This is a genomic window from Chitinophaga sp. XS-30, assembly GCF_008086345.1.
Taxonomy (GTDB): Bacteria; Bacteroidota; Bacteroidia; order Chitinophagales; family Chitinophagaceae; genus Chitinophaga.
The window spans coordinates 2249190-2364532 of sequence record NZ_CP043006.1; the positions used below are offsets into that span (position 1 = coordinate 2249190).

The following is a 115343-nucleotide window of genomic DNA, read 5'->3' on the forward strand; positions in this document are numbered from 1 at the left end:
GATCAGCAGGTTGTCTTCCAGCAATTCATCTGCCAGCCGCACCGCCGCATCGAGAAAGCCGCCGCCGTTCTGGCGCAGGTCGATCACGAGATTTTTCATGCCTTGCTTTTGCAGCTTCCGCATGGCTTCCATGAACTCGGTATAGGTCGTGGCGGAGAATTTGCTGATCTTGATATAACCCGTAGCCGGAGCGGTCATATAGCTTGCATCGATACTGTACAGGGGAATGACGCCTCTTTTTATGATCACGTCCAGTTCCTTGTTGCCGCGCAGCATTTTTGTTTTCACGATGGAATTGCGGGGCCCGCGCAGCAATTTGCGGATCTTGTCCGGCGTGATGTTCCTGCCGGCTACCGGTATGCTGTCGTCCACGGCCAGTATCTTGTCGCCGGTCAGTACGCCCGCCGCATCGGAAGGGCCGCCGGAGATCACATTGAGGATATTCACCGTATCGCGGATGATGTTGAATTCCACACCTATCCCTTCAAAATTCCCGTCAAGGTCCTCATTCACTTCCTGCACATTGGCAGGCGGAATGTAAACGGAATGCGGGTCGAGGTGAGATAACAGCCCTTCGATCGCTTCCTCCTGCGCATCGGCAAGGTCCAGCGTATCCACATACTTATATTTCAGCAGGTCCATAACTTCCTGCAACGATCCTCTACGGTTATTGAAAAAGATGGCGGAATCACTGTTGCGCGCAGCCGGCATCTTGTGCCCCAGGTACATGCCCAGCGCAAGTACAAGGGCAAATAGCAAAGGCAAAAACACTTTTAGCTTCCTGTTCTCGGACATATGAATATTTAAAACGTTGACGGGAATACCCCTTTTGCTTAACTTGTGGACAAAAATAGCATATTCGGCAGCAAAACATCTACATCTAATCTTTAATTTCATAAACGATCGGTAATGCCTTCGAAAGTAAAGCTGGTAGCGGATAGTGGGTCTACAAAAACAGAATGGCGCCTGATGAGCGGTAAGGACAGGAGCACGTTCCATTCCCAGGGGATGAGCCCTTATTTCATGGACGGTCTCCAGATTGAGGAGACGGTGCGGACGGAGTTGTTACCGCAAATGGCCGGGGCAGTGCCGGAGGAGGTGTTCTTTTATGGCACCGGCTGCGGCAATGAGCAGAATGTAGCGATGGTAAAAGCCAGTCTGCAGAAAGTATGGCCCGGCGCCGGCATAACGGTGCACCATGACCTGATGGCTGCCGCCAGAGCACTCTGTGGCCGTGAGCCGGGCGTGGCCAGTATCCTCGGCACCGGCTCGAATTCCTGTTACTACGACGGCACCACTATTGTCAAGAATAATCCCGGTCTGGGTTTCATACTCGGGGACGAAGGCAGCGGCGCTTTCCTCGGAAAAAAGATCGTACAATATTATCTTTACCAGACCTTCGACGATGAAATGCGCTTCCGCTTTGAGGAAAAATTCAAGGTGAATAAAGACCAGATATTGGAGAACGTGTACCGCAAACCCTTGCCTAACCGTTACCTGGCCTCTTTTACACCCTTTCTCTCCGAAAACAGGGACCACTACATGATCGAAAACATCCTGGAAGACGGGCTGAACGAGTTTTTCTTTAATCATATTTACAAATACAGCGAAAGCTGGACCGTGCCGCTGCACTTCACCGGAAGCGTAGCCTGGCATTTCCGCGACATCCTCGAAGAGCTGTGCCACCTGTATGAGCTGCAGCTCGGCAACGTGCTTAAAAACCCGATGGATGGGCTGACCGAGTTTCACGAGGAAGAATAAAAAACTTATGACATTCACGAAAGTAACAGAACAAACAAGCGATTACCGCCACCTGGAAACCATGAGTATCCGGGAAGTGCTGACCAATATCAATAAAGAAGACCAGACTGTTCCCCTGGCTGTTGAAAAAGCCATTCCGCAGATCATGAAACTGACTGCCGCTATTACCGACAAAATGCTGGCCGGCGGGCGTCTTTTTTATATGGGCGCCGGAACCAGCGGCCGCCTGGGTATCCTCGATGCATCCGAATGCCCGCCTACGTACGGTGTGCCGCAAGGCCTGGTAGTAGGGCTTATTGCGGGAGGGGATTCTGCCATCCGCAGGGCCGTAGAGAATGCGGAAGATGATATGGAACAGGGCTGGCGTGATCTGCTGCAGTATAATATCAGCGATAAAGACGTTGTGGTGGGCATTGCCGCCAGCGGCACCACGCCATATGTTATCGGCGCCTTGCAGACCTGCCGCAGCCAGGGCATCATCACCGGCAGCATCAGCTGTAACCCCGGATCGCCCGTGTCCGCGTATGCGGATTACCCCGTAGAGGTGGTCGTAGGCCCGGAGTTCGTGACCGGAAGCACCCGCATGAAAAGCGGCACCGCCCAGAAACTGGTATTGAACATGATCTCCACCACTGTGATGATACAACTCGGAAGGGTGGAAGACAATAAAATGGTCAACATGCAGCTCAGTAACGAAAAGCTGGTGGACCGCGGCGTAAAAATGGTCATGGAACAACTGCAGCTGGCAGAGTATGAAGAAGCCAAAACCTTGCTGCTGGAGTTCGGCAGCGTAAAGAGAGCAGTGGAAAGCCGTAAATAAAAATTTATTAAATTGCCATTAACAAGCGTTTGACAGAGCATGCACGACATAGAACCTTTTTACAACTGGCGTCATCTGTACACAGCTGAAGAGGATGAGCTGTCGCCGTTCTATGGCCGTGAATATAGTGAGTTCGAGTTTACCAATACCGTTTACAACTATTATATTCATCCGCAATGGGACGATTTCGGCGCCCCCAACCTCTACATGAAGATCCTGTTTGCGGATTACCAGTTCAACTACGCCATCATCGAAATGATCGGGGAATGGAACGATGCGGTGGAGAACAACATTATGACGCTCAAGCGTGATATTATCGACCTGCTGATCAGCCACGGTATCCGGAAGTTTGTGCTCATTTGCGAAAACGTCCTGAATTTCTATTCCTCGGATGACTGTTATTACGAGGAGTGGTGGGACGATATCCGTGACGAAGGCGGCTGGATCGTGGTCCTGAATATGCCGGTGCAGACCCGGGAAGAATTTGAGCGGGAACGGCTGGATAACTACGCACACCTGCTGGATGAGCCGAAATGGCGGACTTTTTTGCCCCAACACCTGTTCAATCTTGTGGATAACTGGATGATGCGCCGCCTTGAATAGGGCTTTTTCGTGATAAATATCATTTGGGTTTAATTTTTCATGTTTTATATTTGCCCGACATTTCACTTATTTCATCAACACTAAAGGAAGCTTAGAACGTATCTTATGAAATGGTCGCAATTCTTTAATACCTCCATTGGTAGAAAGTTGCTGGTAGGTGCTACCGGTTTTTTCCTGTGCGCGTTCGTGATCGTACACCTGGCCGGGAACATCTCTTTGCTGAAAGACGATGGGGGTGAAGCCTTTAATACCTATGCGGCTTTCATGGGGCACAACGCGCTGATCCAGTTCCTGGCCTGGGGATTGAAGATCATCATCGTCCTGCATGCTGTGATTGCCATTGTGCTTACCGTTCAGAACCGCAAGGCCCGTCCTGTTAAATACGCGGTGAAGCCAGGTAACAAAACCTCCTCCTGGTTCAGCCGTCAAATGGCTATCATGGGCAGTATCCTCTTCATTTTTATTGTCATTCACCTCTCCCAGTTCTGGTGGGCCATGCATTATGGCGATATCAACACGGTCAGCTATGGTGCTGCTGAAGAAGTAGGCGATCTGTATGAAGTGGTGTATTTCGCGTTTGAACAGTTATGGATCGTGGTCCTGTATGTGATAGGGATGATCGCACTGTCTTTCCACCTGATCCATGGTTTCAGAAGCGCCTGCCAGACCTTCGGCCTGAACCATAAAAAGTACAACGGCATGCTCAATTTCGTCGGTGTTTATTTCTTCGGAATACTGATCCCGGCAGGTTTTGCAGTGATCCCCGTTGTTATTTTTCTTAAACAAATCTGATAAAGCAAGGATATTATGTTGAACGCAAAAATTCCTGCCGGACCGCTGGAAACCAAGTGGAGCAAATATAAAAGCACCGTGAAGCTGGTGAATCCCGCCAATAAACGGAAACTGGAAGTGATCGTAATAGGCACCGGTCTCGCCGGCGCTTCCGCCGCTGCTTCCCTCGCTGAACTGGGTTACAAGGTGAAAGCTTTCTGTTTCCAGGATAGTCCCCGCCGCGCGCACAGCATTGCTGCACAGGGCGGGATCAATGCCGCAAAGAATTACCAGAACGACGGGGACTCCGTATTCCGTCTTTTTTATGATACTGTAAAAGGTGGTGACTACCGCGCCCGTGAAGGCAACGTGTACCGCCTTGCCGAAGTGAGCGCATCTATCATCGACCAGTGCGTGGCGCAGGGTGTGCCTTTCGCCCGTGAATATGGGGGATTGCTCAGCAACCGCTCTTTTGGCGGTACGCAGGTACAGCGTACGTTCTATGCCGCCGGGCAGACCGGTCAGCAGTTGTTGCTCGGCGCTTATTCCGCCCTGCAGCGCCAGGTAGCCCTTGGTAACGTGAAAATGTACAACCGCCATGAAATGCTGGACATCGTAATGGTGGACGGCAAAGCCCGCGGCATCATTGCCCGGGACCTGGTGAGCGGCAAGCTGGAAAGACATTTCGGCCACGCCGTGCTCCTGTGCAGCGGCGGTTATGGCAACGTATTCTACCTGTCTACCAACGCCATGGGCTCCAATGTTACCGCCGCCTGGAAAGCGCACAAACGCGGTGCATACTTCGGCAACCCCTGCTTCACGCAGATCCACCCGACCTGCATCCCCGTTTCCGGCGACCATCAGAGCAAACTGACCCTCATGTCAGAATCCCTGCGTAACGACGGGCGCATCTGGGTACCCAAGAAAAAGGACGATAACCGCAAAGCCACCGATATACCCGAAGATGAAAGGGATTATTATCTCGAAAGAAGATATCCCGCCTTCGGTAACCTCGTTCCCCGTGACGTAGCCTCCCGCGCAGCAAAAGAAAGATGCGACGAAGGTTACGGCGTAGGCGCTTCGAAAATGGCCGTGTACCTCGATTTTGCCGAAGCTATCGTACGGTACGGCAAGATCGAGGCCAGCAAAAAAGGCGATGACAACGCCAGCCAGGAAGAGATCATCAAACTGGGTAAAGCGGTAGTGGCCGAGAAATACGGCAACCTCTTCGATATGTACGCCAAGATCACCGGCGAAAATCCATACGAAACCCCGATGCGCATTTATCCCGCGGTGCATTACACCATGGGCGGCCTCTGGGTGGATTACGAACTGATGACCACCGTACCGGGCCTCTACGCCCTCGGTGAAGCCAACTTCTCCGATCACGGCGCTAACCGCCTCGGCGCATCAGCGCTGATGCAGGGACTGGCAGACGGTTATTTCGTGATCCCGTACACCGTTGGTAATTACCTGGCAGACGAGATCCATACCAAACCCCTGCCGCTGGACCATCCCGCTTTCGTGGAAACAGAGAAAGCCGTACAGCAGCAACTGGATACCCTCATGGGCATCCAGGGCCAGCATTCGGTAGACCACTTCCATAAAGCCCTCGGCAAGATCATGTGGGACAAATGCGGTATGGCCAGGAATGAAAAAGGACTGAAAGAAGCGATCGTAGAAATACAGGCATTAAGGGCTGAATTCTGGAAGAACGTACGCATCCCCGGTTCACAGCACGCGTTCAATCCCGAGCTGGAAAAAGCAGGCCGCGTGGCAGACTTCCTTGAACTGGGCGAACTGATGTGCAAAGACGCACTGGAAAGGAACGAATCCTGCGGCGGGCACTTCCGCGAAGAATCGCAGACCGAAGAAGGCGAAGCAAAACGTGATGACGACAATTATGCATACGTAGCCGCATGGGAATACAAAGGCCCGGGCAGCTCCGAACTGCACAAGGAAGCACTGACGTTCGATATCGTTCATCCGACACAGCGCAGCTACAAATAATAAACCAGCTTTCCATTCACGATTAAGATTAATAATTATGAAGCTCACATTAAAAGTCTGGCGCCAGCAGAACACACAGGACAAAGGCCGGTTTGAGACCTACCAGGTTTCAGATGTCTCGAAGGATATGTCCTTCCTGGAAGTGTTCGATGTGCTGAATGAGCGTTTGATCAACGAAGGAAAAGATCCTATCGCATTTGACCACGACTGCCGTGAAGGTATCTGTGGCATGTGCTCCATGTATATCAATGGCCGTGCACACGGCCCCTGGAATGAAACCACTACCTGTCAGCTGCACATGCGGGCGTACAACGACGGCGATACCATTGTGGTAGAGCCCTGGCGCGCGGCAGCTTTCCCGGTCATCAAAGACCTGACGGTGGACCGCACCTCCTTTGACCGCATTATTCAGGCAGGCGGTTACATTTCCGTAAATACCGGTAACGCGGTAGACGCCAATGCCATTCCTATCGACAAGCACGATGCGGATGCAGCATTCGCGGCAGCAGCCTGTATCGGTTGCGGCGCCTGCGTAGCAGCCTGCAAGAACTCTTCCGCCATGCTGTTCACTTCGGCCAAGGTATCCCAGCTGGCACTGTTGCCCCAGGGACATCCCGAGCGCAAGCAAAGAGCAATGGACATGGTTGCGCAAATGGACAAGGAAGGATTCGGTTCCTGCACCAACACCGGCGCCTGCGAAGCAGAATGCCCGAAAGGCATCTCGCTCACCAATATCGCGCGGCTTAACCGCGAGTTCATGGTGGCCGGCCTCACTTCTGAAGCATAACTAATTACTGTACTATAGGCAATGCAAAAGAGGTTGTATCGGGAAAACCGGTACAACCTTTCTTTATTCCGGGCGGTCAGTTCCGGCTGATCAGTTCCAGTTGATCAATTCCTGTGATCAGTTCCAGCCGATCCCAACCGATACACGCCGGGGAACCGCTTTATAATGTTTTGCGCGACCTGCCGCTCATAAAGTCCGCATACTTCCCGTTTTCTTTTTTTTGCTAACTTGTTTGCTTTCCTGCTCATCAAAACGTTTTACACATGTCCAGTAATTCCCGCAGAAAATTCATCAAACAGCTTGGCAGTGCCGCAGCACTCATGGGAGCGGCGCCTTTCAGCGGCCTGGCAGCTGATCCCGCCCGGCAATACCTCATCAAACAGCACAAAGCCATTGCCTCCAATGATAAAATTCGTATTGCCGGTATTGGCATGGGCATCATGGGGTTCGGCGACGTCGACTGCGCCCTGAAAGTGCCGGGCGTAGAACTGGTGGCCGTAGCCGACCTGTATAACGGGCACCTCGAAAAGGCAAAAACCGTGTATGGCAATCACCTCTTTACCACCCGCGATTACCGCGAAATACTGGAGAGAAAGGATATCGATGCCGTGATCATCGCTACGCCGGACCACTGGCACGATACCCAGGCCATCGCCGCGATGGAGAAAGGAAAGCATGTGTACTGCGAGAAACCCATGGTGCAGCAGATCGAAGAAGGGCACCAGGTGATCGCCACACAGCAAAGGACTAAAATGGTGCTGCAGGTAGGCAGCCAGCGCGTCAGCAGCATTGCCCTGGCGGAAGCGCGCAAACGGTATCTCGCAGGGGATATCGGGCAGCTGAACCTGGTGGAAGCGAAAATAGACCGGCACAGCGCCCTCGGCGCCTGGCAATATTCCATTCCCACGGACGCCACCCCGGCAAATATCGATTTTGATACTTTTCTGAAAGACACCCCCAAAGTGCCTTTCGATCCGGTGCGCTTCTTCCGCTGGCGCAACTACCAGGCATACGGTACCGGCGTTCCGGGCGACCTGTTCGTACATCTCATTACGGGCCTGCATTTCATGATCGGCTCCAAAGGCCCCAGCCGCATCTTCTCCTCAGGCAACCTGGTCCAGTGGAAAGACGGTCGGGATGTGCCGGATGTCATGGTCGCCATTTTCGATTACCGGGAAACACCGGAGCATCCCGCTTTCCAGATGACGCTGCGGGTGAATTTCGCGGACGGTGGCGGCGGATCGGAATACACCCGTCTTATCGGTACGGAAGGGGTGCTGGAACTGGGCTGGAACGACTTCCGGATAAAGCAGCATAAACTGCCCGTAGCGCCGGGTTATGGCGGCTGGGACACCTACAACACCTTCACGAAGGAACAGCAGGAAGCTTTCGTTAAACAGTACAATGCGAAATACAGCGCGGCAGACCAGGCCGCCGTTAAAACCGAAGAATCCGCTTTCCGGGCGCCTGCCGGGTATGATGACCGGTACGACCACTTCGTGAATTTCTTCGAGGCCATCCGTTCCGGAAAGCCCGTGGTGGAGGATGCCACCTTCGGCCTCCGCGCCGCAGGCCCCGCACTGGCGGCAAATGAGAGCTATTTCAGGAAAAAAGCGATAGACTGGGATGCGGAAAAGATGCGTATCCTTTAATTCGTTAAATTTAGCTATCCTAATCCTGCTTTATGAAACATATTACCCCTTTTATCATTATCGTGGCCGTAACGGCCTGCAATACAAACGGAAAGAAATTGGAAAAGATAAACGTGGCGCCGCCAACAGTGGAAAAGATCAAAAAGGAAATGACGATCCACGGAGATACCCGGATCGATAATTATTACTGGCTCAACGAAAGGGAAAACCCCAAGGTTATCGCCTATCTCGAAGCGGAAAACAAATACCTGGATACCATGCTTTCGCCCGTAAAGGAATTGCGGGAGCAGCTGTATGAAGAAATGAAAGGCCGCATCAAGGAAAAAGATGAAAGCGTGCCTTATTTTTCCAATGGTTATCTCTATTACACCCGCTACGAAGAAGGAAAAGAATACCCGGTCTATTGCCGGAAAAAAGGCAGCGATTCCTCGCCCGAAGAGATCATCCTGAATGTGAACGACCTGGCCAAAGGCCATGCCTATTTCAGCGCGGTGGGCCTGAACGTGAGCCGGGATAACAAGCTGCTGGCCTATGGCGTGGATACCGTGAGCCGGCGCAAATACACTATTTATATCAAGAACCTGGAAACCGGCGAACTGATGAGCGATGCCATTCCCGAAACCACCGGCGGTTCCACCTGGGCGAATGATAACAAAACGCTGTTCTATACCCGTAAGAACCCCACCACGCTGCGTTCCGAACGCATCGAAAAACATCTGCTCGGAACGGATGCGGCTACGGATAAAACCGTATTCTTCGAAGCAGATGAAACCTACAGCACCTACGTGTACAAAACGAAATCAAAACAATACATCGTGATCGGCAGCGGCAGCACCCTGTCCTCCGAATACCGCATCCTGGATGCAGACCGGCCGGATGGCGCTTTCCGCGTTTTCCATCCCCGGGAGAAAGATATGTTGTACGATATCGATCACCGCGGGGACAAGTTCTTCATCGTTACCAACCAGGACGCGAAGAACTTCCGGCTGATGGAATGCCCGCTGGACAAAACGTCCAAAGACAACTGGAAAGAAGTAGTGCCGCATCGCGCGGATGTGCTGTTGCAAGGCATCGATGTGTTCAACGACTACCTGGTGCTGAGCGAAAGGAAGAACGGGCTGACGCAGATACGGGTGATGAATACCGGTACGCAGCAGGAGCATTACCTGGACTTCGGAGAGCCGGCCTATACCGCCTATTCCTCCGTCAACCCGGAAATGGACGCCAAAGTACTCCGCTACAGCTATACCTCGCTCACCACACCTTTCTCCACGTATGACTATAACATGGAAACAAAGGAGAAGGAACTGAAGAAACAACAGGAGGTGATCGGCGGGTATGATCCGAAGAACTACGTGACGGAAAGGCTTTTTGCGAAGGCGAAGGATGGGGTACAGGTGCCCATATCGCTGGTGTATAAAAAAGGATTTGAAAAGAACGGACAGCAGCCTTTACTGCTGTATGGTTATGGCTCCTATGGCAATTCCATGGATGCTACCTTCAATTCCAACCGTATCAGCCTGCTGGACCGCGGGTTTTGCTATGCCATCGCGCACATCCGCGGAGGGCAGGAGATGGGCCGCCATTGGTATGAGGACGGTAAAATGTTCAAAAAGATCAATACGTTCACGGATTTCATCGACTGTGCCGAATATCTTGTTCAGCAAAAATACACCGGCAGGGAGCATCTCTACGCCATGGGCGGCAGCGCCGGCGGATTGCTCATGGGCGCCATCGTGAACATGCGCCCGGACCTCTGGCATGGGATCGTGGCCGCAGTGCCGTTCGTGGATGTGGTAACCACCATGCTGGATGAAACCATTCCGCTGACCACCGGGGAGTTCGACGAATGGGGAAACCCCAAGAACAAGGATTCCTACGAATACATGAAATCCTATTCACCCTATGATAATGTGGAAAAGAAAGCCTATCCCAATATGCTGATCACCACCGGTCTGCATGACTCGCAGGTGCAGTACTTTGAGCCGGCTAAATGGGTGGCCAAACTCCGGGAGATGAAAACGGACGATAACCTGCTGCTGATGGAAACCAATATGGAAGCAGGCCACGGCGGTGCTTCCGGAAGATTCAGGGCGCTGAAGGACGTGGCGCTGCAGTATGGTTTTCTGCTGTATCTGGAAGGGATTACAAAGTAATTCCTTTCAGCTTTTCACCTTCTTCAGCCGCAGCCCCGCCATCACGAGAAAAAGCCCGAATACGAGCGCGTACACACCCAGCCACCAGGCGATCACCACAACGCCGGTCAGTGGCTGTGCAAACAACAGTATGCCGAAAAGCAGCGAAAATACCCCTGCCAGCACCAGCATCCACTCGTTCTTCAGCTCTTTCCGCAAACGGATCGCCAGTACGATCTCCAGTATCCCCGTGACCACGGACCATAACGCGATCAGCGTCACCAGGAAAACAACCGTAATGCCCGGCATGAACAAGGCCACCAGCCCGGCCGCTATGCCCAGCACCCCCTCCAGCACCAGCACCCACCAATGATTGTCCCTTTTAATGATCCGGAAGCCGTGCACCAGTGAAAACAACCCGTCCACAAAGAGATAAGCCCCCAGGAAAACCACGAGGATGGACAGGGTAATGGCCGGCCAGATGAATGCCACAACGGCAAATATCAACGCCATAACGCCACGGAGGACGAATAACCACCAGAATCTGGCAAGATGTTCGATCATATAATAAGTTTTTTATTTATTTAGATAACAGTACGCTGGCAGGATTGTTCATTAGCCGCGGGAATCGGTGTTCCCGAAACCATTAATATTTTGTAACTTTGCGGCTTCAATTTTAACAGTCTGCGCAATGATCAGTGTAAAAAACGTAACGCTTTCTTTCGGCAAACGGGTGTTGTTCGACGAAGTAAATCTCAACTTTACCAAAGGTAACTGCTATGGCGTGATCGGCGCCAACGGAGCGGGTAAATCCACTTTTCTCAAGATACTGTCCGGCGAAATAGAGCCGAACAAGGGTACCGTGGAGATCACCCCCGGTGAGCGGATGTCCGTACTGAAGCAGAACCACTATGAGTTTGATGAGGTGACTGTATTGAATACTGTGCTCATGGGCAATAAAAAGCTCTGGGAAATAGCGCATGAAAGGGACAGCATCTATGCGAAAGAGGATTTTACCGAAGAAGACGGCATGCGCGCAGGTGAGCTGGAAGCAGAATACGGTGAAATGGGCGGTTATACCGCGGAAAGCGACGCCGGCGTACTGCTGGGCGATCTGGGCGTGAAAGAAGAGCTGCACAGCACATTGATGAAAGACCTCAGCGGGGCGCTCAAGGTACGCGTACTGCTGGCACAGGCATTGTTCGGCAATCCGGACATCCTGCTGCTGGATGAGCCCACCAACCACCTGGATGTGGAAACCATCGGATGGCTGGAAAACTTCCTGGCCGATTATGAGAATATCGTGATCGTGGTGAGCCACGACCGTCACTTCCTCGATGCCGTATGTACCCACGTAGCGGATGTGGACCGGGCCAAGATCAAGATCTTCACCGGTAACTACTCCTTCTGGTATGAATCCAGCCAGTTGATCGCCCGCCAGGTAAACGACAAGAACAAGAAAATGGAGGAGAAGCGTAAAGACCTGATGGACTTCATCGCCCGGTTCAGCGCCAACGCCTCCAAATCCAAACAGGCCACCTCCCGGAAAAAAGCCCTGGAGAAACTGGTGATCGAGGATATCGAGCCCTCCAGCCGCAAATACCCCGGCATCATCTTCAAGCAGCTGCGCGAAGTAGGCAACCAGATACTGAACATTGAGAAACTGGAGAAAAGCGTGGACGGCCGCAAACTGTTCAGCGACGTTACCTTCTCCGTAAATAAAGGCGACAAGATCGCATTCCTCTCCAAAGACCACCTGGCACTGTCTACCTTCTTTGATATCATCAATGGGGATCAGCAGGCGGACAGCGGCAAGCTGGAATGGGGCACCACCGTTACAAAGGCATACCTGCCGGACGACAACGCGGAGTTCTTTACCGGGGATTATAACCTGATGGACTGGCTGCGCCAGTATGTGCCGCCGCATGTGACCGATGTGGATGAGCCTTTCCTCCGCGGTTTCCTCGGCAAAATGCTGTTCAGCGGAGACGAGATCATGAAGAAAACATCCGTGCTCTCCGGCGGTGAAAAAGTGCGCTGCATGGTATCCCGCATGATGCTGCAGGACCCTAACGTGGTGATCCTGGATGAGCCCACCAACCACCTGGACCTGGAATCCATCCAGTCATTCAACGAAAGCATGGTGAACTTCAAAGGTATTGTGCTCTTCACCACGCATGACCATACGTTCATGCAATCCGTAGCCAACCGCGTCATCGAGATCACGCCTTCCGGTATTATCGACCGCCTCACCTCGTTCGACGAATACCTGGCGGATGAACGCGTAAGAACACTGCGCGCCGAAATGTACGGAGAACAGGTGACCGTGTAAAGTATAAAGCAACAAACAGGCATAAAAGAAAAGAGCGGAGAATGACCTCCGCTCTTTTCTTTTATGTGTACTTCTCTGGGTTTTAACTGCTGTTGCCAGCATCTGTTATAGCTCGGTTGTTAACTGTTCAAAGATATTCCTCGATCACCTTCATCTTGGATTTATCCAGCGGTTTGGTGATATACGCCATCAGTTCCGGTGTTTTCTTCACCTTCTCCATGTCCTGGATATTCATGGAGGAGGAGCACATGATGATGGGAACGTCCTGCTGAAGGCGCTGTTTCAGTTCCCGGTACGCCTCTATGAAATCCCAGCCATTCATTCGCTGCATGTTCATATCAAGGATGATCAGACAAGGCAGGTTTTGCGCCGCGAAAGAACCCAGGTTCTCGATCGCTTCTTCAGCGGATAAAAAGGAACTTACCACCACATCCCAGCCCTCCAGCCCGAACATTTTCTTTACAATAAAGTGGAAAATTTCATCGTCATCGATTACATAAACTACTTTATTCGATTTTGTCATGTCTTTAGAATTGTCGAACACATCCATGATTTTAGCTGAAGCAAGGCGGAAGGGTAAAATAAGTTAACTGTTTTTTCGCTGCTTACTATATCACTGACCGGGTTACCTCGTCATTATACCTTTTCTCGAACGCCTGCGCCGAATTATTGGCAAAGAAAAATAAATTTATTTTATTTTTATATATATTTTTTGTTCAATAACCAATCTTTAACAATCTATATTACATATGTTAATGAAAAGCCTGTGAATATAAAAGGGGCGTACCGGATCCCGGAACACCCCTTTTCATGAGCATAATATATCTGTTAATGCGATGTTAGTTGAACAGCCCGCTTTTTTTCAGGTTGACTTTGCCTGAACCGATCTTGAAACCGTCCTGGTAGATCTCCACGGTGTAATCCCCCGGTTTGAAATCGGAGTTTTGTTTCCAGTCCATACTAACGGACTGGTTGGTGCCGGTAGTGTAGGAAACGAGTTTTTTCACCGTGTAGAGTTTTTCCGTGCCGTCATCGAGTGTAAAGCGGCCGCTGCCCAGGGCCTCTACGGCCAGGGGAGAACCATCGGGAGCGGTAATGGCTACGAATATCTCCTTCTCGCCGCTGGTGGCAATGCGGTTGTCCACATCAAAAGAAACCCGCATCATGTCCGCGCGTTTTGCTTTGGAGGTCACTTCTTCCTTGCCGTTGCGGCGCAGATTGATGGGGGAGAGCTTGATATTGGATGCATGCAGTACTGAGCCGAGATCCACCTGTTTGCCCAGGCTGTCTTTTACAGATGCTACGGAATCACGCTCCTTCCGGGCGAAATCGCGCTCACCGGTGATCACCAGTTTTTCTCCTTCAAGGCGCTCGATGGTCTGTACGTACGATTCTGTGCTGGATTTCAGTTGTTCAATGAGCCTGCGCGCTTCTGCAAGCTCGGCGGCAGTCGCATTTTTGTTGCTCAGAATATTGCTGATCCGGCCTTTCATGTCAGCGATCTCCTTGTCTTTACTTTTCACAAGGCTATCCATCCGGCTGTTCTGCGAGATCAGGTTATCGAGGCGGGCACGGGCGGCATCAAAGTCGGATTGAAGTTCGTTGCGGGAGTTGGTCAGCGTGTCCAGCTGATTGTCTTTAATAGCGATCTCTTTACTGGCCTGGCTTTTGTCATAATACATATAACCCCATGTACCCACGAGGGCAGCAATGAGCACACCATAAATGATTGCGTTCTTGTTGTTTTTTGGTTTTTCAGGTCCGGAATTACTGGGTGTGTCAGTATTGAAAGTGTTTTCCGCCATAATGTTGTCGTTTTATTTTAGATAGTTTATATGGGTAAAATTTTCTGAAAAGCAGAAACGTTAAAATTTGCTTAAATTACGCGTTTTAAAACTTTTGGCTGTGCTGAACAACACCTCTCTGGATCAATTACTCCTGTTAGACATAGAAACTACCCCACTTACTGCATCTTTCGATCATCTGCCAGCCGGGTTTCAAGCCCTGTGGCTGGAGAAAAGCACAAAAATTGCGCCAGATTCCGAAGATGAGGAAGGAACCTATTTCGAGAAGGCGGCCTTATATGCGGAATTCGGAAAGGTGGTCTGCATCTCTGTCGGTTTTTTTTATGTGGAAAATGGTCAGTATCAATTACGTATCAAATCTTTTTCCGGTGACGACGAGAAAACGGTGCTCAGCGGCTTCCTGGAGCTCGTGCAAAAATTCTCCATAAAATACCCCCGTTTTCAATTTGCCGGTCATAACATCCGCGAATTTGATATTCCATATCTTTGCCGCCGTGCCCTGATAAACGGCCTGCTTTTACCGCAGCCCATGCATCTGCACCATTTCAAGCCCTGGGAGGCGCCGATCCTGGATACCATGCTGATCTGGCGTTTCGGTGAGTTCCGGAACTACACCTCCCTGAAGCTGCTGGCGGCCGTACTGGGCATTCCCACACCGAAAGACGATATTGACGGGAGCATGGTGGGGAAGGTGTACTGGGAAGAGCGCAACCTGCCAAGGATCGTGGAGTATTGCCAGAAAGATGTACTGACGGTAGGGCAATTGCTGCTCCGGTTCAAAGGGCTTCCCCTGATAGAAAAAGAAGGGGTGCAGATCGTAGCGTGACAGACATAACAAGCAAAAAATGGAATACCAGGATATCATCAAAGATTGGAAACAGCAAAAATTCCGCCCCTTGTACTGGCTGGAAGGAGAAGAGGATTTTTTTATAGACCAGGTGGTGGATTATGCGGAGCATAAGCTGCTCAGTGAAGCGGACAAAGGGTTTAACCTCACCGTATTATACGGGAAGGATACCGATTGGGCCACCGTTGTCAACGCCTGCCGCCGCTATCCCATGTTCGCCGAGCGCCAGGTCGTGATCCTGAAAGAAGCCCAGTCCATGCGGGACCTCCTCAAGCTGGAAGCTTATATCGAGCAGCCCCTGGAATCCACCGTATTCGTTGTGGCGCACAAACAGGGGAAGATCGACGGGCGCAGCAAGATGGCCAAGCTTGTGAAAGACAAAGGCGTTATCCTCTCCACCAAAAAACTGTACGACAACCAGTTGCCTTCCTGGGCCGAAGCCTATGTGAAGAGCCAGGGGCTCGCCATATCGGAAAAGGCCTGCATCCTGCTGGCAGATCACATCGGCAACGATCTTTCCCGTATCGCCAATGAAATAGACAAGCTGCTGGTGAACCTGCCCCAGGGCAAGAAGATCGATGAGAACGATATTGAAAAGTATGTGGGCATCAGCAAGGAGTATAATGTCTTTGAGCTGCAGAATGCGCTGGGGCAACAGGATATGCCAAAGGTCATGCGCATTGTCAGGTATTTTTCCGCCAACCCCAAAGCCGCGCCTATACAGATGGTGATCCCGGCCCTGTACAACTATTTTTCCAAGATCAACCTGCTCTTCGGGGTAAAAGGCGGGGAGAAGGAAATGGCCTCCGCCTTGGGCGTGCATCCCTTTTTCCTGAAAGATTATACCGCCGCCGCCCGCAAATTCGGGCCCGGGGGTACGGAAAGGGCTATTCTTTTGCTGCATCAGTACAATCTGCGAAGCATCGGTATTAATGATAGCGGGAATGAGGACGGGGAACTGATGAAGGAAATGGTATTCAGGATGCTGAGGCCCTGATCCGCTCAGGGAGCGGAGAAATGCCGGGCGCGTTCCACATCGTTTTTCATCTGTAATACCAGCGCGTCAACGGTATCGAATTTTTTATCCGAACGGATATAGTCGAGGAAGGATACACGGATGTCCGCATTATAGATATCCCCGTCAAAATCAAGAATATACACTTCTATCCGCAGTTCAGTACCATTAAAAGTAGGGCGTGTGCCAATGTTGAGCGCGCCCCGGTAACTTTCCCCGCCGGTTGCTACCGTTACCGCATATACGCCTTGTGCCGGTATCAGCTTCCGGGTATCATGCAGCTGTATGTTGGCGGTAGGGAAGCCGAGCTGCCGGCCCATTTTATCCCCATGAATGACCTTGCCCTGAAGAAAGTACGGATAGCCAAGCAGTTCATTGGCCAGCTGGATGGCTCCTTCCTGGAGGCTTTGGCGGATCTTGGTGGAACTCACGGTCAGGTTGTGCACGACCTGCTGCGGGATCTCCAGCAACCGGAAACCGAATTGCTGCTGCTCCGTTTCCAGCAGCTCCAGCCCGCCTTCACGGTTATGCCCGAAGCGGTGATCGTAACCGATAATGATGGTATGCGGCCGGAAGGTGCGGATCAGGAAATCTTCCAGGTAAGCCTGCGCGGAAAGTTCGGAAAAGGCTTTGGTGAACGGAACCACCACCAGGTGATGGATACCGTGTTGCTCCAGCAACTGTATCTTTTCCTCCAGCGTGGTCAGCAGCCGCACTGTACTATCCTTTGGCGCCAGCACTTCCCGCGGATGCGGATCGAATGTGATGATCACCGTTTCTCCGTTACAGGCATCCGCCGCTTCCTGCAATTGCTGCAGGATATACTGGTGACCGCTATGCACCCCGTCGAAAGTGCCGATGGTGACCACGGCATTCCTGAAAGCCGGCAATTGTTGTAAATCCCTGTGAACCTGCATGGTTAGATGATCATATTTTCAAAAACGCCGTGCAAATCTAAATGTTTTGCCCGGATTCCAATACTTTTGCACTTTATTACAACTCATCAAAGGAATATCGTGGACCAAAACCTTTACGCCAAAAGAGGCGTTTCAGCCGGAAAGGAAGATGTGCATAATGCTATCCAGCATATCGATAAAGGATTATTTCCCCGGGCATTCTGCAAGATCATCCCGGATATCCTGGGCGGTGACGCCAGCTGGTGCAATATCATGCATGCAGATGGCGCCGGCACCAAATCCTCCCTGGCCTATGCTTATTGGAAACAGACGGGGGACCTCGGTGTATGGCGCGGTATTGCGCAGGATGCCATCATCATGAATACGGATGACCTGCTGTGCGTGGGGGCTACGGATAATATCCTGCTCTCTTCCACCATCGGCCGGAACAAGAACCTGGTGCCGGGGGAAGTGATCGCGGCTATCATCAACGGCACGGAAGAGATACTGGAAGAGCTGCGCAGCTATGGCATGGGCATCTACTCCACCGGTGGGGAAACCGCGGATGTGGGAGACCTGGTGCGCACCATCATTGTGGATTCCACGGTAACCTGCCGCATGAAACGTGCTGATGTGATCTCTAACGACCGCATTCAGGCGGGCGATGTGGTAGTTGGACTGGCCTCATATGGGCAAGCCACTTACGAGCGGGAGTACAACGGCGGTATGGGCAGCAACGGACTTACGTCCGCCCGTCACGATGTTTTCAACAAAACGGTGGCCGAAAAATTCCCGGAGAGCTACGATCCCGCCATTCCCAAAGAACTGGTGTTCAGCGGAAGCAAAGCGCTTACCGATATGATCGATATCCCCGGCGTGGGGAATATTACGGCCGGCAAGCTGGTGCTGTCGCCCACCCGTACTTACGCTCCGGTTATCCGGCAGATACTGGAGCAGTTCCGCCCGCAGGTGCATGGCATGGTGCATTGCAGCGGCGGGGCGCAGACAAAAGTGCTGCACTTCATTGAAAACCTGCATGTGATCAAGGATAACCTGTTCCCCGTGCCGCCATTGTTCTCGCTCATTCAGCAGCAGTCCGGCACCGCATGGAAGGAAATGTACCAGGTGTTCAACATGGGGCACCGCATGGAACTGTATGTGCCGGAGCAGATAGCGGACGATATCATCCGCATGGCGCAGACCTACAATATCGATGCCCGGGTAGTAGGCAGGGTGACGGACAGTCCCGCTAAAAAAGTAACGGTGAAGAGTGTGAACGGTACGTTTGAATACGCCTGATACGATCTTTAGCATCAGTAACGATATATCATCAAAATAAAAAATAGGCTGCATCGCTTTTGATGCAGCCTATTTTTATTCGGGTCCCTGATGGGGATAATTTTCGTTTACGCGATTCTCGGCGCTTTCACTTTATTATTGGTCATTCCCTCCCCATTTTTGGTAACTGACGATTACTGAAGGTGGAACCTTACCGGCAAAGCAAGGCGGAAGGGAACAGACTTGTCACCATCTACGGCCGGGTGCCATTTGGGCATGCTCTTTACTACCCGGATGGCTTCTTCTTCCAGACCGCCGCCAAGGAGCGGCTTGTTCACTGCTTTGATATCGCTGATGCGGCCCTCGGTATCCAGTACAAAAGAAACGATCACATTACCCTGCAAACCGGCCTTGGCTGCCTTGGCCGGATACCGGATATTGGTGCCCAGGTATTTTGCCAGTCCCGCATCACCACCGGGGAACCTGGGTAAAACGTCCGCATTCGTGTAGATGCCATCCTCACCAACTTTCGGGCCTTTGGTTTCTTCTTTTTTGACTTCAGTCATCGTGAACCGGATCGGCAGGTTGAACTGTACACTCACATAACGGCCGTTTTGTTTGCCGGGATTCCATTTGGGCATGGCTTTTACTACGCGGATGGCTTCCTCTTCCAGTCCATCGCCTTTCTTTGCGCCAATAGTTTTGACATCCGTTACGCTGCCATCTTCTGTTACAATGTAGGATACAAATACGGTGCCCTTCGTTCCCTTTTCTACAGCCTGATGCGGATAACGGATATTCCGGCTCAGGTATATCGCCAGTGCCTTGTCGCCACCGGGGAAGGTAGGCGGTTGCTCTACGAATGTGAACACTTCTTTTTTAGGCGTGGTGTCCCGTGCGGGAGCTGCAGCAGTTTCCGGCGTGGTCACCGGGCGTGGTGGCGGTGAAACCTGCGTATGGGCATTTGTCATCCCGGAGGTATTGTTGTCCGGAACTGGCGCACCGGAATCGTTACTGACAGCAACCGGCGTAGCGGCATTACCGGAACGATCATTGTCAGGCTGCGTTGCGGCATGATGGATCATGGCAATGTTATTGCCAATCTGCTCCATCTTCTCTTCCGTTATCACAAAAGCGAGGGAACAGAATATCAGTGCCGCAATGGGCAGTATCATCAGCCGGCGCAGGTAGCTGAACCTTAGTTTGCGGGATTGTGTAAGCATAAGAATTCTGCGTTTGACGGGATGTTGGGAAAAATTGTTTGTCATACTGAAGGGGTGGGTGGACTGCAGGGCCATCTGCAGGATCGTTTGCGCGTAATCGCTCACATTGCCGTTCACCACCGCTTTTTTATCTGCAATGAACTCGTGTATCAGCGAGAGTTCCCGTTTAATAAGATGAAAGAAAGGATTGATCCAGCAAAGGGCGGTGACGATCTCCAGGAACAGCTTGTCCGTACTGTGTTTTTCCTGTACATGCACCATCTCATGCTGCAGCATTTGCTGTCCTTCCGCTGTGGTGGCATTCATCTGGTTGTTCCAGAAAATGTACCTGAAGAAAGAAAAAGGCGCAGCAATGTGTTCGGATAGCACCAGCCAGTAAGGTTTGATGTATTCGGTGTGGCTCCGGTGCACCAGCCGCAGGATCTTCAGATAGCTGAAAGCCAGGCGCAGCACTCCAAGTACAATAATGCCGCCATAGAGCCAGATAGTCCAGTTCAGCCTTGCAAATGGCCCCGCTTCGGAAGGTGTGAATACCTGTTCCCGGAGAGATACTACCTGTGAGGTATATACGTAGATACCCTGTGTTTCCGCGGGAGTGAAGGAGAGCGGTATGCGGATCAGCGGTACAACCAGGCTGAGCACCGTGCTCAGCAGCAGGTAGTACCGGTTCCACTGGTGGAAGCGGTTGTTGCGCAATGCCAGGTGATAGTATCCGTACAGGATGCCGGAGCAAATGATCACTTTGGCGAGATAGGCGAGTAGCGGCGTCATTTTACCTGGTTTTTGCTGTCCTTGATCTGTTGCAGTAATTGTTCGAGGTCGGCTACGCTCATATCCTTTTCTTTCACGAAGAAGGACACCATATTGCTGAAAGAGCCTTCAAAATAGCCGGAGACCAGGTTTTTTACCGTCTTGTGGCTGTATTCCTCCTTGGAAACCAATGCATGGTACTGGTGGCTTTTGCCGTAGGCCTTGAAGCTTGCAAAACCTTTATCTACCAGTATTTTCACAAGTGTGGACACGGTATTGTAATGCGGTTTCGGTTCCGGCATCTCGTCGATAATATCTTTCACGAAGGAAGGGCCGATCTTCCATAACACCTGCATGATCTGTTCCTCAGCTTTCGTCAGCGTTTTCATGTTTGTCTCGTTTTGTAAATGAAGTTGGATGCATTTCAAATGTAAAACTATTATTTTAGTTTACAAACTATTTTCTTAGTTAATTGATGAATGTCTATCGCTAACAAGTAATTAGTTATTTTTGGGGATCAAAACGGAAATAAATGTTCGATCAACCCATAGTTCAACTGGCGAATGTGAATATCTACCAGGGCAGTTCGCTGATTTTATCTGATGTGAATATTACGGTCAACCGGGGAGAGTTCGTGTACCTGATCGGGAAGACGGGGACGGGTAAATCGAGTTTGCTGAAGACATTGTACGGGGATCTGCAGTTGAGGGAGGGGACCGGTCAGGTGGCGGGATTTGATCTGAAGAAGATGGACTGGAAGAAGGTGCCTTATCTGCGCCGGAATTTGGGTGTGGTGTTCCAGGATTTTCAGTTGCTGACGGACCGGAATGTGCATGACAACCTGAAATTTGCGCTGAAGGCCACCGGCTGGCAGGAGCCGAAGCAGATCGAGGACAAGATCAATGATGTGCTGGAGAAGGTAGGGCTTGGCACGAAGGGTTTCAAAATGCCCTATGAGCTGTCCGGCGGGGAGCAGCAGCGTGTGGATATTGCGCGTGCCCTGCTGAATTCCCCGAAGCTGATCCTGGCGGACGAGCCTACCGGCAATCTGGACCCCGAAACTTCGGATGGCATCATGCAGCTGTTGTTCCGCATTTGCAGGGAAGACGGGGCCGCGCTGATCATGGCAACCCACGACTACATTGTGTTACAGAAGTTTCCATCCCGGGTGTTGCGCACGGAGAACGGCCAGGTGATCGATAATGCTGCAGTAAATTTTGTATAGATAAAAGATTGGTTTTCAGTATAGATAGAGGTAAATATAGAATTTGGAACTTCTTGTTTTACTTCTTACCTTTGCACCGGAAAAATAGCGAGTAAAAATTTTATTATTATCAAAGATGCCTTACTTAACAGTAGAAAAAAAAGCAAATATTTTCAAGGAATTCGGTGGTAGCGAGAAGAATACCGGATCAATTGAAGCACAAATTGCGCTGGTAACAGAGCGAATCAACAGTATTTCCGCTCACTTGAAGCAGAATAAGAAAGATTTCTCCACACACCGTGGTTTGATGAAAATGGTGGGACAAAGGAAGCGTTTGCTGTCTTACCTCTCTAAAACTAACCTCTCCGGCTACCGTGCCCTCATTGAGAAGTTAGGTATCAGAAAGTAATCTGAAACTAGTTATAGCGCTATTCCCAACTTTTTTAGTTGGGAATAGTTTTTTTGTATGTATACCTTATTAATCCTCACTTTTGTATGAATCTGACACCTACTACGGTTAAATTTGATATAGGCGGAGGCCGCGAAGTGACCATTGAAACCGGCAAGATGGCCCGTCAGGCCGATGGTGCGGTAACCGTGCGTCTTGGTAACTGTATCCTCCTGGCTACCGTTGTAGCCGCCCAGAAACCCAAGCCCGGGCAATCTTTCTTCCCCCTCACTGTTGACTACCAGGAGAAATTTGCATCCGCCGGCCGTATTCCCGGCTCCTTTTTCAAGCGGGAAGGCAGGCTGAGCGACTATGAAGTACTGATCTCCCGGCTGGTAGACCGTGCGCTGCGCCCCCTGTTCCCCGATGATTACCGTTGTGAGGTACAGGTGCTGGTAACCCTCATTTCTTCCGATCCGGAAGTAATGCCGGACGCACTGGCCGCACTGGCCGCATCCGCTGCCCTCGCAGTATCCGATGTACCTGTTCAGGAGATCATCTCCGAAACACGCATCGCCCGCGTGAACGGCGAATTTGTGATCAATCCTACCCGTACCCAGCTGACCACAGCTGATATGGACTATATCGTAGCCGCCACTGCCAAGAATATCATGATGGTGGAAGGCGAAAGCAAGGAATGCCAGGAAGAAGACCTGGTGAAAGCGATCGAACTGGCGCATGAAGCCATCAAAATACAGGTAAAAGCTCAGGAAGAATTGCGCACGAAAGTGGGCAGTCCCGCAAAACGCGAATACGAAAAGTCTTATCAGAATGAAGAACTGAAGGCCAAAGTGATCGCTTTTGCCAAAGAGCCTATCCTGAAAGTGGCTAAATCCGCGCTCAGCAAACATGACCGCTCCGAAGCCTTCAAAAAGATCGAAGAAGAACTGGTGGAATCTTTGGGTGAACTTTCCGAAGAAGATGCTCCGCTGGTTGGCGAATATTTCCATGACCTGGAAAAAGAAACCGTGCGTAACATGATCCTGGACGACAGCATCCGCCTCGATGGCCGTGTGCTGGACCAGGTACGCCCGTTGAATATGGAAGTGGACCTGCTGCCTTCACCGCACGGATCCGCCCTGTTCACCCGTGGGGAAACACAATCCCTCACCACCGTTACCCTGGGTACCCCGGATGACGAGCTGCTGCTTGAGAACGCCGCAACCTCCAGCTACAGCAAATTCATCCTCCACTACAATTTCCCTCCCTTCTCTACCGGCGAGGTGAAAATGATGCGCGGCCCTGGCCGTCGTGAAGTGGGCCACGGTAACCTGGCCATGCGTTCCCTGAAACAGCAGATGCCGGGCAGCGACTATGCTTACACCGTACGCGTAGTGTCAGACATCCTGGAATCCAATGGTTCCTCTTCCATGGCCACCGTTTGCGCCGGCTCGCTGGCACTGATGGATGCAGGTGTTCCCCTGCCCAAGCACGTTTCCGGTATCGCCATGGGCCTTATTTCCCGCGCAAGCGATGGTAAATGGGCCGTACTGAGCGACATCCTCGGAGATGAGGACCACCTCGGTGATATGGACTTTAAAGTAACCGGCACCCGCGATGGAATCTGCGGTGTGCAGATGGATATCAAAGTAGACGGTCTCAGTATGGACGTGATGCGCGCTGCGCTGTCACAAGCCCGCAAAGGCCGCCTGCACATCCTGGACGCCATGTACGCCTGTATGGAAGCAGCCCGTCCGGAACCGAAACCGCATGCTCCGCGCATGGAGAAACTGATCATCGATCGTGAATACATCGGCGCCGTGATAGGGCCCGGCGGTAAAGTGATCCAGGAGATCCAGCGCGAAACCGGCACCAACATCAATATCGAAGAAGTTGGTCAGACCGGCGAAGTGAGCATCTTCTCCGCACAGAAAGAAAATCTTGATAAAGCCCTCGCCTGGATCAAAGGCATCGTAGCCGTTCCGGAAGTAGGTGAAGAATATGATTCCGTGGTGAAAAGCGTAATGCCTTACGGCGCATTCGTTGAATTCCTCCCCGGCAAACAGGGGCTGCTGCATATCTCTGAAGTTTCCTGGAAACGTCTTGAGAACATGGACGGCGTACTGAGCGAAGGAGAGAAAGTGAAAGTGAAGCTGGTAGGCACCGATCCCAAAACCGGAAAGTTCAAGCTCAGCCGCAGAGTGCTGATGCCGAAACCGGAAGGTTATGTGGAAAGGCCTGAGCGGGAAGACCGTGGTGATCGTGGCGATCGCGGAGACAGAAGAGGTGGTGGTGATCGTGGTGACCGCCGTGGTGGTGACCGTGGGGACAGAAGAGGGGGAGACCGCTTTGACCGTGACCGTGGAGGAGACCGCAGTGATCGTGGCGACCGTGGCAGCAGCCGCCCGCCGCAACAGACCGGAGAAGCTCCGTTCGAAGGCCCGGTGTTCGATGAACAATAGACCGTTACAAACGAACATAAAAATCAAACGCTGCGATGAACGCAGCGTTTTTTTTATGGCTATGGCGTCGGGAGTTGCTCCCAACGCTTCAGGCTATACGTCGTTATTCACTAAATCCCGGCATTGGTCAGCTGCTCCAGGAATACTTCGCTTTCCCGCCAGATGATCCGGCCTTTTATGAACTTGAATATCCTGAAATGTTTGGTGTCCACACTCTCGTAATCGATCTGAAACTGCGGCACCCGTTTACCCGTACTGCGGTCTACCACCTGCACCTTGCCATATTCCAGCAACTCGGGCAATATCTCATCCAGATAAGGCAGCAGCACGTTCTCATTCTCTGACCAGAACAATGCGATCCGGTCCGTACTATAGGTCAGCGGGCTGTCTTTGGAAGCCGACCAGAATTTTTTGGCCATGCCGTAGTGCCGTTGCACCTCTTCCTGGGAAAGATGGGCGAACTGGATGTTGCGGAACGTCTCTTTCGCATAGTCCCTTTGCACGAGAATGGTATCCAGCCCCGTAAAATAATCTTCCACATCCTGTTTGTTGATGATGAAAACGGCGGACTGGACCTGGTAAAAGATGGAATCCTTCAGCGGAATGTCGTAGGGTTTGACGAGGTTCTGGGCTTTACCGCAGGTAACAATGACCATGGCGGCAGCCAGGGCGATAAGGTTTTTCATAGGATAAGGTTATATTATTATAATGTCAAATATAAGCCCGGGAAGCCTTAATGCAAAGGAATTTTTCAAATTGACATTTTTGCATTGGCACTGAGGATTTTGTAATTATCTTGCGGGCATGTCACACATCGCCATCACGGTATCCGCACCCTCCGGACTGAAAGATATACTGGTAGCCCAACTCTCCGATGCCGGTTATGAAGGCTTTGAAGAAACGGCCGAAACGCTGGTGGCCTACATTCCTGAAACGTTATTCGATGAAGCTGTTTTGCAGGGCATCCTGCATGATCACGGAGTGGACTATACGAAAGAAACGATCGCCCAGGCGAATTGGAACGCAGTCTGGGAAAGCAGTTTCGAGCCCGTACTGGTGGAAGGTTTCTGCGGTATCCGCGCCGCTTTTCACGCGCCGCTGGAAGGGAAGGTGTTGCATGAGATCATCATCACACCCAAAATGTCTTTCGGTACCGGTCATCATGCCACCACCTATTCCATGATAAAGCTGATGCGGGATGTGGATTTTGCCGGGAAGGAAGTGTTCGATTTCGGCACCGGCACCGGTATTCTGGCTATCCTGGCGGAGAAACTCGGCGCCGCAAGGGTGGATGCGATCGATATTGACAGCTGGGCCGTAGAGAACTCACTGGAGAATGCCGCAGCCAACGGTGCAGGCCGGGTACAGATCTGGCAGGCCGATCAGCTCGATAATATTACATCGCAGCAGTACGACATCCTCCTGGCGAATATCAACCGTAATATCCTGCTAGCCAATATGGGTCATATGAAAAAAATATTGAAGATGGGTGGATTGTTGATTTTGAGTGGTATCTTGCAGGAAGATGAACCAGCCATTGTGAAAGCCGCAGCTATGGAAAACCTTTATCCAGCGCGTAAATCCCTCAGGGAGCATTGGCTTGCGCTTTCTTTCAGGGCTGACTAGTGTGGAAAAAATTACATATTTTAATTGCTGATTAACGATAGTTTGTATTATAATTGCTGTTAATTTTGTATTCTTTTTAACAGGATATTTACTATCTTAGTATTCTAACTTATTGTGATGACAGAATTATTGCTACTTATTGGTGCCTATCTGATAGGCTCTTTTGCCACCGCTGTATGGGTCAGCAAAGGGGTTTTCGGTATGGATATCCGTGAGCATGGGTCCGGTAATGCCGGGGCGACCAACACCTTCCGGGTACTTGGCCCGAAGGCCGGTACATTCGTGATGCTCGTGGATATGCTGAAAGGTATTCTGGCTGTAAGACTTTCTTATCTTGTACCTATTTACGATTCACCGGAACATATCACCCAACTTGTCAATTTGCAGATCGGTTTGGGACTTGCCGCAGTAGTGGGCCATATCTTCCCTATCTGGGCCGGGTTCCGCGGCGGCAAGGGTATTGCCACCCTATTTGGTATGGTGCTGGCTATTCAGCCCCTGGTAGCGCTGTGCTGCGTAGGGGTGTTCCTGATGATCCTTTTTCTGACCCGTTATGTTTCCTTGAGTTCCATTATTGCCAGCATCGCATTCCCGGTACTCATTCTGTTCATCTTCCGGGAGAAGGAGTTGTTTTACCGCATCTTTGCGATCGCGGTGGCGCTGATGGTGGTACTCACCCACCAGAAGAACATTGCCCGCCTGCTGACCGGCAATGAATCCAAGGTGCCCTTGTTCAGGAACCGCAAGAACAAGGAAGACGAGGAATAACCCTCTTTTCTTCATTAACGTTTTCTACATACCTGATTTCTGCCCGCCCATATACAAATCCGGCACAGCGATTGCTCTGTGTTAGGAAAGTGGTAATTTTGGCAGGGGCAACCACCTATCTCTATAATTGTAGCGGGATGAAGCCGGAATAAAGGCTCCATCCGGCGAAAAAAATGTAAAAAACTGACGGATGAAATAACATTCCATCCGGCAAAAAATGTAAAAAAATTGACGGATGAAATAACATTCCATCCGGCAAAAAATGTAAAAAAATTGACGGATGAAATAACATTCCATCCGGCAAAAAATGTAAAAAATTGACGGATGAAAAAAGTCGCATTGTTTTTATTTGCCGGGGCAGGCCTGATCTATGCCTGTACGCGTGTACCCATCACCGGTAGAAGCCAGTTAAACCTCATTCCTGAGAGCACCATGCAATCCATGGCCCTGCAGGAGTACCAGTCTTTCCTTTCCCAGAACAAGGCCGTATCGCCCAGTGTCAGCAAAGATGCTGAAATGGTAAAGCGGGTAGGCGGGCGTATTGCGCAGGCGGTGACCACTTACATGGCCCAGAACAACCTCGGGAACGAAGTGGCCAATTATAAATGGGAGTTCAATCTTGTAAACGACAACCAGGTGAATGCCTGGTGCATGCCGGGTGGTAAAGTGGTGGTGTACTCCGGGCTTTTGCCGGTGACCCAGAACGAAACGGCGCTGGCTTGCGTAATGGGCCACGAGATCGCACATGCGATCGCGCGGCACGGGAATGAAAGGATGAGCCAGGGCCTGGTGGCACAGGGCATCCAGGTAGCCGGAGCCGTGGCGCTGAACAAGAACCCGCAGGCGCAGAATGTTTTCATGCAGGCCTTTAATGTGGGCGGCCCCCTCGGCCTGATGGCCTATGGCCGCCAGAACGAGCTGGAGGCGGATCACCTCGGCCTGATCTTCATGGCGATGGCCGGCTACAACCCGCAGGAAGCCGTTCCTTTCTGGACGCGTATGGCCAAAGCAGGCGGCGGTCAGAAGCCCCCGGAGCTGCTCAGCACCCACCCGAGTGACGATCGCCGTATAGCACAGCTGCAGAAGCTGATGCCGGAGGCCATGAAGTATTATCGCACGAAATAAGCACCACCCGGCAGGGATCGGTGAAAAATGATATTCGAATTTATGGGCAGCCTGGAAACGGGTTGTTTTGAAGAGTCCCGGTTTACTTTGGTGAACCGGGATTTTTTATTGGGCCGGCGGGGGGTTAAGGCTACTCCAATATCTGCGATAAATTCATCAGCTCGTCTTTCTTATACAACTCTTTTTCGTCCCGGAAGCATTTGGCCATTTCTTCCAGCAGGAACTGGATGATGCGGGTATTGCTCTGCGGTTTGTAGTAGGCCGGCAGGGCGGGAACATTCACTCTTTTGAAGTAGGTTTCCACGTCCTGCTGCGTATAGATCTGCCCCTGTATGGGGTCGATGAAGAAGAGGATGCGGTAGTCCCCGGGGTCTGCGGGTTCCGTAAAATCGTAGAAAGTATCGAAATAAGCCAGGATGAACTGGCGGGGAATATTCACGGCATACACCGGCAGGTCCAGCATATTGCACAACGCCTGGTAGATGATGCCGTTGGTGATGGGATTGCCTTTTTTGGCTTCGATCACCTGGTTGATGAAGAACTGGTTCTTGCGGTTGTAGGACACTTCCTCACCTTTCAGCCCGAAGTAGTTGTAGATCATGCTGTTCAGCACGTTGATCTGCTCCAGCGGCGTGAGGTAGTTATTCAGTTCCAGCCATATGTTGCGTTTAATGCGCTCTATCTCTGTGTTTACCTGCGTGGCTGCCAGGTCCGGGTACTGATACCGGGCAGCGAGGATGGCGCCCTGCAGCAGGTCCTGCGTACCGGTTGTGGCCCAGATGCGCATGGCCTCCTGAAGGTCCATGTAATGCACGCGGTGAATGAGCAGTTCTATCCTTTCCTGGATGGATTCATCGAAAGTATTCTCCCAAAGATGCTCCAGGTTGGGAATGATCTCCTTGCCGAACAGCAGTATCTTGTTTGCCACAGTGTCAAACACTTCCTGATCCGGATCATCCAGCAGATGGAATAATGCGTTTATTTCCCTGGTTTCGTTCAATAGACCTCCTCTGGTTAGATTTGTTGATGGGTAATTGTCTTTCCTTTTATCAATATACGAATTGTTGCGATAATTTTCGCTGTCTGCCATCAACCCTGAACGATCATTCCGCTTTCTTTTTTCTGGGGGGCGCTTTCTTTTTAGGCGGATTGGCCTTTGCCTCTTCGATGATGGCTTTGGCTTCTTCCGCGGTGAGGTCTGCGGCGGTGTCTATCTTCTCTTTCGGTATCTTGAAATTCTTCAGCCCTACTTTCAGGTAGGGGCCATATGGGCCTTTCAGTACCTGTATCTTTTCTTTCTCGAATATTTTGATGGTGCGTTCGTCCTTGGCTTTGCGTTTTTCCTCTATCAGCGGTGCGACTTCGTCCAGCTCCACGGTATAAGGGTCCATTTCCTTTTTGAGGGAATAGAATTTCTTGTCATGCTGCGCATAGGGCCCGAAGCGGCCGATGTTCACCGTAACGTCGGTGCCTTCAAAGAGGCCGAGGTTGCGGGGGAGACGGAAGAGGTCCATTGCTTCTTCCATGGAGATGGTCTCGATGCTCTGCGTTTGTTTAAGCTTGGCGAAGCGGGGCTTTTCCTCGTCTTCCACGGTACCGATCTGCACCATCGGGCCAAAGCGGCCCATGCGGGCGGAGACGGGCTTTCCGGAGGCGGGGTCTTCCCCCAGCAGGCGTTCGCCTTTTACGCGTTCGGCTTTTTCCAGTGTTTCCTCCACATTGTGATGGAAGGGATCATAGAATTCCCCGAGCATTTTGTTCCATTTCTTCTTGCCATGGGCTATTTCATCAAACTCTTCTTCAATTTTGGCGGTGAAGCCATAATCCATCACCCTTTCGAAATACTGTTTGAGGAAGTCGGTCACCAGCATGCCCAGGTCCGTCGGAAAAAGCTTCGATTTTTCCGCGCCGGTATTTTCCTGATCGGTCACCTTGCTGATCTGGTCGTCTTTCAGGCTGAGGATGCGGAAGTCCCTTTTTACGCCTTCCTTATCGCGTTTCTCCACATAACCGCGTTTCTGTACGGTGGTGATGGTGGGTGCGTAAGTGGATGGGCGTCCGATGCCGAGTTCTTCCAGTTTCTTTACCAGGCTGGCTTCCGTGTATCTTGGTGCAGGGCGGGTAAAGCGTTCCGTGGCTTTCATTTCCTTCAGTTCCAGCGCCTGTTTCACGGTCAGCGGGGGCAATACGCCTTCCTGTTCCTGTTCTTCTTCACTTTCATCCTCATCGTCCCGGCCTTCCATATACACTTTGAGGAAGCCGTCGAATTTCAGCACTTCACCGCTGGCGGTCAGATCTTCATTATTGGTGGAGATGTTGATCTTTGCGATGGTCTTTTCCAGTTCGGCATCGCTCATCTGGCTGGCGATGGTGCGTTTCCAGATCAGTTCATATAATCTTTTGAGATCGGAGTCATCCACCGTGGCATTTTCCATATACGTCGGGCGGATGGCTTCGTGCGCTTCCTGGGCGCTCTCATTTTTGTTCTTGTATTTGCGGGCGTGAAAGTAGCGTTCGCCATAGTTTTTATGGATGGCGCCGCTGATGTCCGTCATGGCTGTTTCCGAGAGATTCACGGAATCCGTACGCATATAGGTGATCTGTCCGCTTTCATACAGCTTTTGCGCCAGCAGCATGGTTTTGGATACGCTGTAGCCCAGCTTCCGGCTGGCCTCCTGCTGCAGGGTGGAGGTGGTGAATGGTGCGGCGGGCGATTTCTTGCCCGGTTTCACCTGAATGTCTCTAACGGTATAGGCCGCGCCGATGCATTGCTGCAGGAATTTTTCGGCGTCTTCCGCTGTTTTGAAGCGGGTAGGCCCTTCTGCTTTGAAAGACAGGGTTTTGCCCTGGATGTCCTGAGCCGTGAACCAGGCTTCCACTTTGAAGCTGCTGGTGGTGGCAAAGGCGTTGATCTCCCGCTCACGCTCCACGATCAGGCGTACGGCTACGGATTGTACGCGGCCGGCGGAGAGGGAGTTGCGCATGCTCATCTTTCTCCACAGTACGGGCGACAGCTCAAATCCCACGATACGGTCCAGGATGCGGCGCGCCTGTTGCGCGTTCACCAGGTTCATATCCAGCAGGCGGGGGGCCAGTACGGCTTTCTCGATGGCAGGCTTCGTGATCTCGTGAAAAACAATGCGTTTGGTGGTGGCGGGGTCCAGGCCGAGTACTTCGCAAAGGTGCCAGGATATGGCTTCCCCTTCGCGGTCCTCATCCGTAGCCAGCCAAACCTCGTCGGTATCTTTCGCCAGTTTTTTGAGCTCCTTTACAACTTTTTCCTTGTCTTCTGGTATTATATACTTGGGTTTGAAGTTGTTTTTGATGTCGATGCCCATATCGTCCTTCTCGAGGTCGCGGATATGGCCGAAACAAGATCTCACCTCAAACTCTTTGCCCAGTATTTTTTCAATCGTTTTTGCCTTTGCCGGAGACTCAACAATTACGAGATTTTTAGCCATGAACGCCTGCTTTTATTTCTGTAAATACGCCAAAATTTGTACAAATGTTACAAATCCGATTTGTGCAAGTATATAAAAGTAGGTTGATATAAAAAATAGTATCTGTTAAATAGTTGATTTCGAGGCAGCAATGCCGGGAAGCGATTTTTCATATATTTATTTATCCCTTTTAGCACAAAGGCAGGTTTGTTTCACTAATATTACATGAGAAAATTAACCCATGTAAGAGGCGGATTGGCATGGATTTGGGCCATCATACCGTCTGTTTAAAGTTATACACCATGGATATAGTAATTATCGGGGCCGGGAATGTGGCGCATTGTTTCGGGCATCTGATGAAGCTGCACGGCCACCATGTGAAGCAGGTGATCAGCCGGCGGAAGGAGCATGCGCGGGAACTGGCGGAGCTCCTGGGGGGCGGGTACACGGATGATCTGCTGGATATAGATATGGAGGCCGATGTGTACCTGCTGGCCGTGGGAGACAGTGTGATCCCGGAAATGAATGACCAGCTGCGGCTGGGCAGGCGCATTGTGGTGCATACGGCGGGGGCGGTGCCCATGTCGGCCATTTCCCGCATTTCCACCAATACCGGTGTCATGTACCCCCTGCAAAGCATCCGGAAAGAGGTGAAAAGCTATCCCGCCATCCCCATTCTCCTGGAAGCCGGTAACGAAGAGGTGCAGAAACGGCTGTTTGCCCTGGCCCAGAGCATTTCTTCCACCATTGCCGTGATGAATTCCGCCCAGCGGCTGCAGATGCACCTGGCGGCGGTATTCTGCAATAATTTCACCAATCACCTCATCGCCCTGGCCAAATTCTATTGTGAGCAGGAAGGACGGGATTTTTCCCTGCTGACGCCTATTATCCGGGAAACCTTTCTGCGGCTGGACAAGTTTCCGCCGGAAAGCGTGCAGACGGGGCCGGCTTTAAGGCAGGATGAGCAGACGATGACCCTCCACCAGTCCATTCTCGAACATTACCCCTCCATGCAGCAGATATACCCCATGCTGTCTGAAAGCATCTATCAGTTCCATCATTCGGGGGAGTGACCGGCACCGGCAATCAATATCATTATTGGCGAAATCCGTTTTTACAGATATTTTTGCGCACACTAACCGCGTGTAAAGATGAACGTATTGGAACAATTCCGGCACATCCGCACGTTCATATTCGATGTGGACGGGGTATTGACCGACGGCACGGTGCAATTGCTGCCCGGCGGAGAGCAGAGCCGCAAGATGAACATCCGGGACGGGTACGCGCTGCAGCTGGCCGTAAAATCGGGATACCGCGTAGCCATCATTTCCGGCGGGCGCTCCGAAAGTGTGATCAGCAGGCTGAATGGACTGGGTATCAATGATGTATTCACGGGTGTGACCGACAAACCGGAGAAGCTGGAAGACTACGCCCTGGAGCATGACCTTCTGTGGGAGCAGGTGCTCTTCATGGGAGACGATATCCCCGACTACCGCGCCATGCAGATGTGCGGCCTGCCGGCTTGTCCCGCTGACGCCGCGCCGGAGATCAAAAGCATTTCAAAGTATATTTCACCCGCCGGTGGCGGGCAGGGCTGCGTTCGCGATGTGATCGAAAAAGTGCTGAAGCTGAACGGCCACTGGCTGCTGGATGAGGGCGTCCCCTCCAAATAACCGTTATCACAGATAATTGTAACCTGATATGAACCTTCTGGCAGCATTTTTCAGAATGGTCAGGTATCCCAACCTGATCTACATTGCACTCACGCAGTTTTTGCTGCAATACTGCGTGGTGGAGCCGGTATTGCTGAACAGCGGTTCCGCCCCCTCCCTTTCCTTCCCGCACTTCCTCATGCTTTGCTGCTCCACGATCCTCGTAGCCGCAGGGGGATACATTATTAATGACTATTTCGACATCAATATAGACCTGGTCAACAAACCGGAAAAGATGGTGGTAGACAAGATCATCAACCGCCGCTGGGCCATGGCCTGGCACACCATATTAAATATGGCCGGTGTGTCCCTCGGTTTCCTCGTCGCCTTCCAGATCGGGCAATTCTATCTCGGGTTTGTTCAGGTGATCTGTACCCTGCTGCTGTGGTTCTATTCCACTTCCTTCAAAAGGCAGGTGCTTATCGGCAATGTGGTCATTTCCATCCTTACCGCCCTCAGCGTGGTAGTGGTAGGGTTTTATGAGCGGCAGATCTATGAAAGCTTCGAAGCTATCATGTCCTTTGAAGGCAGGAAGCTGATCAAGATCATCGGCGTGTATGCGCTGTTCGCCTTTGTGCTTTCCATGATCCGGGAGATCGTGAAAGATCTCGAAGATATGATCGGGGACAGCAAGGACGGTTGCCGCACCCTGCCCATCGTATGGGGGGTGAAAAAAGCCAAGCGGTTCACCATGGGGATGATGTTCGCCCTGGCGCTGCTGCTGATCGTCATCACCATCGTTACGCTCACCAAAGGATGGTACCTGGCGGCTGGATACATTTTCCTGTTCGTGCTGTTCCCCTTTGTATGGTTCGTGCAGAAACCGTTCATGAGCGCTTATCAGCCCGAACATTATCACCGGATCAGCACCTGGATAAAAGTGATGATGCTTACCGGCATCCTGTCTATGGTCTTCTTTAAAATCATGTTATAATGTACGTTGGCAAACCTGTCATACTGGCTTCGCAATCCCCACGGCGCAAACAGCTGCTCGAGCAGGCCGGTATCCCGTTTGAAGTGAAAGTAAGCGAAGCGGAGGAATCCTTCCCCCCGGAAATGCCCATCCCTGATGTGCCGGTACACATCGCCAGGCAGAAAGCCCTGGCGGTAGCGCCCTTCTACAGCCCATCGGAAATTATCGTAGCGGCGGACACCATTGTGGTGCTGGATGGCGCCATCATCGGCAAACCGGCAGACCGTGCGGACGCAATACGGATACTCTCCATCCTGAGCGGAAGGGTGCATGAGGTCATTACCGGCGTCGTGATCCGGTATGAAGGCAGGGAAGACTCCTTTTCCCAGGTGACGGAAGTGCATTTCAAACCCCTGAACGAAGAACAGATCGCCTATTATGTAGATCACTATCACCCCTTTGACAAAGCCGGGGCCTATGCCATCCAGGAGTGGATCGGCGCCGTGGGTATAGACCGCATCAACGGATGCTTTTATAATGTCATGGGGTTACCCGTCAGCCAGGTTTCCGAACGGCTTTCCGCATTATAAATCTTTATACATTAAGAAAAATATCTCTATATTTGTTGTCACAATGCAAATTGTTACCCGTTTGCCCATGCCTATGACAACCGATCCCTGCATGAAACGGATACAATGACATTTTCCTCTTAACGCAAATTCATCTATCTATGAAAAGCGCTTTATTCGGCTTCCTGGCGATGGCCTGCCTACTTTCCGCATGCAGCAAGAACGACAATGGGGGTGACCCACCTCCCGCCCCGGAAAAAGAATGGCTGCTGGACCATATGCTGCGGGAAGAAGATTCCGTAAAGTTCATCTATAATACTGACGGCACCGTAAAGCAATTCGACCGCTACAGCACTGCCGGCGGCTGGGATGATTCCACCCGGCTGGAATACGCCGGCGGGAAGATCTCAAAATTCCTGCTGTTGAATTATGACGGAAGCATTCGTACGGACCGTGCTTTCGCCTATTCCGGCGAACAGCTCATACGCATCGATTACTACAATTTTGTCAGCGGCACGGAAGTGGAAATAACGGATCATGATTCCCTTGTTTATTCCGAAGGCCGGCTCACTGAATGCCACCGCATCAACGGCACTTTCCGCAACTCCTTTTCCAGATACACCTGGGAGACGGGGGACCTGGTAAAAGAAGAGATTTTCTCCGTGATCAACGACCAGCCTGTTCCCGATGCGGAGATCACTTATACTTATAACGACAAACCCGGGCCGGCACAAAGCATAAAAGGCAATTTTATTTTCCTCTTCTCGCAGGGAGATTACACCTTGCTGAGCGCTCATGCACTGGTGAAAGCGGAAACGACCTACGTGCCGGCAGAAGAGCCTTCTTTGCGGCGGACGGTGGAACATACTTACAACGCGGAAGCGTTGTTGTCCAAAACCATAACGACGGAAGAAGACCTGACGGCTGGTGAAACTACGGTGGAGACGATACGGTACGTATTTGTTGAAAAAGAATAAACCAAACCCATACATATCCCTATGAAGAACACTCTTTTGGGCCTGCTGGCCCTGACCATGCTTTTTTCAGCCTGCAGCAAAAACGACGGCGACAATGACCCGCAACACAACTGGCAACTGTCCCGCATCATGATGGACCATGACACGGTCCGCTTTTCTTACAATGCAGACGGGACCATTAAACAGGTTAATGAATACGGCAGCGATGCCGGTTCTTACTCGGATTCCCTGCAGATTATATGGCAAAACGGAAAGATCTCGGCCATCAACGAGTATGAAGGCGGTGTTGCGCAGCCTGATATGGTTTTTGTGTACACCGGCGACCAGGTGAAGGAAATACAGCATTACCGGGATGGCGTGTTGTCCGGCGCAGTAGATTCCATTGTGTACAAGGATAACAAAATATCCGAAATACATTATTTCAACAACGAAGGCGTGCGTTCCTACTATCACAAACTCACCTGGACGGGCAACAATGTTACCCGGGATGAGTATTACGCCTATAATTTCGATGGCACCGGCATTCTCACGCTGCAGTACATAACCGACTACACCTATTCCGACAAGCCCAGCATCGGCAAACTGGCCAAAGGCGATGCGCTCTTCTGGTTCACGATGGAGATCGTGCATCTCAGCGAAAATGCCGTAGTAACATCTGTAACTGTTGATAGTATAACGGATGAAGGTATCAGCCAGTCGGCATACACCTACACTTACGATGCGGGCGGGCTGCTGGAATCTTCAAAAGAAACGGAGAACGACCTGGTATCCGATGAAACCACCGTGTACAATGCGAAATTCGATTATATCGATCTGAAGTAAACGAATGAGGATCGAACAAGAAAGGATAATCAAAGTAAAATGAAGGACCCGGGAATCACGTAAAGGAAAATTACTGCCATCAGGACCTCCAATAAAAAGAGGCTGCATCGACGTTTGAAGTGCCCCCAAAAAGTTAGACACTTTTGGGGGCAGATCAGTTTTGATGCAGCCTCGTTTTTTATGCAGTGATCTGTTTGTTTAATGTTCCAGCACCAGCAGGTTCACGTCTTTGTTCTTCAGCCATGCGGCATCTTTCAGCTTTTGCAGGTTGATGGTGCCTACAACATACCGGTATTCCGATGATTCATATTTCTCGGAGATGTTGTAGAAGCCGGTAAGGTCCACCTGGTCAGGTGTTTTATACCTGATATAGACCTTCAGCTGTACATCATTGGTAAACGTGGGCTGATTGGATTGTTTGATCTTTTTATACTCGTAGCGGTAATTGTACAACAGGGCGGAGATATCGCTCAGTACGGCGCTGCCCGTGGCGGTGCCGCCCGCGCCTTTGCCAACGAAGAATTGCTTGTCGGTGAATGCGCTTTCGAGCAATACGCCGTTGTATTCGTTATACACATCATAGAGCAGGTTATGCTCTCGGATGAGATGCGGAAGCACATAGGCGTTGACGCTGCCGTTCTGGCGGCGGCAGTTGCCGATCAGCTTGATGGTGCAATTGCGTTGCCGGGCGAATTGTATATCGAAATCGTTCAGGTGATCGATGCCGAAGTTGAATACTTCTTCCGGCCGCACAAAGGTGCCGAAGGCATGCAGGAGGAGGATGACGATCTTGTATTTCGGATCATATCCTTCCACATCCAGCGAAGGATCGGTTTCTGCGAAACCGAGTTCCTGGGCTTTTTTCAGCGCGTCGGCGAAGCTCATATTGTCTTCGAATATCCGGGTAAGGATATAGTTCGTAGAGCCGTTGCAGATACCTTCCACGGCATTGAGCAGATCGTTATCGTAATATTCTTCCAGGTTGCGGATGATGGGAATGCTGGCGCAGCTGGACGCTTCATACAGAAAAGGCACTTTATTGTCCACCTGCAGCTGATACAGTGCAGGCAGATTTTCCGCGATCATCCTTTTGCTGGCGCTCACCACGGCTTTCCCGTTCTTCAGCGCTTTGCTCACGATGCTGAAGGCAGCTTCCGTTTCATTGATCAGTTCCACTACCACATCGATGGTGGGGTCGTCGAGGATCTCGTCCGGGTCCGTTGTGAAATAGCTCATATCGATCGGACGCGGCTTGTTAGGGTCCTTGATGCAGATCTTCTTGATCCTGGCGTTGATACCTTTCGTTCTGTTCAGCACTTCATACAGTCCCTGGCCAACACAGCCGAAACCGAAAATGCCGAGATTGATGTTCTTTGTTTCCATATTTATTGCAGTACAGTAATTTGTTTGCCTCTTGGCTGGTTAAGTTTATCCAACGCCTGTTTAAGGTCGTTGATGAGATCTTCTGCGTCTTCAATGCCTACGGACAGGCGGATGCAGGAATCCTGCACGCCTGCTTTGCGGCGGAAATCTTCAGGGATATTGCGGTGCGTCATGGTCACCGGATGGCTGAGCATGCTTTTCACGCCGCCGAAACTTTCGGCGAGGCGGAAGAGCTTGGTGGCGTTCACAATGCGGATGGCATTCTTGAGCTGATCTTCTTTCAGGGAGAAGCTTACCATACCCCCATATCCTTTCTGTTGCCTGCGGGCAATGTGATGATGTTTGTGCGTGGCAAGCCCGGGGTAGAATACTTTGTCTACCGCCGGATGTTCCGCCAGCCAGCTGGCTACAGCCATGGCATTGGCGCAATGTTTCTCCAGGCGGAGCGACAGCGTTTCTATGCCGCGGATGGTCAGCCAGGCTTCGAAGGGACTTAGGATGCTGCCGGAAATGTTCTGATTGTATTTCAACTGGTCCGCCAGTGTTTTTGAATTCACGACCACGAGGCCCGCCAGTACGTCCGAATGCCCGGCGAGGTATTTGGAGGCGCTGTGTATCACGATGTCCGCCCCCAGGGGGATCGGCTTTTGCAGCAGGGGAGTGGAGAAGGTATTGTCCACTACCAGCAGGATGTTGTGCTGCTTCGCGATCTTGCTGATGGATTTGATATCGGAGATCTTCAGTGTCGGGTTGGTCGGTGATTCCAGCCAGATGATGCATGTTTTCGGCGTGATGGTTTCCAGCACTTTGTCGATATCACTGGTGTCTACGAAGTTCACTTTAATACCGAAGCGTTCGAACATATGATGGAATATCTGGAAGATGCCGCCGTAGGTATCTTCCACTGCCAGTATCTCGTCCCCTGTTTTCAGGAGTTTGAGCACTGCATCGATGGCAGCCATGCCGCTGGCGAAGGCAAAACCGGCATATCCTTCTTCGAGACCGCAGATGAGGTCTTCCAGCACTTTTCGCGTAGGGTTGTTGGCGCGGGAGAATTCAAACCCTTTGTTGATCCCGGGGCTTTCCTGTACGAATGTAGAGGTCTGGTAGATCGGCACCGAAATGGCGCCGGTCAGTTCATCTACCGGAATACTGTGAATCAGTTGTGTGGATGGTTTCATCTGTTCTTAAAGTTTTTTCAGCGGTCAGATGTTGCTCGCATGCGCTCGGTTCATCTGTTTGCCCCCCATGGTTGGTCAATGTTCTACGAAACGGTACACCCGTTATGTCCTTCTAAAAAAATCGCTTTCCGGGAAATGCAGGCACAAAAAAAGCCCTTCCGGGGTTGGAAGAGCCTATGCAATATGATGCTGTAGTGAAAATCTCTGCCAACTTATCTTTCCCCGATCTTGAACCGGGGCCGGAATTAGCACCTTTTTTCCGCCGCATGGACGAAATAGGTTGCTAAGGCTTCGCAGGGCCAGTACCCTCTGCCTTTCTGGATAAGTGATGTTTAAGAACTGTGCGCAAAGGTAATGGCAGAAACATCAATTTTCCAAATGCATCGGCCGATTTTCTGTTTTTTTATAAAAATAGTAGTAATTTATTAACGGTTTATAATACTATTTTATGTCTGTTGACCCGTTGTTCCCTGAGGAATTGCTTCAGTATATCTGGCAATCCGGTTTGTTTAACCACTGTGAGCTCGCCACTATAGCGGGAGAGCCACTCAATATCATCAGCAGAGGCCGGCTTAACCGTAATGCCGGGCCTGATTTTACGGCTGCCCGTATCCGCATCGGCGATGTGGAGTGGGCGGGCAATGTAGAATTGCACTACCGCACGTCGGATTGGCGCCGGCATGGCCATCATCGTAACCCGCGATACGATAATGTGATCCTGCATGTGGTATTCGAGCATGACAGCGCCTGGAACGATATGCCTTGTCTGGAATTGCAGCACCGCATCCCTAAAGTGCTGTTGCAGCGATACCAGGCCCTGAAGCAAAGCGAGGCATTCGTCCCGTGCGCACCCATGCTGGCCCGTGTGCCGGAACCCGCCTGGATTGGCTGGGAAGCTGCACTGATGGAAGAACGGCTTGAGCGGAAGGTGGGCATGCTGTATAACTGGCTGCAGCAGAGCCGTTTCAACTGGGAGGAGGTTTGTTTCCGTGCTATGGCGCAGGGTTTTGGCATGCCGGTGAATACGGAGGCCTTCCTGCAGCTGGCTTTGTCCATGCCCTTTATGTTACTGGCAAGGCAACGCGCTCATCCGGACCGGCTGGAAGCCCTGTTGTTCGGTCAGGCTGGCATGCTCACCGGCCAGTTCAAAGACGCCTATCCGCAGCAGTTGCAGGAGGAATACCGGTTCCTGCAGCATAAGTACCAGCTGCAGCCGATGCCTGCGCATGGCTGGAACTGGCTGCGCATGCGGCCATCGGCATTCCCTACCATGCGGATCGCGTGTTTTGCCGCGTTGCTGCATCAGACCCCCCATTTATTTTCGCGTCTCCTGGAAATGGAAAGCGCGGATCAGGCGGAACAATTGTTCTACGTAGCACCGTCCCCGTATTGGGCGGACCACTACCGGTTCGATATTCCTTCCGTCCGCACGGCAGGGATCGGTAAAGGCACAGTACAGCATATGCTGATCAATGCCGTGATACCGCTGCTTTACCTGTATGGGAAACATATGGGGCTGCCAGTTTACCGGGAAAGGGCATTGCATTTCCTGCGACAGCTGCCGGCGGAGAATAACCGGATCATCCGCGGATGGAGGCAGCATGTGCCGGTAAACTCCGCATGGGATTCCCAGGCATTGCTGCAACTGAAGCAATATTATTGCGAGGAGAAGCGATGCCTGGAATGTGGTATCGGGAGGGTATTGCTGGAGGAATGTGGCAGATGATGCCGTTACGTAACGGCCTGCCGGTTAACAGGGCTGACACCCGGCAGGCGCCCCGCTGTTCAGACAGGTGGCCTACCAGTTAAAGGTCACCTCGCGTTTGATATCCGGGTGGATGCTGTACTCAACGGGACAGGTATAAGCCACATTCTCCAGGATCTTCCGGTCCTTTTCCTCCAGTCCGTGGCCTGACGGGAAATCGAATACGATATTGATGCCGGTGATGCGGCGCGGCTCGGTGCCCATGATCTTTTCCACACTTACTTTCGTGCCGTCTATGCTCCAGCCCTTGTCCCGTGCTTTGATCCCCATGATGGTCAGCATACAGCAACCCAGCGCGGTAGCTACAAGGTCACTGGGAGAGAAGCGTTCCCCCTTCCCGTTATTATCTACCGGAGCATCGGTTTCTATCACGGTTCCGGAGCGGAGGTGCGTAGCTGTAGTTCTGAGTTCGCCATTGTAAAGGATCGCTGCTGTTTGCATGGTATCTTTGTTTTGCTTGTAAAATTAAATGTATTTTTAATAAATCTCCCGCCCGTTTTGAGGGGGCGGATGGCAGACGGTAACCCAACAAATTTATGTATGTTTGTATGGGAATAAAACATAAAACGTAATCAGGCGTTTAATAAAAATATAATCGCACATCACGGTGAAAAAACTACATATACTCTTACTGATCATGCTGGCTTCCACTACGCTCTATGCCCAGAACAGCCGGCAGTCCAAAAAGGAGGAGCGGGAACAGAAACGGCTTAGAAAAATCTCCCTTTTCAGGGAAATTGAAGAAGGGGATAACCTCTACAACAGGGAGTTCTCCGGTGGTGCACGCCTGAATACGGACGGCTGGACGGGCTTCCTGGAAAAAGGCTATCGCAAAAATGCCACCATCGTGAATTATTTCCAGCTGGAATTTTCCGAGAAAAGGCATCCGAAGCAGGACCGCGCCTCCCGTATCATCCCGATCGGCGGCGGTTTCGGCATCAGCAGCAGTCCCTTTGTGTACGGCAAGCAGAACAATTTCTATCAGGCCAAGCTGGGCCTGGGCCAGAAACGCCTGATCGGCGGGAAAGGCAATAAAAACGGGGTGGAAGTGAATGCTGTCTATTACGGCGGGGTGTCTTTCGGGATGGTTAAGCCCTATTATCTTGATCTCATGAATGATTCCGGCGATCCCAACCAGCGCCGGGTCGTGAAATATACAGACGATATCCGGGATGATTTCCTGAACCGCGACCTGATCTATGGCGCGGGTGGCTTTACGAAAGGATGGAACGAGATGGAACTGACACCCGGCCTCCATGCCAAGGTGGGTTTCCGGTTCGACTGGGCCCGTTTCAATGATGTGATCTCGGCTATTGAAGTAGGCGTCAACGCCGAATATTACACGAAAGCAGTGCAAATCATGATAGATGAGAAGGCTAAGTCCTTCTTTTTCAATGCATATGTAGGATTGCAGTTGGGGAAACGCTGGAATAAGTAACTTTGTATCTTATTAAAGAAAGGATTTGCGATGCAAGAATTACCCGTAATCGCGGCCGAACCGGCTGCGCCGAGAGTGAAAAAGCCCGACTGGCTGAGAGTGAAACTGCCGATCGGAGAGAATTACAGGCAGGTAAGGAACCTGGTAGACACTCATAAACTACATACCATCTGTGAAAGCGGCAATTGTCCCAATATGGGCGAATGCTGGGGTGCCGGTACGGCCACTTTCATGATCCTCGGAAATATATGTACCCGCAGCTGCGGATTTTGCGCGGTAGCCACCGGCAGGCCCGAAGCGGTTGACTGGGATGAGCCGCAGCGTGTTGCGGAAGCCATCTACCTGATGAAGGTGAAACATGCGGTGATCACTTCGGTGGACCGTGATGAGCTGAAAGACGGCGGTTCCATCATCTGGGCCAATACCATCAAAGCCGTTCGTGCCCTCAACCCGCAAACCACCATGGAAACCCTGATCCCCGACTTCAGGGGGGTATGGGAGAACCTGGAGCGCGTGATTGAAGTGGCCCCGGAAGTGGTATCCCACAACCTGGAAACTGTGGAGCGCATGACCAAACAGGTGCGCATACAGGCAAAATACCACCGCAGCCTCGAAGTGATCCGCCGCCTGAAAGCAGGGGGCATGCGCACCAAGAGCGGCATCATGCTGGGCCTTGGCGAAACAAAAGAAGAAGTGGTGCAGGCGATGCAGGACCTCTATGATAATGGCTGCGATGTAGTGACCCTGGGGCAATATCTCCAGCCCACTCCCAAACATCTGCCCGTTGTACGGTTCGTGCATCCTGATGAATTTGCGGAACTGCGCGAGATCGGCTATGGTATGGGGCTTGATTATGTAGAGGCCGGGCCGCTGGTACGCTCTTCCTATCATGCGGAAAAGCATATTTTCAGCGGACGGAAATAATATTTTCCCGGCAAGGGAAAGGACTATATCAAAAGTAAAGCAGACGGGACGGCGCAAGGCTTAAGCGAAACGCGCTCCCGCAGATACTGGCAACAGGTCGCATTACTTTTGAGATAGTCCTTTTTTTATGAAGATGTTGCAAAAGCTGCCGTAATTTAGCCCTGTTTATACGCTTTATTGATATGATAAGAAACATATTCTGCCTGCTGGCTATGCTGCCGGCGTTCGCCTATGGTCAGCTCCGCTGGCATCCTTCGGATATCCACAACAACGGCCTGCCCTCCTCCATGAAAGTTTATGAAACCACCGATTCCCTCGATGGCAAACCTTTCCGTGCATTTTACCTGGAAGCGGACCTGCGGGACCCTCAGCTGGAATTCGTGATGCGTACCGGCGATGGCAAACGTTACACTCCCGCGCAGTACGACAGCATCGAAGGGCCGGGAGTGCTGGCTGTCATCAACACCACATTCTTCTCTTTTAAAGACAACAGCAGCCTCAACCTGGTGATGCATAACGGCAGGGTGCTGGCCGTCAACCCGCTGTCATCCACCGTCAATAATAAAACCGTGTACACCACCCGCGGCGCATTCGGCATCAGCAAAAAACGGCAGGCGGACATTGCCTGGGTGTATAACGTCGGCCCCAAAAAACGCGCTTACGCCTACGATGTTCCCGTGACCCCGGAGATCAACGGCGCAGACACGGTGTATCGCCAGCCCGGCAAACGCTATCCCCGCGGTGCGCAACGCTGGAAGATGAAGGAAGCAGCAGGCGGAGGCCCTGTGCTGGTGCAGAACGGCCAGCCGTTCGTAACGATGAAGGAAGAAAGGATGGGCGGTGTAAAAGCCATGCACCCGCGCTCGGCCATCGGTTATACGGCGGACAACAAACTGATACTGCTGGTGATCGAAGGGCGGAACAAAGGCATTGCGGAAGGTGCTACACTGGAGCAAATGGCAAAGATCTTTACGGACCTGCATTGCGTGGAGGCCCTGAACCTCGACGGCGGCGGCTCTTCGGCCTTGTACGTGCATCATCAGAACACCATCAAGCCTTCGGACAAAGGCGGGCAAAGGCCCGTTCCCGCGGTGCTGGTCATTCGCAGAAAGTCCTGATCACTTGTTTCTCCTTTCCCCATCTTCGTCAAACACCTGCAGCAGATGCCACTCGGTTAGTCCCGTAAGCAGCAGCGCGCAAAAGATGACGGGAGAAACGGTGACATACAGGAAAATATCGGATTGGGTTTTGAAGACGATCCCGGCCAGCAGACCGAAAGGGATCAGGATACAGCCCATGATACGCGACACATAAGCGGCATACTGATTGGCTTCATCCCAAGTTTGCTTGTTGATCGTAGAGGAGAAAGTACGGTATCCGTACCACGTTTTCATGCTGCGTGGCGGGTACCTGCGGATCATGAATCCCATAAAAAGGAATAACAATCCTGCCAGGAGGCTGGCGTTACAGAAGGGGCTATGCAATATGCCGGTCATAATTAAAGCGTGACATGATCTGCCACGCTTTAATTACAAATAAGGTTATTGCTTTGTTGTGTCTTTTGTATTGTTTTTGCGGTTCAGCAGCCCTTTGAGTGTATTATTGAGCGTTTTCTCCGCAGCTTTGCCCGCATCCTGCAGCGGTTTGCCGGACCTGGTGCTGTCATCCCCGCCGAGCAGCTTGTTCTTCAGTTCTTCTTTGGCGGAAGACAATACCTGGTTCTTTACCTGTGCCAGGGAATCTTTTACCGTATTCTTCGCAGAGTCGATCTGGTTCTTCACCAGCGTGGCGGCCTGCATTTTCAGGTTGTTCACGGCATCTCCCGCCGCTTCTTTCAGGTCGGTCTTCAGTGAAGGTTTGGCAATGCTGCCGCCCATCAATACGTTGAGATGCACACTGTCCCCGATGTTCACCGGAATACCTTTGTTGCCGGCCTGCGTAACGAGATTGTTAACGAGCGCATTGCCCTGGCTGCCCATAAGGCTGCGGGGGAGCGCCAGCTGAATGGTATAGTCGAGGCTCTGGTCGAATCCATGGGAGCCGCCGATGAGCATATTCATATTGTTCAGCTTTACCCGGAAGGGGTTTACGCTCATGCGGCCGTTCGTGAATGCGAAGTAGTTTTTAATGTCTTTTATAGAAATGTTTTTCAACGAGTTAACGTTCAGCTGGTTCGCCAACTGGTCCAGCGGCTGGAATTTCTGCAGGAAGCCCTGGATCAGCAGCAGGTTCCCTTCGCCGGTGAGGGTATTCAGTACCGGCGACATATCTTCTCCCAGTTTTCCCGTCACGCTCATTCTGGAGCTGAGTTTCCCGCTGAGGAATTTGCCGATGGGCATCAGTTGCTGTACGGTGTTGAAAGCGTTGAAGGTTTGCTGCACATCCAGCTCCTTCACGTCATAAGTGAGGCTGATGGCAGGATGGGCCTTGTCTTCTTTGGTAGCGTATGTTCCGTCTATCTGCATGCTGCCCTGCAAGCCATTGGCTTTGATATTTTTCAGGGTAACGGTTTCATCGCGCAGCAGGAGGGTGCCGGACAATTGGGTCAGGTCCAGTTTATCATAATGCACTTTGTCTGCCTGCGCGTTGATCGTGAAATCGAGGTTGTTGGGCACGATGAACGGGCCGCTGGCTGTAGTGTCCGCCGCAGCGGGAGAGGCCGGCTCACTGCCGGTAGCCATCCATTTATCGAGATTGACCTGGTCTGCCTTTACATCCAGTCTGCCATTGAGCGGTTCGTTACGGAATGCGTAGGCAAGGAAGTTGTTCAATTCCCCGTTCGCGGAGAAATTGGTGCCGAGGTACTGCCCGTTGAATTGAGGAACGGTCACATTCTTCGGATTGAACTGCATGAGCAGTGCGGCAACTTTCAACCCATCGGGATAGTCGGCGCTGCGATAGAGCAGGTCTTTGACGGACAGGTTGCCGGATGCATCGAAGCTTTCATATTGCTGCTTTTCGACGGCGCTCATATAACCGCGGGCTTTAAGGTCGGCATCCAGCAAGCCGGTAAGGGACGTGCCTTTTTCGAATTTCACGAACTGGGATACCTTGCTGAGGTCCAGCCGTCCTTTTGCCGCAGCATCGAGATAAAGATCGGATACCGGTGTTTTGATCATCAACCGCATATCCACGGGGCTTTCATCCATTTCCAGGTGCGCCTGCGGAATGTCTACCAGGGTATGGTCCGGCACCCCGTCAGGATTGGTTACGTTCACCGTCAGCTGTATGTTCTTCACGGGCTTCGGCAGATCAGGGTACTGGAAGAACCCGTTCTTTACGCCGAGATGCAGTGCGTACGCCGGCATCTGATCGGCTGCGTAGGTGCCTTTTACAAAACCGTTGAACACGGCGGAGCCGCTTGTTTTGATCTTTGCGAAATCCTGCGTGAAAATGGATGGGATCAGCGAGAGGATGTCCTTGAAGTCGGTGGATGGCGCATCAAATTTGATGTCCATATTATAAGTACTGTCGTTCAGCAACTGGAAGAAGCCTTCAGACGTGAGTTTCAGGTTATTGACAGCGATTTTGTCCGTCTTGAAAGTATAAGTGCCGGTATTGTTATCAATATTGATGTCGGCCAGTATTTCGGCTTTGGTGTTGAGGAGATAGGGAATAAATCCGGAGGCAAAGCTGAGCGAGCCGGCGGAAGTAGTGGTCTGCAGCGTGAACTGATCCTGCGAAAAATCCCCTTTCCCTTTATGGTCCAGCTGCTCGATGGACAGGTGATAATGCGCCTGCCGGTCGCTGTACTTGAGCGTGGCGTTCTCTATGCTGTATTGCCGGAGGCTGAGGGAAAAATCACTGGCGGCGGTATCTTCAGGCGCTCCGCCGGCGGCGGTGGTGTCCGGTTTGGTAATATCCCAGTTGGCGCGGCCTTCTTCATCCACAATGGCGTATATACGTGGCTGTTGTACCGCTATGTTGTAGATATCGATATTGTCTCCTTTGATCACGCTCATGAGGTCCATGGCGAGGTCAAGTTTCCGGACAACAACGAGGGTATCTCCGTTGAAGTGCTCCACGCCCGTCACCTGCAATTCTTCCAAAGCAACGGCCAGCCGCGGGAAACGCCGCAGCAGGCTGATATCCACGTCTTTGAAATCTACTTTGGCGTTCAGGTTCTTGTTCAGTTCCGTTTTGATCTTTGCGATGATCTGGCCTTTGAAGAGATAGGGGATGGCTATCAGCAGTGCAATAAGCACAAGCAGGGTGATCCCGATACCCTTCAGTATCTTTTTTATGTTCATAGGAGCAATTTATTAAACTCCTGCTAAAGATAGTAATTCGGCTTGCCTAAACTTAATTTCTGCTAATTTTACCCGTAAATTAACAGATATTATGACACCGGAACGTAGAGAAAGGCTTTTGTCCGTATTGCACAAACGGCAGGCTGGCATTACCGTGGTACTGGAGAATGTGGAAGACCCTCACAATATCTCTGCTGTCATGCGCACTTGCGATGCGGTGGGCATACAGGACCTGTATGTGCTGACCACCAAGATCCCCCGGCACAAAAAATGGGGCGCCAAAAGCTCCTCCAGCGCCGCCAAATGGCTCAGTATTCACGCCTATACGGATGCGAATGAGATGATGGCGGAATTGCGCCGGCATTACGACAAGATCTACACCACTCACCTGGCCTCGGATTCGGTCAGTCTTTATGATATTGACTTCACCGGCCGTGTAGCCCTTATTTTCGGTAATGAGCACAGCGGAGTTTCCGATGAGCTGCGTACCATGGCGGATGGCAATTTCATTATTCCGCAGGTAGGGATCATCCGTTCACTGAACATTTCCGTGGCCTGCGCCGTAAGTATATACGAAGCGATGCGCCAGCGGCATGCCGCCGGTCAATATAACCAGCCCGATCTTTCCGAAGCGCGGCAGGCTGCGCTGCTGGAAGAGTGGGGATTTAAGGAAGAAGACCTTTGATCATGAAAAAACTGTTGCCCTTTTTGCTGTTTTTTTGCTGCCCTGCGTTTTCGCAGGAAGTAACACGCGTTCCGGTATCGGGACTGGACGCTTTGCTCCGTCATCCCGATACGGCACTGGTGGTGAATCTCTGGGCTACCTGGTGCGCGCCTTGTGTGAAGGAGATCCCGCATTTCGAGAAACAGGCAAAGGCACTGAAGGGGCAGCAGGTAAAATTCATCTTTCTCAGCCTGGACATGGAGGATGCCTATCCAAAGAAAATACAGCAGTTCATCCGCCGCCGGCAGCTGGATTCCCCGGTTTTCTGGCTGGATGAGCAGAATGCCAACAAATACGCCCGAACCATACATCCCCGTTGGCAGGGAAGCATTCCCGCCACCATTTTCATCAATACAGCAAAGGGATACCGGAAATTCGTGGAAGGAGAGATCAGTGAAGCCCGATTGAAAAAAGAGATCAGCAGCATGATGGAATGATCTTCTCCAACAAACGTGTCAATTCTGACTGTTGCCACTTGGAATAGTTAATAATTGCGTATCTTTCAGTTGATTACAGACACTAGATAAGTATTCCTATACAGAAGAAATATGAGAAAATTGCTTTCGGCAATTTCGGGCAGTAAGCATGTATTTACTTTAGAGCACCAGGTTTTCAACAGTACCAGTTTCGTTATCACCCTATTTGCATTGATGGCCTCAACAGGTAATTACCTGATCGGGCTAAATGCCTATACCATATGGCCGGGGTATATAGGGGGAGCGGCGTCTATCATTGTTTTTTACCTGACGAGGGTCAAAAAGATATTTACGCCGGTACTGGTGATCTTCTATGCAGGTGTGGCTGCCATTGTGATGTGCTTCCTTTATTTTGCCAACGGAGGGTCTTTCGGTACTATCCTGTACCTGATCGTTATGCTGCTGACCATCATGCAAATGGTGGTGCCGCCACGATTCCAGTTATGGCTGCTGTTCGGGTTGCTGTATTCGATCATCTTCATCCTGCTTGTGCTGGAGTATCTGCACCCCGACTGGGTGGTGCCTTACCATTCGCGCGCGGAGCGGTTGCTGGACCATGGTATCGGCATCCTGTACACCGTATTCTTCATCACTGTGGTGGTAGTGGTTTTCCGGCGCAGTTATGTACGGGAACGGAACCAGGTGAAGCAGCAGAATGAAGACCTGCTGGTGTTGAAAACAGAACTGGAGCAGTCCGTCAGGCTGGCCAATGAGCGTCATGAGCGGATACAGATCATTCTGCGGGAGTTGCATCACCGTGTAAAGAACAATCTGCAGGTGATCTCCAGCCTGCTGGCCCTGCAGCATAACCGTATGGAGGACAGTGCGGCCAGGGCGTCACTGGAAGCCAGCAGGACCCGTATTGAGGCCATGGCCCTTATTCACAAGGGGCTGTATCAGCATGAAGATGTGTCTGCCGTGGAGATCGGGCCTTACCTTACCTCATTGACCGGCTCTATTGCCAGCAGTTATGGATATGGCCCGGAGGAAGTGGGCATAAAATTGCAGCTGGAAGAGAAGTTGCTGGATATCGACCGGGCAGTGCCGATCGGGCTGATCGTCAATGAGCTGGTCAGCAACGCGTTCAAACATGCGTTTAAAGGCGTGGAGCAGCCGCGGATAGCGGTTTGGCTGACACAAAACGGGCAGGGCCTTGAGCTTGCGGTGGCAGACAATGGCACAGGGATACAACATCCTGATGATCTGCAAAAACCGGCCTCTTTCGGCATGAAGCTGGTGCGTACACTGGTGCTTCAGTTGAATGCACAGTTGCATATCGAGCAGAATAACGGTACAACATTTCGCATTGTAACAACATAACATGAACACTAACGCAACTATCCTGATCGTAGAAGATGAGCTGATCACAGCGGAAAGCATAGCAGAATTGCTGGCGCAGGAAGATTATGAGATCGCGGGTGTTACGCCAACAGCTGCGGGCGCGCTGGACATCTGTGAAGAAAAGCGGCCGCATGTAGTGATCTGCGATATCAATATCAAAGGAAATATCAATGGGCTGGAACTGGCCAAACAGTTGAAACGGCTCTACCAGTGCGAGGTCATTTTTCTGACTGCCTACACAGATGCGGCCACTATTCAGGCCGCCGCTGCCACCGTGCCGGTGATGTACGTGGTGAAGCCTTTCAGTGACGCACAGTTGCTGGCGGCTGTGCAGATGGCCTTTCACAAGCTGTATTTCAAGGCAGAAAGCGAAGCAGAGGTGCCCGCGGGGGTAAAGGTGCAGCTGAGCGACCGGGAAATGGAGGTGGTACAGCTGGTGGCGCAGGGGCTTTCCTCGAAGCAGATCGCGCAACGTTTGTTTATCAGTGAAGAAACCGTGAAAACACATCGCCGGCGCATGCTGCACAGGAACAATATTGCCAATTTCCCGCAGCTGATCTACCAGCTGGGGCTTCGGGAGAAAGCATAACGAAAAAGGCCTGAGCGCTTCCACGCCCAGGCCTTCTTTTATCTAAAGTTGACAATTATGCGCTGCAGGTTACGCAACCTTCTTCCATGGTGCATACCGCGCCTTCCGGAACTTCCAGCTCCATGGAGCCTTCGGCCGGGGCCACAACCGGCACCATGTTCTGCCCGCCCTGTTTCTCTACCGTGAACTGAACGGCTTGTGTAGCCGCCTGTGTGCGGAGATAGTACATGCCTGTTTTCAGCCCTTTCTTCCAGGCATAGAAGTGCATGGAGGTCAGTTTGGAGGCAGAAGGCGTGTCTACGAACAGGTTGAGCGACTGCGACTGGCAGATGAATGCGCCGCGGTCCGCTGCCATGTCTATGATCGTACGCTGCTTGATCTCCCAAACGGTCTTGTACAGTTCCTTGATGTTGGAGGGTATCTCTTCGATCTGCTGGATGGAACCGTTCGCTGCGATGATCTTGTTCTTCATGTCGTTATCCCAGAGGCCGAGCTCCACCAGGTCTTTCAGCAGGTGTTTGTTCACTACCACGAACTCACCGCTCAGTACGCGGCGGGTGTAGATGTTGGAAGTGTATGGCTCGAAGCATTCGTTGTTGCCAAGTATCTGTGAAGTGGACGCTGTGGGCATCGGCGCCAGCAGCAGGGAGTTGCGGATGCCATGCGTTTTGATCTCCGCTTTCAGTGAAGCCCAGTCCCAGCGCTCTGAAGGCGTTACGCCCCACATATCATATTGCAGGATGCCTTTGGAGGCCGGTGAGCCGGGGTATGATTCGTAGTGCCCGTCTTTTTTCGCCAGGTCTTTTGAAGCGGTCAGGGATGCAAAGTAGATGGTTTCAAATATCTCTTTGTTCAGCTTTTGCGCCTGTTCGCTTTCGAAAGGATAACGCAGCAGGAAGAACGCATCCGCCAGGCCCTGAACACCCAGGCCGATAGGGCGGTGGCGCAGGTTGGAGGTACGTGCCTGTTCTACCGGGTAATAGTTCTGATCGATGATCACATTGAGGTTGAGCGTAGCCTGGTAGGTTACTTCATACAGCTTCTGGTGATCGAACTTGCCGTCGATGACAAAACGGGGCAGGGCCAGTGATGCCAGGTTGCATACGGCTACTTCATCCGGAGAGGTATATTCGATGATCTCTGTGCAGAGGTTGGAACTTTTGATGGTGCCCAGGTTCTGCTGGTTGGATTTGCGGTTGGCGGAATCCTTGTACAGCAGGTAAGGCGTACCGGTCTCGATCTGCGCATCCAGGATGGCGAACCAGAGGTCCTGCGCTTTCACGGTCTTGCGGGCGCGGTTCTCCTGCTCGTATTTTTCATACAGCTGCTCGAACTCTTCGCCCCAGCAATCTGCCAGGCCGGGTGCTTCATGGGGACAGAAAAGGCTCCAGGTGCCGTTGCTTTCCACGCGTTTCATGAACAGGTCGGGCATCCACAGCGCGTAGAAGAGGTCGCGGGCGCGCAGTTCTTCTTTACCGTGGTTCTTGCGGAGGTCCAGGAATTCGAATACATCGGCATGCCAGGGTTCCAGGTAGATGGCGAATGCGCCTTTGCGTTTGCCGCCGCCCTGGTCCACATAACGCGCTGTATCATTGAATACGCGCAGCATGGGGATGATACCGTTGGAGGTGCCGTTGGTGCCGCTGATGTAAGAACCGGTAGCACGGATATTGTGGATGCTCAGGCCGATGCCGCCTGCGCTCTGGGAGATCTTCGCGGTTTGCTTCAGGGTATCGTAGATACCGTCAATGCTGTCTCCCTGCATGGTGAGCAGGAAGCAGCTGCTCATCTGCGGTTTGGGCGTACCGGCATTGAAGAGGGTGGGCGTGGCGTGTGTGAACCAGCGCTCGCTCATCAGGTTGTATGTTTTGATGGCGGAGTCGATATCCTCTTTGTGAATACCCACGGCTACGCGCATGAACATATGTTGCGGGCGCTCGGCGATCTTGCCGTCTATCTTCAGGAGATAGGAGCGTTCCAGTGTTTTGAAGCCAAAGTAGTCGAATGCAAAATCCCGGTCGTAGATGATGGTGGAATCCAGGATATCCGCGTTCTTGCGGATGATGTCCCATACTTCATCGCTCAGCAGGCCGGCGGGTTTGCCGGTTTTCGGATCGATGTATTCGTACAGCTTCTTCATCGTTTTGGAAAACGACTTGATAGTATTTTTATGGAGATTGCTCACCGCAATGCGGGAGGCAAGCTGTGCATAGTCCGGATGCTTGGTGGTGAGGGAAGCGGCGGTCTCTGCGGCCAGGTTATCCAGCTCGGTAGTGGTAACGCCATCGTACAATCCCTGGATCACTTTCTTCGCTACATCTATTGAATCTACATAATCAGGCGCCATGCCGTAACACAGTTTCTCTACCCTTGCCGTGATCTTGTCAAATTTGACAGACTCCTTTCTGCCGTCTCTTTTTATAACGAACATAGTGTAATGAATTTAATGGGTGATGAATATATTGAGGTGTATTATCTGCTTTAATTAAAAATCTTCGTCGAGGCTGAAAGTGTTGTTGGTGTCCTTGTTGCCCATTACACCTGATTTCTGGTAGTCGCCCACCCGTTTTTCGAAGAAGTTGGTTTTGCCCTGCAGGGATATCATTTCCATAAAATCGAAGGGATTGGTGGCATTGAATACTTTTTTATAGCCCAGTTCACCGATCCAGCGGTCTGCCACAAATTCGATGTATTGTTTCATCAGTTCGCTGTTCATACCTATCAGGGCTGCGGGCAGCGCATCGGTGATGAATTCTTTTTCGATCGTCACGGCATCGAGAATGATCTCATGCACTTCTGTTTCGGAGAGTCTGCCATTCAGCATGCGGTAGAGTTCGCAGGCGAATTCGCAGTGGAGCCCTTCATCACGGCTGATCAGTTCATTGGAGAACGTAAGGCCGGGCATGAGGCCGCGTTTCTTCAGCCAGAAGATGGAGCAGAAGCTGCCGCTGAAGAAGATGCCTTCCACCGCCGCGAAGGCTACGAGGCGTTGGGCGAAAGTGCCGTTCTCTATCCAGCGCAGCGCCCATTCGGCTTTCTTTTTCACGGCAGGTACGGTATCAATGGCGTGGAAAAGCCGGTCTTTCTCCGCCGGGTCTTTTACGTAAGTATCGATCAGCAGTGCGTATGTTTCAGAGTGAATGTTTTCCATCATGATCTGGAAACCGTAGAAGCAGCGGGCTTCGGGGATCTGTACTTCGCTCATGAAGTTCACGGCCAGGTTCTCGTTCACAATACCGTCAGATGCGGCGAAAAATGCCAGTACATGCGAAATGAAGTGGCGTTCACCATCCGTCATGTTCGCCCAGTCTTTCAGGTCTCCGGAAAGATCGATCTCCTCCGCGGTCCAGAAGCTGGCTTCATGGCGTTTGTAATGTTCCCAGAGCTTGGGGTAGTTGATCGGCAGCAGTACAAACCTGTCCTTGTTCTCCTTTAATAAAATCTCGTTCTCGTTACTCATACAAATTTTTTATACGGTTAGCAGGGTGTGTAATGAGACGCGGGGCTGACGGAAGATAGCTTTCCATATAGTGATACGGTGAGGGTCACTTTCGCCATAACCTTAGTCGCGAAGGTTTCGACAATAACGTTGTACTGGCAGGTCTCCTGGCTTTCCCCGGCCGGATTGGCCTTCCCGCCCCCGAAAGGGCAGTGGCATTGGAAACATCCGGCATCCAAGAACTAGGGGATCACAGTAGCGCGTCTGCTCGTGAATTCCACACGATTCCCTATTAATTCATATTCCGTTACATCGGAAAAGAAGCCAGAACAACGAAGTCAAGAACTGATGCAAATGTAATGATCGAAGACAGGCGATACACCCAAAAGTTACTCACGGGTGTGGATAAAGAAAGTGGATATTTTAGAGATGTAGCAGGGTGGTGGAATACGGACTTTTGCACAGGTTTATGCAGATGTATGGTATGAAGTTTATATTAAATGTGTTAAAAAACTGGCATGGAATTATATCCGGGGGACCTTATGGAGGAATTTCTGCCGTATCACCTCCTGCACCGGTATGCCTTCGATCTTGCTTTCCAGCCATGACACGATATCCAGGTAGAGGTAACTCCTTCTTTCGTAGGGATTTTTGGCGATCAGCTCCAGCCTGCCTTTCAGTTCAATGAAAGCGGTGCGCAACGCTTTGGGGTGTGCGTACATGTTCTTCCTCAGGAACTTCAGGATCTCTTCCATCACCAGGCTAAGGTCTTTATGCTTTGCAATGAAGTGATATACAGACTTGATGAGGTATTCCACCAGGCTGTAGTTTTCCAGTTCATAATGCGCGATGAGGTGAAGGATACGTGCAAAGCACTGGATATCAGCCCGCAGATTGCCGATCCGCAGATGGATGATCTTGTTCAGATACACGATGGCATTGTTGTTGTCCCCGCTGCCGAAGTACAGGCAGGCGATCTTGTAGTAGAATACCAGTACGCGGTGCTGGTCTACCGTCAGCTGATGCTCGGATATTTTTTCTTCCACTTCGGCCACCAGTGCCAGTCCTTCCGAGAAAGTACCATCCAGGAAGTGGCGGTTGATCTTGCCGGTGTAGAGGTACACGAAAGCGGAGGTGCGGGTGTTCTCGTTGAGGGTCTCTTCCTTTTCGGTGATGAACTGCTCCATGACGGACAGCACTTCAATGAACTTCTCATGGTTCATGGTGTGGAAATGCGCCGTGAGCAGGTTATGCAAAGCCTTGATATAGAGGTCCACATCCGATTCCTTCAGCGTGGGATATTCCGCGAACAGGTCCACCCACTTCTGGGTGTGCCGGTAATACATGACAAAATCCTGCAGGATATAATAATACCAGCAATAGGCCTGGTAAAGATAACTGCGCTCGTAGAAGCTCATGGTATGCGTAGCCTGTACGGGCAGGTTGGAATCGAAGAAGCTTTTGAGGATATGCACATCCTTCTCATCGCGCGCGTGGCCGAGCTTCAGGTACATGCCGTACATCCGGAGGGCCAGGGAGGAGAGTCTGCTCACGTTGTTGAGCTGGTCGTTGATCCGGCGGGACTCGTCGCTCAGTTCATCCGCGCGATTGTCCAGACTGCGGGTGATATGCCGGGTTTCGATCAGTTTTTCGAATTCCACGATCTCGAAGAACAGCATTACTTCCTCCTGCTCGCGGGCGCTGACCTTTGCTTTGCCCAGGATCTTCAGGCTTTGCTGGTAGAGTCCTTTGTTGTACAGCACCCGTGCATAATCCAGCTGCTCCCGCAGGTCTATCAGCGGGTCTTTGGTTTTGTACAGCAACCGCAGGGTGGTGAGGAGATGTTTGTATAAATGGGCCTTGACGTTGCTTAACTGTTGTTTCTTGATGGCCGGGACCTTCTTCAGCACCTGTTCCTCATCATACTCCTTCATTTTGTCCAGCGCCTGGAACAGCTGTATGAACAGCACGTCCTCTTTGGTATTGTCCCGGTTGAATGCCAGCTGGAAATTTCGTTTTTCGGCTTTGGTAAGCGTTTTAATCAGTATGAAGAGCGCATCGTTCTGCGAGTTGGGCATCGTTGTTGTAAGATTTTAATCTATTGATTTTCAATAAATTAATGGTTATACGGATCAGTTGCGAATCGTAATAATGGCAAATTTAACGATCTGTGGTTTAAATGTGTCAATTAGATTTGAAGATGCAAATGAACGGGAAATGCAAAGATAAGGCTGAATTTGAAACGTTTGGCCTGATAGTGAAAGAAATACGCATTAAGCAGATTACGTATGGGCAAAACATTATTTGACAAGATATGGGATAGCCATATTGTGGCGAGCAAGCCGGGATTTCCGGACGCGGTGTACATCAATACCCATTTTATTCATGAAGTGACCAGTCCCCAGGCTTTTGACGGCCTGCGGAAGCGCAACATACCGGTATTCAGGCCGGGAAAGACCCGGGCTACGGCGGACCATAACGTCCCTACGCTGGACCAGCACCTGCCTATCCGGGAGGCGCTGAGCCGCAAGCAGGTGGAAATGCTCACGCAGAACACCACCGAGTTCGGGGTGGAGCTGTACGGGTTGGGGCACCGCTACCAGGGGATCGTGCATGTGATAGGGCCGGAGTTGGGGATTACCCTGCCGGGCATGACCATTGTGTGCGGGGACAGCCACACTTCCACGCACGGGGCCTTCGGGGCCATTGCTTTCGGCATCGGCACCTCGGAGGTGGAGCAGGTACTGGCTACCCAGTGCATCCTGCAATACCGTCCCAAGCGCATGAAAATAGAAGTGAACGGACAGTTGAATAAAGGGGTGGTATCGAAAGACATCATCCTGTACATCATTTCACAGATATCCGCCTCCGGCGCCACCGGCTACTTTGTGGAATACGCCGGGGAAGCCATCCGGAGCCTGAGCATGGAAGCGCGGATGACCATCTGCAACATGAGCATTGAAATGGGGGCAAGAGGCGGATTGATCGCACCCGATGAAACCACCTTTTCGTATATCAAAGGCCGTGAGTTCGCCCCCGAAGGAGAAGATTGGGACAAAGCCCTCGCTTACTGGAAAACATTGCAGACGGACGCCGGTGCGGAATTTGATAAAGTGCTGACGTTCGATGCGGCAGACATCGAGCCGCAGATCACCTACGGCACCAATCCCGGTATGGGTATGGGCATTACGCAGCACATCCCTTCGCTGAACGAGGTGGAAGAAAAAGAAAGGCCTTCGTTCTCCAAATCGCTGCAGTATATGGACCTGGAGCCGGGTAGCCGCCTGCTGGGCAAAAAAGTGGATTATGTGTTCATCGGCAGCTGTACGAACTCCCGCATTGAAGACCTGCGTATGGTGGCCGAATTTGTGAAAGGAAAGAAAAAGGCCGATGATGTGGTGGTCTGGATCGTGCCGGGTTCCAAACAAGTGGAAGCACAGGCCATTGCCGAGGGGATCGACAAGATATTCGAAGCGGCAGGTTTCCAGCTCCGGCAGCCGGGATGCTCCGCCTGCCTGGCTATGAATGAGGACAAGATACCCGCCGGCAAATATTGCGTTGCCACCTCCAACCGGAACTTCGAAGGCCGCCAGGGGCCGGATGCCCGCACCTTCCTGGCCAGTCCGCTTACCGCCGCCGCCGCAGCCATTACCGGCAGCGTAACGGATGTGAGAGCGATGATATGACAGCTGATGGCGCATTTTTTGTGTTTTAATTGTACGACATGGACAAGAAATTTCATAACCTGGTATCCTCCGTGGTACCCCTGCCCATAGAAAATATAGATACCGACCAGATCATTCCGGCCCGCTTCCTGAAAGCGACCACCCGGGACGGATTTGGGGAGAACCTGTTCCGCGACTGGCGTTTTGATGCAGCAGGCCAGCCGAGAAAAGACTTCGCGCTGAACAATCCGCTGTATAAAGGACGCATCCTGGTAGCCGGAAAGAACTTCGGCTGCGGCTCCTCCCGGGAGCATGCCGCCTGGGCCATCGGCGATTACGGGTTCAAAGCAGTGGTGAGCAGCTTCTTTGCAGACATCTTTAAAAACAACGCGCTGAACAACTTCATCCTGCCCGTGCAGGTAAGCGAAAGCTTCCTGGTAAAGATATTTTCCGCCGTGGAGAAAGACCCTGCGGCGGAACTGGAAGTGAACCTGGAAGAGCAGTACATCCGCATACAGGCCACCGGTGAGCAGGAAACTTTCGACATCAATCCATATAAAAAGACCTGCCTGCTGAACGGTTATGACGATATTGACTATCTGTTGAGCCTCAGCCGGGAGATCAACGCTTACGAAGCCACACGCCCTTTCAATTTTTAAAAAATATATCAGAACGCATCAATGGGAGTCACAAAGAAAATACTCGTCATACCCGGAGACGGGATCGGACAGGAAGTAACAGCCTGGGGAAAGAAAGTGCTGGAAGTCATCGCAGCGAATTACAAACATACTTTTTCGTTTGATGAAGGTATCATGGGCCATGTAGCCATTGAAGCCACCGGCAACCCGCTGCCGGATGAAACGCTGGACAAGGCGCGCGCCAGCGATGCCATCCTTTTCGGCGCCATCGGCCACGCAAAGTATGATAATGATCCTACCCTGAAAGTACGCCCCGAGCAGGGCCTGCTGAAGATCAGGAAAGAGCTGGGCCTGTACGCCAATCTTCGTCCCATCAAACTGTTCGACGACCTGCTGCATGCCTCCAGCATCAAACCGGAGATATTGCAGGGCGCGGATATCCTCTTTTTCCGTGAATTGACCGGCGACGTATATTTCGGGGAAAAGAAAAGGAGCGAGGACCGTTCATCCGCTTCCGACCTGATGATCTACCACAAATACGAAGTAGAGCGCATCGCCCGCAAAGCCTACGAAGCCGCCCGCAGCCGCCGCAAAAAGCTCTGCTCGGTAGACAAGGCGAACGTGCTGGAAGCTTCCCGCCTGTGGCGCGAAGTAGTGCAGGAGATAGCGAAAGATTATCCCGATGTGGAAACAGAGCATATGTTCATCGACAATGCCGCCATGCAGCTGATCAAAGATCCCAAACGTTTTGACGTGGTGCTGACCGGCAACCTGTTCGGCGACATCCTCACCGATGAAGCCTCACAGATAGCAGGCTCCATGGGCATGCTGGCATCCGCATCTGTTGGAGATACTATCGGGTTCTATGAACCTATCCACGGCTCCGCGCATGATATCACCGGCAAAGGCATCGCCAATCCGCTGGCCTCTATCCTGTCCGCCGCCCTGCTGCTGGATATTTCATTCGGACTGAAAGAAGAATCGCAACGCGTGATCCGGGCCGTGGACGCTACGCTGCGCCAGGGATTCCGGACCATGGACATTGCCAATAAACATACACCCAATGAACTGTTGCTCGGCACAGATGCCATGGGCACCAAAGTATTGGAAAACCTGAACTGATAACCTACTAACTCGAAATTCATATTACCATGGACAACAATCGTGTTTACGTTTTTGATACAACCCTTCGCGATGGCGAACAGGTCCCCGGTTGCCAGCTGACGACCGTTGAAAAGATCGTGGTGGCCAAAGAGCTGGAAGCGCTGGGTGTAGATGTGATCGAAGCTGGTTTCCCGATCTCCAGTCCGGGTGACTTCCAAAGCGTTGTGGAAATATCGAAGGCTGTTTCTGAACCCGTGATCTGCGCGCTCACCCGTGCCAATACCGCAGATATAGACGCTGCCGCTGCTGCGCTGAAGTACGCCAAACGCAAGCGTATCCACACCGGTATCGGTGCGTCGGACATGCACATCAAATATAAATTCAACAGTACCCGGGAGAACATCCTGGAACGTGCGGTAGAAGCGGTGAAGTATGCCCGCAAATTTGTGGATGATGTGGAGTTCTATGCAGAGGATGCCGGTCGAGCTGACAATGCCTATCTCGCCCAGATGATTGAGGCCGTGATCGCCGCAGGCGCTACCGTGGTGAACATCCCGGATACCAACGGTTACTGCCTGCCCGAGCAATACGGCGCAAAGATCAAGTACCTGGTGGACCATGTGTCCAATATCGATAAAGCCATTATTTCCGTACACTGCCATAACGACCTCGGCCTCGCCACCGCCAATACCATGGCCGGCATCATCAACGGCGCCCGCCAGGTGGAATGCACCATCAACGGTATCGGTGAACGCGCCGGCAATACCTCGCTGGAAGAAGTGGCCATGATCCTGAAAACGCATCATGCCCTCGGATATACCACCGGCATCAACAGCAAACGCATCTACGAGATCAGCAATCTGGTGTCCAATATGATGCGCATGCCCGTGCAGCCGAACAAGGCGATCGTGGGCCGCAACGCCTTCGCGCACAGCTCCGGCATTCACCAGGACGGTGTGCTGAAGCACCGCGAGAACTACGAGATCCTCAATCCGGAAGATATCGGCCTGCAATCCAACGCCATCATCCTCACCGCGAGAAGCGGCCGCCATGCCTTGAAGCATCACCTGGAAAGGCTGGGGTACAAGGTAGACAAAGTGAACCTGGATGATGTGTACACCCGCTTCCTCGAAATGGCGGACAGCAAAAAAGAGATCGAAGATCATGATCTGCTGACATTGATGGGTGATGGTGCCGCCAGCAATTATGACGACAAGGGCATCAAGGTAACTTTATTGCAGGTCGTATGCGGTGATCCCCTGCGCCCGATGGCCACCATAAAACTGAAGATCAACGGTGAGGAGAAAGAAGCCAGCGCCGCGGGGAACGGTCCCGTTAACGCAACGATCAATGCCATTCACAATATTATCAACGACGATATTACCATTGATGAATTTTCCATCCAGGCTATGCGCGGAGGTAGTGAAGATGTAAGCAAAGTGAACATGCGGGTGCGGCATGATGGAAAATCCTATTATGGTTTCGGTTATTCCACGGATATCGTGAATGCGAGTGTGCATGCTTATGTGGATGCGCTGAACAAGATCTTTTGATTTTTTAAGGTTTGTAAAGGGGACGCTGCCTTGGGGGACCGGGGCAGCGTTTTTTTTTGCTGTAGCGGTGAATTAGTTATTGCGTAACATGGTTAATGCAGAAGGTTGCGTATATTAGTTCCCGATTTCGAGCCTGTTATTTTGCCAACCAAAACAACCCGTACTATGTATCTCTTGTCATTGAATGTTATCTACCCCGTACTGGGCTGGGTGGGTACGCTTGCCTATCTGCTGGCCTACTTTCTGCTAAGCGTGAACAAGATCAATGCGCGTCAGCTGATCTACCATGCATTGAACGCGGTAGGTGCAATAGGGCTTACCGTCAATGCATTGCACTACGCAGATCTGCCTAATGTAGTGGTCAACCTCGTGTGGGGGCTTATTGCGATCATTGCGTCCATTGCCCTTACCCGGAAGAAGAAGAGGAAACCAAATTGAGTTGCTGTAAAGCCAGCCCTTTATACTGTGCCAGTTTTTGTTTGTACTCCTTTTTGTTGCTGACCAGGCTCAGGTAATAATAAGCGCCGTCAACCATCACAAAAATGGTGTCTGCAACCCCGGCAGGATCTTTTACCTTGAGCACGCCCTGTTGATTGCATTCCTCTATCAGCGCCCTCAGGTTTCCACGCAGGGTATCCAGCAAAACTTTGTAGCTCTCTTTTACCTTTTTGTCCCGGAAGACCAGTGAATAGCAACTGTAAGCTACACTGTCATCGAACAGCAGGTTCCATTTGTGCGAGAAGATATTGTTGATCACCTTCAGCAGCTTTTTGCCGGGATCGTGCTTGTAGGCGGGAGGTGTTTTGAAGATCAGCAAATACTGGTCGAGGATATACTCAATAAGCCCGTAAACCAGGTATTCCTTGGTTTTAAAGTAGTGAATGACCAGGCTGGGGTTGATGTTGATGAGCGCAGCCGTTTTGGCTATAGAGGCGTTTTCGAGCCCTTCTTTTTTCGCGATCGTATAAAAAGCCTCAATAATTTCTTTCTGTCTGGATTCCTTGATGCTTCTCCTTCCCATAAATAGTGCTATTCGCTGATTTCCGGCAAATATAGCATTCCCGGTTCAATGTTGTATGCCCGTTTAATAAATGTGTGTTGTAACGGCAACTTTTGCACAAAAAAATACAAACGTTTGCATGGCCGGGCGAAACGATTAAATCCATTTCTGTAGAGTATTTCATGCAAAGTTCATATTAACTAATTGTAAAGATTACGTTATGAAAATAAAAATTAATTGAATGAATGTTCAATTAATTTTTATACTTTGATCTAAATACCCATTTTTACGTTAGGAAAAAAACAGCACTTTTTAATAAGCATTCCTATTTATTAACAACCAGGTCAATTTTTATGAAAACAACATCTTTGCTCATTCTTTCATTGCTGTTGCAGGTGGTGGCATTCGCACAGAATGTTACCGTAACAGGCACGGTACGTTCGACCAGTGATAATACTCCGCTGATCGGCGTATCGATCTCGGTGAGTGGCACCAACCGGGGGACCACCACTAATGTGAATGGTAAGTATTCCCTCTCCGTTTCGGGGGATGCCGTGCTCGTATTTTCTTTTCTGGGGCATGTCACCCAACAGGTATCGGTCAATGGCCGGACGAACATCGACATTGCGCTGCAGCCCGGCGGCAGCGATCTGGCCGAAGTGGTGGTGGTCACGGCACTCGGCATCAAGAAGCAGCAGAAGGCCCTGGGTTACGCCGTACAGGAAGTGAGCGGCGAAACGATGGCGAAAACCAAAACACCAACAGCATTGAGCGCTTTGACCGGTAAAGTGGCCGGCCTGAACATTAACAATACTACCGACCTTTTCCGCAATCCCGGCATATCGCTCAGGGGCAGGTCACCGCTGATCGTTATAGATGGCATACCTGACCCTGACGCAGATCCTTACAAACTGAATGCGGACGACATTGAAAGCATCAGCGTGTTGAAAGGCACTGCCGCGGGGGCCTTGTACGGCGCTATGGGGGTGAACGGTGCGATCCTGTACACGACCAAAAAGGGGAACAAAGGAAAATTGCTGGTAGAGGTCAACTCGTCTACCATGTTCCAGCCCGGCTATACCGTTATTCCCGAAGTGCAGACGGTGTACGGGGGCGGAGACCAGGGCAGGTATGCCTATGTGAACGGTTCCGGCGGCGGCACGGAAGGCGGTGGCTGGATATGGGGACCGAAGCTGGACCAGCCGGACCCTTCTACGCCCAGCGGCTTTTATGAAACCACGCAGTACGACAGCCCTATCGATCCCAACACAGGTCAGCGTATAAAAACGCCCTGGGTGTCGAGAGGCCGCAACAATATCAGGAACTTTTTCAGGACCGGCCTTTTATCGACCAATAGCGTTTCCGCTTCCCTCGGTACGGACAAAGGTTCCTTCCGGGTGTCTGCCAGCCATATTTTTCAAAAAGGCGTGGTGCCGAATACCGAGCTGAATAACTCTTCGTTCTCTATTGGCGGTAATTACGCGCTGTCTCCCAGGCTGACCATGGATGCCAAACTGACCTACAATAGGGAATACTCCGATAACTATCCCACTGTAGGATACGGCCCGCCCAACTACCTGTACAACCTGATCCTCTGGATAGGGCCGGACATCGATATCCGCGACCTCGAAAACTACTGGATGCCCGGACGGGAAGGTTTGCAGCAGCGCAACTATAATCTCTCCTGGTACAACAACCCGCATTTTGTGGCCAACGAGCTGCTGAACGGTTATAAACGGAGCAACAGTTTCGGGCAGGTGACTTTCGACTACGAAATTGCAGACAATTTTACGGTCAAGTTCCGGAACGGGTTTAACCAGCATTCTACCAACTCGGAACTGCGCGAGCCTAACAGTTATATTGCGTACAGCTACATTTCAAGAGGCAACTATTCAACCGATGTGTCTAACTACTTCGATATCAATTCTGACCTGATCCTGAACTATAACCACCAGTTTGGCAAGGCGCTCAAACTAAGCGTAACGGCAGGCGGCGCCAACAACTACAGAAGGTTTGAGTCGGCATACACCACTACGGACGGGTTGACGATCCCCGGGTTCTATGCCATCAGCAATACCATCAATCCCCTCAAAGGCTCCAACGCGTTGCGTGAGCGGAGAACGGCGTCAGCTTACGGTATGCTGGATATTGAAACTTTGGGTTTCCTGTATCTGTCGCTTACCGGGCGTTATGACAAAACTTCCACTTTGCCTGTCAGGAATAACGGCTATTTCTATCCTTCGGCAGGTGTGTCCGCAGTGCTGTCTGATGTGCTGAAACTGCCCGCGCCGGTCTCTTTCCTGAAAGTACGCGGTTCCTGGGCCAAAGTGAATACAGGGTTTATCAATTCCAATAATCCCTATGCGCACATTACCACCTATGGGATAGGCGCCAAGTGGAACAATGTTCCTTCACTCAACTGGCCCACCACATTCATATCGCCGGACCTTGTCCCGGAAACGGTACAGTCGGCAGAGTACGGTATCGCTGCCGGCTTCTTCCGGAACAGGCTTAATGTGGATGCAACTTATTTCAGGAACAAGGATTATAACAACTTTGCGAATGTAACCCTTTCCCAGGCCAGCGGTTATACCAGCATTTTAAAGAATGCGAATGTTTATCTGCGGAAAGGATGGGAGTTCATGGTTCATGGAACACCTGTCACGGGCAAAGACTTTAAATGGGATGCGGCGATCAACTTCAGCAGCGTGCATCGCTGGCTGAAAGAGTCTACCGATAATCCCGATGGTTACCTCGGGCTCGTGAAAGAGGGGCAACGTACGGACCGGATCTATATTACAGAAAGCCGCGCTCCTGACGGTCAGGCCATCTACAACTCCAACGGCATGCAGGCTTATACGCCCGTGGGCCAGTATTTCGGGCATAGAGATGCCGACTGGATCTACGGCGTGCAAAACACCTTCAAATACAAGAACCTTTCGCTCAGCTTTTCTTTCGATGGCCGCCTGGGCGGATTGATCTACTCTACCACCAACCAGAAAATGTGGTGGGGCGGTACCGCCAAAGGAACGGTGACCTCTTACCGCGATGATGCGAATGCCGGCCAGAGCACTTATGTAGGGCCGGGTGTGGTGGTAACCGGGGGCAGCGTAGAATACGACGCATATGGCAATATCACTTCCGATACCCGCAAGTTTGCTCCCAACACCACTGCCGTGAACTACATCAGTTTCATGCAAACCACCAGCGGCGGCATGCTGAACAACTATCACTATTACAGTGGTACCTACCTGAAAATGCGTGAACTGGTGTTAACGTATGACCTTCCGGGCAGATGGATCAACGGCCGTTTCAACAGCGCTTCCGTGTCATTCATCGGTAACAACCTGTTCATCCTGTCAAAGATGCCGAACGTAGATCCTGATGCGGAAAGCGACAACCTGCAAACGCCGTCCATGCGCTCCTTAGGGTTCAACATCAACCTGAAGTTCTAATCAGTTGCATTCACATTTACTAAACGTTAAGAAGATGAAACGACATACATTATTGTTCCTGTTACTGGTCGCCGCTTTTGCCTCGTGCAAAAAGTTCGAGGACTTCCAGATCAATCCGAACAACCCTACCATAGCAGACCCTTCGTTATTGCTGCCGGCTATTGAAAGGACCGCTTTTTCCACCATATCGGCAGATGCCGCCCTGGCTTCCAGGTACCTGGTGTACACGCAGAGCGTGAGCAATTCCCAGTATTACGGCTGGCAACGCAGTGGCATGGGGTATGGCAACATCAGCCAGGTGGTAAAAATGGAACAGGAGGCCGCCCGTACGGGCAAGAAGAACTACCGGTACATCGGCAAGTTCCTGACCTCTTATTTCATTGTGGCCATGACGCAAACCTTTGGTGACATTCCTTATTCCACCATGATGCAGTCCATCCGGTTCAACAATGTGACGGATACCAATGCCATCAGGCCGGCTTACGACAAGCAGCAGGATGTTTACAAGGGCGTGCTGGACGAGCTCAAAATTGCCAGTGATTCCCTGTCTGCCACAGAGGTGGCCATATCGGGAGACCTCGTATATGCCGGCAATATCGAAAAATGGAAAAAGCTGATCAATTCTTTCACCCTGCGGGTGCTGATGAGCCTTTCGAAAAAAGAAGGAGATGCCGTATTGAATATCCGGCAGCGGTTCAACGAGATCGTATCCGATCCCGTCAAATATCCTCTACTCGCGTCCAACGCAGATAACGGGCGGCTGCCTTACTATGACATCACCGGCAACCAGTATCCTTATTTCAATAATAATTCCATGAAAACGGATTATTACCTGGATAGCACCTTCGTAGATATTTTGCAGGAGCTGCAGGATCCGCGTTTGTTTGTTTTTGGCAAACCGATGCCTTCCTCCAGCCTTCCCGCAACAGATTTTGATGCCTACGATGGCCTCAGGGGCAGCGCCTCCCTGGCACAGAATACCACAAAAAGAGGGGCGGGTAACGCTTCCCAGATCCATGACCGGTATTCCTACCAGGCCACCAATGAACCCAGCGTATTGATGAGCTATGCCGAATTGCAGTTCATACTGGCAGAAGCGGCAGCCCGCGGATGGATCACAGGCGATGCGGATGCATATTACAAGAACGGTATCAGGGCTTCCCTGGAGTTCTCCAATTTCAACAATACATACGCCACTGCGGATATCAACGATTATCTTGCCCGGCCTGTTGTATCTTTGCAACCCGGCAGCGAGATCCGGCAGATCATCACCCAGAAGTACATCAGCATGTTCATGAATACCGGCTGGCAGCCATTTTATGAACAAAGGCGTACAGGGTTCCCCGCTTTCGATGTCACCGGGTCAGGTATCCTGAACGGCGGTGCGGTGCCCAAACGCTGGATGTATCCCAACGATGAATTCGTCAACAACCGGGTAAACGTGGAAAATGCTGTGAAAAGCCAGTATCCGGGCGGGGATAATATCAACGGCGTAATGTGGATCTTGCAATAACAAAACATATTCTGAGCATGATAAAGAAAGGCTTTTTTATAGCGGTATGCTTTTCCTGTGTAACAGGATTGCAGGCACAAAAGACAAAGAAGGCTGTATTTGTGATCGTAGATGGCATTGCAGCGGATGTGATCGAGCAGCAGCCCACGCCTCACCTGGACAAAATCGCGTCGGCGGGTGGTTATACACGGGCGTATGTCGGTGGCGAGAAAGGCGGCTATTCCCAAACACCCACTATTTCCGCAGTGGGCTATAATAGCCTGCTGACCGGAACCTGGGTCAATAAACACAATGTTTGGGACAATGATATCGCTGCTCCTGATTACGATTACTGGACCATTTTCCGCTTCTTCAAAGAACAATTCCCGCAAAAGAAAGCGGCCATTTTTTCCAGCTGGCTGGATAACCGCACCAAGCTGATCGGCGAAGGCCTGCCGGCCACCGGTAATCTTCAACTGGATTATCATTTTGATGGCCTTGAACTGGATACGTTGAAGTATCCGCATGACAGAAAAAAGGAGTACATGCACCTTATCGATGAAGCGGTGACAGACGAGGCGGCCCGCTACATCCGGCAGGAAGCGCCGGACCTCTCCTGGGTGTACCTTGAGTACACCGATGATATGGGCCACCGGTTTGGCGACGGCCCGGAGTACTTCCGCGCTGTAAACCTGATGGACCAGCAAATGGGCCGGCTGTGGGAGGCTATTCAATACCGGGAGAAGCATTTTAAAGAAGACTGGGTGATCTATATCACCACCGACCACGGTCGGGACAGCGCCACCGGCAAGCATCACGGCGGCCAGTCAGACCGGGAGCGCAGTACCTGGATCGTTACCAATGCGAAGCATCTGAACAATTACTTCAAAACCGGCCGTCCGGGTATAGTAGATATTATGCCTTCCATCGCCAGTTTTCTGGGCGTTCAGATACCCAGGGAGCAGCTGATGGAAGTGGACGGCATACCGCTGACCGGTGCTGTAGCCGCTACCCACCCCAACGCCAGGCTGGAAAACGGGCAAATCAAAATAACCTGGAAAGCAACCGGCCGGAAAGGGAACGCCAAAATATGGCTGTCCACTGCCAACCAGTTTAAGGAAGGCGGCCGGGACCAATATGTGCTGAAAGCTACGGTGCCTGTTGGTAAAGAAGAAGCGCTCATTGATGCGGGAGGGGTTTCCGGCTTCTATAAGGTCGTAATAGAAACACCGGATAATTTCCTCAACCGGTGGATCGTGGTAAAGTAATTGCAACAGTTATTGGAAAGGGGCTGCCAACGGTTTGGCAGCCCCTTTTTTATACGCTTCAGCGGGTTTGTCAATCCTGCAAGCATTTGCAGGCAGGTCAACGTCACCGCGCACTGATCATCTGGTAAGCCTTCGGCGTGATCCCCTCTATCTTCTTGAACGTCCGGATAAAATAATTCGCATCACTGAACCCGCACTCGGCACTCACCTTGTTCACACTGTTGGCCGGATCGGCCAGCATCCTTTTGGCCATGTTCACCCGTTCCCGGTTGATGTATTCCAGCGGGGTGATCCCGAACTGGTCTTTGAACCATTTGAAGAACATGTTCCGGCTCAGATATGCTTTGCGGCTGAGCGCATCCACTGCGATCTTTTCGGTGAGGTGTTCATGGATGTATTGCAGAATAAAATGCTGACGGCTCTGGTTGCCGGAAACCCCGGTTTCCTGGATGACCTGTTGCAGGTGCTGGCTCTGTATCAGCCGGATGAGCAATTCTTTCAGATTCAGATCTGCAAAGATATTCTTGTCGCTGCCGGAACTGCTGCAGATGCGGATCAGCTTGTTGATCAGGCCGCTGACTTCGGTATCGTTCTCGAAATGATACTGATTGAATTGCAGCTTCCAGTTGTGCTGCTCATCTGCGGCATTGTAGTAATTGTTGAGATAGTCCACCGTCTGATGGATATAACCGGCATCTACAGCCAGGGCTATGCATTGTGTGGGATTTTCCAGCTTCGCTTCAGGAAAATCGATGATCATGGTCTCATTAGCGGGAACGATCACGGTTTCGCCGGGGAGGTAATCGAATGCCGGTTTGTCGAAAAGGTGCATCACCTTTTTACCGCGTACCATGCTGGTGATCACCAGGTCGTTAAATGCCAGCGGAATGTGGTAAGCCTGCTGATAACTTTCAAATACATTCAGCTCGCAGTTGTTCAGGTTGAACACACGGCGGTTCTCCACCAGCGTCTGCAAATGCTCCGGGTGGGTAAGGTCGATCTTCTTCAGTTGGTTTCTGCCTCCCATGACCCTTACAATTTAAACCTATTTTGCCGATCCGGGAAAACAGGAGGTACGATCGTGCTAAAAAAAGAGACGAAAGTGGTCTGGAAATGAGCGTTTGTGAGTTTTTTTGGTTAAATGCTGATATGCGCCGTCATACTTTTAATTGTAGCTGATGTCCGCGATCTCCGCGATCTCCTTCGCCAGTAAAGCCTCTGTATAAGCGTCTTTGATATGGATAATGTAGTAAGAAAGGAAAGCGGCAACCAGGTTGATGCCGACGAATGCATGCAACTCGTTGGTGGCGAACTGAATCATAAAACTGGATGGCTCTAACCCGATATGAAAGTTCATTGGCGGTTCCCATTTGACGGCGATCGAAACCCCCGAAATGAATTTGAACATGTAACCCATCAACCCGAAATGCACCGTCTGCACCAATTGGTTAACAAAGGAAAAAGACAACCCTTTTACCGGATTTTTCAGGAGCTTGGTACCACAATAAATGGAAAATGCATACAGGAGTGCAATGAACAGCATCAGGACCGCCAGGCTTGCATTCCATATCATTGTAAAATTGCATACCCAGGCAAGTACAACCAATCCTGTTATGCCGCCGATCACCTGGTACCAGGCAAGGGCCTTAAAGATCCTGTTTAACCGGGAAAGTTGCTTCTGTTCCTTTTGCATAGGGAGTATTTCTCGCTAATATCATGATTTTTTATGTATGAAACCGGGGCATTTTTTTCCGCATTGCGTAAATTAATTTCCGTTTACGATATGGCCCCCGGCACCGGTCTGCCGACCTTTGCAGCCGGAATTTCAACTAAAATCCTCCTGCATGCGAAAATTATTGATTGTCCTGCTGGCCCTCTGCGCCGGCAGCTCCTATGGCCAGTCCGTTGTAAAAGGTACGGTAAAAGACCAGGAGAACAACCTGGTGCCCGGTGTAAGTGTTATGCTCGGAAAAGGAAAAAATACGATCACGAACGGTTCCGGACAGTTTATACTGAACGATCTCCAGCCCGGAAAATATACCATCAGGTTCACTTTTGTCGGCTATGAGCCGTCCTCCCGTATTATCGACCTTAAAGCCGGCGAAACGAGGGTGGTGGATATTATGCTGACCTCTTCGGCAGAGCAGCTGCAATCCGTCGAGATCACCGGCCGTAAGGAGTCGGGGTACAAGAACACCAATTCTTTCATCGGCACAAAAACAGCTACGGCATTGAAAGATGTGCCGCAATCCATCAGCTATGTGACCAAGGAAATGATGGCCGACCTCCAGGTCATGCGCATTGGCGAAGCGGTAAAATATATGAGTGGAGTGAACCAGTTCAGCTCGTATGACGATTTTACCATCCGGGGTTTCCGCACGCAGAACAATTCTTCGGTACAATTGCTGAACGGCCTGAGAACGATCACCGGTTTCTGGAAGCAGCCGCTGACCAATTACCTAGAAAGGGTGGAAGTGATCAAAGGTCCCGCTGCCGCATTATTTGGCAACAGCTCTCCCGGCGGCGTGATCAACCGCGTTACCAAGAAACCGCTGAAAGATCACCGGCAGAGCCTCAGCTTCACTACCGGCAGCTACAATACTTTCCGCACCCTGGCGGATTTTACCGGGCCTTTGAATGATTCAAAAACCCTGCTGTACCGTATGAACCTGGGGTATGAGAACTCGCAGAGCTTCCGCGATCTGCAATTCGACAAGAACTTCATCGTGGCGCCGTCCATCTCTTTTATCCCGAACGATAAAACTCAGGTGAACTTCGACATGGTGTACAACAGAAGCATGAGCCGCCTCGACCGCGGGCAGGCGGTATTCGATAACAATGATATCTATTCCACGTCCATTTCCAAGAGCATCAATGCGGTGAATGATTATCTGAACGAAGATAACCTGATGATCACCACTTCGCTGACACACAAGTTCTCGGACAAGGTGCAGTTCAATATCGCTTACCTGAAAACGGCCTGGGAAGAGGATCTGCTGGAGCACCGCTCCGCCAACACCTACGCGAAAGACAGCGCCGGCAATAACATTCCCACGCTGGTGGAAATGCAGGTGTTCGACAGGAACCGCCGGGTGTTCTCCGATAATATTTCCACTTATTTCAATTTTGATGTGAATACCGGCGCGGTAAGCCACAAGCTGCTGGTGGGCTACGACTTTGCACAGTCCAAAACCCCTTGGGGCGGTTCCCAGCTCACAGCCAGGGGGTACCGCAACAGTACGAATACCGGCGCCGGTACATATAATGCTGCCCTGCCCGGCCAGTTCATGTATGAAACCGTGAACGGTGTAAAACGTCCGGTGCCTAACGTGCCGCATGTGGACCTGACGGCTGTCAGCCCTTACCAGCTGTACGACATGAGCAAGTATTTTTATACCAAGACCGCTTATGATCCGGCGCTGTCCGCTTCCCATGGGCTCTACGTGCAGGACCAGATCAAACTGGGCAAATTCCAGGCCCTGCTCGGCCTCCGGTATGATGCTTACCGCGACTGGCTGAATTACGAAAAGCCGACGGAAGAGGTGGTCAAGCAGGATGCCATCATTCCCAGGCTAGGCCTCGTATATTCCGTGACGAAGGATATCAATGTGTATGCTACCTATTCAAAAGGATATAATCCCCAGACTTCCGTGAGCATGACAAACCCCGATGCCGGCGGGCCTTTTGATCCCATCAACAGCAACCTGATAGAAGTAGGCGCCAAGGGAGATTTCTTCAAGGACAGGTTATCCGCCACGGTATCTGTGTACCGCATTCAGCAGGAGAATATGCTGATCAATGCGCAGGAAAGCGGAAAGCCTGACCTGTTGCGCGAGATCGACATCGAATCAAAAGGTGTGGAACTGGATATCAAAGGGCAGATCACGGCCGACTGGTACATTATCATGGCCTATGCCTATAATGATATTCCCATCAAAGCCAGCGAGAGGGCCCCGGAAGTGGGCAGGCAGTCATTCGGCGCACCGAAGCACCAGGGTTCTTTCTGGACGAAGTATTCCTTCAGCAGCGGAGTATTGCGGGGCATCGGCATCGGTGCGGGCGGCAACTTCGTTACCGAACGCTTCATGAGCCTGAACGTGAACCAGGTATTGCCGGCTTACCAGCTGGTCAACGCCGCCGTGTACTACCGGATCGACAAGTTCCAGATACAGTTCAACCTGAACAATGTAATGAACAAAACGCACTGGGTGGGCGGATATGATTATCTTCGCCTGTTCCCGGGAGCGCCGCGGAACTGGCTGACATCCGTAGCGTACACGTTTTGATGCGCATCCCGGATATTCACGCGAATACATTTTAATGACCGTTAAAAACATCATACGACAACTACATTTATGGCTGGGGCTTGTCTCCGGCCTTGTAGTTTTCGTGGTAACCCTCTCCGGCGCCATCCTGGTATTTGAAGATGAGATAGAGCACCTTGCCAGCCGGGAACTTTACTTTGTAACGCCCGGCCATGCCCGCCTGCCGCTGGACAGCCTGAAGCAGCAGGCGCAAAGCTTCGATCCTGCCATCAGCCTCACCCGTGTGGAAACAGCGCCGCACGATGCCGCACGCACCGCATTGTTCTATGGAAAAAAAGATAAAACGACTTACCTCATCGCTGTAAACCCTTATACCGGCGCAGTGATCAAAGGCATTCCGGAAGAAACACGTTTCTTCCGCGTGGTGCTCCGCCTGCACCGTTACCTGCTGGCCAATGAAGCGGGGAAAGCGGTCACCGGCGTTAGCTGCCTGATCTTCCTGGTGCTGGTGATCACGGGCATCGTGTTATGGTGGCCCAAACGCTGGAAATACCTGCGGCAACGCACCGCCATCAAATGGAGCGGTTCATTTAAAAGAGTGGTGTGGGATGTGCATGCCATTGGTGGTTTTTATGTGCATCTGCTGATCTTCGCCATGGCTTTTACGGGGCTTACCTGGAGCTACAAATGGTTCAACAACGGCATCTTCCAGGTGTTTGACGGCAAACCGATGACACCCTACAAAGTGCCGCCCAATCAGACCATACAACCTGCGGGAAGCGGGTTTTATGAACAGGTGTACCGGCAGGCCAACCGGGAATTGCCTTACAATGGCAAAATGGTGCTGCATTTTCCTGCGACTGACAGTTTATCCGTTTCCGTTACGAAGGAAAACTATACCGCGAAGATCCCCAACATCGTAGATTTCCTGTATTACGAAAGCGGCTCCGGGCGCCTGCTTGGCAAGCGCTTGTATGATGATCAGTCCACCGGCATGAAAGTGCGCAGGGCAGTCTATCCCATCCATACCGGGAGCATCTTCGGATGGCCGACTAAGGTATTGGCCCTGATCTCCTGCCTTGTAGCGGCCTCGCTGCCGGTAACCGGGCTCCTCATCTGGCTGAAAGGGGCCAAAGGCCGGGAGCCCAAAAAGATAAAGCGCAAAAGGTTCATCTTCCGGAGGGTGCCGCAAACGCCTGTTTGATGTTATCCCGTACCGGGCGGTTTTTCGGGGCGTTTCAGTAAATGCCTGTTTGATGTCCGGAGCATCCCGCACGGGCGGCATCCCGTAGGGTTTTCGCAAACGCCTGTTTGATGCCTGACCATTCCGTACCGGGCGGCCTTCTCCGGAAAATGCTTATTCGATATCCAGGTTCTTGCTGCCGTCCATCTGGATGGCATAAGTGAACGATACATACCCTGGCTTGTCGTCCCGGTCAGGGTCAGCAGGATTATCCTTGTAAATATTTTCGATGATCAGCTTGGCATAATGCCCTTTATGTGTTTTCACGATCATGACACGCGGCATGGTGTACACCACATGTGATTTTTTGGGATTGTCGGGGTACAGGCTGCCGTAAAAATCGTAATGCCCCCAGCCGTCAAAACTGTTCTGGAAATGGTCCAGCCCGATATCCCGCGTAAAGAATTTGCTATCCTCCACCGGCACCGTTTTTACGGCGTCGAATGCTACCGGGAAAAGGGATTGGGGGATAGGCAGGGTATGGGGTTTCAGGTTGATGGTATCGTAGTATTGTGCATCGAATTTCCGGTCCACCACCAGGTAAAGCCTGGCTTTACCCGGTCCCCCGTAGCCCGGAGAGCCTTGTGCCGTGCCGTTGTTGGGGAATACGCTGCTGTTGTAGATGCCGTAGAACACAATGTCCCAGTTGCCCGTTTGCCGTTGCGATGCGGGGATCACGCGGTTTTCTTCAAGACTGTAGTACAGGGATACTGCATCACCGGAAGAGGTAGCGTTGGTGTCCGCCACCAGGTTTACAACGCGGTAAACGCCTGTGGCAACGCTGTTACCGGGATCAGGCCCGGGATCTTCCGGCGCCGGATCATTGTCTTTCGAGCATGCTGTGGCTACAAGGGCCAGGAGGGCGAAGAACGCCGCGTTTCTTATGTTGATCATCATTTACTTTGTTTTAAGGTTACGGGAGCCGTCCTCCTGTACAAAATAGCGGAAGGTGAGGTATGGCGCCGGCCAGAAGAGATCGGTCACCACCGGCGGGTTGCCTTTGTAGATATTCAGCAGCTCCAGTTTGGCGTATTTGCCCGTGGCTGTACGGAGGATGAAGGTGCGGTTCTTGATCGGCACGCAGATGTGGTTCTGCAGGCTGTAGAAGAACCAGCCGTACCCGTTGCCGGAATCCCAGCCTGTTCCGCCTCTGCCTTCCGCCTCAAACACCTCGTCAGCCGGTGCTTCGGTCACCTGGTCGTAAGGTTGCTCTACAGATATCATCGTACCTTTTCCCGGGCCGCCCATGCCCGGAGTGCCGGGGAACTGGCCGTTCACCGTAACGTAGGAATTGTATTCTTTCGAGAAGGCAATATCCCAATCTGTTTGCTGAAAGTATGCCGCCGTGTCTTCCGCTGTTTTGATGAAGCGGTGCTGTTTTGTGGACATGGAGAACAGCACGGTATAGAACGGCCGTTTTTCCTTTCCTTCGGTGTCGCCCATGGAAGCCATGGTATCGCAGGCCAGGTCGTACACCACAACGCTCAGCCCGTCTTCTTTCGGGGGAGGCGTATCTTCTTTGGTACAGGCGGAAAATGCTATGATGGCTGCCAGCAGCAGTCCGGTTGTTTTGATGTTCATGGTTTTGTGGTTTGAGAGAAGCGCCATGTCAGCCCGGCTATCAGCATGCGGCCGGGTTGTGAAGGCATGAGGTAATCCGTGTAATTGAAAATATTATCCACCGTGAATTGCAGGGTGAACTGATCTTTCAGCAGGTTTTTGCGGATGGATGCGCTGCAGAGGAAGTAACCGTTGATGAACACATCATACGGGTCGATGAAACCGTTATCGTCCTGGTCCATAAAGCCGGCTTTGCCGCGGTAATTGCCGCGCAGGGAAACGCCCAGGCCCAGTGGCCGATGCTCGTAAAACACCTGCACATTGGCGCTGTGGCGGCTTCTGTTCGGGAGGTTGAAGTAATCGGACCGCACCGCTTTGCGCAGTCCGCCATCGGCGCGCACGGTGAGGTTGCCGGATTTGATGGAGTCGATGCTGGTTTTATCCTTTGCATCGAGGTATTGGTATCCGGCTACAATGCTCAGCCCGTTCAGCGGTGACCATTTCAACCCGGCCTCCAGGCCCCTGGTGAATGCCCTGTCGAGATTGAAATAGCTGTACAGCGGTTGTGCATTTTTCATGAGACCCACCTGCCGGAAGAATATCTGGTTGCGGATGTCGTTGTAAAAGCCGTTGATGCTGAATTCCGTATTGTCAAACGGTTTCCAGGTGACGCCGAGGTTGAGTGACAGGGAGGTTTCCGGCTGCAGGGGCTTCACCTGGTCCGCGATCGCCCAGAGCTGCTGCACCGTGCCGGTTTGCTGCAATGCCGCCGCTTTCTCCGCAAAGTTGTTCGCGCCGATCACGATATAGCCGGTGGACACATTGGTGAATACCTGGTAAAGCTGCGCAAAGGTCGGTGCCTTGAAACCCTTTCCGGCAGAGAATTTGAAACTGATATTTTTAGATGGATGAAAGCCTGCGCCGATAGTGGGATTTACTTTCCCGCCGAAGATGCTGTTGCCATCGTAGCGCAGCCCGGCGATCAGCTCATATTTTTCCGAAGGTTTGTAATTGGCCTGGGCATAAGCAAAGTAGTTGTACATGCTCGCACTGTCCATCCCCTGGTAGTCTCCGCCTGCGCCGCCGGTGAGGGAGAGTTTGTGGTCATACAGATCACGCGTTGCCTGCAGCTCAAGCCGGTGAATGGATTGTACAAAGCGGTTGGTCTGCAGGTCCTTGCCTGTTTGTAAAATGGTGGCCCGCTGATCGGTGGCGTAGCGGGTAAAATAATACCTGCTCAGCAGGCGGGTGCCGCCGGAGAGTTTGCTGTTCACCGAAGCGCCGAGGTTAAGGTCCGTTTCATCCAGCACATCTTCAAAAGGCTGTGCGCCGTAGTTCCTGTCCATCACCGAATGCCTGCCGGAGAAGCGGCCGCTGAGGTTCAGGGTATGTATGTCGTTGAACTGGTATTTGCTTCTGCCCTGAAAGGTCAGGCTGCTGTAGGGAGGTGCGGTCTGCCCTTCTTTCAGATAAGGCGTGTTCACATTGAAGCCATCCGTGCGGTAATAATTGCCCGAGAGGTATGCGGAGCCTTTGCCTTCCGCAAAAGGCGTTTCACCTTCCAATGTGGCGTCCAGCATGTTATAGGTGCCGTATTGCAGGCTGGCCATGCCCTGGCGGGTATTGATGTGCTGCCGGGTGATGATATTGATCACACCGCCCAGCGCCTCGCAGCCATATAGGCTGCTGGATGCGCCTTTGATGATCTCTATTCTTTCAATATCCGATACGCTGATGCGGGAGAGATCGAAATTGCCGTTGAACCTGCCGTTCATGGGCTGGCCGTTCAGCATGATCATAATGTACTCCGATCCGAAGCCCTGCATCTGTACGCCAACAGAGCGGTTGCCGCTGCCGAGGTCATTCACCACCGCCATGCCCGTCTGCTCCCGCAACACTTCATCCAGCCGCCGGCTGCCCAGCATGGCGATCGTTTTTTTGGTGATGATGGTCACCGGTTGCGCGATCTTTTTGATATCGATGATATCATCATCCTTTTTATAAGTATGCCCGGTGACCGTGGCGCCGGTAAGCTCATGGCTCAACGGAGCAAGCTCCACACGAATATCCTGCGGACGCCCAACTTTCAGTACGATCAGTTGTTGGGAGGACTGGAACCCGATGGAGCTGACCGTAAGGGTATAGGTGCCGGCAGGAATTCCGCCGATCTCAAACCGGCCATCAGCACCGGCCACCACTATTTTTACGGTTTTGTAGTCCGCATCCAGCGCGATGGTAGCCGCGGGGATAGGCGTCTTACCTTCAAGTACAATTCCTTTCAATGCCGCATGCCGTTGCGCGAGGGCAACATGCGAGAAGAAGATCAATACAACGGTCCAGGTCAGTTTATGCAGCATAGCGCTGCAAAATTCCCCCCATTCACTGACCAATAATGGAGAAAATGCAACCTGTGAAGGAAAAACTTTCTTTGCTGACAGGCGGTCTTCCGCATTGCGTAAGAAATATTCCGTTTGTGAGTTGTCATACTAGTGTTTGCTAATTAATATTGTTGTTGTTTTGTTACAATTTCATGACTTTGAGCCCGACATTGACCACATCACCCTTAACCTGTTCGCTGGATATTTATCACAGTGGCCAACAACTTTTGGAAAGGCGCAGGAGCGTCAATGAAAACGGTAATGACGGCTCGTTGTATGAACTGAGCAGTCCGGATGGCATCCGTTTCGGCTATTACAATGTACAGTCGGCAGAAGGCGGGGAAGTGGTGATCAATAACATGCATCCCTTCATGCAACTGAGCTATGCCGTCAGCGGCTCTAAAAGTTATACCATCGATGACGGTAAAAAAGAGTTTGCCACCTTTCAGCAGCAGCAATACAATTATCTTTTTTTCAAAGAAGATCAGATCCGCCTCAGCTGGCAGCCCAACAAACACCTGGAGATATTCGAGCTGGGCCTTAGCCCTGAGTTGTTCGCCAGATGGCTGCCGGAAGATCATCCCTTTTACCCGGTATTTGCCGAGAGCCTGGAGCGGAACGTATCTTCTCCCATGAGCAAGCATAATCTTCCCCTTGCGCCGAAGTTCAGCAACATCCTGTACGACATTCTGCATTGCCCGCTGGAGAACCGGTACAAGCAGTTGTACATCAAGGCAAAAACGGTGGAACTGTTATCCTATCAGCTGGAACATTACGAGCAGTACGCTGGTGAACAGATGAATAATCCTGCGCGGCAATTGCGCAAAGAGGAAATTGAAAGGATGTATATGGCGCGGGAGATCATCGTCAATAATCTGAACAGCCCGTGTTCGCTGATAGACCTGGCCAGCCAGGTAGGCACGAATGAGAATTACCTGAAGAGCCATTTCAAGGCCGTGTTCGGGAATACGGTGTTCGGGTATTTATCGGAGATCAAGATGAACCAGGCGAAAGAGATGCTGCTGGAGGGGAAAAGCGTGTCCGAAGTTTCGGCGCTCACGGGGTATAAACACATTCCGCATTTCAGCCGGGCTTTCAAGAAGCATTTTGGTTTTTCGCCGAATGTGTTGACGAGGAGCAAGGGGCGGGGGGATTGAACGGGGGGCAGCCCGTGTTAAAGTCCACCGTCGCCTTACGCTTACCATAACCGAAAAAATCCTTAATTTCACAATTATGCCCACATTACATGTAAGAAAAATAAAAGGTGACCGGATATCCATGCCGGAAAAAGAGTTCAAAAAGCTGCTGGCTAAAGCAGAGGAGCTGGAGGATATCAAGGCTTTTGACAAGGCCATGAAGAAGATTAATGCAGGGAAGGCCGAATTGGTGCCTTTAGAGCAGGTTTTAAAAGACATGCCGAAGCGCTGATATGTACCAGGTCATATTTGAGAAATCAGCCCAGAAGAAGCTATATAAGCTTCCTGCAGCGATCCGCGACAGGATTATTGCCAAAGTGAAAGCGCTGGTTACAGATCCCCGCCCGCCGGGTTGCAAGAAGCTTATGGGACGGGAGGGTTACCGGATCAGGGTAGGTGACTACCGGGTGATATACCTGATCGAGGATGAGAAGCTGATTGTACTTGTTGTTGATGTAGGGAACCGGAAGGATATCTATGAATGAGACACTATCGATTACCTGCATGGAAGCACAACAGAAAACCCTATCTCCCCTGCAACTCCTTTATCTTCTTTTCCAGTTTCTTTTTATCCTTCATATAAGGCGCCAGGTCAAACAACTCCACTTTCCTGTACTCCACAGGATGGCTTTCACTTTGCAGGGAAATATAACCTTCACTGAGCAGTTTGCCCTGTTGTAATAATGCAGGGTCTGCATTGGAAACATTCCCGCCGCCGATCTGGGGTTTTTCGTACACCAGCACCGTATCTTTCTCTACAATATGTTTGATGATGGAATCCCCAAGCACCAGCACTTCCGCGGTCACCCACTGTTCGCCGTCATAGGTCTTTGATTTTGAATCCACGCAATGCGCGGTGATCAGCTTGTCATTCATCACCACATTGGTGCCGGGTGTGCAGAGATTGGCCGTGCTGCGCTTGCCCCTGCCGGTACCGCCGAGCAACTGCACTTCAATGGAGATGGGGAAGTCCTGATTCACACCCATGGAAGCGGCGGATTGTGAATGGATCATCGCGCCGCTGTTGCGGATCGCCCAGCCGGGGCCGCCGGCCACCTGTTCGCCCACGAAGCGGTATTCCATCACCAGCAGGTAAGCGGAGAACTTCTTTTTATGGAAGATGTGGCCGTATTGTTCATCGAATGCCTTGTAGTTTTCATAAGACACGGCGAGGTTGCCGTTCTGTACCCGGAAAGTGTTGCCGTTGTTGTCATTCAGCTGATGGCCGGTGATCTTGATATCCCAGTCCTTCAGGTCTTTCCCGTTGAAGAGCTGCGTCCATCCCTTTTTTGTTTTTTGAGCGGAGCATGCGCCGCAGATGAGGGCGAGGCCAAGCGTTATACAAAGTTTCATTGTTCTCATGTGGAGCGTTGATTAGGCTGTTAAGCTATGGAATTAATTTAATTCATCAAACCCGATATCCATCAGCGGATATATCTCGGGGTCCGCCAGGTAGTAATGCCACCATTCGGTATCCAGCGCCCTGAACCCGTATGCTTCCATCATGGTGCGCAGCAGCTCGCGGTTTTCGATCACCTCGGGAGCCAGGTCGGGGTAATCATGATGCGCTTTCTCTGTAAAGTTGTCGTAGTCCGTGGGCATGGGCAGCTCCCGGCCTGTTTTGAGATCGATGAGCGTGAGGTCTACCGCTACGCCGCGGTTATGACCGGAGCCTTTTTTGGGATCGGCGGCATACCGGTCGTCCGGCACCACTTCCCACATCTTTTCCGTGACGCGGTAAGGACGGTATCCATCGTAGATCTTCAGTCCCAGTCCCATTGGTTTCAGCGCGGCCTGCAGGCGCAGCAGCGCTTCATAGGCCGGGCGGCGCAGCCATGCCGCGGCAAAGGGGTAGAGCTGTTGCCCGGTAAAATTGGCGGAAGTGGCGTATCTTATATCTAAAGGAATGTCCGTTACCCGCACGAGCTGCATATTGCTGTCAGCCTGTACCAGCTTGTTGTATAGCGCGATGTCGCTGACTACGGGCAGGTCATATTTATTAAGCGGGATTTCCTGTGCAAAAAGGGGAGATGGAAGGCAAAATGCCAGTAAAATGAATATGTTTTTCACAATTTTGATTTATATCGATTTAAAAAATGGTCAAGAAAGTACAAAATCCGGGTAAAAAAGGATAGTAATAGGCCTGATAAATGAGGTATTTTAGAACCTTTAAAATAAACAAAAGATGAGTTTGTTCCAATTAGAGGGTAAAGTGGCCGTTGTTACCGGCGCCGGAAGCGGCATCGGGCAGGCCATAGCACGTTGTTTTGCGGGAGCCGGAGCGGTGGTGCATGTGCTGGAATTGAATGAGGAAGCGGGACAGGGAACGGTGAACGATATTGCCGCCGCAGGCGGAAAGGCATTCATCCATGCGGTGAATGTGGCGGAGCAGGCCAGTGTAAGCGCCGTGATGGAGAAGATCATCGGCGGTGCCGGGCGGCTGGACATCCTCGTGAACTGTGCCGGCATTGCGCATGTAGGCAAGCTGGACACCACGGCGGAAGCGGATTTCGACCGGGTGTACGCCGTGAACGTGAAAGGGACCTATAACTGCATGTATGCGGTGATCGGGCAGATGAAGGCGCAGGGCGGCGGCGTGATCCTCAATATTGCGTCCATCGCTTCCAGCGTGGGCATACCGGACCGGTTCGCCTATTCCATGAGCAAAGGCGCGGTGCTGACGATGACGCTGTCCGTTGCAAAGGATTACCTGGGCGAAGGGATACGCTGCAACTGCATTTCTCCCGCGCGTGTACATACGCCGTTCGTGGACGGGTTCATTGCGAAGAACTATCCCGGCAAGGAAAAGGAGATGTTTGAGAAACTTTCTAAAACACAACCGATCGGGAGGATGGCGAAACCCGAAGAAGTGGGTTATCTTGCACTGTATCTCTGCTCGGATGAAGCAGGGTTTATTACAGGCTGCGATTACCCGATCGACGGCGGTTTCATCAAACTCAACAATTAAATGAAAAAAATTCTGATTCTCTGTGCCACAGCGGCTGTGCTGACGGCCTGCAACAACAGCAAAAAGAAAGATTCCACGGCAAATGCTGACGCCATCACCCCGGCTACTCCGGGAGGAACATTTTCCGTAACATTTTCGGATCGCGACAAAGACACCTCCACCGTGCATTTCACCTTCACGGTAGATTCGCTGAAATATGAAAGGTCGTTCAACGACGTGCCTTTAATGAAGGGGCTCGACGATACTTCCCTGTACCGCATCCTCTGGGATGCACCGAACAGCGTGTGGATCGGTTTTGTGAAAGCCGACCGGGAGACGCGGTACTATCACGGCAGCCAGGACGGCCGCTCGCTGAAGATACTCTGGGTGCCTTCACCCCCGGCGAAGTACTACGAGTATATGGAAAAGAAAATGGGACTGGGCGATGCCATCAGGAATCAGCCGCGCGTGCTCAAATACAAGGAGAACTTCCAGTCCGGCAACATCATTGCGGATTTCATCGTGGAAATACAGCCGGGTAACGCTACGGACGAGGTGAATGTGTATATCGAGTTCGGCGGCGTAACCAGGGTGCTGACGATGCCGGTGCCGGAAGGGGCCAAGCCTTACGTGCAGGCGTATAAGCAGGACCATTGCTTTGCCGGCCTGGAGATAGATGGTGAGCTGGAGGAGTATTTCGAGATAAAGGTAGTGGGTGGCCGTATTGGCGCCCGGCAATTGAAAGCATTTGCGCAATAAGATGATCGGGTCAAGCCCGTTCGCATAAAAAATAAATATTAACAGATGAAACCGAGCATGGTAAGCATTTTCGTACAGGAACATGTTAGTGCGAGGCTCCATCTGGCCCGTAAAAAATAAATATTAACAGATGAAACCGAGCATAGTGAGCATTTTCGGACAGGAACATGTTAGTGTTAGGCTCCATCTGGCCCGTAAAAAATAAATATTAACAGATGAAACCGAGCATAAAAGCATTTTCGTACAGGAACATGTTCGTGCGAGGCTCCATCTGGCCCGTAAAAAATAAATATTAACAGATGAAACTTATCAGGTTCGGATTACCGGGAGAGGAAAAACCTGGCATCATAACAGATGCCGGCATGTTTGATGCAAGCGCTTTTGGAGAGGATTTCGGAGAGCGTTTCTTTGAAACGGAAGGGCTGGACCGTCTGTCCAAATGGTGGGCGGTGAACAGCGGCAATTGTCCGCGTGTACCCGATGACGTGAGACTGGGACCACCGGTGCAGCGCCCTTCCAAGATCATCTGCATCGGTCTGAATTATGCTGACCATGCCCGGGAAACCAATGCCCAGATACCGAAAGAGCCGATCGTGTTCTTCAAATCCACCTCCTCGCTGGTTGGTCCGAATGACAACCTGATCATTCCCCGCAACAGTGAGAAAACCGACTGGGAAGTTGAGCTGGCGGTGGTAATAAGCAAAAAGGCCAGTTATGTAGCGGAGAAAGATGCGATGGACCATGTAGCCGGTTACGCCCTGCATAACGACTACAGCGAACGCGCCTTCCAGCTGGAAAGAGGCGGGCAGTGGGTGAAAGGGAAAAGCAATGACACCTTTGCGCCGCTCGGCCCCTGGCTGGCTACAAAAGAGGAGATCGCGGATATCGATAATCTTCGTTTATGGCTGACCGTGAACGGGAAAAAGATGCAGGACGGCAATACTTCCAACCTCATTTTCAAGATACCCTTCATCGTGTCTTACCTCAGCCAGTTCATGACCCTGCTTCCGGGGGATGTGATCTCCACCGGCACGCCTGCAGGCGTGGGCCTGGGTTTCAACCCGCCGGTGTATCTCAAAGCGGGGGATGTGATAGAATTGGGCATTGAGGGGCTTGGATCATCAAAACAAACCGCCGTAGCCTGGCAGAAATGATAACGCCATGAAGAGATATTGCCTTGCACTCGATCTGAAAGACGATCAGACACTGATTGCGGAATACGAAGCGTATCACCGCAATGTATGGCCGGAGATTCAGGAAAGCATCCGTACCGCAGGGATCACCGCGCTGGAGATCTATCGCGCCGGTAACCGGATGTTCATGATCATGGAAGTGGACGGCAGCTTTTCTTTCGAGCGCAAATCCGCTATGGACGCCGCCAATCCCAAAGTGCAGGAATGGGAAGAACTGATGTGGACATACCAGCAGGCCATACCCGTAGCCAAACCCGGTGAGAAATGGGTGTTAATGGACAAGATATTTACGTTATGACAATAGATGCGCACCAGCATTTCTGGATATTCGATCCTGAACGGGATGCCTGGATCACGGAAGATATGAGCGTTATCCGCAAAAACTTCCTGCCGGCGGACCTTGCGCCGGTGCTGGAAGCGAACGGGATAGACGGATGTGTGGCCGTGCAGGCGGACCAGAGCGAGGCGGAAACGGATTTCTTGTTGCAGCTCGCGGAAGAAAATACCTTCATTAAAGGTGTGGTAGGATGGGTGGACCTCCGGTCGCCTTCCGTGGAAGAGCGGGTACAGCATTATGCACAGTATCCGCTGCTGAGAGGGTTCCGGCATATCGTACAGGGAGAAGCCGATCCGGCGTTTTTGCAAGGGGAAGATTTCTGCCGCGGCATCAAAGCGCTGGCTGCATACGATCTCACGTACGATATCCTCATCTTCCCGCATCAGTTACCTGCGGCTTTGGCGTTCGTACAAAAGTTTCCCGGTCAGCGTTTCGTGATCGATCATCTGGCAAAGCCGTATATCCGTAAAGGTGAAGTGAAAGGATGGGAGGAAGATATCCGCGCAATGGCGCAGCATGATCATGTGTATTGCAAGCTGAGCGGGATGGTAACGGAAGCGGATATGCAAAACTGGAAGCAGGAAGACTTTTCACCCTACCTCGATGTAGCGCTGGAAGCCTTTGGGGCGGACAGGCTGATGTATGGTTCGGACTGGCCGGTATGCCTCCTTGCGGCAGATTACCCTGAAATGAAAAAACTGGTGACGGATCATATCGCGCATTTATCCGCCGCCGAGCAGGCGCAGATCATGGGCGGCAATGCAGCATCATTTTATAAACTCGTTTAAATTCTACATATGGATCTCGGATTACAGGATAAAGTAGTGATCGTCACCGGCGGCGCCAAAGGTATCGGTGAAGCGATCTCGAAACTCATTGCCGCGGAAGGCGGTATTGTGGTGATCGCAGGCCGTAATGCGGCAGATAATGAAAAAACGGTATCGGCTATACGCCAGGCTGGTGGCAAGGCCACCGGCGTTACGGCGGAGCTGGGGAAAGTGGAGGATTGTAAAAAAGTGATCGACGCCACGGTAAAGGAGTATGGGCGGATAGATGCGCTGGTCAATAATGCCGGGGCCAATGACGGCGTAGGGCTGGAAAGCGGTGATCCGGAAAAGTTCATGGCATCGTTGCAGCAAAATCTTTCGCATTACTACAACCTTGCGCATTATGCACTGCCTTACCTGAAAGCGGTAAAAGGCAATATTGTGAACATCGGTTCCAAAGTAGCCACCACCGGTCAAGGCAATACATCCGGTTATGCCGCGTCCAAAGGCGCTATCAATGCATTGACGCGTGAATGGGCGGTGGAGCTACTGCCGTTTTCTGTAAGGGTGAACACGGTGATCCCTGCGGAGGTATGGACGCCGCTGTATGAAACCTGGATACAGTCCCTCCCCAACCCGAAGGAAAAACTGGCATCCATCGTATCCAAAATACCGCTGGAGCAAAGGATGACCACGTCTGAAGAAATCGCCGGGATGACGGTGTTCCTGCTGTCTTCCCGCTCATCCCACACCACCGGCCAGATCGTGTATGTGGATGGCGGTTATACGCATCTCGACCGGTCCATCAGCTGATACATCATCATTCACCTATAAAGCAATCCATATGGCAGGCGGCGCAGCTTCCACGACCACGTACACTTCCGCCGGGAACAAAGCCGGGAAGTATCTATTCCCCTTTATTCTCGTTACCAGCCTGTTCTTTTTGTGGGCGCTGGTGCACAACCTCAGCCCGATATTGATACCGCATCTGAAAAAGGCCTGCCGGCTGACGGACACGCAATCGTCCTTCATCGATTCCGCGATATTCGTGGCTTATTTTCTGCTGGCGCTGCCTGCGGGATATATCATGAAGCGGTTCGGCTTCAAGTCGGGCATCATACTGGGTTTGCTATTGTATGCCATCGGGGCTTTCCTGTTCATTCCCGCCGCCAATTCAGGGCAGTACATGTTCTTCCTGGTGGCGTTGTTCATCATTGCATCAGGATTAACCTTCCTGGAAACGGCCGCCAATCCTTATGTGACCATTCTGGGCAGTCCGGATACCGCTACTTTCCGGCTGAACCTCGCGCAGTGCTTTAACGGGGTGGGTGCATTCATCGGCCCGGTGATCGGTGCAAAGTTCATCCTCTCCGGAACGGAATACACGGAAGCGCAGATGAATGCCATGCCCGCAGCTGAATTGCAGCAGTATCTGGCTACGGAAGCCGCCGCGGTAAAAATGCCTTACATGATCATCGGCATCGTTGTGTTGCTGGTAGCGGTGTTATTCATCTTTACAAAAATGCCCGATGTGAAGGAGGAAGAGAGTGGCGGAAATCCCGCACAGGAAGGCAGTATTTTCAAACACCGGCACCTGATCGCCGCGATCGTTACCCAGTTCTTTTACGTGGGCGCACAGGTAGGTGTCAACGCTTTCTTTATCCGCTTTGCGAAATATGCCGGTGGCATGCCGGAGAAAGATGCCGCTTATCTCCTGGGCGCGGTGGCCGGTCTTGGTTTCATGATCGGGCGGTTCGTAGGCACTTTCCTCATGCGGTTCATGAAGCCGCAGGTGCTGTTATCGCTGTACGCATTATTGAACCTGGTATTGATCGGCATCGCCATGACGGTGAAAGGAGATGTGGCGGTATGGGCCGTGCTGGCCGTTCCGTTCTTTATGTCCATCATGTTCCCGACCATCTTTTCCCTGGGCCTGCAGGGGCTTGGCGGCGGCCATACCAAACTCGGTTCTTCCATGCTGGTGATGGCGATCGTGGGCGGCGCTATCTGTCCCCCGCTGATGGGGCTGATCTCGGATGCATCGAATATCCAGATGGCTTACCTCGTGCCGCTGGTGTGCTTTGCCGTGGTGCTGTGGTTCGGTACGAAAGGATACAAACTGGCGAGAGCGCAGTAAAGGAATACATTCATTTTCAATAGCGAACGCTGTAAGGCCGCAAGGTTTTACAGCGTTTTTTGTTGTAACTTCAGAGGAGAAACCACCGATATGAAACCGCGCTATCTCCTGATCATCTGCTTGTTTGTATTCGCTGCCTGTAAAAAGGATACGGTAGAACAAGGTACTATGGAACTGACTTTCCGGAATGCTGTGGGCAACCAGCCCCTGACCCTGAATACGGTAACCTATCAGAATGCGGCGGGAGAGGATTTTACCATCAGCGCATTCAAATATTACCTCAGCAATTTTTCCCTCGTAAAAATGGATAACAGCGAAGTGCCGCTGCCGGTGGAATACTTCCTGGTAGATGAGGGTGATGAAACATCGCGGACGATACGGCTGGCAGCGCCGAAGGGAGAGTACCGGGCGATGAGATTCCTGATCGGGGTGGACAGTATCCGTAACGTCAGCGGTGCGCAAACCGGTGCGCTGGACCCTGTGAAAGGGATGTTCTGGAGCTGGAACAGCGGGTACATCATGGCGAAGCTGGAAGGTTATTCGCCGGTATCAGCCGCCACGGAGAACAGGTTGACGTTCCACATCGGAGGGTTTCGCAAAGAGCATAGCGCTATCCAGGAAGTACTGCTGACCGCGCCTATCAGTCTCACTGTTGCCGCAGGCCGCCTGCCGCAGCTGGAGATCGTTGCAGATGCCGATGTATGGTTCAGCCAGCCCTTTCCCATCAGCTTTGCCAACACGTCCACGATACATGTGCCGGGAGAGGACGCCGCAAAGATCGCCGCCAACTATCGCAACATGTTCCGCATCACCAGTGTAACCGACCTGTGATCAAAAGATGCATTTATATCGCCTGTGCCTTCCTGCTGATCTGGAGCTGCAGAAGGAACCCGGGGGCTTCACCCGGGCCGCAGCCGTTTCAGCTGGAACTACCACCGGATTTTCCCGAGCCGGTGTATGATATCTCGCAGAACCCGCTTACCGTGGAAGGCATAGCCCTGGGACGGCGATTGTTCTATGATCCCCGCCTGTCCCGCGACAGCACCATATCCTGCGGTTTCTGCCACCAGCAGTTCGCCGCTTTCGCCCATTTCGATCATCCGCTAAGCCATGGTATCGACAACCGCACCGGTATCCGTTCCGTGCCAGGCTTGTTCAACCTCATCTGGCAAAAGGATTTCATGTGGGATGGCGGTGTGAACCATCTGGAGATACAGCCGCTCACCCCCATCACCGATCCCGATGAGATGGGAGAGGACCTGGCCGTGCTGATCGCCCGCCTGAATGCCGATGCGAAATACCGCAGTCTTTTTAATGCCGCCTTCGGAGAAGGGGAGATCAACAGCCAGAGATTATTCCGCGCCATCACGCAGTTCATGGTCACCATGAACTCCTACAACTCGAAATACGACAGTGTGAAACGGAATGCACCGGGCGTAACATTCACTTACGAAGAAGAACAAGGCTACCAGGTCTTTCAGCAGAAATGCGCCTCCTGCCACAAGGAGCCGTTGTTCACCGATGGCACTTTCCGCAATAACGGCCTGCCTTATAATCCCGCGTTGAATGATGCCGGGAGGATGCGCATTACCAATAACACAGCGGACTACCTCAAATTCAAAGTACCATCGCTCCGCAATATCATGAAAAGTCCGCCTTATATGCATGACGGGAGATTTTATGATATTTATAATGTGTTTGATCATTATTCAGAAGGCGTTGAGCAAACCCCCACCATTGATCCGCTGGTACAGAACGGTATTCCGCTAACGGAGGACGAGAAGCGGCACCTGTATTTCTTTCTCAGTACCCTTACGGACCCCGGGTTCATCAATAGTCAGTCCCTCAGCGAGATTGTGATAGAGTAAGTAGTTGATTATTAGTTCGATACAGTCCATTAACAAATACTGGAATGGAATTTGCCAATATGCGGCGTCATGAAAAAAGTAGCGATCATATTGTTGTTAGTGGTAGCAGGCATTCTTCCGGCGGCGGCGCAGACCGTAGCGCCCAAAACCGGTATAGCCAGTTATTACGCCCAGAAATTCCACGGCCGGAAGACAGCCAGCGGAGCGATATTCGATAATACGGCGATGACGGCCGCACATAACACCCTGCCGCTCGGCACCTATATCAAAGTGACCAATATCCGTAATAACCGTTGGGTGGTGGTGAAAGTCACCGACCGTTTGCATCATGCCAACCGACGCATTGTTGACCTTACGCAGGCCGCTGCGAAGAAGCTGGGATTTATTCACCGTGGCCTGACAAAAGTGCGGGTGGAAGTGGTGACGAAGGCGTATGTGCATAGTATTCCTTATTTGGAGGTGGCGATGAATTGATTTTTTTCTGAATGAACGTTTTATAATAGCTGAAATATTGTTAACTTACCGAGTGATGTGAAATATCTGTTCGTTTCTTAACCGTTTTAAATCTTACCTATGATTTTATTTTCCTCATAAAAGCGCACCCGAACCGCTGGCGTTATCCCATTTTACCTGACTATTTATTAATTGACCTTTCATGAGATTTCTTGCAAAGAACCTGATCATCATGATTTTATTCGCGGCCCCTGTGTGTGCGCAACAAAAGCTGAATCTTGAATCCCTCATACCCCCTCCGCCAAACTCCGCAGAACTGGGTAAATACGGGGCGTTTCCGGTCGGATATCTTACGGGCATTCCTGACATCAAATTCCCGTTATACGAAGTCCGTTCCGGGAAATTGCAATTGCCAGTCATACTGTCATACCACGCTTCCGGCATCCAGGTAAATCAAAAGGCGACGGATGTGGGGCTTGGCTGGAGTATCATGGCTGGCGGCACTATTACAAGAACGGTGTATGGGGCACCGGATGATGGGACTTACGGTTACTTCAATTACACCCCTCCATCAATGCAGACCCTGTATGGGATCAATAATTTTTATACCATGCAGTTGTATAGCAACCCAGGTTACGATCTGGAGCCAGATCTCTTTATGTACAATCTTGGCGGGAAATCCGGGAAGTTCATCTATTCAAAGGCCGATACTTTCATGACTATCCCTTTCGACCCGATTAAAATACAAAAATATGTGACTGATAGGGCGCTGTTCAGGATCGTTGATGACAATGGGAATATCTACACCTTCGATCAAACCTCCAATACGATATCGGATATGTCTGTGCAAAGGAATACGATCAGCTCCTGGTATCTGACTTCTATTGTTTCGGCAGATTATACTGATACCATACGGTTTGAGTATATAACCAATATTCTGCAAGACCCTATCAGGCAGGAAGTATTCCCGATTGGAAAAGGAAAGTCCGGGTCATCATCTCCCGGGGGGCTCCCTTCATTGGTATATGGGCCAACGGAAGTGATAAACGGCACTTCATTATACAATGAATTGCTCCTCCGTAAGATCATTTTCAGAAATGGCTATGTCCAGTTTAACAGGAATACCCTTCGAAAAGACGTTGATAATATTCCTTCATCCTGTTATGCGCTTGATGAGATGGTAGTCTATAATGCAGAGAACCAGCTCACTAAAAAAATAATCTTCCATCATGACTATTTTCTCTCCCCTTCGTTTATGGACAGGTGGGATTTCTATCGTCTGCGCCTGACAGGCTTTACAGAGACCGGTATTGATACCACATTGAAGAAGGTGTATACATTCGGATACGATGCCACACCGTTACCCCATTATCACTCTTTCAGTATGGATTATTGGGGGTTCTATAATGGGGCAGGGAACTCAACTCTTATCCCGGCTACCACCGTTAATGCTTCGGATATTAATAGTGTTTCGTTTGCCAATGGCTTGTCCTATGGCAATGCGTTCCTCAACCCTGCTGAGTCCTGGACGATCGGGGGAGCAAATAGAGCGCCCTCTGCCATACATATGCAGGCAGGTATCCTGAATAAAGTTACCTACCCTGCCGGTGGGCATACCATATTCGAATACGAACCTCATCAATATATGTCGGAGGAATATGTACAGCAGCTGGTTTCGAAAAGCAATGTGACGCATGGCATCAATAAATTTACATTGAGCACCAGTACCCAGAATTTCAGTTACCCTCAAAATGCGGGCAATGCATCTGTTAATCCGCCACATATCTACACAAAGTTGACCATCAATTTTTCAGCATCCAATATGGGAAACACCGAAATGGGCGAAACGCAGCGTGTCATCTTCACTGACCTTACGACCAACTCCTCCCAAATATGGACACATACCGGAGACCTGACGGTGCCACTTACCCTGGAACCGGTAGTTATGCTCGTAAATGGCCGCAGTTATTCTATCAAACACGAAATATATGGCCAATATGAAGTGACCATTTCCACATACCTTAATTGGAACGAGAATCAAAACCAACAGGTGCAAAAAATAGGTGGCGGGCTAAGGATCAAATCAATCAAAAATTATACTGGTGACGCTGCTGCAGTGGCTAATGAACAAACGTTCAAATACGGAGCTAATGAAAATGGGCTGGGAATCAAAATGTTCAATGAAGAGAATTTCTACAGAAATTATGAAGATGTTGTTTATGCTTACTTCAATCCCAGCCAGGTTTATTGCTTGAATGACGTAACAAGTTGGCAGCGGAAATTTCTTGGCATATCCAAGTATAATCCCCTGACTTATATGGGCTCACCGATTTTATATTCATCCGTTGCACATTACGATGGCTCGCTATTAAACAACAAGGGGAAAACTGTTTATGCATATAATATTATAGAGGACCCCGATGATGCTCCTGATGAGTTTATCAACAGCGGCAATTACGGCTCTATTAACAAAGCCTGGAACCAGGGAGAGTTGATGGAGGAAACGACATACAGAAATGCTTCGGGGCAATTTATCCCGGTTACCCAAACCAGGTATGAGTACGAAAAGTATAATCTGAGACAGGAAAGTGCGATACAGATCAAACAATACAAGCAATTTGTAAAACTGGGCGACTGTGCTACCGATCCTACCGGTCCGGAACCTTCCGTGAGCCTGCCTGGACAAGGTTATTTCTCCTTTTACAACTACATGATAAAAACCGGGTCTGTCAAAAAAACGAAGGAAACAAAAGTCGTCTTTAACTCTTCCTCACCTTTAGATTCTGTCGTAACAGTAACTAATTACAAGTACCAGAATCCGTGGCATCTTTATTTAACCGAGCTTTCGGTTTTGAATAGCAAAGGGGAAGGGAAAATTTCCAGGATGAAATATCCGCAAGATGTTACCGGTACAGTTCCGGCAGCTATGACGACAAAGAACATTCTTAGTCCTGTATTGGAGCAAAGGGAGTATAAATCCAGCGGAGCATCAGAGATGCTGCTTACAACTACATTAACCGGTTATAAACAGTCAGGTAGTCAGATCAACAGGGACACGATCAAAAGTTCTACCGGAAATAATGTGCCCGAACCCAGAATTGAGTTCAAATTATATAATGCACAGGGCAATATCCTTGAGCAAAAGATGACAGATAATGTCGTACAGTCGTACATCTGGGATTATAAAGGAGAGTACCCTGTGGCCGAAGTTGTGAATACTTTTAGCGGTCAGATAGCATACACATCTTTTGAATCGGATGGTACAGGTAACTGGACTGTTGGCAGCACCGCCCGGGTTACCGGGGGGATTACCGGGAAGAAATATTATTCTCTGGCTAATGGCAATGTGAGCAAATCAGGGCTGGCCGCCAGCCAGGTTTATACTGTTTCGTACTGGACAACAAGCAGCAATGCGTTGACCATAGCCGGCACTCAGGGTTCTCCGGTTAAAGGTAGAACTGCAAGGGGCTGGACGTATTATGAACATAAAATATCCAACGTGGCCCAGGTGGTAATTCCTCAGACATCTGTTGCGATCGATGAGCTCAGGTTATATCCTGAAACAGCCCGGATGACTACCTATACGTATGATATGGGGATTGGTGTTACTACTGTGGCTGATCCGAATAATGCGATCTCTTACTATCTGTATGATGCTTTAAACAGGCTCATCATGATAAAAGATATCGACAACAATATTCTGAAGACGATAGATTATAAATACCAGGCTACGTCCGGCCAATAGTTGTTTGAATAGATGGTGGAAACGGATTGGTGGAATCTCGAATGCATTTAAATCATTGATATGCGATTTACCCTTTTTATCTCTAAAGTACTTTTGATCTGTTTGTGCAGTCCTTTTATACTTAGCGCCCAAACGCCCGGCGGCCCCGCGCGCCCTTCGGCTACCCCGGTAACGCAGCCCTCCGCCTATACGAACCCGACGCTCAACTACATCCGCACCTGGGAACCCAGCAAGCCGATGACCGACCCTGTTGCGGTGATCTCCACCGCCAACCCGATAGCCGATGTAAAACAAGCCACCCAATACTTCGATGGCCTTGGCCGCCCCTTGCAAACGGTGAGCAAAGGCATCAGCCCTGCCGGGCGCGACCTGGTGGCGCCGGTGGTGTATGACGCCTTCGGGCGGGAACAGTTCCAATATTTGCCTTATGTGCCGCAGAGCGGCAATATGAGCGATGGGCTGTTCAAGACCTCGCCTTTCGCCGGACAGGCGGCTTTTTACAATAATAAAACATCACTGCACCCCGGGTTGATGGGGGACACGATATACTACAGCCGGACGGACTATGAAGCCTCACCCCTGAACCGGGTGCTGAGTACCTACGCCCCCGGCAACAGCTGGGCCAAGGAAGGTGGCAACCGCCCGGTGAAAATGGACTACCTGGTCAACACCGCAGCGGACTCGGTGCGGATCTGGACGATGCCGGCCTCCGGCACGATCCCGACCTCCACGGCCACCTATGGGGCAGGACAGCTCTACAAGAATGTGACCACAGACGAGCGGGGCGGCAAGGTAGTGGAGTACAAGGACAAGGAAGGACAGGTGGTGCTGAAAAAAGTACAACTGGCCGCCAGTCCGGGTACGGCCCATGCAGGCTGGCTCTGCACCTATTACGTGTATGACGATCTGAACAACCTGCGCTTCGTGATCCCGCCGCTGGCGGTAGAGCGGATCAACAGCAACTGGAACGTGTCCACGGTAGCGGCAGGTCTCTGTTTCCAGTACCAGTACGACCACCGGCAGCGGATGATCGAAAAACGGGTGCCCGGCGCAGGGCCGGTGCAAATGGTCTATGACAACCGTGACCGGCTGGTGTTCACCCAGGACTCCGCCCAGCGGGCCAAAGCGCCCACGAGGGAATGGCTGGTGACCTTCTATGACGGGCTGAACCGGCCGGTGATGACGGCCCTGTATCCCTCCAATGCCACAAGAGACCAGCTGCAGACCACGATGAACACGGCCACCGGCAGCAGCAGCCAGAGTTATGCGGTGCCGGGCCCAACGGACCTGGTGCTGGGCCAGCGGGAAGCGGGCATCACCAGCTACAAGGCCCGCAACAGCATCACCTTCCAGGATGGCTTCGAGAGCGAGACCGGGGCGGAGTTCCTGGCCGAGATCGACCCCACGCTGACCACCGGTACCACCACGGTGACGGTAACCAACCCTTTGCCTGATATCAGCGGCTATCAGCCGCTGACCTATACGTACTACGATGATTATACCTACACCGGGGCCAAGGCCTACGTTTCGGCCGACACCGGCAAACTGCCCCGGGTAGCCGCCCAATACCCCGAGCCGCTGATCGCCAGCACCATGACCCGGGGTATGGTGACCGGGACGAGAGTACGGGTGCTGGGAACTGACCAGTGGCTGACCACCACCCTGCGGTACGATGCCAAAGGCCGGGTGATCCAGACCCTGTCCGACAACCTGCAGCATGGGGAAGAGGTGGTCACCACCCGGTACGATTTCTCAGGGAAAGTGCTGAGCAGCTACCACCACCATAAAAACCCGGCCAGCGGCACGATCCCCGCCACCCGGGTACTGACCAAACACCAGTACGACCATGCCGGGCGGCTGATGGAAGTGCGCAAACAGCTCAATGACAATACCACACTGGAACGGATCGTGGCCAAAATGGAATATGACGAGCTGGGACAGCTGAAAACCAAAAAGCTCGGCTCAGCCGATAACGGCACGACCTATATCGACCAGCTGGCCTATGAATACAACATCCGGGGCTGGCTGAAGAGCATCAACAAGGATTTTGTGCTGTCCCCCACTGGCACCGGCCGCTGGTTCGGCCAGGAGCTGAGCTATGACCATGGCTATACGGAGAACCAGTACAACGGCAACATCGCGGGGATCAGATGGAAGAGCGGAACAGACAAATACCAGCGCTCCTACGGTTACCGCTACGATATGAGCAACCGGCTGCAATCGGCCCAGTTCACCCAGCAGAACAGCACCACCAGCTACGGGAGCTGGCAGAGCAATGTGATGGACTTCTCGGTGCCGCATGTGAACTATGACGCCAACGGCAACATCCTGAAGATGAAGCAGAGCGGGCACAAGAACAATGTTCCCGCCGTGATCGACCAGCTACGGTATGAGTACACCACGAACACCAACCAGCTGCGCTTCGTGCGGGACAGTGTGAACGATATCAGCACGACGCTGGGCGACTTCAAAGAACCCGCCGCCAACAACAGCTCCAACAATGCCTCCCCCGCAACGGACTTCGACTACACGTACGACGGGAACGGTAACCTGAAACAGGACAAGAATAAGGATATCGCCTCGATCACGTACAACCACCTGAACCTGCCGCAGCTGATCACGATCACGGGGAAGGGCACGATCGCCTATACCTATGACGCCACGGGAGCAAAACTGCGCAAGACGGTGACCGACCAGACGGTGTCCCCGGCGAAGATCACCACCACGGACTACATGGGCGGGCTGGTGTACGAGCGGGATACCCTGCAGTTCGTAAGCCATGAGGAGGGCCGTATCCGGGCGGTGTTCCAAACCGGTCAGCCGTTGACCTACCACTACGATTACTTTGAAAAGGATCACTTGGGCAATGTGCGGCTGGTGCTGACGGAGCAGACGGACTTTTCGATGTACATGGCGAGCATGGAAACGGAAAGCGCCGCCAAAGAGAATGCGTTGTTCAGCAATATCGATGCGAGCCGCAGCGCGCGGCCCTCCGGTTACCCGGAAGAGGAAAAGACCACCAGCAAGAATGAATTTGTGGCAAAGCTCAACGGCAATGACCCGGACAAGAAGATCGGCCCCTCGCTGGTGCTGCGGGTAATGGCCGGCGACACGATCGCGATCGGCGCCAAAGCGTTTTACAAATCCACCGGTCCGGTTGACCGGAAACAGCCGCTGGCGCCAGCGGCGGACATGGCGGCAGCGCTGGTGCGGGCATTCGCCCCCGGTGGCGCGAGCGCAGCAGACAAAACATCGGCCCTCAGCGGCAATGCTTCCCCGTTCAGCACCGGTTTTTTCAACAACGACTACCAGCGGCTGAAGGAACAGGACCCGGGCAAAGACGCGAATGGGCAGCGGCCGAAGGCCTACCTGAACTTTGTGCTGTTCGATGACCGTTTCAATATGGTGGATGAGAACAGCGGTGTGCGGCAGGTGCAGGCACAGCCGGATGAGGTACAGGCGTTGGGGCAGGACAAGATGGTGATCCAAAAGAGCGGATTTTTGTATGTTTACACGAGCAATGAGACGCCGCAGGATGTTTACTTTGATGAGGTGATGGTGATGAGTTTGCCGGGGCCGGTGTTGGAGGAGACGCATTATTATCCGTTTGGGTTGACGATGGCGGGGATTAGTGCTAAAGCAGTGGGGAAACTGGAGAACCGGTTTAAATACAACGGCATTGAGAAGATTGGGGATTTAGGATTGGAGGATTATGATGCGAAGTTTAGAGAGTTGGATCCACAGATTGGCAGATGGTGGCAGGTTGATCCCAAGATTGAGAGTATGGAAATGTGGAGTCCCTATGTATCCAACTATAATAACCCAATAAGCTACAGTGATTTATTGGGTGATTTGCCTTATGGCCCCGATGATCCCGTCAAACTTCAAGGGCTTGTAACTGGTAAAGTACGTGATCTTACTAGGCCAAAGGATATCAAGACCTCAATCGAATTTGGTGCACAATATCTTTGGGGTTCTCTAAATGAAGTTGTTGATGGCGTTAATATGTATATTAATCCATTAGTTTCGGTTGCGGAGACTGCAGTTGGGAAAAGTTATGAAAGCGGGTTTACAGAAGACAAATCTAGGGTTCAAGCAGGAATGGAGGTCGCGATTGCTTTTATTCCAGGTGGTAAGGCTGAAATGGGAGCAGCAAAGGCATTAGAAAGATCATTTGTTAGTCTTGATAACAATGCCATTACTGCAGCAATTAAGGAAGGGAAAAAAGATGCTGTAAAGGCAGCTATTGGAGACAATACACCAATAGTTTCAATAACAGCAGCAAAAGAATATCTTGCTTTTGGGAGTAAGAGTGAGTTAGGGAGTTTTATGACGGAAATTGGAGCAACAATTAGTAAAAACGGAGGGTCTGCCAGTCAAGCAGCAGCCTTACAAAAGCAGGCAGCGAGTATGGGGCGTGCATTGGGTAAAAATGATGCTATGATACTTGGAGGCGCTATTAATAACAATGCTGCTGTTATAACTGTAGATAGGAAGTTTACTAACTTTATGAATTCAATTGGTATTACAACTATCGGATTTTAAAAAAGCGATATGGGTTCATTTAATATATTATTAGCAGAAATTCCATGCACAAGCTGTGGAAATAAATATGAAGGCAAAATTCAATTTAAATTTGGAAATACCTGGCAATTACGATATCGAATAGGAGATGTTGTGAAATGGGGAGGTAATGATATCGGAGTGCCTGGGTTACTAAAAGTTAAAGTGTATGGAATACTTGAATCGGATATATGCCCGGTTTGCAATCAAATAAATAAAGGCAATGAATTCGATATTTTTTTGGAGCAGGATGTTATAAAATCCGTTTCTGTTTTAGAAGATTTGCCAAGTTACTTTGCAAATGAGGGTAACTATAACGTTATTGAGACTTAGATGTGAATACTAGGACTACGGTTGACAGAGCAAATATACATTTTGAACCGGATTTTAATCTGTTTTAAGGGGAAGGCGCTGCTGCCGCGCCATTCCCCTTGCCCCATCCCGGCAGGGGTTTCAAACAATGGCTACGTTTTAGATTGTAGTCGTTCTTTAAGTATTTCGTAGGGTGTTTTGCCCTTTAGCGCAGCATTAGGCCTATGGCAGTTATAGAAGTTTTCCCACTCCTGCAATTTCTTATTGATGTCGATGTCATCTGTGTAATCAAGCAGTTGGTAAAACTCTTGTTGATCGGTCAAATGGGACCGCTCTACTTTGCCATTTAAATGTGGACTAGCTTTCTTAATGTAAACATGCCGAATGCCCAAGTCTTCGCAATGCCAATGAAATTGCGCCTGAAATTCGTGCCCGTTATCAGTTTGAATAGTATGAATCCGGAATGGGAATTTGCTCCGTATATAGTCTACAAACTGAATTGCGCAGTTTTGATTATGCTTACTATATATTTTCAGAGCCCGAGCTCTTGATGCGTCATCAATTGCTGTGTATTGGAAGCGCTTAATTTCCTTCCCAGAAGACTTATCAGTAAAAGATAAAAATTTAATATCAACCTGGATTCTATGTCCCGGCACCTGTTTTTCGTATCTTTTAAATTGTTCCATGGATCTCTTCCGCTGATTTTGTGGCAATTTATTCAGCCCGTTTCTTTTAAGAACATTATATACGCCCGCAGGAGAAACAGCAATATCATGGTAACGTTTCATGTACCATGATATTCGCAATTGCCCCAAATGGTAGGTAGTTCTTAGGTGTATAATCTGAGCTTCAATATCAGCTGCAATACGCAGCTTCGGATTTTCAGGACAGGGTTTACTATTAATTAAGGCGCGTTCCCCCTCACTTTCATAGTCTTTCTTCCATTTATAGTAAGTTTCCCTGGATATACCAAAGTATCGACAGGTTTTTGATACATTCCCCGACTCCTGACCATGTTGAATTATTCTAAGCTTTCTACGAATATCTGATAGTTCCTTTGGACTCATATATAGACATTTGATTGACAAGATAAAAACTGTCAACCAAAGTCATGATTTCCATAACTTAGAAAAGCCAATGTTATCTGCGTTGTCTATTAATCAAACTTGGAATACCAACTTATAAATGCGATTTGGTGGGCTTAATGCTTCACCTGTTAATCCTTTTTAGCATTACTTGCTTTATTCATTTATTTATATTTATTTTCACTTGGAAATCATAAAGAAATTCCCCAATACACTCATATGAAATTTGTAACCTATCAGAGATTGTTTTTTCTTACGCTTTCTCTCTTCGCGACGCAATCATTTGCCCAAACGAATTATACGGCAGCGGTGTCAAAAATTACACCGGTTTCTCCGGAAGCTTCTTCCATCTCAATGTATCAGAATTATCCGGTAGACTTTATCTCTGGAGTTCCTCAGATTGAACTACCGCTATTTGACATAGATACGAAAATGGGGAGAATTCCTTTCAATCTGTCATATCATCCCGGAAAACTAAAGTCGGGAGAATTAACAGGGACAATTGGTTGGGGCTGGACATTATCACCTAATATGGGGGTTACGAGATCCATCATAGGAGTGCCTGACGATATTAACAGAGGATTCATTCAACCTAACCCGCTGTTTGGGCATTGGAACGACTGCAATTATCTGTTGACGCTTGTGAGGGAGTACAATGATGAGCAACCTGACGATTTTTACTATAGCCTGCTCTCGGGTTCCGGCCGTTTTTTATATCGCAGAGACGGAAGCTTTTCTGTACCCGGAAAAATTAGTATCACACGTCCGTCGAATGATATCTTCCAGATTATTGATACCGATGGTACTATTTACAAATTTGGCAGATATTCCGCAAGTGGCTCTCCGCAAGTTATTGAAAGGAGTGCAAAAGGATGGCCCTTTCAAACTCCATTTGGTGAAATTACAAGTTGGAAACTGACAGAAATCATTTCCTATGACAAAACCGATACCATTGAATTTCAGTACGGAGCAAAAGCTACATGGGATGTACAACATTATAATGCTCAGTGGAGGATAATTGAGTATCCGGGTAACACATCTTACCAACCTCAAATTTATCGAAGCATGTACACCGGAGCCAACTGTCAAAGTGGGATTCCCGCCTGGGAGCCGATGAGGGCCATTGTTGGAAACAGCAGCTGGCTGCCCAACATAACCGAAATGTACGATGCCTTTGATGTAAATCTGAACGAATTCTACAACCCCCAGTTTGTCAAATGGGCTACCTGCCGACCGTTTTGCGCCGATCTGGATGCAGTATGTAGCTGGCAAAGCGAAGTAGGATATACCCAGGAAACCGTTTGTTATTATGACAGGATAAGCCAATCAACGTACTGCCATCAATATCCCGTAAGGCATGATATTGAAAACTATGTTTGCAGAACAGGGGCCACATTTTCGAACGATGCAGCAGATATGCCAGATGATGAAGTCTTGACGAACAACCGGATTGATGAGTGGCTGTTGACCGCTGTTAAATATCGAGGTGGGAAAGTGCAGTTAAATTATGATAGCACTACATGTAAGAAAATTTCAGTCTTCACGTTGCGAAACGGAGCTTATGAACTACTTAAAGAAATAAATTTTGGGCAGCGTAAAGCATCCAATTTCAACTATGCGGGAAGTATGGCCTTATACCACATAGATTACCGGAATCTGCTTGATTCAGTAGTAGTTGCAGACGGAAACGGCATAACACGACAACGATACAAAATTGATTATTCAGGAAATGACATGCTTCCCATCACCACAAATATGAATAAGGATATGTTTGGCTTTCCCGATAACAATACCCATTACACGATGCCTAAAATGGCTTACATGATCAACAACTACAAATGGACTGACCTTGTTGAAACATCCTCTGGACCACAATGGGGAGCAAGTCAGTCTGGAAGCGTGATGGCAATTTTAGGATATAAGCAGTTGGACAGGTACAACGAAAATGAATCCCAATACAGTCCGCCAATTCCATTGATAAAAAAAATAACTTATCCAACCGGAGGGAGCGCTTCCTTTGAATTTGAAAAAAACCGATTCCTTGGCCCCGACTATAATAGTATTTTTAAGGGTGGAGGATACAGAATTAAGAAGATTTCCTACACCAGTGGAATTGGACAAGATTCTATTATCCGGTCTTATGTGTACGGTCAGAATGAAAATGGCGCAGGACATGTAAAGTATTTTCCCAATTCATCTGATTATATGTATCAGATAACTGACAATATGACAAGCGTCCCCAAGAAGATATCCATCTTTAATTCAACACCATTTTACAATATGATTTTTGATAACGGAGTTGCTGTACTTTATCCCGAGGTAACAGAATATATCGGAAAAGCAACCGTTGGACAGAATTCTGGAAAATCTGTTTACTCCTATTTTATCGGTGGACTCAATAACACACACGTACCCAATTCACCAGTACAAATAAACAGACGAGACGAATGGCAAAGCACCGAACTCCGGATGAAAAGAGATTTTTCCGTGAGTAACAACACATACAAACTGATCAAAAAAGAAGTATATACCTACCAAAACTTTGTAAGCGATACTATACGGGTAGGGGCAGCCTATCAGAAATATTTCCATCCCAGTGATCCGGTTATCTGCAGCAATAATGGTGTATATTATCAGCAATACGATATATATCCCGGGGTAAAGAAATTAACACAGGTTCAGGATACAATGTACGATCAGGGCGGCGTGAATAGCATTTTCTCAACAAAGGTCTATACTTATGATCCGGAAACGCTCTTAGTAAAAAAGATTTCGACCACAACCAGTAAGGGGGAAACAAAGGAAGAGCGCAAGTGGTATGTAAACGATGTAAGCGAACTACCAAGCTGGGATGCAAGCCAGATTACTTTGTTAAATGCACTTAAAGCGAACAACAGGATTGATTTACCGGTCAAGGAGGAACTAGCAATAAACAACGCCCTCAAACGAACTATTGCAAATTACTTTTTGCTATCTCCGTCCAATAATCAAATTTATCCCTCTTCCATCCTGCAGAGCCAATATAACATGCCGTTAAACCGGGAGGTCGAGTTCCTGCAATACGATTCTCGGGGGAGACTTCTGGAGCAAAGAAAGATCAACGAGGTTAAGGAAACCTATCTCTGGGGATATGATGGAAGATACCCAGTCGCCACAATTGTAAATGCTGATCATAGCACTGTACTTCAATATATAAACCAGAGCATTTTGAGTAACCCTTCTAGCGACTCACAACTTAGATTAGAACTGCAAAATTTGCGACAGCATTTGCCAGATGCTATGATTACAAGCTATACATATAAGCCTGATATTGGAGTAACGAGTATGACGGATCCAAGTGGGCGGACGACTTACTACGAATATGACAGTTTTAACCGATTGAAATTAATCAGGGACCAAAATAATCATATCATCAGGCAATTTTGCTACAATTATGTAGGAGAGATACAGCCTTGTGAGTAACTAAGGATTTTTTTTAGTTTGGTCCTTTTGTCTTAATTGACTTGATAATTCTTAGGCCATCCAAAAGTGAAGATTGCCGGTAATATCAGCAAGAATGTGGTGTCCTTAATAAAATAGGTCTAAGATGAAGGGGCCTACACATCGCTCATCAGTCAGTCAGATGCCAACACGCAAGCCTGGAATGATGTGTCAATGAACGGACAGGCTTATGTAAATGCCCAATCGGGTTGTTATCCGTCTTCGCTGGAGATCATGTATAGCAACTATAAATTAGGCAACCTTCGGCTATCGTTTTCAGGAACAATATGTGGACAATACTTTAAATGGAATCTTTATACAATCTGATTGATTACTTACGCAGTATTAAGGCTCCGGTAACAAAGCTTCTTCGGGAAGGCGAATCCGGAAAAGTCTTGCAATATAAGCTGGAAGGAGAGGGGCTGATTGCCACGAAGCAGCTTGTTGAAGTATATAAAATTGTAGATGGCACTTCAATGAACGAAGATCATTTAGGTCTTCAGTATTTTTTTCCTGGGTTTATATTGGTATCCCTGGATCAGGCGCTGGAATTATATGATGAGGAATGCAAAGAATACGGTTCCTGGCCGGAAGGATATTTGCCGGTTTTTTGGAATGGGAATAGAGATTATTTGCTAGTGAATTGCAGGAGCGAGGATAATGGCGTCTATTATTTTTCCCCTGATGAGTTTAGATTTGATGGATTGGGAAAAATATATGACAGTTTAGATCTACTGTTTATGACTGTTTTGGAGTGCTTCAAGGAAGGAGGGTATGCGCTCGGGGATCACCTGGAAGATATAAATCATCAATATGAGATTGTGAATGTCTTGTCAAAGAGAATGAATCCAGATTCAGTATTCTGGATTATATCGGAGGGGAATGAAGGTTGATGCCTTTGATGAAACACAATCTTCTTGTTATGTAATAGAGGCGTTCTCTACTGGGAGTTTAATAAAAATAATCGCTGAGGACGTAGAAATTTTTGCGATAGATTGATCGTCACATCGGTTCTCTACACAGATATTGAATTAATTCCGCGAAAAATAAGTGAGAAATGGCGTTTAATGGGCACTGCAAAGTATGTTGCAAAGATCAGGTATTTAGAAAATACGACTTGAAAAAGTATTGTCCTCAAATCAGTGTTTTAGGTATTTCATTTTTCGGAGGAATAAAGTTTTATTCCTTTAGATCCCTGCTGATCAAATTTGGACTTAAAAGGAAAACAACGGTTTGAGAGTGTTCTATATGTAATTCTATATTGATAGAATGCCCTTATTGCCACCGGCATCAAATGGAGGGCCTTATGGAAATATGTATCAATTGTGATGAAAAGTATTTTATTTGCGAGTAGTATTTTTTTAGATGAAGCATTCTAACAATGGATCATAATATCGAAAATCTTATTGGGATCCTGAAGAAACAAGCAGAAGTTTTTTTAGAAGATGCAGATGAGTTTTATCCTTTCGGGGCTGCGTTTAACCGAGCAGGTGATGTAAGGCCAATGGGAGTGTTTTTGGAGAATGATCACCCGCAGTCAGTGGAAGTATCAGGCCTATTGGAGAAAGCGATTGACCAGGGGCTTTCCAATGGAGATTATGAAGTAGCGGCTATTTGTCTGGATGTATTTTTGTCCTCCGGAAATAATAAAATATCGGCAATGGAGGTTAGGATGTTTCGAAAAGGAATTAGGGTAAAAAAATGCTATATTCATTACTATAAGAAAAAGGGAGAGTATTTTTTTGAGGATATTGATGTGTAAATTGAAGTGGTGATTTCAAATCGTATTGAAATGCGTAAACTGGATTATTTGATCAGAAAGAATCGTCGGAAGCTGGATATTGTTAGGTATAAGCAGGAGTTGTCAGTGATATTTGATGTGACCTTTAATGATGGCGACTTCCTGGATATGGAAGATTCTGATGTAATTATTTCCAATTTTCTGGATTCATATAGATCAATTCCCAAAAACCTCTGCAAAAAATATAAAGGAGATCAACAAGATCACCTTAGGATAGATATAGATATGCTATGCAAACTTATTGAGGACGAATTTTGGTATCTTATTACAAGCAAAAGCGATACTTGCGGAGTGTGTAAAGTCAATGTAAAAACAGCATTATATAAATACGCCGATATAATAGGACTGGATGGGGATTCTTTGTGCGTCTTATCACTTGATAAGCGTATGGGCATATGCATGGATTACTTTGAAGAATATGAAGATGGTGTGTTGCTAGCAAAGCATGAGTTAGGTTTCTGGGGATTGTCGGGGTGGATATCTTAATGTATGGTTTGTAACTTAGTAAAGCTCCCGATATGACACAAGAAGTTATTTTGTCTATCATTATTTGAACGAGAATATGATCGAAGAGCCACGTTCGTTGTAAAATAGTGAATTATTAAACAGAAGTATGTCGAATATCGAAAGAGTTATTGCTTATTATGAAAAGCAAGGAGAGAAATTTATTGATGAATATGCCGTAGACATTGATTTAGCTTTATTGCGGGAGCTTTGGGAAGCATATGCTGATGATCCAATGTATTATATGGTTTATCCAGTAGGTGAGCTGCAGAAAGAAAAGCTTGAGGAGTTATTAGGCGAAAAGCTGGATTTTAAGAGATATGCATATTATTTAGAGTGCCACTCCCTTTAAAGTAGGGGAAGACGACCGTTTTCATTCCATACGGATTTTTTGCTTCTGCTGCTGTTGCAATGAAAGGTTGAAAGCATATCAATTTCTGCAGCATTCCTTTTTACGTTCTCAAACGTAGTTGTGATCAATGTTATTTTTGATTTTCTATATTACCTGCTTTACAAGGTCTATGCACACTTCAACGAAAGAAGTGCGAAATCAACTGCCGCTGCAATAGTAGGGGGAATGCAAGCAATGAATGTGCTGACTGTAGTTATGTTGATTCAATCCATAGTTAATCCTAAAGGGAAAATTGGTAAACTTATCGCTGTTGTATTGTTCATCTTCTTTCAGGTAGTCACCTATATAAGGTATATGTATCGGAAGAGCTATTCTGTCAAAGTAATAGAAAAAGAGTGGTTGGAGGTAACAGAGTCAGCGAGAGAAAGAAGAAAGGTTTTCTTTTTTCTATACGGAGCTATAAGTATAGTTGGTTTCTTCGGATTAGCCATATATCTTGGTTTCAAAAAAATAGGAATTGATTGGGGAAATACAATATTTATGCGAATAGTTAATATCGATATGATCTTATGACATTTGATTGGAGTGGCCAGGAGTGCCATGCTGAACCAACTTGTTCCTGGTACTAGTGTCGAGATCATACAAACCTACCCAAAAACCTCACCCTCCTCAGCAAAACTGCAGCCCCCCAACTTAAAAAAAACGAAACAACAAACACCACCATAAACTTGACCGACGCCCCCGCTTCCACGGGCAGTAGCGCAAACTGCAACCAGGTGACAAACACAAAATGGATCAGGTAAATCAGGTAGGCATTATGGTTTAAGGATGTCCATATGCGACCGGTGCTGTTCACCATCTTCCTGTAAGTTGTCATAAATGCTATAGTGCTCAACACACAGGAAGCGGTATAGATCGAAAAATATATCATCCACGCGGTAAATTCCTTTAGTTTCCCAGATACGACCAGGTCCCTGAGAATGTTATATTCCGTAAGTATGGTCAGGAAGAGGAATGTAAGCAAGGCAAAGAACACCCAGGTTTTCCATTGTCTTGCAATACCCGATTCAGCGGCGAACAGATGGGCGTTAAAGCGCCCTATGCCAAGAATTACTCCCAGCATAAAATAACCGAAATAGAGTAGTAGCCGGCTGAGCTGAAAATCAAAAGGGCCAACTCCGGTCCAGGTGCCGGCGCCGACATTATGAGCCAACGGGACGTACAATATCCATGTAACAAGATAAAAAACGAGGAACAGCACAATGCCCTTTTTTACGTTGTTGAGCTTGTCTGCCAGGTATGTATAAAAGTTGTGAAGAAAGCGATACGTAACTGCAAAGACCAGGTTAAACAAAAACAACACCCAGATAAACCAGGGCGGGCCGACTGGCCAGTTTTCGACAGTGAAAAAGTCCTGAATGTAATCTGTTACGTTTAACGAGTTATGGGCAATATAATAGGACGGGAAATAGGCGATGAGCATGAGTAATGTTCCACCAAAGAAGAAAGGTAGAAAAAGCCGGTAGAACCTGTCCCTGATGAAACGCCAGGGGCCTTTCTTATCAATGCTGCCCGATAGGAACAGCCCGCCGATCAGGAACATGAGGGACATGAAAAAGATATCATTGAAGTTGACAAAAACATCCAATCCTTTCCATCGCTGTACATCCACGATGGCATGTGTGGAGCGGATATAGGCGGTCTTGTCAAAACTGGCAAAGGTGGTATAAGCTAAAGCAGCGTGATGGGCTATGACCAGGATGGTGATGCTTGACCTTAGGTTATTGACCCAGTCTGTGCCTTGATGGAGTGATTTTGTCTTCATGCTGGAGCCATAAATGGTGACGAGTATATCGGGGGACAGGTAACTGCGTTTTTTTGAGTCATTTCTTCTTTGTTATAGGTCTTGACAATGGGAATAGCGCGTTTTTTGAGCATTTCTGGTAGATGAAATTAAGCTAACAGACGTATTTTTTCAACTCTTCCTGTTAGTACAGGTCTTTTTCTGTTTTGGGTGGTACTTAAAGAGAGGGGATAGGGTGTGTATCCGTGCATAACGGAGGAATAGTACAAGGGACACTGAGAGGTCACCCTGGGAATACCGGGGAAAAGGTGGACTTATAGCGGTGGTGATCTTTTGTTGTGTTGGGCGTGAGTTATGTGAGGGTAGCTGCGAGAGGGGATAGTTTATCCATAATCAGGGCCGCCCGCAGGTGCTGGCTGCGGGGAAGTTCGTGGGTTGCCGTATGTAAGGGTATGTGGTTTTCAGGATAGTTTGCTCACCAAAAATCAGTGCTCAAGGCGGGATAGCCTATTCCCTTTGTATGATGTAGGTGGATTGTTCGCGTGAAGAGGGGAACAGGGCATCCAGGCGCTGCCGTATGGCAATCTCCCTGGGACATTCGGGTTTATGGAAGAGCTGTTGGGTGACCGGCTCCTGCACCGCTACGATATCCGCGGCCACATATTTCCGGTTGCCGGAGGGATGGCCGTCCTTCATGGCCCTGACCTGCAGGGTGACTACCAGCGTTCCCTTCCCCGGCGCATCTACAGATAATGCCGCCCCGGCGAAAGGCTCCCGGGTATCGAGGACAAGAATGGCGGTTTCCGTATGCACCACCTTTCGTTCCGCAAAGCTGATGCATGCTGCGATCACTTTTACCTCCAGGGCGGTGAAGCCTTTGATCTGCGCCAACGCTTGCGCGGGGATATGTAATATCCCATCCGTGGATAATACCGGCGCCACACGGAAGAACTTGTCTATCCCCGTATAGCGGTTGAACTGGAAACCTGCTATGGCCCCCGGGTTGTTACACCCGCCTTTGATAATAGCTTTATTCAACCGGTTAACCCGGCTGCCATCTGAACGGATATCTAGCTCCTGCGCGAAAGCGCTTCTGATAAGCCGCCCTTTTCGGCTGGCGGCGCCGAAGCGCTGTGCAGCCTGGCGGGTGGCGGAGGTCTGCCTGACGGTCTCCGGCATGCAGCGCATGAAATGTTTGCCGTTGCGGTTGTAACCGATCAGGTTACCTACTCTCCCTGTAAAGGTGAGCAAAGATGTTTGTCTGCCCATGAGCAATTGTTTTTGATGTTACCCAAAAATAACGAAATCCGGGGAGGAAGGTTCACGAATGGGTTGGAGGATATCAATTTCTCCCTCATCAATAACTATTTCTCCCTGAATGGTTAGTACACCAAACTACTTTTGCACTCCGGAAACAGTACACATTTTACTAGCAAGAAAAATTTAAACTATGATAAGTTTTAACGAGCGAACTATGCCTCGCCGCAACCAACTATTGACAGTCATTTATGCGCTTGCCGTTGCATCTTTTACACTGATCACTTCCTGTTCAAAGAATGATACCGTTACCCCGGAGGAACCACCGGTAGCGGAAGACACAACCTATTACCGGGTTTACCGTGTTGAAAATCTCTATGCCCCGGTGGATGATGCCAATCCTACCGCCGCCCCCCCGGTTTTCTTCTTCAACCTCTCCACCAGGAAGCATGTGCAGGCAGACTACGCGAAAACGACGGACTGGGATGTCGCGTTCGGCAGCCTGTACAACAGCATCCTCAGCGGCAATAACGGCCTCAATTCCGGCAACTATGGTGCTGGCGCTGCGGGTATAGGCGGCATCTGCATCCTGGAGAAACATTTCGATGAGGTGACCGATATCCCGGCAGAAACAGCGTTCAGCACCCAAAAGGATATCGTAGGCCTGGATGCTGCCGGCGCTTTTGGTACGGGGACCGGATGGTATATGTATGATTTCGGCGGCACCATTGCGGGAGACGGCAGCTATGAAAAGCAGCACGTTGCCTACGCGCTGGGCGAGGGGCTGACCCTTTCCAACGGCAGCGAACTGGCGCCCAGGACCATCGTGGTGCGTACCGCAAAAGGGGATTTTGCAAAGATCAAAATGATCAGCGTGTACGAGAATGCCTACACGCCGGACCAGTGGTTCCGCGAAACGCCGCACATGTATTTCACTTTTGAGTACGTGCTCGTTCCCAAAGGTAGCACGAAGTTCGAAATAAAATAATTCATCAATACGCAACGAAAAGCATGAGAAAAAATATCCCTGTGCTGCTCCCCTTATTATTCATCATGATAATGGCAGGGTGCACCAAGAAAGTGTCATTACCGGAGATACAGACGGGCTGTATCGCAAAGTTCGAGATAGCGACTGCCTATGGCAATATTCCGGCTATTATCAATGACGACAGCAGGCAGATCACCCTTCAGCTGCCCTACTATCTCTATGATCTGAAATTCGTGGACCCGGAGATCCGGCTGGCTGAAGGCGCTACCATCACCCCGGCGAGCGGGGAGAGGGTTGATCTGTCCGCAACGCCTGTTCAATATACCGTTAAAACACGCAATGGCACGGTGGAAACCTATACCCTCATGCGGGAGATATTGCAGCTGGGTACACAGCTCAATGAACTGTCCACCGCGGAAGATACATTTACCTCCACCATGCTGCGGAACATCGCCATCAACGGCTCCCATCTGATCCCGGATACCAATAGCGTAAGGGTCATACTCACCAACACCGCAGGGCAGCAGTTTACCTTCACTCCCAGGGAAGTGTCCCAGGAAACGGTTATCCTGTATATCTATGACGATAATACGATCGACAGCGGGCTGTATCATGTGCAGGTAAAGAACCTCAACGATACCGTGTCCCTGCAATACCCCATCCGTATCAACTACCCGGAGCCGTACCTGAACCTGTCCTACCGGAAAGACACGGTGAAGCAAGGGGACGTCCTTACCATTACCGGCACCAGCATCCGGGGGCTGGAGGCTTTTGCCATCTATAGCAACACCGGCCGTACCAGTGATATCGCTGCCTACTATCATCTGGAGATCGTATCCAGCTCCTTGTCTGAATTGAAGCTGAAAATACCGGATGATCTCCCGGCAGGGCAGTATCCTTCTTCCGGCAGCATTCTCCGAACACGCCAGCAGTTCAACGGCGGCGCATACATTTCAAAGAATTATTCCCAGTGGGTATTAGTGGTTGAACCAAAATAATATATCGATGTACATTACAAATAAATTCCGGCGGCCTTTTGTAAAAAATGCAGCCATTATGCTGATGATACTGTCGGCCTTATCGTGTAAAAAAGAATATGAACAATACGGGCTGAACGGCATCTCGTCGTTTGCTTTTGCCGATACGGCCAATGCGAAAACGCATACCGCTTATATCGATATGGACAGCAGCGCCATCGTCATCAGTTGGCTCTATCAATGGAAGGATGTGGACAGCATAGCCCCGGTGATCACGCTTCCCGAAGGTGCGGTGATCTCTCCTGAAAGCGGCACCGCCGTTGCTTTCAGGAATGGCACGGAATATACCGTGACCGCGCAGGACGGCACCAAAAGGACCTTCAGGCTGAAGAAGGCATTAATGCAGCCAATTCCTTCTTTCTCCATCTTCGGGGATTCGATGATCGTAAGAAAGGGCACATCGAACGGGTTTATGGTGTCCAATGCCATCACAGACCTGGCACATACCAGCGGCGCCCTGGTGAACAATGCAACGGCTGCGGTTACGGGTGTGAATATTTCAACGATTACGTCGGAAAGGATCGGTTTCGACATCCCGCTTGAGCTGCCAACGGGTTATTATACCTTCCGCCTCACAACGGGCCGGTACACCATGGATGCGGATATGGTGCTGCATATCCTTTCGCCTATACCAACTATCACATCCACAGCGCCTGCAGCGGATTTGCAGGCGGGTGACCTGATCACCTTCACCGGAAAGGGGTATGGGGATATTGCAGCAGTCCTGTGCAGCTTGTCCTATAATGGAGAATATATTCCCTTTGCGGTGGAATCGCAGACGGCCACTACGCTGACGGTGAGGGTCCCGGCGGATGCCCCGGCCGGCACATACACCTATGCCCGGCTGATCTCTCCGGACACGGGAGAAAATACATTGCCATTATCAACAGGGAGACGGTTTACTGTTATCCCCTGATAAAAAACAGCCTGCCGGTTGGTAATTCCCGGCAGGCTGTTCCTGTTCTCCAGCAGATGTCATCGCCATTTCCTGCATCAACTGCAGAGCGTCAACGACGGACTACTTTACCCTATGCTTCCAGCAGGAAACAATATGATCATTCACCATCCCCGTGGCCTGCATGTACGCATAACATATCGTTGATCCCACGAATTTGAACCCCCGCTTCAACAAGTCCTTGCTCATGGCGTCGGATTCCGGCGTACGGGCAGGTACCTGGCTCAGGGAAGTAAAACGATGGTCAACCGGCTTTCCACCCACAAACTGCCAGATATATCTATCGAAACTCCCGAACTCCTGCTGCACGGCAAGGAAAGCTTTGGCATTGCCAATGGTGGCATTGATCTTTAAACGGTTGCGGATAATCCCGGGGTCCTGCATCAGCTTTTCCACTTTGGCAGGCGTATATCGCGCGATCTTTTGCGCATTCCAGTGATCAAAGGCTTTGCGGTAGGTCTCCCGCTTGGTGAGCACGGTGTACCAGCTTAGTCCGGCTTGCGCGCCTTCAAGGTTGAGCATCTCGAAGAGATGGGTGTCATCGTGATTGGGAATGCCCCATTCCTTATCGTGGTAATCCATATACAGCTGGTCTTTCAGGCACCAGCTGCAGCGGACGATATCCTTTACAGTTCCCATTTTTTGATCATTTCTTTTACCTGTTTCTTATACGTTTTCAACTCCGCAATGGTCTGCTGGATGAAGCTGTTATCTTCCAGCTTCCCTACCACGGCTTCCATCTCAGCTTCGTTCTCGTAGGTCATCCGGCGGAACGGATTGCGGTAGTCCTTTTCCCGGGAGTGGTAAATGCCCTCCGTAAGCTTGCCGAAAGTGAAAACGGACTGGTCCAGGAATTTTTTGAACGCTGCTGCCGTCAGCTCCTTCGCGGTTAATCCCTCCAGTTGAAACAGACAGGCGAAGGCATGCTGCAGTTTTTCCCGCTCATAGGTAGTGCCAATTTCCCGCCAGGCATCATGCAACTGTGGCCAGCTGCCGATCTTGCCTTTGCGGATGCGCTGCTTCAGGTCTTCCATCACTTCTGCCCGGATCAATTGACCGCCTGCATTGCTCCAGGCGCTGCGCTTCACGTTCTTGCAGAATGCCTGCAATGCGGAGAAGGAATTGAGCTGGAATGCCGCGGCATTTTTGATGAGGTTGCGGATGGCATGCATCGCGATCAGCTCACGGAAAAGAGGGTACGACTGGTGTATCTTCAGCAGCTGTACCTTGCGCTGGCTGTTCTCGATGTTTTCGCCCAGTATCTCCATCTTCGCCACTTTCGCATTTTCCTCCAGCAGCAGGTTTTTGCCTGTCTGGCGGATGGCGTTGCGGGATAATTTGTCCGTGCTTTTTTGCTGTTGGGCATAGTAAGCCTTGCCCACGGCCAGTTCCATCAGTTCCAGCGCGTCCATGATCTCTTCCACGGAGTCCGGCCCCAGGTAGTCGTATTCGATGGGCTGCGTCTTGTCCGTACGTTTGTCCCTGTCCACATACTTCCAGGAGTTGCGCGCCAGGGCGTACATATTATGCATGAAGAAATAAGCGGGCATCACCTTCAGCGTATTTTCATGTTCGTCATTCACGATCAGGCTGAAGGGAAAAGGCACATGCAGCTCGCTCATGTAATTGCCTTTGGAGATGAGGTTGAAGCTGGCGAATTTGGAATTATGCTTGAGGCTGACGCAAAGCCCCGGCCAGAATCCCCGGCCTGCAATGATCTCGCCGTCCGCCCCGCGGGAGTTGTGATTGGAGCCGATGGTGGCGCCTGCGGCCATATTGCTTTGCCCCATTACCAGCGCGGCGCAGAGGAATGAGTTGTTATGATGCTGCTCATGTGCCGGGAAGATGAGGGAATTCAATACTTCACAGCAGGAGATGGTAGCATTGTTGCCCAGGTAGGAGTTGATCAGGCGCGCGCCGTATTTGAGCTGTGAATGGGAGGCCATGACGAAACGCACGGCCTTTACGCCGTAGAATACGCGGCAGCCCAGTCCCACAATACCGTTCACCAGCTCGCAGCCTTCCCCGATCTGTGTGGGAGCGCCGGCTTCGCTGTTGATGGTCACGTTCTTGATCTTGTTGGCGCCTTTGAGATAGGCGTCTGTTCCGATGGTCACGTCCTTGATGATCTTGCAGTTCTTGATCACCGTACGGTCGCCCACCATGCCGTAATATCCTCTTCTTTTATCGAACTGTTTTTCGGTGAATGCCTTGAACTTGTCCATCAGCACCTCATCGTGGCGGCTGCGTGTCCAGAGCCAGGCATCACCGGGCAGCATGCCATCGAAAGGCATCACGCTTCTGCCGCCGTTCTCGTTGCAAAGCTCCATCCAGATGCGCACGCTTTCCGGCTCGCCTTCCTTGATGATGCCGTTGCCGAATTTGGCATGGTCCGTCACCCCCATTTCATTCACATTGGCAATGATCACGTCGTTGCCGATGATGTAGTGGGAGAGGAAGTTGACATTATGCACCACCACATTGTCCCCGAAATCGCAGGAAGCGATGGTGCTGTTGTATAATCCTACCGGCAGGCGGAGGTTATGGAATTCCAGGAAATAAGGCTCCAGTTTCCCGATGCGCACCATACCGTAGAAGTGGCAGTGCTGCACGAGATTGGGGTCGAACTCGTTGTCTACGAAGATGAGGTTCCAGTCATCCGAGGTATTGTCATTCCGCACGAGGGTCTCTATTTCCCAGGCTTTCAGCTTGCGGTGCACGGTTTCTTTTCCTCTTTGCTGATCGCGGAGATAATATTCAGTTTTGCCATCCGGCAGCCAGGCCTGATCGATGAACTGATAGCCCAGCTGGCTGAGCGGTTTCTTTTCTATATGGTTCATAAGGATATTATTCTACAGTTACTGACTTCGCAAGGTTGCGGGGCTTGTCCACATCCAGCCCTTTCAGTACGCCGATGTGGTATGCCAGCAGTTGCAGGGGGATCACGGAAATGATCGGTGCTACCAGCTCGTCGGCTTCCGGCACTACGATCACATCGTCCGCCATGCCGGGGATCACCTGGTCGCCTTCCGTGGTGATGGCGATCACCATGCCTTTGCGCGCTTTGATCTCCTGGATGTTGGACACGATCTTTTCATAATAACTGTCTTTCGTGGCCACGAACACTACGGGCAGGTTTTCGTCCACCAGTGCAATGGGACCATGCTTCATTTCCGCGGCGGGGTATCCTTCCGCATGTATGTACGAAATTTCTTTCAGCTTCAGGGCGCCTTCCAGCGCTACGGGGAAGTTGTAGCCGCGTCCCAGGTAGAGGAAATCCCGGGCGTCCTTGTATTTGTCCGCGATCTTTTTTATCTGTTCATTCAGTTCGAGGGCAATGGCTACTTTGTCGGATACATCTTCCAGTTCATCCAGCAGATGCTGGAAGCGCTGTTCCGTGATGGTGCCTTTTTCCATCGCCACTTTCAGTCCGATGAGGGCGAGCACGGCAAGCTGCGCCGTGAATGCCTTGGTGCTGGCCACGCCAATTTCCGGCCCGGCATGCGTGTACACGCCGGCATGGGAAAGCCGGGCAATGGAGGAGCCTACCACATTGCAGACACCAAGAATGATGGCGCCCTTTTCCTTGGCGCTTTCCATCGCCACCAGCGTATCCGCCGTTTCGCCGGACTGGGATACGGCAATGATCACATCGCCTTTGCCCACTACCGGGTTGCGGTACCTGAACTCGGAGGCATATTCCACTTCCACGGGGATGCGGCACAGCTCTTCGATCATATATTCCGCTACCAGCCCCGCATGCCAGGAGGTGCCGCAGGCTACGATGATGATGCGTTTGGCTTCCTTCAGCAGATCGGTATGCTCACGGAGACCGCCGAGCGTGAGTTTGCCGGCTTTGGCGTCCAGGCGGCCGCGCAGACTGTCGAAGATCGTCTGCGGCTGCTCGAATATCTCTTTCAGCATGAAGTGATCGTAACCGCCTTTCTCGATGGCGGCCAGCTCCACATCCAGCTTCTGGAT

99 protein-coding genes, 1 pseudogene and 2 riboswitches (2 of these 102 cut by a window edge) are annotated in these 115343 nt (G+C 50.6%); of the genes and pseudogenes, 68 read left to right on the top strand and 32 right to left on the bottom strand.

What is annotated here, in order from left to right; translation table 11 throughout:
• A protein-coding gene (locus tag FW415_RS09290; protein ID WP_148384072.1) for a S41 family peptidase crosses the window boundary here: on the bottom strand, positions 1–795 show its 5' end (the start). The gene continues 810 nt to the left of window position 1, outside the view; only the first 795 of its 1605 coding nucleotides appear in the window; its start codon is at positions 793–795; its stop codon lies off the left edge, out of view.
• 114 nt (positions 796–909) lie between these two features.
• Here FW415_RS09290 and FW415_RS09295 point away from each other — a divergent pair, with 114 nt between their 5' ends.
• From FW415_RS09295 to FW415_RS09330, 8 genes are all read left to right on the top strand, one after another.
• Entirely contained in the window at positions 910–1761 is an 852-nt protein-coding gene (locus FW415_RS09295) for an N-acetylglucosamine kinase (RefSeq protein WP_148384074.1), read from the top strand.
• A gap of 7 nt (positions 1762–1768) precedes the next feature.
• The gene (murQ, locus tag FW415_RS09300; protein ID WP_148384076.1) at positions 1769–2581 is read left to right on the top strand and encodes an N-acetylmuramic acid 6-phosphate etherase; all 813 of its coding nucleotides are present in this window, start codon (positions 1769–1771) and stop codon (positions 2579–2581) included.
• 39 nt (positions 2582–2620) lie between these two features.
• Entirely contained in the window at positions 2621–3184 is a 564-nt protein-coding gene (locus tag FW415_RS09305; protein ID WP_148384078.1) for a hypothetical protein, read from the top strand.
• 105 nt (positions 3185–3289) lie between these two features.
• Positions 3290–3976 (top strand): succinate dehydrogenase cytochrome b subunit, encoded by a 687-nt coding sequence (locus tag FW415_RS09310; protein ID WP_148384080.1) that lies wholly within the window; start codon positions 3290–3292, stop codon positions 3974–3976.
• A gap of 15 nt (positions 3977–3991) precedes the next feature.
• Positions 3992–5965: a fumarate reductase/succinate dehydrogenase flavoprotein subunit gene (locus FW415_RS09315; protein WP_148384082.1), complete on the top strand. Its 1974-nt coding sequence runs from the start codon at positions 3992–3994 to the stop codon at positions 5963–5965.
• 37 nt (positions 5966–6002) lie between these two features.
• Positions 6003–6752 carry a succinate dehydrogenase/fumarate reductase iron-sulfur subunit gene (locus FW415_RS09320; RefSeq protein ID WP_148384084.1) on the top strand — a complete coding sequence of 250 codons (750 nt, stop codon included), beginning with the start codon at positions 6003–6005 and terminating at the stop codon, positions 6750–6752.
• 263 nt (positions 6753–7015) lie between these two features.
• Complete coding sequence (locus FW415_RS09325) at positions 7016–8404, top strand: Gfo/Idh/MocA family protein (RefSeq protein ID WP_148384086.1); 1389 nt, start codon at positions 7016–7018, stop codon at positions 8402–8404.
• A 32-nt stretch (positions 8405–8436) separates the two neighbouring features.
• On the top strand, positions 8437–10560 hold the full coding sequence (locus FW415_RS09330) for a S9 family peptidase (RefSeq protein ID WP_148384087.1): 2124 nt from the start codon (positions 8437–8439) through the stop codon (positions 10558–10560).
• A gap of 6 nt (positions 10561–10566) precedes the next feature.
• On the opposite strand, the gene FW415_RS09335 is transcribed toward FW415_RS09330, so the two are convergent.
• Positions 10567–11103 (bottom strand): HdeD family acid-resistance protein, encoded by a 537-nt coding sequence (locus FW415_RS09335; protein ID WP_148384089.1) that lies wholly within the window; start codon positions 11101–11103, stop codon positions 10567–10569.
• Between the two features lie 127 nt (positions 11104–11230).
• Between FW415_RS09335 and FW415_RS09340 the strand changes: the two genes are divergently transcribed.
• Positions 11231–12871: an ABC-F family ATP-binding cassette domain-containing protein gene (locus FW415_RS09340; RefSeq protein WP_148384091.1), complete on the top strand. Its 1641-nt coding sequence runs from the start codon at positions 11231–11233 to the stop codon at positions 12869–12871.
• A gap of 127 nt (positions 12872–12998) precedes the next feature.
• Here the strand turns inward: FW415_RS09340 and FW415_RS09345 are convergent, their stop codons facing one another.
• Positions 12999–13394, bottom strand: coding sequence for a response regulator (locus FW415_RS09345; RefSeq protein WP_168208743.1), 396 nt, complete (start codon positions 13392–13394; stop codon positions 12999–13001).
• Positions 13395–13710: 316 nt separating this feature from the next.
• On the bottom strand, positions 13711–14676 hold the full coding sequence (locus FW415_RS09350) for a hypothetical protein (protein WP_148384095.1): 966 nt from the start codon (positions 14674–14676) through the stop codon (positions 13711–13713).
• Between the two features lie 100 nt (positions 14677–14776).
• Between FW415_RS09350 and FW415_RS09355 the strand changes: the two genes are divergently transcribed.
• The gene (locus FW415_RS09355) at positions 14777–15502 is read left to right on the top strand and encodes a ribonuclease H-like domain-containing protein (protein ID WP_148384097.1); all 726 of its coding nucleotides are present in this window, start codon (positions 14777–14779) and stop codon (positions 15500–15502) included.
• Between the two features lie 19 nt (positions 15503–15521).
• Positions 15522–16520 carry a DNA polymerase III subunit delta gene (gene holA, locus FW415_RS09360; RefSeq protein ID WP_148384099.1) on the top strand — a complete coding sequence of 333 codons (999 nt, stop codon included), beginning with the start codon at positions 15522–15524 and terminating at the stop codon, positions 16518–16520.
• Between the two features lie 5 nt (positions 16521–16525).
• Here the strand turns inward: holA and FW415_RS09365 are convergent, their stop codons facing one another.
• Positions 16526–17455 (bottom strand): bifunctional riboflavin kinase/FAD synthetase, encoded by a 930-nt coding sequence (locus FW415_RS09365; RefSeq protein WP_148384101.1) that lies wholly within the window; start codon positions 17453–17455, stop codon positions 16526–16528.
• Positions 17456–17554: 99 nt separating this feature from the next.
• Between FW415_RS09365 and FW415_RS09370 the strand changes: the two genes are divergently transcribed.
• Entirely contained in the window at positions 17555–18733 is a 1179-nt protein-coding gene (locus FW415_RS09370; protein WP_246858989.1) for an AIR synthase related protein, read from the top strand.
• A 173-nt stretch (positions 18734–18906) separates the two neighbouring features.
• Here the strand turns inward: FW415_RS09370 and FW415_RS09375 are convergent, their stop codons facing one another.
• On the bottom strand, positions 18907–20706 hold the full coding sequence (locus FW415_RS09375; RefSeq protein WP_148384105.1) for a M56 family metallopeptidase: 1800 nt from the start codon (positions 20704–20706) through the stop codon (positions 18907–18909).
• Positions 20703–21074 carry a BlaI/MecI/CopY family transcriptional regulator gene (locus tag FW415_RS09380; protein WP_148384107.1) on the bottom strand — a complete coding sequence of 124 codons (372 nt, stop codon included), beginning with the start codon at positions 21072–21074 and terminating at the stop codon, positions 20703–20705. Before FW415_RS09380 ends, FW415_RS09375 begins: the two co-directional genes overlap by 4 nt.
• A 143-nt stretch (positions 21075–21217) precedes the next feature.
• On the opposite strand from FW415_RS09380, the gene FW415_RS09385 reads away from it, so the two are divergent.
• The 3 genes from FW415_RS09385 (at position 21218) to FW415_RS09395 (ending at position 24739) form a co-directional block, all read left to right on the top strand.
• The gene (locus FW415_RS09385) at positions 21218–21910 is read left to right on the top strand and encodes a cell division ATP-binding protein FtsE (RefSeq protein WP_148384109.1); all 693 of its coding nucleotides are present in this window, start codon (positions 21218–21220) and stop codon (positions 21908–21910) included.
• A gap of 115 nt (positions 21911–22025) precedes the next feature.
• The gene (gene rpsO, locus FW415_RS09390; protein ID WP_148384111.1) at positions 22026–22298 is read left to right on the top strand and encodes a 30S ribosomal protein S15; all 273 of its coding nucleotides are present in this window, start codon (positions 22026–22028) and stop codon (positions 22296–22298) included.
• A gap of 86 nt (positions 22299–22384) precedes the next feature.
• The gene (locus FW415_RS09395) at positions 22385–24739 is read left to right on the top strand and encodes a polyribonucleotide nucleotidyltransferase (RefSeq protein WP_148384113.1); all 2355 of its coding nucleotides are present in this window, start codon (positions 22385–22387) and stop codon (positions 24737–24739) included.
• Between the two features lie 110 nt (positions 24740–24849).
• Here FW415_RS09395 and FW415_RS09400 read toward each other — a convergent pair whose 3' ends face one another.
• Entirely contained in the window at positions 24850–25425 is a 576-nt protein-coding gene (locus FW415_RS09400) for a hypothetical protein (protein WP_148384115.1), read from the bottom strand.
• A 118-nt stretch (positions 25426–25543) separates the two neighbouring features.
• Here FW415_RS09400 and prmA point away from each other — a divergent pair, with 118 nt between their 5' ends.
• The 3 genes from prmA (at position 25544) to FW415_RS09415 (ending at position 28258) form a co-directional block, all read left to right on the top strand.
• The gene (prmA, locus tag FW415_RS09405) at positions 25544–26365 is read left to right on the top strand and encodes a 50S ribosomal protein L11 methyltransferase (RefSeq protein ID WP_148384117.1); all 822 of its coding nucleotides are present in this window, start codon (positions 25544–25546) and stop codon (positions 26363–26365) included.
• 117 nt (positions 26366–26482) lie between these two features.
• On the top strand, positions 26483–27133 hold the full coding sequence (gene plsY, locus FW415_RS09410; protein ID WP_148384119.1) for a glycerol-3-phosphate 1-O-acyltransferase PlsY: 651 nt from the start codon (positions 26483–26485) through the stop codon (positions 27131–27133).
• Between the two features lie 324 nt (positions 27134–27457).
• On the top strand, positions 27458–28258 hold the full coding sequence (locus FW415_RS09415; protein ID WP_148384121.1) for a M48 family metallopeptidase: 801 nt from the start codon (positions 27458–27460) through the stop codon (positions 28256–28258).
• A gap of 130 nt (positions 28259–28388) precedes the next feature.
• On the opposite strand, the gene FW415_RS09420 is transcribed toward FW415_RS09415, so the two are convergent.
• Both FW415_RS09420 and topA read right to left on the bottom strand, forming a co-directional pair.
• The gene (locus FW415_RS09420; protein WP_148384124.1) at positions 28389–29258 is read right to left on the bottom strand and encodes a transglutaminase-like domain-containing protein; all 870 of its coding nucleotides are present in this window, start codon (positions 29256–29258) and stop codon (positions 28389–28391) included.
• Positions 29259–29361: 103 nt separating this feature from the next.
• The gene (gene topA, locus FW415_RS09425) at positions 29362–31719 is read right to left on the bottom strand and encodes a type I DNA topoisomerase (RefSeq protein ID WP_148384125.1); all 2358 of its coding nucleotides are present in this window, start codon (positions 31717–31719) and stop codon (positions 29362–29364) included.
• Positions 31720–32000: 281 nt separating this feature from the next.
• Between topA and FW415_RS09430 the strand changes: the two genes are divergently transcribed.
• The 6 genes from FW415_RS09430 (at position 32001) to FW415_RS09455 (ending at position 36691) form a co-directional block, all read left to right on the top strand.
• Positions 32001–32771 (top strand): Rossmann-like and DUF2520 domain-containing protein, encoded by a 771-nt coding sequence (locus FW415_RS09430; RefSeq protein WP_168208744.1) that lies wholly within the window; start codon positions 32001–32003, stop codon positions 32769–32771.
• Between the two features lie 78 nt (positions 32772–32849).
• Positions 32850–33371: an HAD family hydrolase gene (locus FW415_RS09435; RefSeq protein WP_148384128.1), complete on the top strand. Its 522-nt coding sequence runs from the start codon at positions 32850–32852 to the stop codon at positions 33369–33371.
• A gap of 28 nt (positions 33372–33399) precedes the next feature.
• On the top strand, positions 33400–34344 hold the full coding sequence (locus tag FW415_RS09440) for a geranylgeranylglycerol-phosphate geranylgeranyltransferase (protein WP_148384130.1): 945 nt from the start codon (positions 33400–33402) through the stop codon (positions 34342–34344).
• Positions 34344–34913 carry a nucleoside triphosphate pyrophosphatase gene (locus FW415_RS09445; protein WP_148384132.1) on the top strand — a complete coding sequence of 190 codons (570 nt, stop codon included), beginning with the start codon at positions 34344–34346 and terminating at the stop codon, positions 34911–34913. Before FW415_RS09440 ends, FW415_RS09445 begins: the two co-directional genes overlap by 1 nt.
• A gap of 140 nt (positions 34914–35053) precedes the next feature.
• Positions 35054–35869, top strand: coding sequence for a hypothetical protein (locus FW415_RS09450; RefSeq protein ID WP_148384134.1), 816 nt, complete (start codon positions 35054–35056; stop codon positions 35867–35869).
• A gap of 21 nt (positions 35870–35890) precedes the next feature.
• On the top strand, positions 35891–36691 hold the full coding sequence (locus FW415_RS09455; protein ID WP_148384136.1) for a hypothetical protein: 801 nt from the start codon (positions 35891–35893) through the stop codon (positions 36689–36691).
• Positions 36692–36889: 198 nt separating this feature from the next.
• On the opposite strand, the gene FW415_RS09460 is transcribed toward FW415_RS09455, so the two are convergent.
• On the bottom strand, positions 36890–38074 hold the full coding sequence (locus tag FW415_RS09460; protein ID WP_148384139.1) for a homoserine dehydrogenase: 1185 nt from the start codon (positions 38072–38074) through the stop codon (positions 36890–36892).
• A 2-nt stretch (positions 38075–38076) separates the two neighbouring features.
• Positions 38077–39255: a PLP-dependent aspartate aminotransferase family protein gene (locus tag FW415_RS09465; RefSeq protein WP_148384141.1), complete on the bottom strand. Its 1179-nt coding sequence runs from the start codon at positions 39253–39255 to the stop codon at positions 38077–38079.
• A 209-nt stretch (positions 39256–39464) separates the two neighbouring features.
• Positions 39465–39583: riboswitch (SAM riboswitch) on the bottom strand.
• 120 nt (positions 39584–39703) lie between these two features.
• Here FW415_RS09465 and FW415_RS09470 point away from each other — a divergent pair.
• The gene (locus tag FW415_RS09470; RefSeq protein ID WP_148384143.1) at positions 39704–40981 is read left to right on the top strand and encodes a DUF2851 family protein; all 1278 of its coding nucleotides are present in this window, start codon (positions 39704–39706) and stop codon (positions 40979–40981) included.
• Between the two features lie 72 nt (positions 40982–41053).
• Here FW415_RS09470 and FW415_RS09475 read toward each other — a convergent pair whose 3' ends face one another.
• Entirely contained in the window at positions 41054–41461 is a 408-nt protein-coding gene (locus FW415_RS09475; RefSeq protein ID WP_148384145.1) for an OsmC family protein, read from the bottom strand.
• Between the two features lie 166 nt (positions 41462–41627).
• Between FW415_RS09475 and FW415_RS09480 the strand changes: the two genes are divergently transcribed.
• From FW415_RS09480 to FW415_RS09490, 3 genes are all read left to right on the top strand, one after another.
• Positions 41628–42458, top strand: a complete 831-nt coding sequence (locus FW415_RS09480; RefSeq protein WP_148384147.1) for a hypothetical protein — start codon at positions 41628–41630, stop codon at positions 42456–42458.
• A gap of 30 nt (positions 42459–42488) precedes the next feature.
• Positions 42489–43382, top strand: coding sequence for a lipoyl synthase (gene lipA / locus FW415_RS09485; protein ID WP_148384149.1), 894 nt, complete (start codon positions 42489–42491; stop codon positions 43380–43382).
• 182 nt (positions 43383–43564) lie between these two features.
• Positions 43565–44500 (top strand): phosphodiester glycosidase family protein, encoded by a 936-nt coding sequence (locus FW415_RS09490; protein ID WP_148384151.1) that lies wholly within the window; start codon positions 43565–43567, stop codon positions 44498–44500.
• Here the strand turns inward: FW415_RS09490 and FW415_RS09495 are convergent, their stop codons facing one another.
• Both FW415_RS09495 and FW415_RS09500 read right to left on the bottom strand, forming a co-directional pair.
• A complete protein-coding gene (locus tag FW415_RS09495) occupies positions 44501–44812 on the bottom strand; it encodes an SdpI family protein (RefSeq protein WP_168208745.1) in 312 nt (103 codons plus the stop codon).
• 111 nt (positions 44813–44923) lie between these two features.
• The gene (locus FW415_RS09500) at positions 44924–47632 is read right to left on the bottom strand and encodes an AsmA-like C-terminal region-containing protein (RefSeq protein ID WP_148384155.1); all 2709 of its coding nucleotides are present in this window, start codon (positions 47630–47632) and stop codon (positions 44924–44926) included.
• Positions 47633–47723: 91 nt separating this feature from the next.
• Between FW415_RS09500 and FW415_RS09505 the strand changes: the two genes are divergently transcribed.
• From FW415_RS09505 to FW415_RS09520, 4 genes are all read left to right on the top strand, one after another.
• On the top strand, positions 47724–48317 hold the full coding sequence (locus FW415_RS09505) for a TrmH family RNA methyltransferase (protein ID WP_148384157.1): 594 nt from the start codon (positions 47724–47726) through the stop codon (positions 48315–48317).
• 2 nt (positions 48318–48319) lie between these two features.
• Positions 48320–48793, top strand: coding sequence for a TlpA family protein disulfide reductase (locus FW415_RS09510; protein WP_148384158.1), 474 nt, complete (start codon positions 48320–48322; stop codon positions 48791–48793).
• 213 nt (positions 48794–49006) lie between these two features.
• Positions 49007–50152: a sensor histidine kinase gene (locus tag FW415_RS09515; protein WP_168208746.1), complete on the top strand. Its 1146-nt coding sequence runs from the start codon at positions 49007–49009 to the stop codon at positions 50150–50152.
• 1 nt (position 50153) lies between these two features.
• Positions 50154–50762 carry a response regulator transcription factor gene (locus FW415_RS09520; RefSeq protein WP_148384162.1) on the top strand — a complete coding sequence of 203 codons (609 nt, stop codon included), beginning with the start codon at positions 50154–50156 and terminating at the stop codon, positions 50760–50762.
• Positions 50763–50817: 55 nt separating this feature from the next.
• On the opposite strand, the gene FW415_RS09525 is transcribed toward FW415_RS09520, so the two are convergent.
• From FW415_RS09525 to FW415_RS09535, 3 genes are all read right to left on the bottom strand, one after another.
• Positions 50818–53193: a ribonucleoside-diphosphate reductase subunit alpha gene (locus FW415_RS09525; RefSeq protein WP_148384164.1), complete on the bottom strand. Its 2376-nt coding sequence runs from the start codon at positions 53191–53193 to the stop codon at positions 50818–50820.
• A 54-nt stretch (positions 53194–53247) separates the two neighbouring features.
• Positions 53248–54222 (bottom strand): ribonucleoside-diphosphate reductase small subunit, encoded by a 975-nt coding sequence (locus FW415_RS09530; protein ID WP_148384166.1) that lies wholly within the window; start codon positions 54220–54222, stop codon positions 53248–53250.
• A 118-nt stretch (positions 54223–54340) separates the two neighbouring features.
• Positions 54341–54545: riboswitch (cobalamin riboswitch) on the bottom strand.
• A gap of 180 nt (positions 54546–54725) precedes the next feature.
• Positions 54726–56279, bottom strand: a complete 1554-nt coding sequence (locus tag FW415_RS09535; RefSeq protein ID WP_148384168.1) for a hypothetical protein — start codon at positions 56277–56279, stop codon at positions 54726–54728.
• Positions 56280–56489: 210 nt separating this feature from the next.
• Here FW415_RS09535 and leuC point away from each other — a divergent pair, with 210 nt between their 5' ends.
• From leuC to FW415_RS09560, 5 genes are all read left to right on the top strand, one after another.
• Positions 56490–57887, top strand: coding sequence for a 3-isopropylmalate dehydratase large subunit (gene leuC, locus FW415_RS09540; protein ID WP_148384170.1), 1398 nt, complete (start codon positions 56490–56492; stop codon positions 57885–57887).
• Positions 57888–57925: 38 nt separating this feature from the next.
• Positions 57926–58525 carry a 3-isopropylmalate dehydratase small subunit gene (leuD, locus tag FW415_RS09545; protein ID WP_148384172.1) on the top strand — a complete coding sequence of 200 codons (600 nt, stop codon included), beginning with the start codon at positions 57926–57928 and terminating at the stop codon, positions 58523–58525.
• Between the two features lie 21 nt (positions 58526–58546).
• The gene (gene leuB, locus FW415_RS09550; protein ID WP_148384174.1) at positions 58547–59626 is read left to right on the top strand and encodes a 3-isopropylmalate dehydrogenase; all 1080 of its coding nucleotides are present in this window, start codon (positions 58547–58549) and stop codon (positions 59624–59626) included.
• A 29-nt stretch (positions 59627–59655) separates the two neighbouring features.
• Positions 59656–61161 carry a 2-isopropylmalate synthase gene (locus FW415_RS09555; RefSeq protein ID WP_148384176.1) on the top strand — a complete coding sequence of 502 codons (1506 nt, stop codon included), beginning with the start codon at positions 59656–59658 and terminating at the stop codon, positions 61159–61161.
• A gap of 165 nt (positions 61162–61326) precedes the next feature.
• Positions 61327–61599, top strand: a complete 273-nt coding sequence (locus FW415_RS09560) for a hypothetical protein (RefSeq protein ID WP_148384178.1) — start codon at positions 61327–61329, stop codon at positions 61597–61599.
• Here FW415_RS09560 and FW415_RS09565 read toward each other — a convergent pair.
• Positions 61568–62182 carry a TetR family transcriptional regulator C-terminal domain-containing protein gene (locus tag FW415_RS09565; protein WP_148384180.1) on the bottom strand — a complete coding sequence of 205 codons (615 nt, stop codon included), beginning with the start codon at positions 62180–62182 and terminating at the stop codon, positions 61568–61570. The two genes, FW415_RS09560 and FW415_RS09565, sit on opposite strands and share 32 nt — an antisense overlap.
• A 332-nt stretch (positions 62183–62514) precedes the next feature.
• Here FW415_RS09565 and FW415_RS09570 point away from each other — a divergent pair, with 332 nt between their 5' ends.
• From FW415_RS09570 to FW415_RS09580, 3 genes are read left to right on the top strand one after another with little or no spacing between them, the layout of a single operon-like run.
• Complete coding sequence (locus FW415_RS09570; RefSeq protein ID WP_148384182.1) at positions 62515–65616, top strand: SusC/RagA family TonB-linked outer membrane protein; 3102 nt, start codon at positions 62515–62517, stop codon at positions 65614–65616.
• Positions 65617–65650: 34 nt separating this feature from the next.
• A complete protein-coding gene (locus FW415_RS09575; protein WP_148384184.1) occupies positions 65651–67129 on the top strand; it encodes a SusD/RagB family nutrient-binding outer membrane lipoprotein in 1479 nt (492 codons plus the stop codon).
• Between the two features lie 17 nt (positions 67130–67146).
• The gene (locus tag FW415_RS09580; RefSeq protein ID WP_148384186.1) at positions 67147–68376 is read left to right on the top strand and encodes an alkaline phosphatase family protein; all 1230 of its coding nucleotides are present in this window, start codon (positions 67147–67149) and stop codon (positions 68374–68376) included.
• Positions 68377–68479: 103 nt separating this feature from the next.
• Here the strand turns inward: FW415_RS09580 and FW415_RS09585 are convergent, their stop codons facing one another.
• Positions 68480–69403, bottom strand: a complete 924-nt coding sequence (locus FW415_RS09585; RefSeq protein WP_148384188.1) for an AraC family transcriptional regulator — start codon at positions 69401–69403, stop codon at positions 68480–68482.
• A gap of 138 nt (positions 69404–69541) precedes the next feature.
• Positions 69542–70069 (bottom strand): hypothetical protein, encoded by a 528-nt coding sequence (locus tag FW415_RS09590; protein ID WP_148384190.1) that lies wholly within the window; start codon positions 70067–70069, stop codon positions 69542–69544.
• A 151-nt stretch (positions 70070–70220) separates the two neighbouring features.
• Between FW415_RS09590 and FW415_RS09595 the strand changes: the two genes are divergently transcribed.
• On the top strand, positions 70221–72662 hold the full coding sequence (locus FW415_RS09595) for a TonB-dependent receptor (RefSeq protein WP_148384192.1): 2442 nt from the start codon (positions 70221–70223) through the stop codon (positions 72660–72662).
• Positions 72663–72696: 34 nt separating this feature from the next.
• Positions 72697–73845, top strand: coding sequence for a PepSY domain-containing protein (locus FW415_RS09600; RefSeq protein WP_148384194.1), 1149 nt, complete (start codon positions 72697–72699; stop codon positions 73843–73845).
• 153 nt (positions 73846–73998) lie between these two features.
• Here FW415_RS09600 and FW415_RS09605 read toward each other — a convergent pair whose 3' ends face one another.
• Genes FW415_RS09605 through FW415_RS09615 form a run of 3 tightly spaced genes read right to left on the bottom strand, consistent with a single transcriptional unit; the run spans position 73999 to position 77801 of the window.
• On the bottom strand, positions 73999–74781 hold the full coding sequence (locus tag FW415_RS09605) for an HmuY family protein (protein ID WP_148384196.1): 783 nt from the start codon (positions 74779–74781) through the stop codon (positions 73999–74001).
• Entirely contained in the window at positions 74782–75465 is a 684-nt protein-coding gene (locus FW415_RS09610; protein WP_148384198.1) for an HmuY family protein, read from the bottom strand.
• A complete protein-coding gene (locus tag FW415_RS09615; RefSeq protein WP_148384201.1) occupies positions 75462–77801 on the bottom strand; it encodes a TonB-dependent receptor in 2340 nt (779 codons plus the stop codon). Before FW415_RS09615 ends, FW415_RS09610 begins: the two co-directional genes overlap by 4 nt.
• A 248-nt stretch (positions 77802–78049) precedes the next feature.
• On the opposite strand from FW415_RS09615, the gene FW415_RS09620 reads away from it, so the two are divergent.
• From FW415_RS09620 to FW415_RS09630, 3 genes are all read left to right on the top strand, one after another.
• Positions 78050–78979: a helix-turn-helix domain-containing protein gene (locus FW415_RS09620; RefSeq protein ID WP_168208747.1), complete on the top strand. Its 930-nt coding sequence runs from the start codon at positions 78050–78052 to the stop codon at positions 78977–78979.
• 76 nt (positions 78980–79055) lie between these two features.
• Complete coding sequence (locus FW415_RS09625; RefSeq protein WP_148384205.1) at positions 79056–79250, top strand: hypothetical protein; 195 nt, start codon at positions 79056–79058, stop codon at positions 79248–79250.
• Between the two features lies 1 nt (position 79251).
• Positions 79252–79503: a type II toxin-antitoxin system RelE/ParE family toxin gene (locus FW415_RS09630; RefSeq protein WP_148384207.1), complete on the top strand. Its 252-nt coding sequence runs from the start codon at positions 79252–79254 to the stop codon at positions 79501–79503.
• A gap of 40 nt (positions 79504–79543) precedes the next feature.
• On the opposite strand, the gene FW415_RS09635 is transcribed toward FW415_RS09630, so the two are convergent.
• Together FW415_RS09635 and FW415_RS09640 are read right to left on the bottom strand one after the other, a co-directional pair.
• Complete coding sequence (locus tag FW415_RS09635) at positions 79544–80380, bottom strand: DUF1080 domain-containing protein (RefSeq protein ID WP_246858990.1); 837 nt, start codon at positions 80378–80380, stop codon at positions 79544–79546.
• Between the two features lie 33 nt (positions 80381–80413).
• On the bottom strand, positions 80414–81088 hold the full coding sequence (locus FW415_RS09640; RefSeq protein WP_246858991.1) for a M15 family metallopeptidase: 675 nt from the start codon (positions 81086–81088) through the stop codon (positions 80414–80416).
• Between the two features lie 115 nt (positions 81089–81203).
• Between FW415_RS09640 and FW415_RS09645 the strand changes: the two genes are divergently transcribed.
• The 13 genes from FW415_RS09645 to FW415_RS09705 all read left to right on the top strand — a co-directional run bounded on the left by FW415_RS09645 (position 81204) and on the right by FW415_RS09705 (position 98120).
• Positions 81204–81986 carry an SDR family NAD(P)-dependent oxidoreductase gene (locus FW415_RS09645; RefSeq protein WP_246858992.1) on the top strand — a complete coding sequence of 261 codons (783 nt, stop codon included), beginning with the start codon at positions 81204–81206 and terminating at the stop codon, positions 81984–81986.
• Positions 81987–82724: a hypothetical protein gene (locus FW415_RS09650; protein ID WP_148384211.1), complete on the top strand. Its 738-nt coding sequence runs from the start codon at positions 81987–81989 to the stop codon at positions 82722–82724.
• A 299-nt stretch (positions 82725–83023) separates the two neighbouring features.
• The gene (locus tag FW415_RS09655; protein ID WP_148384213.1) at positions 83024–83878 is read left to right on the top strand and encodes a fumarylacetoacetate hydrolase family protein; all 855 of its coding nucleotides are present in this window, start codon (positions 83024–83026) and stop codon (positions 83876–83878) included.
• A 7-nt stretch (positions 83879–83885) separates the two neighbouring features.
• Positions 83886–84215, top strand: coding sequence for an L-rhamnose mutarotase (locus FW415_RS09660; RefSeq protein ID WP_148384215.1), 330 nt, complete (start codon positions 83886–83888; stop codon positions 84213–84215).
• A complete protein-coding gene (locus tag FW415_RS09665; protein ID WP_148384217.1) occupies positions 84212–85042 on the top strand; it encodes an amidohydrolase in 831 nt (276 codons plus the stop codon). The genes FW415_RS09660 and FW415_RS09665 overlap by 4 nt, the downstream gene beginning before the upstream one ends.
• Before the next feature lie 9 nt (positions 85043–85051).
• Positions 85052–85834: an SDR family oxidoreductase gene (locus FW415_RS09670; protein WP_148384219.1), complete on the top strand. Its 783-nt coding sequence runs from the start codon at positions 85052–85054 to the stop codon at positions 85832–85834.
• A 31-nt stretch (positions 85835–85865) separates the two neighbouring features.
• On the top strand, positions 85866–87158 hold the full coding sequence (gene fucP, locus FW415_RS09675) for an L-fucose:H+ symporter permease (RefSeq protein WP_148384221.1): 1293 nt from the start codon (positions 85866–85868) through the stop codon (positions 87156–87158).
• Positions 87159–87248: 90 nt separating this feature from the next.
• Entirely contained in the window at positions 87249–87989 is a 741-nt protein-coding gene (locus FW415_RS09680; protein ID WP_148384223.1) for an MbnP family protein, read from the top strand.
• Positions 87986–89026 carry a cytochrome-c peroxidase gene (locus tag FW415_RS09685; RefSeq protein WP_148384225.1) on the top strand — a complete coding sequence of 347 codons (1041 nt, stop codon included), beginning with the start codon at positions 87986–87988 and terminating at the stop codon, positions 89024–89026. Before FW415_RS09680 ends, FW415_RS09685 begins: the two co-directional genes overlap by 4 nt.
• Before the next feature lie 69 nt (positions 89027–89095).
• Complete coding sequence (locus FW415_RS09690) at positions 89096–89500, top strand: septal ring lytic transglycosylase RlpA family protein (RefSeq protein ID WP_148384226.1); 405 nt, start codon at positions 89096–89098, stop codon at positions 89498–89500.
• A 181-nt stretch (positions 89501–89681) separates the two neighbouring features.
• Entirely contained in the window at positions 89682–93224 is a 3543-nt protein-coding gene (locus tag FW415_RS09695) for a hypothetical protein (protein WP_148384228.1), read from the top strand.
• A gap of 60 nt (positions 93225–93284) precedes the next feature.
• Positions 93285–97769, top strand: a complete 4485-nt coding sequence (locus FW415_RS09700; RefSeq protein ID WP_148384230.1) for a DUF6443 domain-containing protein — start codon at positions 93285–93287, stop codon at positions 97767–97769.
• A gap of 9 nt (positions 97770–97778) precedes the next feature.
• The gene (locus FW415_RS09705) at positions 97779–98120 is read left to right on the top strand and encodes a hypothetical protein (RefSeq protein WP_148384232.1); all 342 of its coding nucleotides are present in this window, start codon (positions 97779–97781) and stop codon (positions 98118–98120) included.
• A 131-nt stretch (positions 98121–98251) separates the two neighbouring features.
• Here FW415_RS09705 and FW415_RS09710 read toward each other — a convergent pair whose 3' ends face one another.
• Positions 98252–99166, bottom strand: coding sequence for an IS481 family transposase (locus FW415_RS09710; RefSeq protein WP_148384234.1), 915 nt, complete (start codon positions 99164–99166; stop codon positions 98252–98254).
• Between the two features lie 237 nt (positions 99167–99403).
• On the opposite strand from FW415_RS09710, the gene FW415_RS09715 reads away from it, so the two are divergent.
• The 7 genes and pseudogenes from FW415_RS09715 to FW415_RS09740 all read left to right on the top strand — a co-directional run bounded on the left by FW415_RS09715 (position 99404) and on the right by FW415_RS09740 (position 105894).
• Positions 99404–102646 carry an RHS repeat domain-containing protein gene (locus tag FW415_RS09715; RefSeq protein ID WP_148384236.1) on the top strand — a complete coding sequence of 1081 codons (3243 nt, stop codon included), beginning with the start codon at positions 99404–99406 and terminating at the stop codon, positions 102644–102646.
• A 138-nt stretch (positions 102647–102784) separates the two neighbouring features.
• Positions 102785–102991 (top strand): annotated as a pseudogene (locus FW415_RS25745) (DUF5977 domain-containing protein); the annotation flags it as partial.
• Positions 102970–103557 (top strand): SMI1/KNR4 family protein, encoded by a 588-nt coding sequence (locus FW415_RS09720; RefSeq protein WP_148384238.1) that lies wholly within the window; start codon positions 102970–102972, stop codon positions 103555–103557. The pseudogene FW415_RS25745 and the gene FW415_RS09720, both read left to right, overlap by 22 nt.
• A 488-nt stretch (positions 103558–104045) precedes the next feature.
• A complete protein-coding gene (locus FW415_RS09725) occupies positions 104046–104426 on the top strand; it encodes a hypothetical protein (RefSeq protein ID WP_148384240.1) in 381 nt (126 codons plus the stop codon).
• Positions 104427–104456: 30 nt separating this feature from the next.
• Positions 104457–104951 carry a hypothetical protein gene (locus FW415_RS09730; protein ID WP_148384242.1) on the top strand — a complete coding sequence of 165 codons (495 nt, stop codon included), beginning with the start codon at positions 104457–104459 and terminating at the stop codon, positions 104949–104951.
• A gap of 127 nt (positions 104952–105078) precedes the next feature.
• Entirely contained in the window at positions 105079–105321 is a 243-nt protein-coding gene (locus FW415_RS09735) for a hypothetical protein (protein WP_148384244.1), read from the top strand.
• Between the two features lie 120 nt (positions 105322–105441).
• Complete coding sequence (locus FW415_RS09740; RefSeq protein ID WP_148384246.1) at positions 105442–105894, top strand: hypothetical protein; 453 nt, start codon at positions 105442–105444, stop codon at positions 105892–105894.
• 64 nt (positions 105895–105958) lie between these two features.
• Here the strand turns inward: FW415_RS09740 and FW415_RS09745 are convergent, their stop codons facing one another.
• Together FW415_RS09745 and FW415_RS09750 are read right to left on the bottom strand one after the other, a co-directional pair.
• On the bottom strand, positions 105959–107146 hold the full coding sequence (locus FW415_RS09745) for an acyltransferase (protein ID WP_148384248.1): 1188 nt from the start codon (positions 107144–107146) through the stop codon (positions 105959–105961).
• Positions 107147–107632: 486 nt separating this feature from the next.
• Positions 107633–108394, bottom strand: coding sequence for a hypothetical protein (locus FW415_RS09750; protein WP_148384250.1), 762 nt, complete (start codon positions 108392–108394; stop codon positions 107633–107635).
• Between the two features lie 205 nt (positions 108395–108599).
• Here FW415_RS09750 and FW415_RS09755 point away from each other — a divergent pair, with 205 nt between their 5' ends.
• From FW415_RS09755 to FW415_RS09765, 3 genes are read left to right on the top strand one after another with little or no spacing between them, the layout of a single operon-like run.
• Entirely contained in the window at positions 108600–109370 is a 771-nt protein-coding gene (locus tag FW415_RS09755; RefSeq protein WP_168208748.1) for an HmuY family protein, read from the top strand.
• A gap of 23 nt (positions 109371–109393) precedes the next feature.
• Positions 109394–110368, top strand: coding sequence for a hypothetical protein (locus FW415_RS09760; protein ID WP_148384254.1), 975 nt, complete (start codon positions 109394–109396; stop codon positions 110366–110368).
• 58 nt (positions 110369–110426) lie between these two features.
• Complete coding sequence (locus FW415_RS09765; protein WP_148384256.1) at positions 110427–111323, top strand: hypothetical protein; 897 nt, start codon at positions 110427–110429, stop codon at positions 111321–111323.
• 102 nt (positions 111324–111425) lie between these two features.
• Here FW415_RS09765 and FW415_RS09770 read toward each other — a convergent pair whose 3' ends face one another.
• The 3 genes in view from FW415_RS09770 to glmS are tightly spaced (at most 7 nt apart) and all read right to left on the bottom strand, a layout consistent with a single transcriptional unit that may run on beyond the window.
• On the bottom strand, positions 111426–112001 hold the full coding sequence (locus FW415_RS09770) for a DNA-3-methyladenine glycosylase I (RefSeq protein ID WP_148384258.1): 576 nt from the start codon (positions 111999–112001) through the stop codon (positions 111426–111428).
• Positions 111989–114202, bottom strand: coding sequence for a DUF4954 family protein (locus tag FW415_RS09775; protein WP_148384260.1), 2214 nt, complete (start codon positions 114200–114202; stop codon positions 111989–111991). The genes FW415_RS09770 and FW415_RS09775 overlap by 13 nt, the downstream gene beginning before the upstream one ends.
• A 7-nt stretch (positions 114203–114209) precedes the next feature.
• Positions 114210–115343 carry the 3' portion of a glutamine--fructose-6-phosphate transaminase (isomerizing) gene (gene glmS / locus FW415_RS09780; RefSeq protein ID WP_148384262.1) on the bottom strand. 705 nt of this gene lie beyond the right edge of the window, so 1134 of the gene's 1839 nt are visible here — the last part of the coding sequence; its start codon lies off the right edge, out of view; the stop codon is at positions 114210–114212.

Excerpts from the sequence above, each read along its gene's own strand:
- FW415_RS09530 (WP_148384166.1), bottom strand. The coding sequence starts at position 54,222 with ATGAGTAACGAGAACGAGATTTTATTAAAGGAGAACAAGGACAGGTTT.
- FW415_RS09605 (WP_148384196.1), bottom strand. The coding sequence starts at position 74,781 with ATGATGATCAACATAAGAAACGCGGCGTTCTTCGCCCTCCTGGCCCTT.
- FW415_RS09515 (WP_168208746.1), top strand. The coding sequence starts at position 49,007 with ATGGCCTCAACAGGTAATTACCTGATCGGGCTAAATGCCTATACCATA.
- FW415_RS09725 (WP_148384240.1), top strand. The coding sequence starts at position 104,046 with ATGGATCATAATATCGAAAATCTTATTGGGATCCTGAAGAAACAAGCA.
- FW415_RS09670 (WP_148384219.1), top strand. The coding sequence starts at position 85,052 with ATGGATCTCGGATTACAGGATAAAGTAGTGATCGTCACCGGCGGCGCC.
- FW415_RS09680 (WP_148384223.1), top strand. The coding sequence starts at position 87,249 with ATGAAACCGCGCTATCTCCTGATCATCTGCTTGTTTGTATTCGCTGCC.
- FW415_RS09365 (WP_148384101.1), bottom strand. The coding sequence starts at position 17,455 with ATGCAGGTTCACAGGGATTTACAACAATTGCCGGCTTTCAGGAATGCC.
- FW415_RS09315 (WP_148384082.1), top strand. The coding sequence starts at position 3,992 with ATGTTGAACGCAAAAATTCCTGCCGGACCGCTGGAAACCAAGTGGAGC.
- FW415_RS09635 (WP_246858990.1), bottom strand. The coding sequence starts at position 80,380 with ATGAGAACAATGAAACTTTGTATAACGCTTGGCCTCGCCCTCATCTGC.
- FW415_RS09525 (WP_148384164.1), bottom strand. The coding sequence starts at position 53,193 with ATGTTCGTTATAAAAAGAGACGGCAGAAAGGAGTCTGTCAAATTTGAC.
- FW415_RS09715 (WP_148384236.1), top strand. The coding sequence starts at position 99,404 with ATGAAATTTGTAACCTATCAGAGATTGTTTTTTCTTACGCTTTCTCTC.
- FW415_RS09350 (WP_148384095.1), bottom strand. The coding sequence starts at position 14,676 with ATGGCGGAAAACACTTTCAATACTGACACACCCAGTAATTCCGGACCT.
- FW415_RS09305 (WP_148384078.1), top strand. The coding sequence starts at position 2,621 with ATGCACGACATAGAACCTTTTTACAACTGGCGTCATCTGTACACAGCT.
- FW415_RS09750 (WP_148384250.1), bottom strand. The coding sequence starts at position 108,394 with ATGGGCAGACAAACATCTTTGCTCACCTTTACAGGGAGAGTAGGTAAC.
- FW415_RS09590 (WP_148384190.1), bottom strand. The coding sequence starts at position 70,069 with ATGCAAAAGGAACAGAAGCAACTTTCCCGGTTAAACAGGATCTTTAAG.
- FW415_RS09295 (WP_148384074.1), top strand. The coding sequence starts at position 910 with ATGCCTTCGAAAGTAAAGCTGGTAGCGGATAGTGGGTCTACAAAAACA.
- FW415_RS09400 (WP_148384115.1), bottom strand. The coding sequence starts at position 25,425 with ATGAAAAACCTTATCGCCCTGGCTGCCGCCATGGTCATTGTTACCTGC.
- FW415_RS09445 (WP_148384132.1), top strand. The coding sequence starts at position 34,344 with ATGTACGTTGGCAAACCTGTCATACTGGCTTCGCAATCCCCACGGCGC.
- FW415_RS09755 (WP_168208748.1), top strand. The coding sequence starts at position 108,600 with ATGCCTCGCCGCAACCAACTATTGACAGTCATTTATGCGCTTGCCGTT.
- FW415_RS09665 (WP_148384217.1), top strand. The coding sequence starts at position 84,212 with ATGACAATAGATGCGCACCAGCATTTCTGGATATTCGATCCTGAACGG.
- FW415_RS09500 (WP_148384155.1), bottom strand. The coding sequence starts at position 47,632 with ATGAACATAAAAAAGATACTGAAGGGTATCGGGATCACCCTGCTTGTG.
- FW415_RS09765 (WP_148384256.1), top strand. The coding sequence starts at position 110,427 with ATGCTGATGATACTGTCGGCCTTATCGTGTAAAAAAGAATATGAACAA.
- FW415_RS09330 (WP_148384087.1), top strand. The coding sequence starts at position 8,437 with ATGAAACATATTACCCCTTTTATCATTATCGTGGCCGTAACGGCCTGC.
- FW415_RS09340 (WP_148384091.1), top strand. The coding sequence starts at position 11,231 with ATGATCAGTGTAAAAAACGTAACGCTTTCTTTCGGCAAACGGGTGTTG.
- holA (WP_148384099.1), top strand. The coding sequence starts at position 15,522 with ATGGAATACCAGGATATCATCAAAGATTGGAAACAGCAAAAATTCCGC.
- FW415_RS09705 (WP_148384232.1), top strand. The coding sequence starts at position 97,779 with ATGGGTTCATTTAATATATTATTAGCAGAAATTCCATGCACAAGCTGT.
- FW415_RS09655 (WP_148384213.1), top strand. The coding sequence starts at position 83,024 with ATGAAACTTATCAGGTTCGGATTACCGGGAGAGGAAAAACCTGGCATC.
- FW415_RS09720 (WP_148384238.1), top strand. The coding sequence starts at position 102,970 with ATGGAATCTTTATACAATCTGATTGATTACTTACGCAGTATTAAGGCT.
- FW415_RS09730 (WP_148384242.1), top strand. The coding sequence starts at position 104,457 with ATGCGTAAACTGGATTATTTGATCAGAAAGAATCGTCGGAAGCTGGAT.
- FW415_RS09320 (WP_148384084.1), top strand. The coding sequence starts at position 6,003 with ATGAAGCTCACATTAAAAGTCTGGCGCCAGCAGAACACACAGGACAAA.
- FW415_RS09505 (WP_148384157.1), top strand. The coding sequence starts at position 47,724 with ATGACACCGGAACGTAGAGAAAGGCTTTTGTCCGTATTGCACAAACGG.
- FW415_RS09395 (WP_148384113.1), top strand. The coding sequence starts at position 22,385 with ATGAATCTGACACCTACTACGGTTAAATTTGATATAGGCGGAGGCCGC.
- FW415_RS09310 (WP_148384080.1), top strand. The coding sequence starts at position 3,290 with ATGAAATGGTCGCAATTCTTTAATACCTCCATTGGTAGAAAGTTGCTG.
- prmA (WP_148384117.1), top strand. The coding sequence starts at position 25,544 with ATGTCACACATCGCCATCACGGTATCCGCACCCTCCGGACTGAAAGAT.
- FW415_RS09375 (WP_148384105.1), bottom strand. The coding sequence starts at position 20,706 with ATGACGCCGCTACTCGCCTATCTCGCCAAAGTGATCATTTGCTCCGGC.
- FW415_RS09630 (WP_148384207.1), top strand. The coding sequence starts at position 79,252 with ATGTACCAGGTCATATTTGAGAAATCAGCCCAGAAGAAGCTATATAAG.
- FW415_RS09475 (WP_148384145.1), bottom strand. The coding sequence starts at position 41,461 with ATGCAAACAGCAGCGATCCTTTACAATGGCGAACTCAGAACTACAGCT.
- FW415_RS09650 (WP_148384211.1), top strand. The coding sequence starts at position 81,987 with ATGAAAAAAATTCTGATTCTCTGTGCCACAGCGGCTGTGCTGACGGCC.
- fucP (WP_148384221.1), top strand. The coding sequence starts at position 85,866 with ATGGCAGGCGGCGCAGCTTCCACGACCACGTACACTTCCGCCGGGAAC.
- lipA (WP_148384149.1), top strand. The coding sequence starts at position 42,489 with ATGCAAGAATTACCCGTAATCGCGGCCGAACCGGCTGCGCCGAGAGTG.
- FW415_RS09465 (WP_148384141.1), bottom strand. The coding sequence starts at position 39,255 with ATGAAACCATCCACACAACTGATTCACAGTATTCCGGTAGATGAACTG.
- FW415_RS09385 (WP_148384109.1), top strand. The coding sequence starts at position 21,218 with ATGTTCGATCAACCCATAGTTCAACTGGCGAATGTGAATATCTACCAG.
- FW415_RS09535 (WP_148384168.1), bottom strand. The coding sequence starts at position 56,279 with ATGCCCAACTCGCAGAACGATGCGCTCTTCATACTGATTAAAACGCTT.
- FW415_RS09760 (WP_148384254.1), top strand. The coding sequence starts at position 109,394 with ATGAGAAAAAATATCCCTGTGCTGCTCCCCTTATTATTCATCATGATA.
- plsY (WP_148384119.1), top strand. The coding sequence starts at position 26,483 with ATGACAGAATTATTGCTACTTATTGGTGCCTATCTGATAGGCTCTTTT.
- FW415_RS09335 (WP_148384089.1), bottom strand. The coding sequence starts at position 11,103 with ATGATCGAACATCTTGCCAGATTCTGGTGGTTATTCGTCCTCCGTGGC.
- FW415_RS09455 (WP_148384136.1), top strand. The coding sequence starts at position 35,891 with ATGAAGAACACTCTTTTGGGCCTGCTGGCCCTGACCATGCTTTTTTCA.
- leuB (WP_148384174.1), top strand. The coding sequence starts at position 58,547 with ATGGGAGTCACAAAGAAAATACTCGTCATACCCGGAGACGGGATCGGA.
- FW415_RS09440 (WP_148384130.1), top strand. The coding sequence starts at position 33,400 with ATGAACCTTCTGGCAGCATTTTTCAGAATGGTCAGGTATCCCAACCTG.
- leuC (WP_148384170.1), top strand. The coding sequence starts at position 56,490 with ATGGGCAAAACATTATTTGACAAGATATGGGATAGCCATATTGTGGCG.
- FW415_RS09380 (WP_148384107.1), bottom strand. The coding sequence starts at position 21,074 with ATGAAAACGCTGACGAAAGCTGAGGAACAGATCATGCAGGTGTTATGG.
- FW415_RS09660 (WP_148384215.1), top strand. The coding sequence starts at position 83,886 with ATGAAGAGATATTGCCTTGCACTCGATCTGAAAGACGATCAGACACTG.
- FW415_RS09555 (WP_148384176.1), top strand. The coding sequence starts at position 59,656 with ATGGACAACAATCGTGTTTACGTTTTTGATACAACCCTTCGCGATGGC.
- FW415_RS09450 (WP_148384134.1), top strand. The coding sequence starts at position 35,054 with ATGAAAAGCGCTTTATTCGGCTTCCTGGCGATGGCCTGCCTACTTTCC.
- FW415_RS09710 (WP_148384234.1), bottom strand. The coding sequence starts at position 99,166 with ATGAGTCCAAAGGAACTATCAGATATTCGTAGAAAGCTTAGAATAATT.
- FW415_RS09570 (WP_148384182.1), top strand. The coding sequence starts at position 62,515 with ATGAAAACAACATCTTTGCTCATTCTTTCATTGCTGTTGCAGGTGGTG.
- FW415_RS09625 (WP_148384205.1), top strand. The coding sequence starts at position 79,056 with ATGCCCACATTACATGTAAGAAAAATAAAAGGTGACCGGATATCCATG.
- FW415_RS09560 (WP_148384178.1), top strand. The coding sequence starts at position 61,327 with ATGTATCTCTTGTCATTGAATGTTATCTACCCCGTACTGGGCTGGGTG.
- FW415_RS09615 (WP_148384201.1), bottom strand. The coding sequence starts at position 77,801 with ATGCTGCATAAACTGACCTGGACCGTTGTATTGATCTTCTTCTCGCAT.
- FW415_RS09600 (WP_148384194.1), top strand. The coding sequence starts at position 72,697 with ATGACCGTTAAAAACATCATACGACAACTACATTTATGGCTGGGGCTT.
- FW415_RS09510 (WP_148384158.1), top strand. The coding sequence starts at position 48,320 with ATGAAAAAACTGTTGCCCTTTTTGCTGTTTTTTTGCTGCCCTGCGTTT.
- FW415_RS09495 (WP_168208745.1), bottom strand. The coding sequence starts at position 44,812 with ATGGGATTCATGATCCGCAGGTACCCGCCACGCAGCATGAAAACGTGG.
- FW415_RS09470 (WP_148384143.1), top strand. The coding sequence starts at position 39,704 with ATGTCTGTTGACCCGTTGTTCCCTGAGGAATTGCTTCAGTATATCTGG.
- FW415_RS09565 (WP_148384180.1), bottom strand. The coding sequence starts at position 62,182 with ATGGGAAGGAGAAGCATCAAGGAATCCAGACAGAAAGAAATTATTGAG.
- leuD (WP_148384172.1), top strand. The coding sequence starts at position 57,926 with ATGGACAAGAAATTTCATAACCTGGTATCCTCCGTGGTACCCCTGCCC.
- FW415_RS09645 (WP_246858992.1), top strand. The coding sequence starts at position 81,204 with ATGAGTTTGTTCCAATTAGAGGGTAAAGTGGCCGTTGTTACCGGCGCC.
- FW415_RS09695 (WP_148384228.1), top strand. The coding sequence starts at position 89,682 with ATGAGATTTCTTGCAAAGAACCTGATCATCATGATTTTATTCGCGGCC.
- FW415_RS09520 (WP_148384162.1), top strand. The coding sequence starts at position 50,154 with ATGAACACTAACGCAACTATCCTGATCGTAGAAGATGAGCTGATCACA.
- FW415_RS09435 (WP_148384128.1), top strand. The coding sequence starts at position 32,850 with ATGAACGTATTGGAACAATTCCGGCACATCCGCACGTTCATATTCGAT.
- FW415_RS09770 (WP_148384258.1), bottom strand. The coding sequence starts at position 112,001 with ATGGGAACTGTAAAGGATATCGTCCGCTGCAGCTGGTGCCTGAAAGAC.
- FW415_RS09690 (WP_148384226.1), top strand. The coding sequence starts at position 89,096 with ATGAAAAAAGTAGCGATCATATTGTTGTTAGTGGTAGCAGGCATTCTT.
- FW415_RS09580 (WP_148384186.1), top strand. The coding sequence starts at position 67,147 with ATGATAAAGAAAGGCTTTTTTATAGCGGTATGCTTTTCCTGTGTAACA.
- rpsO (WP_148384111.1), top strand. The coding sequence starts at position 22,026 with ATGCCTTACTTAACAGTAGAAAAAAAAGCAAATATTTTCAAGGAATTC.
- FW415_RS09415 (WP_148384121.1), top strand. The coding sequence starts at position 27,458 with ATGAAAAAAGTCGCATTGTTTTTATTTGCCGGGGCAGGCCTGATCTAT.
- FW415_RS09460 (WP_148384139.1), bottom strand. The coding sequence starts at position 38,074 with ATGGAAACAAAGAACATCAATCTCGGCATTTTCGGTTTCGGCTGTGTT.
- FW415_RS09595 (WP_148384192.1), top strand. The coding sequence starts at position 70,221 with ATGCGAAAATTATTGATTGTCCTGCTGGCCCTCTGCGCCGGCAGCTCC.
- FW415_RS09430 (WP_168208744.1), top strand. The coding sequence starts at position 32,001 with ATGGATATAGTAATTATCGGGGCCGGGAATGTGGCGCATTGTTTCGGG.
- FW415_RS09325 (WP_148384086.1), top strand. The coding sequence starts at position 7,016 with ATGTCCAGTAATTCCCGCAGAAAATTCATCAAACAGCTTGGCAGTGCC.
- topA (WP_148384125.1), bottom strand. The coding sequence starts at position 31,719 with ATGGCTAAAAATCTCGTAATTGTTGAGTCTCCGGCAAAGGCAAAAACG.
- FW415_RS09490 (WP_148384151.1), top strand. The coding sequence starts at position 43,565 with ATGATAAGAAACATATTCTGCCTGCTGGCTATGCTGCCGGCGTTCGCC.
- FW415_RS09745 (WP_148384248.1), bottom strand. The coding sequence starts at position 107,146 with ATGAAGACAAAATCACTCCATCAAGGCACAGACTGGGTCAATAACCTA.
- FW415_RS09735 (WP_148384244.1), top strand. The coding sequence starts at position 105,079 with ATGTCGAATATCGAAAGAGTTATTGCTTATTATGAAAAGCAAGGAGAG.
- FW415_RS09585 (WP_148384188.1), bottom strand. The coding sequence starts at position 69,403 with ATGGGAGGCAGAAACCAACTGAAGAAGATCGACCTTACCCACCCGGAG.
- murQ (WP_148384076.1), top strand. The coding sequence starts at position 1,769 with ATGACATTCACGAAAGTAACAGAACAAACAAGCGATTACCGCCACCTG.
- FW415_RS09575 (WP_148384184.1), top strand. The coding sequence starts at position 65,651 with ATGAAACGACATACATTATTGTTCCTGTTACTGGTCGCCGCTTTTGCC.
- FW415_RS09610 (WP_148384198.1), bottom strand. The coding sequence starts at position 75,465 with ATGAACATCAAAACAACCGGACTGCTGCTGGCAGCCATCATAGCATTT.
- FW415_RS09345 (WP_168208743.1), bottom strand. The coding sequence starts at position 13,394 with ATGACAAAATCGAATAAAGTAGTTTATGTAATCGATGACGATGAAATT.
- FW415_RS09700 (WP_148384230.1), top strand. The coding sequence starts at position 93,285 with ATGCGATTTACCCTTTTTATCTCTAAAGTACTTTTGATCTGTTTGTGC.
- FW415_RS09775 (WP_148384260.1), bottom strand. The coding sequence starts at position 114,202 with ATGAACCATATAGAAAAGAAACCGCTCAGCCAGCTGGGCTATCAGTTC.